Annotated in this window: 107 protein-coding genes and 1 pseudogene (2 of these 108 only partly in view); 52 read left to right on the forward strand and 56 right to left on the reverse strand. The window is 72.6% G+C overall.

The window, feature by feature from the left end:
- Window positions 1-113, reverse strand: partial view of a BTAD domain-containing putative transcriptional regulator gene (locus ACFY8W_RS09085; RefSeq protein WP_391102265.1) — the beginning only. 1231 nt of this gene lie to the left of the window's left edge; only the first 113 of its 1344 coding nucleotides appear in the window; its start codon is at window positions 111-113; its stop codon lies beyond the left edge, outside the window.
- Between the two features lie 161 nt (window positions 114-274).
- Here ACFY8W_RS09085 and ACFY8W_RS09090 point away from each other — a divergent pair, with 161 nt between their 5' ends.
- Window positions 275-1237 carry an RNA polymerase sigma-70 factor gene (locus ACFY8W_RS09090; RefSeq protein WP_391102267.1) on the forward strand — a complete coding sequence of 321 codons (963 nt, stop codon included), beginning with the start codon at window positions 275-277 and terminating at the stop codon, window positions 1235-1237.
- A gap of 209 nt (window positions 1238-1446) precedes the next feature.
- Complete coding sequence (locus ACFY8W_RS09095) at window positions 1447-1986, forward strand: hypothetical protein (protein ID WP_391102269.1); 540 nt, start codon at window positions 1447-1449, stop codon at window positions 1984-1986.
- Here ACFY8W_RS09095 and ACFY8W_RS09100 read toward each other — a convergent pair.
- Together ACFY8W_RS09100 and ACFY8W_RS09105 are read right to left on the reverse strand one after the other, a co-directional pair.
- Window positions 1979-2323 carry a DUF1330 domain-containing protein gene (locus tag ACFY8W_RS09100; protein WP_391102271.1) on the reverse strand — a complete coding sequence of 115 codons (345 nt, stop codon included), beginning with the start codon at window positions 2321-2323 and terminating at the stop codon, window positions 1979-1981. The two genes, ACFY8W_RS09095 and ACFY8W_RS09100, sit on opposite strands and share 8 nt — an antisense overlap.
- A 178-nt stretch (window positions 2324-2501) precedes the next feature.
- Window positions 2502-3545 (reverse strand): alcohol dehydrogenase catalytic domain-containing protein, encoded by a 1044-nt coding sequence (locus ACFY8W_RS09105; protein WP_391102274.1) that lies wholly within the window; start codon window positions 3543-3545, stop codon window positions 2502-2504.
- A gap of 129 nt (window positions 3546-3674) precedes the next feature.
- On the opposite strand from ACFY8W_RS09105, the gene ACFY8W_RS09110 reads away from it, so the two are divergent.
- Complete coding sequence (locus ACFY8W_RS09110; RefSeq protein WP_391102276.1) at window positions 3675-4541, forward strand: helix-turn-helix domain-containing protein; 867 nt, start codon at window positions 3675-3677, stop codon at window positions 4539-4541.
- A gap of 170 nt (window positions 4542-4711) precedes the next feature.
- Here the strand turns inward: ACFY8W_RS09110 and ACFY8W_RS09115 are convergent, their stop codons facing one another.
- Together ACFY8W_RS09115 and ACFY8W_RS09120 are read right to left on the reverse strand one after the other, a co-directional pair.
- Complete coding sequence (locus tag ACFY8W_RS09115; protein WP_391102279.1) at window positions 4712-5983, reverse strand: Ig-like domain-containing protein; 1272 nt, start codon at window positions 5981-5983, stop codon at window positions 4712-4714.
- Between the two features lie 262 nt (window positions 5984-6245).
- Window positions 6246-6590: a hypothetical protein gene (locus ACFY8W_RS09120; protein ID WP_391102281.1), complete on the reverse strand. Its 345-nt coding sequence runs from the start codon at window positions 6588-6590 to the stop codon at window positions 6246-6248.
- 109 nt (window positions 6591-6699) lie between these two features.
- Between ACFY8W_RS09120 and ACFY8W_RS09125 the strand changes: the two genes are divergently transcribed.
- Window positions 6700-6969, forward strand: a complete 270-nt coding sequence (locus ACFY8W_RS09125; RefSeq protein ID WP_391102284.1) for an LAETG motif-containing sortase-dependent surface protein — start codon at window positions 6700-6702, stop codon at window positions 6967-6969.
- A 183-nt stretch (window positions 6970-7152) separates the two neighbouring features.
- Here the strand turns inward: ACFY8W_RS09125 and hutH are convergent, their stop codons facing one another.
- Complete coding sequence (gene hutH, locus ACFY8W_RS09130; RefSeq protein ID WP_391103830.1) at window positions 7153-8694, reverse strand: histidine ammonia-lyase; 1542 nt, start codon at window positions 8692-8694, stop codon at window positions 7153-7155.
- A gap of 41 nt (window positions 8695-8735) precedes the next feature.
- The gene (locus ACFY8W_RS09135; protein ID WP_391102287.1) at window positions 8736-9632 is read right to left on the reverse strand and encodes an NmrA family NAD(P)-binding protein; all 897 of its coding nucleotides are present in this window, start codon (window positions 9630-9632) and stop codon (window positions 8736-8738) included.
- 186 nt (window positions 9633-9818) lie between these two features.
- Here ACFY8W_RS09135 and ACFY8W_RS09140 point away from each other — a divergent pair, with 186 nt between their 5' ends.
- Complete coding sequence (locus tag ACFY8W_RS09140; protein WP_391102290.1) at window positions 9819-10370, forward strand: YciI family protein; 552 nt, start codon at window positions 9819-9821, stop codon at window positions 10368-10370.
- A gap of 107 nt (window positions 10371-10477) precedes the next feature.
- Here ACFY8W_RS09140 and ACFY8W_RS09145 read toward each other — a convergent pair whose 3' ends face one another.
- From ACFY8W_RS09145 to ACFY8W_RS09165, 5 genes are all read right to left on the reverse strand, one after another.
- Entirely contained in the window at window positions 10478-11641 is a 1164-nt protein-coding gene (locus tag ACFY8W_RS09145) for a hypothetical protein (RefSeq protein ID WP_391102293.1), read from the reverse strand.
- A 701-nt stretch (window positions 11642-12342) separates the two neighbouring features.
- The gene (locus ACFY8W_RS09150; RefSeq protein WP_391102296.1) at window positions 12343-13458 is read right to left on the reverse strand and encodes a diguanylate cyclase domain-containing protein; all 1116 of its coding nucleotides are present in this window, start codon (window positions 13456-13458) and stop codon (window positions 12343-12345) included.
- A 116-nt stretch (window positions 13459-13574) separates the two neighbouring features.
- Window positions 13575-14381: an enoyl-CoA hydratase-related protein gene (locus ACFY8W_RS09155; protein ID WP_391102299.1), complete on the reverse strand. Its 807-nt coding sequence runs from the start codon at window positions 14379-14381 to the stop codon at window positions 13575-13577.
- Window positions 14382-14441: 60 nt separating this feature from the next.
- Window positions 14442-15590, reverse strand: a complete 1149-nt coding sequence (locus ACFY8W_RS09160; RefSeq protein WP_391102302.1) for an adenylate/guanylate cyclase domain-containing protein — start codon at window positions 15588-15590, stop codon at window positions 14442-14444.
- 537 nt (window positions 15591-16127) lie between these two features.
- A complete protein-coding gene (locus tag ACFY8W_RS09165; protein WP_391102304.1) occupies window positions 16128-16979 on the reverse strand; it encodes a biotin--[acetyl-CoA-carboxylase] ligase in 852 nt (283 codons plus the stop codon).
- Window positions 16980-17113: 134 nt separating this feature from the next.
- Here ACFY8W_RS09165 and ACFY8W_RS09170 point away from each other — a divergent pair, with 134 nt between their 5' ends.
- The 6 genes from ACFY8W_RS09170 to ACFY8W_RS09195 all read left to right on the forward strand — a co-directional run bounded on the left by ACFY8W_RS09170 (window position 17114) and on the right by ACFY8W_RS09195 (window position 25404).
- Window positions 17114-18718, forward strand: a complete 1605-nt coding sequence (locus tag ACFY8W_RS09170) for a carboxyl transferase domain-containing protein (RefSeq protein ID WP_391102306.1) — start codon at window positions 17114-17116, stop codon at window positions 18716-18718.
- Window positions 18719-18735: 17 nt separating this feature from the next.
- Window positions 18736-18948: an acyl-CoA carboxylase epsilon subunit gene (locus ACFY8W_RS09175; protein ID WP_391102308.1), complete on the forward strand. Its 213-nt coding sequence runs from the start codon at window positions 18736-18738 to the stop codon at window positions 18946-18948.
- A 178-nt stretch (window positions 18949-19126) separates the two neighbouring features.
- Window positions 19127-19588, forward strand: coding sequence for a hypothetical protein (locus tag ACFY8W_RS09180; protein WP_391102310.1), 462 nt, complete (start codon window positions 19127-19129; stop codon window positions 19586-19588).
- Window positions 19589-19591: 3 nt separating this feature from the next.
- Window positions 19592-24400 carry a caspase family protein gene (locus ACFY8W_RS09185; RefSeq protein ID WP_391102313.1) on the forward strand — a complete coding sequence of 1603 codons (4809 nt, stop codon included), beginning with the start codon at window positions 19592-19594 and terminating at the stop codon, window positions 24398-24400.
- A gap of 170 nt (window positions 24401-24570) precedes the next feature.
- The gene (mmpB, locus tag ACFY8W_RS09190) at window positions 24571-24699 is read left to right on the forward strand and encodes a morphogenic membrane protein MmpB (RefSeq protein WP_391102315.1); all 129 of its coding nucleotides are present in this window, start codon (window positions 24571-24573) and stop codon (window positions 24697-24699) included.
- A 99-nt stretch (window positions 24700-24798) separates the two neighbouring features.
- Window positions 24799-25404 carry a Maf family nucleotide pyrophosphatase gene (locus tag ACFY8W_RS09195; protein ID WP_391102317.1) on the forward strand — a complete coding sequence of 202 codons (606 nt, stop codon included), beginning with the start codon at window positions 24799-24801 and terminating at the stop codon, window positions 25402-25404.
- A gap of 10 nt (window positions 25405-25414) precedes the next feature.
- Here ACFY8W_RS09195 and ACFY8W_RS09200 read toward each other — a convergent pair whose 3' ends face one another.
- Window positions 25415-25861, reverse strand: a complete 447-nt coding sequence (locus ACFY8W_RS09200) for a hypothetical protein (RefSeq protein ID WP_391102319.1) — start codon at window positions 25859-25861, stop codon at window positions 25415-25417.
- 395 nt (window positions 25862-26256) lie between these two features.
- Between ACFY8W_RS09200 and ACFY8W_RS09205 the strand changes: the two genes are divergently transcribed.
- Window positions 26257-28011 carry a biotin carboxylase N-terminal domain-containing protein gene (locus ACFY8W_RS09205; protein WP_391102321.1) on the forward strand — a complete coding sequence of 585 codons (1755 nt, stop codon included), beginning with the start codon at window positions 26257-26259 and terminating at the stop codon, window positions 28009-28011.
- Window positions 28012-28109: 98 nt separating this feature from the next.
- On the forward strand, window positions 28110-28655 hold the full coding sequence (locus ACFY8W_RS09210) for a TetR family transcriptional regulator (RefSeq protein WP_391102323.1): 546 nt from the start codon (window positions 28110-28112) through the stop codon (window positions 28653-28655).
- 27 nt (window positions 28656-28682) lie between these two features.
- Here ACFY8W_RS09210 and ACFY8W_RS09215 read toward each other — a convergent pair whose 3' ends face one another.
- Window positions 28683-29651: a DeoR family transcriptional regulator gene (locus tag ACFY8W_RS09215; protein WP_391102325.1), complete on the reverse strand. Its 969-nt coding sequence runs from the start codon at window positions 29649-29651 to the stop codon at window positions 28683-28685.
- Window positions 29652-29863: 212 nt separating this feature from the next.
- A complete protein-coding gene (locus tag ACFY8W_RS09220) occupies window positions 29864-31303 on the reverse strand; it encodes an NAD(P)H-quinone dehydrogenase (protein WP_391102328.1) in 1440 nt (479 codons plus the stop codon).
- 479 nt (window positions 31304-31782) lie between these two features.
- Between ACFY8W_RS09220 and ACFY8W_RS09225 the strand changes: the two genes are divergently transcribed.
- The 4 genes from ACFY8W_RS09225 to ACFY8W_RS09240 all read left to right on the forward strand — a co-directional run bounded on the left by ACFY8W_RS09225 (window position 31783) and on the right by ACFY8W_RS09240 (window position 36463).
- Window positions 31783-32220, forward strand: coding sequence for a gamma-glutamylcyclotransferase (locus tag ACFY8W_RS09225; protein WP_391102330.1), 438 nt, complete (start codon window positions 31783-31785; stop codon window positions 32218-32220).
- A gap of 169 nt (window positions 32221-32389) precedes the next feature.
- The gene (locus ACFY8W_RS09230) at window positions 32390-33193 is read left to right on the forward strand and encodes a purine-nucleoside phosphorylase (RefSeq protein ID WP_391102332.1); all 804 of its coding nucleotides are present in this window, start codon (window positions 32390-32392) and stop codon (window positions 33191-33193) included.
- 184 nt (window positions 33194-33377) lie between these two features.
- Window positions 33378-35039 carry a phospho-sugar mutase gene (locus ACFY8W_RS09235; RefSeq protein WP_391102335.1) on the forward strand — a complete coding sequence of 554 codons (1662 nt, stop codon included), beginning with the start codon at window positions 33378-33380 and terminating at the stop codon, window positions 35037-35039.
- A gap of 149 nt (window positions 35040-35188) precedes the next feature.
- Entirely contained in the window at window positions 35189-36463 is a 1275-nt protein-coding gene (locus ACFY8W_RS09240; protein ID WP_391102338.1) for a hypothetical protein, read from the forward strand.
- Window positions 36464-36488: 25 nt separating this feature from the next.
- Here ACFY8W_RS09240 and ACFY8W_RS09245 read toward each other — a convergent pair whose 3' ends face one another.
- From ACFY8W_RS09245 to ACFY8W_RS09255, 3 genes are all read right to left on the reverse strand, one after another.
- Window positions 36489-37133, reverse strand: a complete 645-nt coding sequence (locus ACFY8W_RS09245) for a PH domain-containing protein (RefSeq protein ID WP_391102341.1) — start codon at window positions 37131-37133, stop codon at window positions 36489-36491.
- A gap of 21 nt (window positions 37134-37154) precedes the next feature.
- Window positions 37155-37796, reverse strand: coding sequence for a class F sortase (locus ACFY8W_RS09250; RefSeq protein ID WP_391102343.1), 642 nt, complete (start codon window positions 37794-37796; stop codon window positions 37155-37157).
- A 188-nt stretch (window positions 37797-37984) separates the two neighbouring features.
- Window positions 37985-39136, reverse strand: coding sequence for a hypothetical protein (locus ACFY8W_RS09255; protein WP_391102345.1), 1152 nt, complete (start codon window positions 39134-39136; stop codon window positions 37985-37987).
- 265 nt (window positions 39137-39401) lie between these two features.
- Here ACFY8W_RS09255 and deoC point away from each other — a divergent pair, with 265 nt between their 5' ends.
- The 3 genes from deoC to ACFY8W_RS09270 are packed head-to-tail and all read left to right on the forward strand — an operon-like array spanning window position 39402 to window position 42689.
- Window positions 39402-40361, forward strand: coding sequence for a deoxyribose-phosphate aldolase (gene deoC / locus ACFY8W_RS09260; protein ID WP_391103832.1), 960 nt, complete (start codon window positions 39402-39404; stop codon window positions 40359-40361).
- Between the two features lie 5 nt (window positions 40362-40366).
- Window positions 40367-41803 carry an aldehyde dehydrogenase family protein gene (locus tag ACFY8W_RS09265; protein ID WP_391102346.1) on the forward strand — a complete coding sequence of 479 codons (1437 nt, stop codon included), beginning with the start codon at window positions 40367-40369 and terminating at the stop codon, window positions 41801-41803.
- Window positions 41796-42689 carry an aldehyde dehydrogenase family protein gene (locus tag ACFY8W_RS09270; RefSeq protein ID WP_384411917.1) on the forward strand — a complete coding sequence of 298 codons (894 nt, stop codon included), beginning with the start codon at window positions 41796-41798 and terminating at the stop codon, window positions 42687-42689. The genes ACFY8W_RS09265 and ACFY8W_RS09270 overlap by 8 nt, the downstream gene beginning before the upstream one ends.
- 67 nt (window positions 42690-42756) lie before the next feature.
- Here the strand turns inward: ACFY8W_RS09270 and ACFY8W_RS09275 are convergent, their stop codons facing one another.
- A complete protein-coding gene (locus ACFY8W_RS09275) occupies window positions 42757-43149 on the reverse strand; it encodes a hypothetical protein (RefSeq protein WP_391102348.1) in 393 nt (130 codons plus the stop codon).
- 52 nt (window positions 43150-43201) lie between these two features.
- On the opposite strand from ACFY8W_RS09275, the gene ACFY8W_RS09280 reads away from it, so the two are divergent.
- Window positions 43202-43900, forward strand: a complete 699-nt coding sequence (locus tag ACFY8W_RS09280) for a uridine kinase (RefSeq protein ID WP_391102349.1) — start codon at window positions 43202-43204, stop codon at window positions 43898-43900.
- Window positions 43901-44032: 132 nt separating this feature from the next.
- On the opposite strand, the gene ACFY8W_RS09285 is transcribed toward ACFY8W_RS09280, so the two are convergent.
- Window positions 44033-44752: a SigE family RNA polymerase sigma factor gene (locus ACFY8W_RS09285; protein ID WP_365337878.1), complete on the reverse strand. Its 720-nt coding sequence runs from the start codon at window positions 44750-44752 to the stop codon at window positions 44033-44035.
- Window positions 44753-44921: 169 nt separating this feature from the next.
- Between ACFY8W_RS09285 and afsQ1 the strand changes: the two genes are divergently transcribed.
- From afsQ1 to ACFY8W_RS09310, 5 genes are all read left to right on the forward strand, one after another.
- Entirely contained in the window at window positions 44922-45599 is a 678-nt protein-coding gene (gene afsQ1 / locus ACFY8W_RS09290) for a two-component system response regulator AfsQ1 (RefSeq protein WP_265869013.1), read from the forward strand.
- On the forward strand, window positions 45596-47137 hold the full coding sequence (locus ACFY8W_RS09295) for an ATP-binding protein (protein ID WP_391102351.1): 1542 nt from the start codon (window positions 45596-45598) through the stop codon (window positions 47135-47137). Before afsQ1 ends, ACFY8W_RS09295 begins: the two co-directional genes overlap by 4 nt.
- Window positions 47134-47763 carry a hypothetical protein gene (locus tag ACFY8W_RS09300; RefSeq protein ID WP_391102353.1) on the forward strand — a complete coding sequence of 210 codons (630 nt, stop codon included), beginning with the start codon at window positions 47134-47136 and terminating at the stop codon, window positions 47761-47763. Before ACFY8W_RS09295 ends, ACFY8W_RS09300 begins: the two co-directional genes overlap by 4 nt.
- Before the next feature lie 157 nt (window positions 47764-47920).
- Window positions 47921-48460 carry a VanZ family protein gene (locus ACFY8W_RS09305; protein ID WP_391102356.1) on the forward strand — a complete coding sequence of 180 codons (540 nt, stop codon included), beginning with the start codon at window positions 47921-47923 and terminating at the stop codon, window positions 48458-48460.
- 78 nt (window positions 48461-48538) lie between these two features.
- Entirely contained in the window at window positions 48539-48739 is a 201-nt protein-coding gene (locus ACFY8W_RS09310; RefSeq protein ID WP_391102358.1) for a PspC domain-containing protein, read from the forward strand.
- Window positions 48740-48817: 78 nt separating this feature from the next.
- Here ACFY8W_RS09310 and ACFY8W_RS09315 read toward each other — a convergent pair whose 3' ends face one another.
- Both ACFY8W_RS09315 and ACFY8W_RS09320 read right to left on the reverse strand, forming a co-directional pair.
- Window positions 48818-49237: a hypothetical protein gene (locus ACFY8W_RS09315; RefSeq protein WP_391102360.1), complete on the reverse strand. Its 420-nt coding sequence runs from the start codon at window positions 49235-49237 to the stop codon at window positions 48818-48820.
- Window positions 49238-49423: 186 nt separating this feature from the next.
- Window positions 49424-50578, reverse strand: a complete 1155-nt coding sequence (locus ACFY8W_RS09320) for an adenosine deaminase (RefSeq protein ID WP_391102363.1) — start codon at window positions 50576-50578, stop codon at window positions 49424-49426.
- A gap of 185 nt (window positions 50579-50763) precedes the next feature.
- On the opposite strand from ACFY8W_RS09320, the gene ACFY8W_RS09325 reads away from it, so the two are divergent.
- Window positions 50764-51537, forward strand: coding sequence for a GNAT family N-acetyltransferase (locus ACFY8W_RS09325; protein WP_391102365.1), 774 nt, complete (start codon window positions 50764-50766; stop codon window positions 51535-51537).
- Window positions 51538-51625: 88 nt separating this feature from the next.
- Complete coding sequence (locus tag ACFY8W_RS09330; protein WP_391102367.1) at window positions 51626-52399, forward strand: alpha/beta hydrolase; 774 nt, start codon at window positions 51626-51628, stop codon at window positions 52397-52399.
- Between the two features lie 19 nt (window positions 52400-52418).
- On the opposite strand, the gene ACFY8W_RS09335 is transcribed toward ACFY8W_RS09330, so the two are convergent.
- The gene (locus ACFY8W_RS09335) at window positions 52419-53372 is read right to left on the reverse strand and encodes a LysR substrate-binding domain-containing protein (protein ID WP_391102369.1); all 954 of its coding nucleotides are present in this window, start codon (window positions 53370-53372) and stop codon (window positions 52419-52421) included.
- A 62-nt stretch (window positions 53373-53434) separates the two neighbouring features.
- Here ACFY8W_RS09335 and ACFY8W_RS09340 point away from each other — a divergent pair, with 62 nt between their 5' ends.
- The 3 genes from ACFY8W_RS09340 to ACFY8W_RS09350 all read left to right on the forward strand — a co-directional run bounded on the left by ACFY8W_RS09340 (window position 53435) and on the right by ACFY8W_RS09350 (window position 56548).
- Entirely contained in the window at window positions 53435-54733 is a 1299-nt protein-coding gene (locus tag ACFY8W_RS09340; protein WP_391102371.1) for an MFS transporter, read from the forward strand.
- A gap of 66 nt (window positions 54734-54799) precedes the next feature.
- Window positions 54800-55495, forward strand: a complete 696-nt coding sequence (locus ACFY8W_RS09345) for a L,D-transpeptidase family protein (RefSeq protein WP_391102372.1) — start codon at window positions 54800-54802, stop codon at window positions 55493-55495.
- Window positions 55496-55585: 90 nt separating this feature from the next.
- Window positions 55586-56548, forward strand: coding sequence for an RNA polymerase subunit sigma-70 (locus ACFY8W_RS09350; RefSeq protein WP_391102375.1), 963 nt, complete (start codon window positions 55586-55588; stop codon window positions 56546-56548).
- 15 nt (window positions 56549-56563) lie between these two features.
- Here the strand turns inward: ACFY8W_RS09350 and ACFY8W_RS09355 are convergent, their stop codons facing one another.
- The 13 genes from ACFY8W_RS09355 to ACFY8W_RS09415 form a co-directional block, all read right to left on the reverse strand.
- Window positions 56564-56833: an STAS domain-containing protein gene (locus ACFY8W_RS09355; RefSeq protein ID WP_391102378.1), complete on the reverse strand. Its 270-nt coding sequence runs from the start codon at window positions 56831-56833 to the stop codon at window positions 56564-56566.
- A gap of 51 nt (window positions 56834-56884) precedes the next feature.
- On the reverse strand, window positions 56885-57469 hold the full coding sequence (locus ACFY8W_RS09360; RefSeq protein ID WP_391102381.1) for a Uma2 family endonuclease: 585 nt from the start codon (window positions 57467-57469) through the stop codon (window positions 56885-56887).
- A gap of 116 nt (window positions 57470-57585) precedes the next feature.
- Window positions 57586-58863, reverse strand: a complete 1278-nt coding sequence (locus ACFY8W_RS09365) for a thymidine phosphorylase (RefSeq protein ID WP_391102383.1) — start codon at window positions 58861-58863, stop codon at window positions 57586-57588.
- A gap of 83 nt (window positions 58864-58946) precedes the next feature.
- Entirely contained in the window at window positions 58947-59351 is a 405-nt protein-coding gene (locus ACFY8W_RS09370) for a cytidine deaminase (protein WP_391102385.1), read from the reverse strand.
- Window positions 59348-60613 carry an ABC transporter permease gene (locus ACFY8W_RS09375; RefSeq protein ID WP_391102387.1) on the reverse strand — a complete coding sequence of 422 codons (1266 nt, stop codon included), beginning with the start codon at window positions 60611-60613 and terminating at the stop codon, window positions 59348-59350. The genes ACFY8W_RS09370 and ACFY8W_RS09375 overlap by 4 nt, the downstream gene beginning before the upstream one ends.
- Window positions 60610-61728, reverse strand: coding sequence for an ABC transporter permease (locus ACFY8W_RS09380; RefSeq protein ID WP_391102389.1), 1119 nt, complete (start codon window positions 61726-61728; stop codon window positions 60610-60612). Before ACFY8W_RS09380 ends, ACFY8W_RS09375 begins: the two co-directional genes overlap by 4 nt.
- Window positions 61725-63449, reverse strand: coding sequence for an ATP-binding cassette domain-containing protein (locus ACFY8W_RS09385; RefSeq protein ID WP_391102391.1), 1725 nt, complete (start codon window positions 63447-63449; stop codon window positions 61725-61727). The genes ACFY8W_RS09380 and ACFY8W_RS09385 overlap by 4 nt, the downstream gene beginning before the upstream one ends.
- Before the next feature lie 138 nt (window positions 63450-63587).
- Window positions 63588-64646 carry a BMP family ABC transporter substrate-binding protein gene (locus ACFY8W_RS09390; protein WP_391102394.1) on the reverse strand — a complete coding sequence of 353 codons (1059 nt, stop codon included), beginning with the start codon at window positions 64644-64646 and terminating at the stop codon, window positions 63588-63590.
- A gap of 374 nt (window positions 64647-65020) precedes the next feature.
- Window positions 65021-66262: an amidohydrolase gene (locus ACFY8W_RS09395; RefSeq protein WP_391102396.1), complete on the reverse strand. Its 1242-nt coding sequence runs from the start codon at window positions 66260-66262 to the stop codon at window positions 65021-65023.
- Between the two features lie 116 nt (window positions 66263-66378).
- Window positions 66379-67638, reverse strand: a complete 1260-nt coding sequence (locus ACFY8W_RS09400; protein ID WP_391102398.1) for a hypothetical protein — start codon at window positions 67636-67638, stop codon at window positions 66379-66381.
- Window positions 67635-68531 carry an N-acetylneuraminate synthase family protein gene (locus ACFY8W_RS09405; RefSeq protein ID WP_391102400.1) on the reverse strand — a complete coding sequence of 299 codons (897 nt, stop codon included), beginning with the start codon at window positions 68529-68531 and terminating at the stop codon, window positions 67635-67637. Before ACFY8W_RS09405 ends, ACFY8W_RS09400 begins: the two co-directional genes overlap by 4 nt.
- Window positions 68532-68543: 12 nt before the next feature.
- On the reverse strand, window positions 68544-69749 hold the full coding sequence (locus ACFY8W_RS09410; RefSeq protein WP_391102403.1) for a cytidylyltransferase domain-containing protein: 1206 nt from the start codon (window positions 69747-69749) through the stop codon (window positions 68544-68546).
- A complete protein-coding gene (locus ACFY8W_RS09415; RefSeq protein ID WP_391102405.1) occupies window positions 69749-71089 on the reverse strand; it encodes a DUF6716 putative glycosyltransferase in 1341 nt (446 codons plus the stop codon). The genes ACFY8W_RS09410 and ACFY8W_RS09415 overlap by 1 nt, the downstream gene beginning before the upstream one ends.
- A gap of 199 nt (window positions 71090-71288) precedes the next feature.
- Between ACFY8W_RS09415 and ACFY8W_RS09420 the strand changes: the two genes are divergently transcribed.
- Window positions 71289-72299 (forward strand): glycosyltransferase, encoded by a 1011-nt coding sequence (locus tag ACFY8W_RS09420; protein WP_391102407.1) that lies wholly within the window; start codon window positions 71289-71291, stop codon window positions 72297-72299.
- Window positions 72296-73630, forward strand: a complete 1335-nt coding sequence (locus ACFY8W_RS09425) for a polysialyltransferase family glycosyltransferase (protein WP_391102409.1) — start codon at window positions 72296-72298, stop codon at window positions 73628-73630. Before ACFY8W_RS09420 ends, ACFY8W_RS09425 begins: the two co-directional genes overlap by 4 nt.
- Window positions 73631-73678: 48 nt before the next feature.
- Here the strand turns inward: ACFY8W_RS09425 and ACFY8W_RS09430 are convergent, their stop codons facing one another.
- The 3 genes from ACFY8W_RS09430 to ACFY8W_RS09440 all read right to left on the reverse strand — a co-directional run bounded on the left by ACFY8W_RS09430 (window position 73679) and on the right by ACFY8W_RS09440 (window position 76868).
- The gene (locus ACFY8W_RS09430; RefSeq protein WP_391102411.1) at window positions 73679-74500 is read right to left on the reverse strand and encodes a MerR family transcriptional regulator; all 822 of its coding nucleotides are present in this window, start codon (window positions 74498-74500) and stop codon (window positions 73679-73681) included.
- A 45-nt stretch (window positions 74501-74545) separates the two neighbouring features.
- Complete coding sequence (gene leuE, locus ACFY8W_RS09435) at window positions 74546-75205, reverse strand: leucine efflux protein LeuE (protein ID WP_391102413.1); 660 nt, start codon at window positions 75203-75205, stop codon at window positions 74546-74548.
- Window positions 75206-75287: 82 nt separating this feature from the next.
- Window positions 75288-76868 (reverse strand): methylmalonyl-CoA mutase family protein, encoded by a 1581-nt coding sequence (locus tag ACFY8W_RS09440; RefSeq protein ID WP_391102416.1) that lies wholly within the window; start codon window positions 76866-76868, stop codon window positions 75288-75290.
- Window positions 76869-76995: 127 nt separating this feature from the next.
- On the opposite strand from ACFY8W_RS09440, the gene ACFY8W_RS09445 reads away from it, so the two are divergent.
- A complete protein-coding gene (locus ACFY8W_RS09445; protein ID WP_391102418.1) occupies window positions 76996-77835 on the forward strand; it encodes a peptidoglycan-binding protein in 840 nt (279 codons plus the stop codon).
- 195 nt (window positions 77836-78030) lie between these two features.
- Here ACFY8W_RS09445 and ACFY8W_RS09450 read toward each other — a convergent pair whose 3' ends face one another.
- Complete coding sequence (locus tag ACFY8W_RS09450) at window positions 78031-79065, reverse strand: hypothetical protein (RefSeq protein WP_391102420.1); 1035 nt, start codon at window positions 79063-79065, stop codon at window positions 78031-78033.
- Window positions 79065-79730: a sigma-70 family RNA polymerase sigma factor gene (locus tag ACFY8W_RS09455; RefSeq protein WP_391103834.1), complete on the reverse strand. Its 666-nt coding sequence runs from the start codon at window positions 79728-79730 to the stop codon at window positions 79065-79067. Before ACFY8W_RS09455 ends, ACFY8W_RS09450 begins: the two co-directional genes overlap by 1 nt.
- Before the next feature lie 355 nt (window positions 79731-80085).
- On the opposite strand from ACFY8W_RS09455, the gene ACFY8W_RS09460 reads away from it, so the two are divergent.
- On the forward strand, window positions 80086-80838 hold the full coding sequence (locus tag ACFY8W_RS09460) for a Clp protease N-terminal domain-containing protein (RefSeq protein WP_391102422.1): 753 nt from the start codon (window positions 80086-80088) through the stop codon (window positions 80836-80838).
- A 153-nt stretch (window positions 80839-80991) separates the two neighbouring features.
- Here ACFY8W_RS09460 and ACFY8W_RS09465 read toward each other — a convergent pair whose 3' ends face one another.
- From ACFY8W_RS09465 to ACFY8W_RS09475, 3 genes are all read right to left on the reverse strand, one after another.
- The gene (locus ACFY8W_RS09465; RefSeq protein WP_391102425.1) at window positions 80992-81516 is read right to left on the reverse strand and encodes a hypothetical protein; all 525 of its coding nucleotides are present in this window, start codon (window positions 81514-81516) and stop codon (window positions 80992-80994) included.
- A 65-nt stretch (window positions 81517-81581) separates the two neighbouring features.
- Window positions 81582-82055, reverse strand: coding sequence for a hypothetical protein (locus ACFY8W_RS09470; RefSeq protein WP_391102428.1), 474 nt, complete (start codon window positions 82053-82055; stop codon window positions 81582-81584).
- A 193-nt stretch (window positions 82056-82248) separates the two neighbouring features.
- The gene (locus tag ACFY8W_RS09475; RefSeq protein ID WP_391102430.1) at window positions 82249-83880 is read right to left on the reverse strand and encodes a family 20 glycosylhydrolase; all 1632 of its coding nucleotides are present in this window, start codon (window positions 83878-83880) and stop codon (window positions 82249-82251) included.
- A gap of 210 nt (window positions 83881-84090) precedes the next feature.
- Between ACFY8W_RS09475 and ACFY8W_RS09480 the strand changes: the two genes are divergently transcribed.
- From ACFY8W_RS09480 to ACFY8W_RS09510, 7 genes are all read left to right on the forward strand, one after another.
- Window positions 84091-84636, forward strand: coding sequence for a 2-oxo-4-hydroxy-4-carboxy-5-ureidoimidazoline decarboxylase (locus ACFY8W_RS09480; RefSeq protein ID WP_391103836.1), 546 nt, complete (start codon window positions 84091-84093; stop codon window positions 84634-84636).
- A 192-nt stretch (window positions 84637-84828) separates the two neighbouring features.
- Entirely contained in the window at window positions 84829-85209 is a 381-nt protein-coding gene (sdhC, locus tag ACFY8W_RS09485) for a succinate dehydrogenase, cytochrome b556 subunit (RefSeq protein ID WP_128982417.1), read from the forward strand.
- Between the two features lie 5 nt (window positions 85210-85214).
- Window positions 85215-85688 (forward strand): succinate dehydrogenase hydrophobic membrane anchor subunit, encoded by a 474-nt coding sequence (locus ACFY8W_RS09490; RefSeq protein WP_384417739.1) that lies wholly within the window; start codon window positions 85215-85217, stop codon window positions 85686-85688.
- Window positions 85689-85712: 24 nt separating this feature from the next.
- Entirely contained in the window at window positions 85713-87467 is a 1755-nt protein-coding gene (sdhA, locus tag ACFY8W_RS09495) for a succinate dehydrogenase flavoprotein subunit (RefSeq protein ID WP_391102433.1), read from the forward strand.
- Window positions 87467-88225: a succinate dehydrogenase iron-sulfur subunit gene (locus tag ACFY8W_RS09500; RefSeq protein WP_391102435.1), complete on the forward strand. Its 759-nt coding sequence runs from the start codon at window positions 87467-87469 to the stop codon at window positions 88223-88225. The genes sdhA and ACFY8W_RS09500 overlap by 1 nt, the downstream gene beginning before the upstream one ends.
- 242 nt (window positions 88226-88467) lie before the next feature.
- Window positions 88468-88995 (forward strand): hypothetical protein, encoded by a 528-nt coding sequence (locus tag ACFY8W_RS09505; RefSeq protein ID WP_391102438.1) that lies wholly within the window; start codon window positions 88468-88470, stop codon window positions 88993-88995.
- A 140-nt stretch (window positions 88996-89135) separates the two neighbouring features.
- On the forward strand, window positions 89136-90191 hold the full coding sequence (locus ACFY8W_RS09510; protein WP_391102441.1) for a serine hydrolase: 1056 nt from the start codon (window positions 89136-89138) through the stop codon (window positions 90189-90191).
- Window positions 90192-90369: 178 nt separating this feature from the next.
- Here ACFY8W_RS09510 and ACFY8W_RS09515 read toward each other — a convergent pair whose 3' ends face one another.
- Window positions 90370-91014, reverse strand: coding sequence for a MarR family transcriptional regulator (locus tag ACFY8W_RS09515; protein WP_391102443.1), 645 nt, complete (start codon window positions 91012-91014; stop codon window positions 90370-90372).
- 87 nt (window positions 91015-91101) lie between these two features.
- Between ACFY8W_RS09515 and ACFY8W_RS09520 the strand changes: the two genes are divergently transcribed.
- The gene (locus ACFY8W_RS09520; RefSeq protein ID WP_391102446.1) at window positions 91102-92325 is read left to right on the forward strand and encodes an MFS transporter; all 1224 of its coding nucleotides are present in this window, start codon (window positions 91102-91104) and stop codon (window positions 92323-92325) included.
- Window positions 92326-92532: 207 nt separating this feature from the next.
- Here the strand turns inward: ACFY8W_RS09520 and ACFY8W_RS09525 are convergent, their stop codons facing one another.
- Window positions 92533-93300, reverse strand: coding sequence for an alpha/beta fold hydrolase (locus ACFY8W_RS09525; protein ID WP_391102449.1), 768 nt, complete (start codon window positions 93298-93300; stop codon window positions 92533-92535).
- A gap of 137 nt (window positions 93301-93437) precedes the next feature.
- Between ACFY8W_RS09525 and ACFY8W_RS09530 the strand changes: the two genes are divergently transcribed.
- From ACFY8W_RS09530 to ACFY8W_RS09540, 3 genes are read left to right on the forward strand one after another with little or no spacing between them, the layout of a single operon-like run.
- A complete protein-coding gene (locus ACFY8W_RS09530; protein ID WP_391102450.1) occupies window positions 93438-93896 on the forward strand; it encodes a hypothetical protein in 459 nt (152 codons plus the stop codon).
- A 25-nt stretch (window positions 93897-93921) separates the two neighbouring features.
- Window positions 93922-94374 (forward strand): DCC1-like thiol-disulfide oxidoreductase family protein, encoded by a 453-nt coding sequence (locus ACFY8W_RS09535; RefSeq protein ID WP_391102452.1) that lies wholly within the window; start codon window positions 93922-93924, stop codon window positions 94372-94374.
- 32 nt (window positions 94375-94406) lie between these two features.
- Window positions 94407-95147 (forward strand): TetR family transcriptional regulator, encoded by a 741-nt coding sequence (locus ACFY8W_RS09540; protein WP_391102454.1) that lies wholly within the window; start codon window positions 94407-94409, stop codon window positions 95145-95147.
- 66 nt (window positions 95148-95213) lie between these two features.
- Here ACFY8W_RS09540 and ACFY8W_RS09545 read toward each other — a convergent pair whose 3' ends face one another.
- From ACFY8W_RS09545 to ACFY8W_RS09555, 3 genes and pseudogenes are all read right to left on the reverse strand, one after another.
- Window positions 95214-96773 carry an ABC transporter substrate-binding protein gene (locus ACFY8W_RS09545; RefSeq protein WP_391102457.1) on the reverse strand — a complete coding sequence of 520 codons (1560 nt, stop codon included), beginning with the start codon at window positions 96771-96773 and terminating at the stop codon, window positions 95214-95216.
- Window positions 96774-97025: 252 nt separating this feature from the next.
- Window positions 97026-98318, reverse strand: a complete 1293-nt coding sequence (locus ACFY8W_RS09550; protein ID WP_391102458.1) for a metallophosphoesterase — start codon at window positions 98316-98318, stop codon at window positions 97026-97028.
- Between the two features lie 33 nt (window positions 98319-98351).
- Window positions 98352-98513, reverse strand: a pseudogene (locus tag ACFY8W_RS09555) (SCO4848 family membrane protein); the annotation flags it as partial.
- A 99-nt stretch (window positions 98514-98612) separates the two neighbouring features.
- Between ACFY8W_RS09555 and ACFY8W_RS09560 the strand changes: the two are divergent.
- Window positions 98613-98849: an SCO4848 family membrane protein gene (locus ACFY8W_RS09560; RefSeq protein ID WP_391102460.1), complete on the forward strand. Its 237-nt coding sequence runs from the start codon at window positions 98613-98615 to the stop codon at window positions 98847-98849.
- Between the two features lie 765 nt (window positions 98850-99614).
- The gene (locus ACFY8W_RS09565) at window positions 99615-100913 is read left to right on the forward strand and encodes a D-alanyl-D-alanine carboxypeptidase family protein (RefSeq protein WP_391102462.1); all 1299 of its coding nucleotides are present in this window, start codon (window positions 99615-99617) and stop codon (window positions 100911-100913) included.
- Here ACFY8W_RS09565 and ACFY8W_RS09570 read toward each other — a convergent pair.
- The 4 genes from ACFY8W_RS09570 to ACFY8W_RS09585 all read right to left on the reverse strand — a co-directional run bounded on the left by ACFY8W_RS09570 (window position 100822) and on the right by ACFY8W_RS09585 (window position 104135).
- Window positions 100822-101793: a YhjD/YihY/BrkB family envelope integrity protein gene (locus tag ACFY8W_RS09570; RefSeq protein ID WP_391102464.1), complete on the reverse strand. Its 972-nt coding sequence runs from the start codon at window positions 101791-101793 to the stop codon at window positions 100822-100824. The genes ACFY8W_RS09565 and ACFY8W_RS09570 overlap by 92 nt on opposite strands.
- Entirely contained in the window at window positions 101781-102215 is a 435-nt protein-coding gene (locus ACFY8W_RS09575) for a GtrA family protein (RefSeq protein ID WP_391103839.1), read from the reverse strand. Before ACFY8W_RS09575 ends, ACFY8W_RS09570 begins: the two co-directional genes overlap by 13 nt.
- 248 nt (window positions 102216-102463) lie before the next feature.
- Complete coding sequence (locus tag ACFY8W_RS09580; RefSeq protein ID WP_391103841.1) at window positions 102464-103399, reverse strand: decaprenyl-phosphate phosphoribosyltransferase; 936 nt, start codon at window positions 103397-103399, stop codon at window positions 102464-102466.
- Between the two features lie 160 nt (window positions 103400-103559).
- Window positions 103560-104135: a phosphatase PAP2 family protein gene (locus ACFY8W_RS09585; protein WP_391103844.1), complete on the reverse strand. Its 576-nt coding sequence runs from the start codon at window positions 104133-104135 to the stop codon at window positions 103560-103562.
- Between the two features lie 629 nt (window positions 104136-104764).
- On the opposite strand from ACFY8W_RS09585, the gene ACFY8W_RS09590 reads away from it, so the two are divergent.
- Together ACFY8W_RS09590 and ACFY8W_RS09595 are read left to right on the forward strand one after the other, a co-directional pair.
- Complete coding sequence (locus tag ACFY8W_RS09590; protein WP_391102466.1) at window positions 104765-106195, forward strand: FAD-binding protein; 1431 nt, start codon at window positions 104765-104767, stop codon at window positions 106193-106195.
- A gap of 233 nt (window positions 106196-106428) precedes the next feature.
- Window positions 106429-107184 carry a decaprenylphospho-beta-D-erythro-pentofuranosid-2-ulose 2-reductase gene (locus ACFY8W_RS09595; RefSeq protein WP_391102467.1) on the forward strand — a complete coding sequence of 252 codons (756 nt, stop codon included), beginning with the start codon at window positions 106429-106431 and terminating at the stop codon, window positions 107182-107184.
- A gap of 45 nt (window positions 107185-107229) precedes the next feature.
- Here ACFY8W_RS09595 and ACFY8W_RS09600 read toward each other — a convergent pair whose 3' ends face one another.
- Both ACFY8W_RS09600 and trpS read right to left on the reverse strand, forming a co-directional pair.
- A complete protein-coding gene (locus ACFY8W_RS09600; protein ID WP_391102470.1) occupies window positions 107230-107826 on the reverse strand; it encodes a 2'-5' RNA ligase family protein in 597 nt (198 codons plus the stop codon).
- A gap of 116 nt (window positions 107827-107942) precedes the next feature.
- Window positions 107943-108956: a tryptophan--tRNA ligase gene (gene trpS / locus ACFY8W_RS09605; protein ID WP_391102472.1), complete on the reverse strand. Its 1014-nt coding sequence runs from the start codon at window positions 108954-108956 to the stop codon at window positions 107943-107945.
- A gap of 56 nt (window positions 108957-109012) precedes the next feature.
- On the opposite strand from trpS, the gene ACFY8W_RS09610 reads away from it, so the two are divergent.
- A complete protein-coding gene (locus ACFY8W_RS09610) occupies window positions 109013-109612 on the forward strand; it encodes a sigma-70 family RNA polymerase sigma factor (RefSeq protein ID WP_391102474.1) in 600 nt (199 codons plus the stop codon).
- Complete coding sequence (locus tag ACFY8W_RS09615) at window positions 109605-110441, forward strand: hypothetical protein (protein ID WP_391102476.1); 837 nt, start codon at window positions 109605-109607, stop codon at window positions 110439-110441. Before ACFY8W_RS09610 ends, ACFY8W_RS09615 begins: the two co-directional genes overlap by 8 nt.
- A gap of 168 nt (window positions 110442-110609) precedes the next feature.
- On the opposite strand, the gene glyA is transcribed toward ACFY8W_RS09615, so the two are convergent.
- Window positions 110610-110939, reverse strand: partial view of a serine hydroxymethyltransferase gene (gene glyA, locus ACFY8W_RS09620; RefSeq protein ID WP_391102478.1) — the 3' end only. It continues 960 nt past the right edge of the window; the window shows 330 of its 1290 coding nt (coding positions 961-1290); its start codon lies off the right edge, out of view; the stop codon is at window positions 110610-110612.

The following is a 110939-nucleotide window of genomic DNA, read 5'->3' on the forward strand; positions in this document are numbered from 1 at the left end:
CCCGCGTCGAGCAGCAGGATCGCGAGCAGGCACCGCTCCTGGCGGCGGATGCCGAGCTCGACACGCGCACCCTCGTGACGGGCCTCGAAGGGGCCGAGGAGGCTGAAGTCCATGGTGGGGACACCCTAAGGAGGCGGGACGGCAGCCGGGACAGCGGGCGGCGCCGTCACGGCCCGGGCGATGTCACAGACCGGGCCGCTGTCTCGTCCCAGGGGTGGAGAGGCGTCTCCGGTGCGGAGGTGCGCGGACGCGGGGTGACGAGGAGGAGAGCGGCATGAGCGGGTCGGGCACGGCGGACGGACCGGGCGGGACCGAGGAGTTCGAGGGGCTGCGGCCGCTGCTGTTCTCCATCGCCTACCGGATCCTCGGCAGCGTCGGCGAGGCCGAGGACGCGGTGCAGGAGACCTGGCTGCGCTACGCCTCCGCGCCGAACCCGCCGGTCTCGCCCAAGGCCTTCCTGTCCGCGACCGTCACCCGCATCTCGATCGACGTGCTGCGCTCGGCGCGGGTCCGGCGGGAGCAGTACGTCGGCGACTGGCTTCCGGAGCCGCTGCTCGCCGACCCGTACGAGGACCCGGAGCGCTCGGCGGAGCTGGCGGACTCGGTGTCGATGGCGGCGCTGCTGCTCCTGGAGCGGCTGAGTCCGCTGGAGCGGGCGGTGTTCGTACTGCGCGAGGTCTTCGGCTTCGGCTTCCCGGAGGTCGCGTCGGCGGTGGGACGTTCGGAGGCGGCCTGCCGGCAGCTCGCGGTACGGGCGCGACGGCACATGGCGGAGGGCCGTCCGCGCTTCGAGGCGGACCGGGTGGAGCGGGAGGAGCTGGCGGCGCGCTTCTTCGACGCGCTCCGGGAGGGCGAGGTCGACGGGCTGCGGGCGCTGCTCTCGGCCGACGCGCAGCTGGTCGGGGACGGCGGCGGCAAGGCCCCGCAGCTGGGCAGGACCGTGGTCGGCGCCGATCACGTGGCCCGGCTGCTCGCCGCGTACTACGGCATGTTGCTCGACGTCGACGTGACGTGCGAGGCGCACGAGGTGAACGGCAGTCCGGGCGCGGTCTTCCGCGACCGGGACGGCAAGGTGCTGTTCACCTGGACGCTCGATGTGCTCGACGGGCACATCCAGACGGTCCACTCGGTGTCCAACCCCGACAAGCTCGGGCACCTGGGTCCGGTCGGGGACGGCTGGGGCGTCGCCGAGGAGATCAAGGACCGCCGCCGCGAGGAACGCCGCTCCTCGTCCTGAACGCGCCGCTCCTCGTCCTGAGCGCCTTTCCTCTTCCGAGCACCGCGGCCTGGCTCGTGGTCGGGTCCGTGGTCGCGTTCCGTGGTCGGGTTCCGTCGTCAGATTCCGTGGTCAGGTCGTGGTCGGGTTCCGTGGTCAGGTTCTGGTGAGGGCGCGGCGGGAGGGTGGCACGGCAACGGACCAACCGCCCTTCCCCGCAAGGAGTTCCCATGCGACGTCGTGTCCTCGCCCCTCTCACCGCCGCCTGCGCCGCCCTGCTCGCCGTGGCGGCTCCGGCCGGCGCCACCGGCCCCGGTGCCGCCACCGAGGGCGGCGAGAGCGGCACCGGCTGGGAGCCGGCGCCCTCTCCCTCCTGGTCGTATCCGGCCGGCGCGCGCTGCGACTTCGCGGTGCAGGGCGCGCCGGTGGTCGACGAGGTGGTGCGGCGGACGGTCAGGGCCTACCCGGACGGCACGAAGCTCGTCGAGTACAAGGGCGCCCTGATGGTCAGGGTGGTGAACACGGCGACGGGCGCCTCGTACGACGCCGACGCGAGCGGCCACGCACTGGTCGAGGTCCGGCCCGACCACTCGCAGCGCTGGTACGTCCTCGGCCCGGTCCTGGCGGGCTTCGGCGCGGACGGCGGCAACGTGCCGCGCGGCCTGTACACGGTGGACGGCGCCTACACCCTGGACGTCTCCCCCACCGGCTACAAGACGCTGACCATGCTGAACGGCACGACCGACCCGCTTTGCGACAGGGTCAGCTGAGCGAGCGGAGCCGCGCCGCCGTGGCGGCCGGGTCGTAGCCCTCGGGAACGCCGTCGACCAGCAGGATGTCGCCGCTCATGTGGCGGGTCCGCAGCGGGATCAGGGCCTGGTAGGCCTCGGACTCGTACCAGTCGCGGGCGTCGTCGTACGTCGGGAAGCCGATGACGACGACGGCCCCGGGCCACGACCCCTCGCGGACCTCGCGCTCGGGCGCGCCGTGGACCAGGAAGCGCCCGCCGAACGGGTCGAGGGTGGCCTGGATGCGCTCCATGTAGGCGAAGACCTCCTCGTCGAGGCGGGGCTCCGGGTGCAGGTTTCCGATGGCGTATGCGGTCATGTGAACAGCCTGCCGGGGCACGCCGTACGGGTCGATTACCCCGCACGTCATGCCCCGGCACGATCCTGACGTCACCGGATCGGCGGCTGACCCCGTCGGACCGGAGGCCGACCTCGTCGGACCGGCGGCCGACCTCGCCGGACCACGACTGACGTCGCCCGGCCCGCGGCCGACCTCGTCAGATCGTCGACGCGTCGATCACGAAGCGGTAGCGCACGTCGGACGCGACGACCCGCTCGTACGCCTCGTTGACCTGGTCGGCGGTGATCAGCTCGATCTCGGCGCCCAGGCCGTGCGCGGCGCAGAAGTCCAGCATCTCCTGGGTCTCCTTGATGCCGCCGATCATCGAGCCGGCCAGCGTCTTGCGGCCGCCGATCAGGGAGAACAGACCGACCTTGACCGGCTCCTCCGGGGCGCCGACGTTCACCAGGGCGCCGTCGGTCTTGACCAGGCTCAGGTAGGCGTCGAAGTCCAGCGGCGCGGAGACCGTGGAGATCACCAGGTCGAAGCTGCCGCGGAGGGCCGCGAAGGTCTCCGGGTCGCTGGTGGCGTAGTAGTGGTCGGCGCCCAGCTCGAGGGCGTCCTCCTGCTTCTTCAGGGACTGGCTGAGCACGGTCACCTCGGCGCCGAGGGCGTGGGCGATCTTGACGCCCATGTGGCCGAGGCCGCCGAGGCCGACGATCGCGACCTTCTTGCCGGGGCCGGCCTGCCAGTGGGCGAGCGGCGAGTAGAGGGTGACGCCGGCGCACAGGAGCGGGGCGGCGACGTCGAGCGCGATGCCCTCGGGGATGCGCAGGGTGTAGTTCTCGTCGACGACGATGTGGGTGGAGTAGCCGCCGTAGGTCGGCTCGCCGTTCTTGTCGAGGGCGTTGTACGTGCCGGTCATGCCGTTGACGCAGTACTGCTCCAGGCCCTGCTCGCAGTACTCGCACTCACGGCAGGAGTCGACGAAGCACCCGACGCCGACGCGGTCGCCGACCTTGTGCCTGGTGACGCCGGGGCCGACCTCGGTGACGATTCCGGCGATCTCGTGTCCGGGCACCATCGGGAAGATGCCCTCTCCCCAGCCGTTGCGGGCCTGGTGGATGTCGGAGTGGCAGATGCCGGCGTACTTGATCTCGATGAGGACGTCGTGCTCGCCGACCGCGCGGCGCGGGACGGTGGTGCGCTCCAGCGGGGCGTTGGCGGCGGGCGCTGCGATGGCGGAAACGTTCGTGGTCATGGTGCCGAGCCTGCCGGAGGTTTCCGGCCGTACCCAGACCACTGCTCTGCCTACGACCCGTGTGCCTACCACTGGCAGGGACAGGAACGTACGTCCGTTCCCGGCCACGACCGGGAATACTGGGGACGCATGGACCTCAGTGCCGAACTCAGCGAATTCCTCCGCTCCCGCCGGGCACGCCTGAAGCCGCAGGACGTGGGGCTGCCCGAGTTCGGGCGGCACCGCCGGGTGCCGGGCCTGCGCCGGGAGGAGCTGGCGCAGCTGGCCGGGGTGTCCGTGGCGTACTACACCCGCCTCGAGCAGGGCAACGGCAAGAACGTGTCCATGGAGGTCCTGGACTCGATCGCGCGGGCGCTGCGGCTCAGTGACGCCGAACGGGCGCATCTCACCCACCTCGCCAAGCCGACCGTGAAGAAGCGGCAGCGGGCGGCGAGCGCCCGCCCTCAGCAGATCCGGCCGGGCCTGGCGCACCTCCTCGACGCCATGGAGGGCGTGCCGGCCTTCGTCCTGGGGCGGCGCGGCGACATCCTGGCCTGGAACCGGATGGCGCGGGCGCTGATGGGCGACTTCGCCACCTGGGAGCCGGGCGAGCGGAACATGGCCCGGATGGTCTTCCTCGACCCGAACGCGCGTGATCTGTACGTCGACTGGGAGTGCAAGGCCACCGAGGTCGTCAGCGTGCTGCGGCTCTACGCGGGCGTGTACCCGGACGATCAGGAGCTGCTGTCCCTGGTGGGCGAACTGTCGGTGAAGAGCGAGGAGTTCCGCTCCCTGTGGGCGGCGCACACGGTGACCGACAAGGGTCACGGCCAGAAGCGGCTGCGGCATCCGCTGGTGGGCGAGATGACGCTGCAGTACGAGTCGCTGAAGGTGTCGGGCGACGACCCGGACCTGATGCTCGTGACGTACCACGCGGAGCCCGGCTCGCCGTCGGCGGACGCGCTGCGGCTGCTCGCGCAGTGGGGCGTGGACGAGCCGGCGGACGTACGGAAGTAGCCCGCGGGCGTACGGCAGCGGCCCGGGGACGTACGGGAGCAGCCCGCGGACTTACGGAACCCGGCGGACGTACGGGAGCAGCCCGCGGACGTACGGAAGACCCGGCGGGCGTACGGGAACAAGGAAGCGGCCCCCTCTCAGGAGGGGGCCGCCGCACGTGTTCCCGCCGGTCAGACGGCGGAGCCGGCCTTCCACGCCGACCAGCTCATGTTCCAGCCGTTGAGGCCGTTGTCGGGAGCGATCGTCTTGTCCGCGGAGTTCTTGACGATGACGACGTCGCCGATCATCGAGTTGTTGTAGAACCAGGCGGCCTGCTGGTTCGGGTCACCGGCGCCCTTGACGTCGGCGAGGCCCACGCAGCCGTGGCTGGTGTTCACGCTGCCGAAGATGGAGCGGGCACCCCAGTAGTTGCCGTGGATGAAGGTGCCGGACGTGGACAGGCGCATGGCGTGCGGCACGTCCTTGATGTCGTACTCGCCCTTGCCGTCGTCGTCGGTGAAGCCGACGGTGGCGCCGTTCATCCGGGTCTCCTTGAACTTCTCGGAGATCACCATCTGACCGTTGTAGGTGGTGTTGTCCGGGGAGCCGGCGGAGATCGGGATGGTCTTCACGGTGCGGCCGTCCTGCTTGACGGTCATCGTCTTCGTCTTGACGTCGACGGTGGAGACCTGGTTGCGGCCGATCTTGAAGGTGACCGTCTTCTGCTGGACGCCGTAGACGCCATCGGCGCCCTCGACACCGTCGAGGTCCAGCTTCATCGTGACGGTCGAGCCCTCGGTCCAGTAGTTCTCCGGGCGGAAGTCGAGCCGCGTGGAGTTGAACCAGTGGCCGACGACCTCCTGGCCGGTGCTGGAGGTGACGGAGATGCCGCCCTGGACGGCCTTCTTGTCGGTGATCGCCTTGTTGAAGTTGATCGAGACCGGCATGCCGACGCCGACCGTGGAGCCGTTCTCCGGCGTGAAGTTGCCGATGAAGCTGTTGGCCTGCGAGACCGTGGTGAACGAGGAGTTCTCGTGGGCCTCGAGACCGGAGGCGTCCTTGGCGGTCGCGGCGATCTTGTAGACGGTGCCGCGCTTGAGCTGGCCGGTCGGCTTCCAGCTGAGTCCGTCGGCCGCTATCTCGCCCTCGACGGCGGTGCCCTCGGCGGAGGTCATGGTGACGTCCGTGAGCTTGCCCTCGGTGACGGTGACCTTGGCGTCGTCGTTGATCGACGCGTTCTGGGCGCCGTTCTTCGGCGAGATGGTGATCTGCGCCTTGGAGGTCTTCTGCGCGGCGGCCTCGTCGACCTGGGCCTGTGACTGCGCACTCTGCGAGGCGTCGGCGGCGCTGCCGCCCTTGTCGCTGTCGCTGCAAGCCGAGAGCACCAGCACGCCACCGAGCACCGCGGCCGCGGCGGCCAGGCTCTTGCGGCGCTTGCCGTCCGTCATCACACGCTTCTCCATCGTCGCCGACTACCTGCCACTTCCCACTGAAACACCCGTCAGAACCCGCCCGGTTCCGTAACCGGAGGGTATGTGGGGAACACCACTGATCCACACGCACCAGCGGACCGTTCGGTTCCCGGGCGCGGGGAGGCCCCGGGACACCGACGCCCCGGGGCCTCCGTCAGCACGTGACCGGCGAGTGAGCGGCACGCGGTCGGAGCCCGGTCGGAGCCCCGACCGGAACCCGCTCGGCACGCGATCGCCGCCCGGTCGGAAGGAGTCAGGTGCGGTCTTCTTCGTCGTCTTCCCACCCACCATCTTCGTCCTCGCCGTCCCACTCCATCGCATCGGGGTCGTAGTCGATCTCCTCGGTGCTCCAGGAGGCCTGGACCAGCTCGATTCCGGGGACGGTGCCGACCACGTCGAAGGGCTCGACCAGGTAGGCCAGGGCCTCCGCGCTGTCCTCGACGACGGCGGTGCGGGCCTGCGTCCGCTCCTCCTCCGGCAGCGAGGTGTCGGACTCGATGCGGCCGACGGCCGCCTCGGAGAGCTCGGCGGGCCCGTCGATCTCCAGGACCAGATCGACCCGAAGGCGTACATAGCGTGATGTCTCGGAAGTGCTCATGGGCGGAGCGTAGAGCGCGGGGTGACCTCGGGTTTCCCGCGACCCGCTGTGTTCAATACCATCGGCGCACCTACCAGTTCGCGGTTTCCGCAAGGGGGATCGAAAACACGTGTCCGTCGCCCGACGCCCGCTGCTCACCGCCACTGCCGCGGGGACACTGCTCTGCGCACTGTGGTTCGTGCCGTCCGCGAACGCGACGGGCGATCAGAGCAGAGCCGACGGCAGTCGGCCGGCCGTGACGGAGGGGCAGGACGACGGGCGGCTGGCCGAGACCGGCGGCCTGGACACCACGCCGTACGTCCTGGGCGGGGCGCTGTTCCTGGGCGTGGGCGCGGGTTTCGTGACCCTGGCGATGCGCCGAGGCGGCCGGGCCTCGTAGGGCCGCCTGCGGCGGCGGCCGGGCCTCGTAAGTCTCCGTGAGTCGTCGCCTCACAGCCCTCTGTACGGCGAAGGGCCTCACGGCGAAGGGTCCCTGTACGGCGAAGGGCCTCGCGGCGAAGGGTCCCTGTACGGCGAAGGGCCGCCCCGGTGACGGGGCGGCCCTTGCGCGTGCGCTCGCGGGTTACGCCAGCGGGCCGGTGACCGGCTCGACGGCGGCGACCAGCCGGCCCTCGCGCACGAAGGTGTCGGTGGCGGCCAGGTCGGGCGCGAGGAAACGATCCGGCCCGGGGCCCTCGACGCCGGCGGCGCGCAGCGCCTCGATGGCGGCGGCGGAGGCGGGCGCCGGGCTCAGGCCGTGGCGGAGCTCGATGGCGCGGGTGGCGGCGTAGAGCTCGACGGCGATGATCCGGTTGAGGTTGTCGATCGCGGTGCGCAGCTTGCGGGCCGCGGACCAGCCCATGGAGACGTGGTCCTCCTGCATCGCCGAGGACGGGATGGAGTCGGCGGAGGCCGGGACGGCGAGCCGCTTCATCTCGCTGACCAGGGCGGCCTGCGTGTACTGGGCGATCATCAGGCCGGAGTCGACGCCGGCGTCGTCGGCGAGGAACGGCGGCAGACCGTGCGAGCGGTTCTTGTCGAGGAGCCGGTCGGTGCGGCGCTCGGCGATGGAGCCGAGGTCGGCGGCGGCGATCGCGAGGAAGTCGAGGACGTACGCGACGGGGGCGCCGTGGAAGTTGCCGTTGGAGCGGACCTCCCCGTTGCCCAGGACCACCGGGTTGTCGACGGCGGCGGCGAGCTCGCGCTCGGCGACGAGCCGGGCGTGGGCCATGGTGTCGCGGCCGGCGCCGGCGACCTGCGGGGCGCAGCGCACCGAGTAGGCGTCCTGGACGCGCGGGGCCTCGCCGCTCTGGTAGTGGCCGGTGAGCTCGGAGCCCTTGAGCACGGCCAGCATGTTGGCGGCGGAGGCGGCCTGGCCCGGGTGCGGGCGGATGGCGTGCAGCTCGGGCTCGAGGACCTTCTCGGTGCCGAGGAGGGCTTCGAGGGAGAGCGCGGCGGTGACGTCGGCCGACTTGTAGAGGTTGTCGAGGTCGGCGAGGGCCATGACCAGCATGCCGAGCATGCCGTCGGTGCCGTTGAGGAGGGCGAGGCCCTCCTTCTCGCGCAGCTCGACGGGCTCGATGCCGGCGGCGGCGAGCAGCTCGCCTGCGGGCTTGACGACACCGTCGGGCCCCTCGGCGTCACCCTCGCCCATGAGGGCGAGGGCGCAGTGGGAGAGCGGCGCGAGGTCGCCGGAACAGCCGAGCGAGCCGTACTCGTGGACGACGGGCGTGATGCCCGCGTTGAGCAGGTCGGCCATGGTCTGGGCGACCTCGGGCCGGACACCGGTGTGGCCGGAGGCCACGGTCTTGAGCCGCAGGAACATCAGCGCGCGGACGACCTCGCGCTCGACCCGCGGGCCCATGCCGGCGGCGTGCGAGCGCACGATGTTCCGCTGCAGCTGGGTGCGCAGCTCGTGGCCGATGTGCCGGGTGGCGAGCGCACCGAACCCGGTGGAGACGCCGTACACCGGCTCGGGCTTGGCCGCGAGCGCGTCCACGGTGGCACGGGCGGCGGCGAGCGCCTGGACGGCTTCGGACGACAGCTCGACGCGGGCGCCGTGGCGGGCTACGTCGATGACGTCCTGCGGGGTGGTGCCGGACGTCCCAAGGACGACAGTCTGCATATCCATATTCAGCACCCTACGGACTGAAGAGCGACCTGTCACTAGACGGCAGGCGTGAGGCTTTCGTTCTCAGTCTGCGCGAGCAGGGTGGCCCAGTCCTGGGCGGCGGCCCAGTCGGCGAACGAGTGCCAGCCGACCTCGGGGTACGCGCGGCGCAGGGCGGCGGTGTCGACGTCGAGGCCGTGGCCGGCGAAGTACGCGAACATGGCGGCCAGGTCGGCGGAGTGGCGGCGCACGTAGTCGAGCGGCACCTCGTGGTGGGTGACCGGCCGGCCGGCGGCGGACGCGAGGATCGCCGCCATCTCGTCGGGGGTGCGCTCGTCGGAGGCTATGTCGATGCGGCGGCCGGTGAACTCGGCGCGGCGCTGCAGGGCGAGCGCCGCGAAGGCGCCGATGTCGGTGGCGGGGATGAGGGTGAGCGGCGTGGCGGCGGGCATGGGCCACGCGAAGGAGCCCTCGCGCAGGCTCTCCAGGGTCCAGCCGTCGGCGTAGTTGTCCATGAAGGCGGCCGGCCCGATCACGGTCCAGGGCAGGCCGGAGGCGTACAGGTGCTGCTCGACCGCCCACTTGCTGTCGTAGTGCGGGACACCGGTCCCGCGGTCCGCGTGGGCGGCGGACGTGAACACGACGTGCCCGACACGGGCGGCCGCGGCGGCGTCGACGAGGCCCCTGCCCTGGCGTATCTCGGTCGTGACGCCGGAGCCGAAGGGCGTGGTGACGGCGAAGAGCGCGTCCGCGCCGGCGAGGGCCGCGTCGAGCGAGGCGCGGTCGTCGAAGTCGGCGCGGCGGACGTCGGCGCCGAGGGCGGCCAGGGCCTGGGCGGCGGGCGAGCCGGGGTCGCGGGTGAGGGCGCGGACGTGGTGTCCGGCGGAGAGCAGGGAGCGGGCGGTGGCTCCGCCCTGGGCTCCGGTGGCACCGGTGACGGCGATGGAGAGCATGGGCTCCTCCGAAGAATTTCTCTGCGTGACACAACCTTTGCGTCACGCAGAGAATATCCCACTCCTCTGTGTGGCGCAGATTTATTTCCCGGCGCACGGAGCAGCGAGGTCCGCGGCCGCGCAGGCCGACACCGGGTGGCTTGAAACCGATCGACTCGCGCGGGCCCGCTCGCGCATCCTCTCGGCATGGAATTCCTCGTCTATCACCGCGACCGGCCCGGCTCCCTGCCGCTGCGCCGGGAACTGCTGGAAGCGCACTGGTCGTACATGGACCGGTTCGAGAAGGAGATGATCGCCCGCGGGCCGGCGTTCGACGTCGGCGACGGCGAGAAGCTCGTCGGCAGCGTGCACATCGTCGACCTGCCCGGTCCCGAGGCCGCGCGGGCCTTCGCCTTCGGCGAGCCGGCCTACCAGGCCGGTGCCATCCGGGACGTGCTGATACGCCGGTGGCGCAACGCGCTGGAACGCACGATGTGGGACTTCCCCGGCGGCCGCACCGGAGGCGACCGCTTCCTGGTGCTCGGCCTCGGCCAGGGCGAGCCGGTCGACCTGGAGGTGCCGGAGAACCGGGACGACCTGGTCGCGTACGGCCCCCTGCTCTCCGACGACGGCTCCGCCTGGCTGGGCACGGCGGCGCTGGTCCGTGCGGCGGACGCGGAGTCGGCGCGTGCGCTGCTGACCGTGGACCGGTACGCCGATGTCGAGGTGTACTCCTGGGAGTTCGGCGGACGCCGGTAGCGGACGCGGGTGGCGGTCCCGGGCAGGGGGCGCACGTGAGAACCCGGACGGCACACGTCCCGCGGCCGGACGTCCGGCCGCGGGACGTGGCGTCCGTCAGCCGTCCGTCAGGACGGGTTCAGCTTGATCGCGAAGCCGTTGAAGATGGACCAGACGTCGACCCAGGCGAGGCCGGTGCTGCACTCCTTCGCGGCGTTGCAGCCGTAGCCGTAGCTCACGATGCCGTTGAGCTGCCGCGAGTTCGGGTCGTTGATGTAGATCACCGGGCCGCCGCTGTCGCCGCCGCGGCCGACGATGCCGCCGTAGTGCGGGACGCCGTAACTCCCCCAGACGGTGGTCCCGTTGACGTTCCAGCTGGAGTTGCCCGCGTACACCGTGCGGATGTTGCAGACCACCTTGGAGTTGTAGCCGAGCTGGCAGGTGAAGTCGCCGACGGCGACGTTGCGGACGCCGTTCAAGTAGCGCGTGTAGCCCGCCGCGTCGACGCCGTCCCAGGTGTAGCGGTGGGTCGGGGTCTCGATGAAGGCCGAGTCGAGCTCCGGCCGCTTGTACTTGACCTGGCCGATGTAGTTGCCGCCGGCCGCCCAGACGTTGTCGTTGACGTTGTAGCAGTGGCCCGCGGTGACCAGCCACTGACGGCCGTCCCAGGTGCTGACGCCGGGGATCCCGCTGGTGCACCACGAGCGGCTGCCGTTGGCCGGACCGAGCGCGGCACCGGCGTAGAAGGGCGAGGAGTCGTTCCACCGGCTCAGCGGGGCCGACGGCGCCGCCTGCCTCACCCGCACGGGAGTGGCCCCCGCCGCCGTACGCTGCCGGGCCACGGCCGGGGAAGCGAACCAGTTCCGGGCGGCGCCCGGTTCGTCGACCGCGAGCTCGATGGTGCCGCCGTCCACCGAGGTTCCCGCCAGGGAGACGGTGAAGGGCAGGTCCTTGCGGGAGGTGAGGGCGGAGATCTCCGCCTTGAGGTCCTTGCGGGACTTCTTCGCCGGGAGGACGCGGATCAGCCCGGTGTCCGCCTTGGGGGCGGCGCGGTGGGCGGCTGCCAGGAAGCGCGCGCCCTGGCCCGGGTCGGTCAGATAGACGTTGACGGAGCGGTAGTCGGAGGCCATCTCGACCTGGGTGTAGATGTCGGCCATGGGGCCCTGCCCGGCCTGGGCGGCGGCGTCGGCCGCCAGCCTCAGCGGTTCGAGGACCTCGGCCTGCCGTTCGGGGGACAGGGCGGCGATCCGGTCGGCGGACAGTGGTTCGGACGGCTCCGCGTGGGCGGACACCGCCGCTAAGGGCAGCAGAGCGAGCGCTCCCAGGAATGCCAGGGAACGCCTGAACCGGCTCTTCATGAAACTCCCCTGATCAACCGTCACCGACCCCGCGGACGCGGGGTCTCGGTGTCCGGGGATGCTAGGGAGCGGCTATCAGGGCCGCCAAGGGCGCACGCGGCGGCCTCCGGGGGCCGCCCCCCGTCGCCGGACCAGGCCCCGGCAGCAGCCGGAACGTCCCGCCTCGGGGTCCCCGGACCTGCCCGCGCACGGTCCGGCGCACGGGCCCGGCCCTGGTCCGGCCGAAGGCGACGGGCCTCACCCCGCGCGCCGCCACCCGCCCCGCGCACGAGGGCGCACGCCTGGCCGCCGCGCGCTCTGCGCGTACGGGTTCCCGGCCGGGGCCGCCCCGCGACCGGCCCCCCACGCCCGTCGGACGGGCGGGCGCGGAAGGACGGCTCACCTGACACGCGGTGGGCGTGCCGGTCCGATCCGGCGAGGGCCCACTCCCGGCCGGCACCGCATGCCCGTCAGGCGGGCGTACACAGATGGACGGCTCACCTCACACGCGGAGGGCGTGACGTCGGCCCGGCGAGGGCGCACCCCGGCCGGCACGGCACGGCGCGCCCGTCAGGCGGGCGCGCAGGCGGCGGGAGGACGGTTCACCTGACGCACGGGCCGCGCGGCGGGACGATTCCGGATCCGCCCGACAGGCCCTACTGCGGTGGCGCGTCGCGGAAGCGGCGGCGGTCGCGGGCGCCGGGCGGGGCGTCGGCCAGGCGGATGACGGCGCCGTCGCGGCCCGCGACCACCGGCTTCGTCGAGCGGGCCGCCTTGGCCTGGTACTGGGCCGCGTCGGCGAGGCGGAAGAGGCGGCGGGCCGACTTCAGCGGGCCGATCGGGTCACCGGTCGAGGCGACCCCGCACGCGACGCCCTCGCCCAGCTCCAGTTCCGCCGCCCGTACGCACAGTTCCTCGGCGACCGCCACGACCTCGTCCGCCGTGGGCCCGACCGACAGCAGGCAGAACTCGTCGCCGCCGAGCCGGGCCGCCAGCGCGCCCGGAAGCATCGCCCCGCACCGTGACAGAACGGAGCCGAACCGTTCCAGCAGTCGGTCGCCGACCGCGTGGCCGTGCGTGTCGTTGACCCGCTTGAGCCCGTTGAGGTCGCACACCAGCAGGCTCACCACCGACCCGTCCACCCGATAGCGCTCGATCGCCTGGTCGAGCCGGGTGTCGACGGCCCGGCGGTTGGCGAGGCCCGTCAGCGGATCCGTGAAGGCCAGCTTGCGGACCTCCTCCAGGCGCTCCGCCTGGGCGATCCCGGCCGCCACGACGGCCGCGAGCACCGTCGCGAAGTCGGAGTCGTCGCGGTCGAACGTCGTCGCCCCGGCCGGCCGCGCCACGTACAGCTCGCCCCAGGCCCGCCCGTGCAGCACGATCGGCGCGACCACGCAGCAGCCGCGCCCGCGGCGCCGCAGACCGGTGACGCGGCCGGTCGGTACGCGGTCGTCGGCGGTCTCGACCCACGCGTCGGGCTCGCCTCCGCCCGCCCACTGCTCGTGCAGGAACTCGGTGATCTCCGGGAACTGGTGCACGGGATAGGTCTCGGCGTCCGGGAACTCCTCCTCCCCCACCGCTCGCTCCCCCGCGTTGACCAGGACCTTCAGCCGGCCGTGGTCCCGCTGCCAGACGGAGAGCGCGGCGAAGCTGCCGCCGAGCGCGTCACGGGCGCCCAGCGCGGCGGCCCGCCAGAACTCGCGCGGAGTGTGCGCCGCCGCCATCGCCTGAGCCAGCGCCACCACGGCCCGCAGCCGCACGTCCTCTCCCATTCCTCCAGCTTAGGGAGGTTTGATCCATTTTCCCTTCTGAGACGTCACGGAAAGTGACATTTAGTGCAATTCGGGACCAAGGGCCTGGCGCGAGGACGAGGAGGAGGGCGGCCGGCTCACTCGCCCGGCCACTCCGGGCGCCGCTTCTCGTTGAACGCCGCCACGCCCTCCGCCCGGTCCCCGGAGAAGGCCACCGAGCGCCAGGCCGCGTCCTCGACCTCCAGACCCGCCCGCAGGTCGAGGCCCTGGCCGAGGCGCATGGCCTTCTTGGCCGCGCGCAGGCCGACCGGCGAGTTCGCCGCGATGCGCCCGGCGAGCTCCAGGGCCGCGGTACGGGCGTCCTCCTCCAGGAGGTCGACCAGGCCCAGCTCGCGCGCCTCGGCCGCCTCGACCCGGCGCGCCGTGAAGACCAGCTCGGCGGCGCGGGCGGCACCCACCCGGCGCGGCAGGAGCTGCGTACCGCCGCCGCCGGGGATCACGCCCACCGACACCTCGGGCAGCCCCACCACGGTGGTCGCGTCGGCCACGATCACGTCGCAGGAGAGCGCGAGCTCGTAACCGCCGCCGAGGGCGAAGCCGTGCACGGCGGCCACGGTCGGCATCGGCAGCTCCAGGACGCCGGTGTACGCGGCGCGGGCGACGGGCCGCTGGCGGACCAGTTCGGCGTCGCTGAAGGAGTTGCGCTCCTTGAGGTCGGCTCCGACGCAGAAGGCGCGGTCGTTGGAGGAGGTCAGGACGGTGACGCGGACGGAGGGGTCGGCGGCGAGCGCGGCACAGGCGGCGCCGATGGAGCGGGCCATCTCGGAGGAGACGGCGTTCATCGCCTTGGGCCGGTCGAGAACGAGCTCGGCGACGTGCCCGTCCTTCCGCACGGCGACGAACTCACCAAAACGCTGCTCGGACTGCACGGACTGCTCGGACATTCCTGAGGCCCTCCCGGTCGCGCCTGTTAACGGGTGTTAACGGCTGTTCACCGGGAGATCCTAGGTCGGACGGCGGCTCAGCAGCCAGGGCTCCACGACACCCAGTCCTCGCACCGGGCGCTGCCACATCGGCTGGAGCGCGAAGCGGTACGCGGGCGGGCGCTCGCCCTCCTTCTCGGCGCGGGCCGCCTCCTCCGCCGCCTGGGTCTCGGAGACGGGCGCCTCACCGGTCCTGGTGAGCTCCTCCGCGAGGGCGCTGTCGACCAGGACGGCGTCCTTCGGCGCTATCGACGTGAGCCGGCTGGCCAGGTTCACGGTGGTGCCGAACACGTCGCCCATCCGGGTCGTCACCGTGCCGAAGGCGAGACCGACCCGCAGCGCGGGCATGGTCTCGTCGTGGCCGAGGGTCTCGATCAGCCGCAGGCCGATCTCGGCGGCCGTGCCGGCGTCGTCGGCCGCGTACAGGACCTCGTCGCCGAGCGTCTTGATGAGCCGGCCGCCGTGCGCGGCGACCAGGTCGGCGCAGGTGGTCTCGAAGGCCTCGACCAGCTCGCCGAGCTCCTCCTCCTCCAGGCGCCGGGTGAGCCGGGTGAAGCCGACGAGGTCGGCGAAGCCGACGGCGAGCCGACGGTCGACCATCTCCTCGTCGTCCGCGGCCTGCACGACCCGGCCGGTGGCGGCGGCGAGCTGGCGCCGCCACACGTAGATCAGGAACTCCTCCAGCTCCGGCAGGAGCAGCTCGACCAGCGGGTACGTGACCTCGGTGCGGGTCATGCCGGGCTCTGGCGGCTCGGTGAGGCCCTCCAGGAAGGAGTCGATCTGCCACTCGGCCAACCGGGCCGTGGTCTGGCCGGTGGAACGGGCGACCTGCACGGCCATCGGCTCGCTGAGCAGTCCGGCCTCGACGAGACCGGCCAGGCGGCGCAGCGCGAGCACGTCGGCCTCGGTGAGCGCCTTGGCCTGGCCGATGTCGGCGAAGCCCATGGCGCGCCAGAAACGGGAGGCGAGCTCCATGGAGACGCCGGCGGTGCGGGCGGCCTGGAAGGGCGTGTAGCGGCGGTCGGCGCCGAGGATGAGCTGTTCGAGGCGGATCGCCAGAGGGTCGTCGGTCGGCTCCGCCGTGTGGTCGACGACATGGTGCGGCGTGGGATAGGTCGGAGGTCCAGCTGGTTCGGCCGCGCCGCCGTTGTTCGCGTCGTCGACGGTCACCGGCCGCCTCCTGCCCGTTCCCTGCCCACTGTCCTGCCGTTCTGTCGCGTGGATGACGCGTCACGCGTCGCGCTCCACGAATCGCGCTCCACGATACGACAGGTGTGTGCTGGCTCACGCCCGAACCGGCCGCGCACCGCCCTCCACGGGCGGGAACGGCCGGTCCGTAAGGGTGACAGACGGGCCGACGCACACCGTGACGGGCGGGCGACGGGTGCCGTGACGGGCGGGGTCGACGCGTGCCCCGGACGACCGGCCACGCGCGCCGTGACCGGCCGCCGGACCCGGTGGACCGGCCCGCCGACGCGCGCCGTTCCCCGCCGTGCGCGGCGCGCCGTGACAGGCCTGCCGCCGGCCCCCGTGACCGGCCGGCCGACACGCGCCCTGACCCGCCGCGCGCCGCGCACCCCACCGGCCGAACCGACTCGCACCGGGCCCGCCGACGCGCCGTGACGGACCGGCCGCCGGACCCGTGCCCGGCGGCCGCCACGCGGCCGTGACCTGCCGTGCGCCGCGCGGCCGTGACCGGCCCTCTCGTCAGTCCGCCGACCGCAGGTGGACGATGTCGCCCGCGGCCACCGCCTCCGTCCCGCCGCCCTCCGTGGCGACGACGAGGCGGCCGTCGCCGTCGACGGAGACCGCGTCGCCCTCGAGCATGCGCTCGCCGGGCAGGTCGGCCCGGACACGGCGGCCGAGGGTGGCGCAGGCGGTCGCGTAGGCCTCCTGGAGGCCGGAGGCGGCCGGGTCGCCGTCGGCCCGCACCCAGTCGCCGTACCACTGCTCCAGGGAGCGCAGCACGGTGCGCAGCAGCGTGTCGCGGTCGGTGGAGACGGCGCCGGCGAGGAGCAGGGAGCCGGCGGCCGGTACGGGGAGCTCGTCCTCGCGGAGGCTGACGTTGACGCCGAGGCCGACGACGACGCCGTCGGCGCCGGCCCGCTCGGCGAGGATGCCGCCCGTCTTGCGTTCCTCCCCTCCCACACCGACCAGGAGGTCGTTGGGCCACTTGAGGGAAAGCTCGACGCCGGCGGCCTTGGCGAGACCGGTCGCGGCGGCCACGCCGGTGAGCAGCGGCAGCCAGCCCCAGTGGTGCACGGGCACGGCGGGCTTGAGCAGGACGGAGACGAAGAGGCCGGAGCGCGCCGGTGCGGTCCAGCTGCGGTCGAGCCGGCCGCGCCCGGAGGTCTGCTCCTCGGCGACGAGCACCGCGCCTTCGGGGAGTTCGTCCGCGCGGGCGGCGAGGTCGGAGTTGGTGGAGCCGGTGGACTCGACGACGTCGAGGGAGGTCCACAGGCTGTCGGGGAGCACGAGCGCGCGGCGCAGGGCGGGGGCGTTGAGAGGGGGCCGGTCGAGGTCGGACCAGCGTCCCGCTGAGCCTTGGGAGGACGTCATGCAAGCCAGCGTAGGTGTGGCAAACGCCGCACTGCCGAACCGTATCGACGCCGATACGCTACGGGTCAGTAGCAGGGCAGTAGCCCATTCGTAGTCAACGAACCCCCCGTGACCAGGCAGGGAGCCGCATCCCGATGTCCGAGCCGGCAGAGCACAACGAGATCGACATTCACACGACCGCGGGCAAGATCGCGGATCTGCAGCGCCGGATCGGCGAGGCCACGCACGCCGGTTCCGAGCGCGCCGTCGAGAAGCAGCACGCGAAGGGGAAGCTGACCGCACGCGAGCGCATCGCACTCCTGCTCGACGAAGGTTCGTTCGTGGAGCTGGACGAGCTGGCCCGGCACCGCTCGACCAACTTCGGCCTGGAGAAGAACCGCCCGTACGGCGACGGCGTGGTCACCGGCTACGGCACCGTCGACGGCCGCCCGGTCGCCGTGTTCTCGCAGGACTTCACCGTCTTCGGCGGCGCGCTGGGCGAGACGTACGGCCAGAAGATCATCAAGGTGATGGACTTCGCCCTGAAGACCGGCTGCCCGGTCGTCGGCATCAACGACTCCGGCGGCGCCCGCATCCAGGAGGGCGTGAGCGCGCTCGGCATGTACGGCGAGATCTTCCGCCGCAACACCCACGCGTCCGGCGTCATCCCGCAGATCTCCCTGGTCGTCGGCCCCTGCGCGGGCGGCGCGGTCTACTCGCCCGCGATCACCGACTTCACGGTGATGGTCGACCAGACCTCGCACATGTTCATCACGGGCCCGGACGTCATCAAGACGGTCACCGGCGAGGACGTCGGCTTCGAGGAGCTGGGCGGCGCCCGCACGCACAACACCACCTCGGGTGTGGCCCACCACATGTCGGGCGACGAGAAGGACGCGATCGAGTACGTCAAGTCCCTTCTGTCCTACCTGCCTTCGAACAACCTCTCCGAGCCGCCCGCCTTCCCCGAGGCCGCCGAGACCGAGGCGACGGACGAGGACCGCGAGCTCGACACGCTGATCCCGGACTCCGCGAACCAGCCGTACGACATGCACTCCGTCATCGAACACGTCGTCGACGACGGCGAGTTCCTGGAGACCCAGGCCCTGTTCGCGCCGAACATCGTGACCGGCTTCGGCCGCGTCGAGGGCTTCCCGGTCGGCATCGTCGCCAACCAGCCCATGCAGTTCGCCGGCTGCCTCGACATCAACGCCTCCGAGAAGGCCGCCCGGTTCGTGCGCACCTGCGACGCGTTCAACATCCCGGTGCTCACCTTCGTCGACGTGCCGGGCTTCCTGCCGGGCGTGGACCAGGAGTACGGCGGCATCATCCGGCGCGGCGCGAAACTGATCTACGCGTACGCCGAGGCGACCGTCCCGCTGATCACCGTCATCACCCGCAAGGCCTTCGGCGGCGCGTACGACGTCATGGGCTCCAAGCACCTGGGCGCCGACATCAACCTGGCCTGGCCGACGGCGCAGATCGCGGTCATGGGCGCGCAGGGCGCGGTCAACATCCTGCACCGCCGCACGCTCGCCGAGGCCGAGGCGAACGGCGAGGACGTCGAGGCGGTGCGCACCCGGCTCATCCAGGAGTACGAGGACACCCTGCTCAACCCGTACATCGCGGCCGAGCGCGGCTACATCGACGGGGTGATCATGCCGTCGGACACCCGGTCGCAGGTCGTGAAGGGTCTGCGTCAGCTGCGGACGAAGCGGGAATCCCTGCCTCCGAAGAAGCACGGCAACATCCCCCTCTAGGACCTCAAGGAGCCGTTGTGATCAAGGTCGTACGAGGAAACCCGACCCCGGAGGAGCTGGCCGCCGCACTGGCGGTGGTCCAGGCCCGGGCCGCGGCGACGGCGGCGGCAGCCGCCGAGGGCGGCGGCCCGAAGGTGCCGGAGGGCTGGTCCGACCCGGCGCGGATCGCCCGCAACGTCCGCCCCCGGCCGGGCCCGCGCTCCTGGGCGCGGTCCTACTGGCCGGTCTAGGCCCGTCCGGCCCTGACGGGCCGGACACGCGACACGTTCGTGCGGAGGCCGGGCCCCTTGTGCGGGGGGTCCGGCCTCCGGCGTGCCCGCCTCCTGTCCGCCCGGGCGGCCGAAATCCGCCTGGAAGAGCCGGAGTTGCCGTCGTACCCTCATACGGCTCGGAGGCAACGGAGGTCACGTGAGGATCACCCTGGAGGTCACCGGCGCCGGTGAAGCCCTCGACCTGCGGGAGTGGCTGCGCGGCGATCCGGAGCTGCGCGACCGCGTCGGCCGCGTCCCGGCGCAGGCACCGGAGCCCGGCGCGATGGGCGGGCTCGGCGAGCTCGTCGCCCTGCTCCTGGAGCCGGGCGGTCTCACCGTCACCCTGGCCGCCTCGGTGGTGGCCTGGCTGCAGACGCGCAAGGGCAGCCAGACCGTGACCATCACCAAGCCGGACGGCACGCAGGTCGTCGTCACCTCGGAGGGCGTGCGGGGGCTCACGCCGGAGAGCAGCGGCGAGCTGGCGGAGCGGGTGGCACAGGCGCTGCGGGCGCCGGCTCCTCCCCCGCCCCCGGCCCCGCCCACGACAGACGGGGCCACCGGCGACCGGGGCGGTGACGCCGACACTCCCGGCGGCGCCGGCACCGGCGAGCGCGTCTGAGTCATGCCGGACCGAGCGGGGGATCTGGCGGGACCGGACTGCCACGCCGTCGTGGTCGGCACGGGCCGCCAGGCGGCCGGCGGAGAATCCGCCTCATCCGCCGGCGGCGCGCGGCTCACCGACCTGCCGAGCGCGGCGGACACCGCACGCGCGCTCGCCCGCGTGCTGCGCGAGCACTGCGGCATGGCGGACCGGGTCACCGAGGTCATCGACCCGGAGAGCCCGACGGACGTCCTCCACGCGCTCCGTAGCGCCGTCGACCGCGCGGAGGGCGGCACCGTCCTCTTCTGCTTCACGGGACACGGCCTGCTCGGCCCGCGCCGGCAGCTCTACCTGGCCACCGCCGCCACCGCCACGGCCGACGACACCGTCAACGCGGTGCCGTACGCGGAGGTCCGCAACCTGCTCGCCGACGCGTCCGCACGCACGGTCGTCTTCCTGGACTGCTGCTTCTCCGGCCGGGCGGAGGCCGCGCCGAGCGACGCCCATCGCGACCCGTACGCCTCCGCCCGCCCCGACGGCAGCTTCCTGCTCGCCTCGGCGACGCACTACGCGGCCTCGTTCGTGCCCGTCGGCGCCGAACACACCCTGTTCGGCGGCGAGTTGATCCGGCTGCTCACGGCGGGCGACCCGGGCGGGCCGCGCTGGCTCACCCTGATCGACCTGTACCGGATCCTCGACCGGCGCTTCCAGGGCGGCCCGGCGCGGCCGTACGCGGACGGCGTCGGCCGGGCGGGCGACCTGGTCGTCGCCCCGAACGCCGCCCATCCGGCGGCTGCGGACGCAGGTGGTGCGCCCGAGGCGGAGCAGGAGCCAGGGGCGGACTCCGCGGGCCCGTGCCCGTATCCCGGGATGCGCCCGTTCCTGCCCGAGCAGCGTCATCTGTTCTTCGGTCGCGAGGAGTCGGCCCGCGCCCTCCTCGACCGCGTGCGGCACGGCACGGACCCGGGCCCCGTCGTCCTCGTCGGCGCGTCCGGAGCGGGCAAGTCCTCGCTGCTGCGCGCCGGTCTGGTGGCGGGCCTCGAAGACCTGGGCGGGTCCCGCGTCCTGCTCGTCCCGGGCCCGGGCGCCCACCCCTTCCGCACCCTCGTCGAGCACTGGTCGCGGGCGGTGCGCCGCCCCTTCGCGGAGGTCGAACGGGAGCTGGGCTCGGGCCGCTTCGGCGGCGGCGCCGGCCCGGAGCGCGGCCCGGACGTCCTGATCGTCGACCAGCTGGAGGAGATCTTCACCGAGTGCGAGGACCCGGAGGAGCGCGAGCTCTTCCTCCGCGCGGTGACGGGCGACGCCGACGGGTCCGGCGGCTCCGACGGGTCCGGCGCCACCGGCGACGACGGCGGCACCGGGCGCCCCGAAGGCTCAGGCCCCTCCGACGGCTCCAGGCCTTCCGGCCGCCCCCGGCACTCGGGCGTCGCAGCGGCCGCCCGTCCCCGCATCGTGCTCGGGCTGCGGGCGGACTTCTACGGGGCCTGTCTGCGCGACGCACGGCTCGCGCGGGTCGCGCAGGCGGGCCAGTTCACCCTGGGCGCGATGTCCGACGAGGAGCTGCGGGCGGCGATCGAGCGGCCGGCCGGGCACGCCGGACTGCGCCTGGAGGACGGTCTCGCCGAGCACCTGCTGCACGAGCTGCGCCGGGAGTCGGCCGGCGCGGGCGAGGCGGTCGCGCTGCCGTTCCTCGCCCACGCCCTCCAGCAGACCTGGGCCCGGCGCCGCGGCACCCTGCTGACGTTCGCCGGTTACGAGGCCTCTGGCGGCATCCGGCGCTCGGTGGCCCGGGTCGCCGACGAGGTCCACGACTCCCTCGACGCCGAGGGCCGCGCGCGACTGCGGGCACTGCTGCTGCGCATGGTGACCCTGGTCGACGCGGACGGGCGGGCGGTGCGCCGCCGGCTCCCGGTCCCCGAGCCCGGCGGCGGCGCGGACGGCGACGCGGACCGGGAGCTGCTCGGGCTGCTCGCCGACGCCCGGCTGGTGGTGCTCGACCGTGGTGTGGCGCAGTTGTGCCACGACTCGCTGCTGCACGGGTGGCCCCGGCTGCGCGACTGGATCCGGGACGACCGGGTCGGCCTGCTGGTCCGGCGCCGGTTCGGTGACGCGGCCGACACCTGGGAGGAGGCGGGCCGCCCGGACAGCGCCCTGTACCGGGGCGACCAGCTCGCCTCGGCGCGCTCGCTGCTGGAGGAGCCGGGCGATCACGTCCCTTCGGCCCGCCCTCGGTCGCAGGCCCGTGCCGCGGGAGCGGCGGCCGGGCCGCTCCGCCCGGTGGAGCGGGACTTCCTGCGGGCGAGCGAGCGTGCCGAGCACCGGGCCCGGCGGGCGCGCCGGGCGGTCGTCGCCGTCGTGTCGGTCCTCGCGGTGCTGGCCGGTCTGCTCGCCTTCGTGGCCCGGGACGCGCTGCGGGAGGCCGAGAGCCGCGAGACCCTCCTCATCGCCAGGCGTCTGGCCGCCCAGGCGGACGCGATGCGCGAGCGCGACCCACAGACGGCGGCGCTGCGACTGAGCCTCGCGGCGTACCGCACGGCGGAGACGAGCGAGACGCGCTCCAGTCTGTACGCGGCCTACACCTCCCGGCCGCAGGTGGACCTGCCGGCCGGCGGCGGGCACGACCCGGTCGTCAACCTCGCGTACAGCGCGGACGGCAAGGTGCTGGCCGTCTCCCAGAGCAACGGCGTCGTCCGGCCCTGGGACGTCACCCGGCCGGCCGTACCGGTGCCGGGCAAGGTCCTGCCGAAGCAGAGCGGGGCCGTCGCGATCGCCTTCCATCCGCGGTCCCGGCTGCTCGCCGCGCTGGGCCCGGACGCGCTGACCCTGTGGGACACCGCCGACCCCGCGAACCCGCGGCCGGTCGGCCGGCTGCCTCTTCCTCGTACCCGCGCCTACAGCCTCGCCTTCAGTCCCGACGGACGCACCCTCGCCGGAGGCGGCGCGAAGGGCCTGCTGCGGCTCTGGGACGTGTCCGACCCGGCGAGCCCCCGCCAGGTCTTCGGGCGGACCGTCGCCACGGCCCACCTCATGGCGGTCGCCTTCCACCACGACGGCCGTTTCCTGGCCACGGGCAACGGCATCGGCAAGGACGGCAAGGGACGAGGGACACCCGCGCAGGTGCGGCTCTGGGACGTCCGCGCGCCGGCGACGCCCGCCCTGCACGACACGGTCACCGCCGCGTCGGTGATGGCCGTGGCCTTCCATCCGAAGCGGGACCTGCTGGTGGCGACCGGCGGGAAGAACGCGATGGCCTGGTGGCGGGTGGACACGGGCGGGCCGGGGCACGAGCGCGGGCGGCTCGTCCGGATCGTCGCCGAGGACCCGTACGAGAACACGTGGGGGTCCGGCGACGCCATGCCGTCGCTCAGCTTCCGCCGGGACGGCGAGATGCTCGCCGCGGCGGATACGGGCGGGGCCGGCGGCGGGCGGACCCGGGCGGTGGACGACGGCGACGGCCCGGAACTCCTGGAGACCTCCGCCGACCGCGAGATCCTGCCCGGCGGCGAGCCCGTCCAGTCCGTGGCGTACAGCCCGGACGGTGCCCATCTGGCCGTGGGAGACGTGGGCGGGAACGTGCGGCTGTGGCCGGAGCGGACGGCCGGGCTCGCGCTGCGCGGGACCCTGGAGTACGCGGCGCCGGGTGCGACGGCGGTGAGCGGGGACGGCCGGCTCGCCCTGACCAGCGAGGCCCGGGTCGGGGACGGCGCCATCGGCCGGCTGACCCGGGTGTGGGACCTCCGTGCGGCCGACACCCGGAAGGGCACGGCGCCACGGCCGGTGTTCACCCTGCCGCCGGAGTGGGAGGCGAACGACTTCCTGCCCGGCCGGGACCGGCCGCTGGTACTGGCCCACCGATGGGGCGGCGTCGGCTCCGGGGACCACGCCTTCCGGATCTGGGACCTCGGCGGCGACGGGCCGCCGGTCGCGGGCCCCGAGATCGCGGTGCGGGCCCCCGACGTGAGCACCGCGGTGTCGTCGGACGGCAGGCTCCTGGTGGTCTCCGGCTCCCTGGCGCCGCGGGGCGAGGTCTGGGACGTCGGCGACCCGCGCCGGCCGGTGAAGCGCGGCACGGTCACGGTGGCCCCCGCCGGCCTGGCCGACACCATGAACTTCTTCGGCCCCCGCACGCTCGCGACCGTGGAAGACGCCTCCGGCGACGGCGTGGCCGACGACCTTCGCCTGTGGGACCTCACCGACCCGGCCCGCCCGGTCCGGGCCGGCGCGCCGCTCGAGGGCGTGGCCGCAGGGCGGGCGGCCTACCTGCCCCACACCAAGACCCTGATCACCGACCACATCGGTCAGCGGGCGAAGCTGTGGGACCTGACGGACGTCCGGCACCCGAGGCTCGTGACCACGCTCGCCGCCACCTCCGGCGGCTACACGCCGGTCGGCGGCGGACGTCACGGCACGCTGCTCGCGACAACGCTCGCCGACGGGACCGTACGGCTCCTGGACGTACGGAACGGGTCCGTGGTGCACACCATGCGGTTCGACCGCGAGATCACCGACGTCGTGGCCGCCGGTGACGGCAACCGGGTGCTCACGGGAGCTCCGTACCGCGTCTGGGACATCGCCCCGGACGGCCGCTGGGTCACTCCGGCGTTCGCCACCCTGGAGGACGCCGACGGAGTGATCCTGCCGCCGGGGGAGAGCCCCTTCCTGCTGGTACGGCCCGACCGGAGCAACCTCCGGGGCACCGAGTACACCTTCCTCCTCGACCGGGACAGCGATGCCGTCTACGAACGACTGTGCACGACCAGCCCGCTGGACGTCGGACGGGAACAGTGGAAGGCGCTCTTCCCCGACCTCGCCTACCGCGACTCCTGCTGACGCGGCCGGCGCAGGAACAGGACCGAAGCCCCGGCGCCCGCGGCGACCACCACGAGTACGACGGACGGCGCGGCGGACCGGCCCTCCGCCACTGATTAGTCCCTTGCCACCGGCGCGGTTGAGTACCCGTACTCAGGCGCCCCGGCGGCGTACGCCGCACGATCGTGAGCATGCTCTGGTCCGACCCCGAGAACGAGCCGCCGAAGGAACTGCGCGACGTGCAGGCGATGCTGCGTCGTGCCGGCGTCGTCCTCGGGGTCGCCATGGTGCTCTTAATGCTCGTCGTCGGCGCCCACTGACGGACCGGACGCGCGCCGACGCGCCGACGCCGACGCCGGCCGCGGCGTCGGCGCGGCCGACGGGCTGAGGACCCGGCCCGGGCTCGCTACGCTGCCCCCATGACTGCTGATCGCCGCCGCCTCGTGCTCGCCTCCGCCTCTCCCGCCCGACTCGGCCTGCTCCGCCAGGCCGGGCTCGCGCCGGAGGTCATCGTGAGCGGTGTCGACGAGGACAAGGTGCACGCCCCGACCCCGGCCGAGCTGGCGCTCGCCCTCGCCGAGGCCAAGGCCGCGCACGTCGCCGCCCGCCCGGAGGTGTCCGGCGCCCTGGTCATCGGCTGCGACTCGGTCCTGGAACTGGACAAGCAGGCCCTCGGCAAGCCCGCCGACGCCGAGGAGGCCACCGCCCGCTGGAAGTCGATGCGCGGACGGGTCGGCATCCTCCAGACGGGCCACTGCGTGTACGACACGACGGCCAAGCGGTACGAGTCGGCCACCGCCTCCACCGTCGTCCGCTTCGGCGAGCCCACGGACGCCGAGATCGCCGCCTACGTCGCCAGCGGCGAACCCCTCCACGTGGCGGGCGCGTTCACCCTCGACGGCCGCTCGGCCCCCTTCATCGAGGGCATCGACGGCGACCACGGCAACGTGATCGGCCTGTCCCTGCCGCTGCTGCGCAAGCTGCTCGGCAAGCTGGGCGTCTCGATCACCGACCTCTGGGTCTGACGGACCGGGCTCACGCCGTGGCCGGCGCCTCCTGGCCGTCGGGCTCGTCGGCCCGGGCGTCGCCGCGGGTCTCCCCGTACGCCACGAGCGTGAGCACTATCAGCCCCACCACCACCATCAGGAACACGAACGCCGCCCAGCCGAGCAGCCCGACCGCGACCGCGCCGAGGACGCCGTGGACGACGGCGCAGCCGATGAGCAGGGCGCGGCCGGGACGGCCGGGGCGGCGGTCGCGCACCGCCGCGACCAGCGGGACGAGCGCGCACAGCACGAGCAGCGCGCCGGAGCCGATGCCCAGGGCCCAGGTGCCGGTGTACATGGCGTCGGGGTCGAGTCCGTCGAGGGACATCGACTGGGCCTTCACGAACCGGGCCATGACGGCGTTGATGGCCACGATGCCGGGTGCTTCGAGCAGGAGCACCGCCGCCGTCACGAGTGCTATCGGTCTGCGGGCCACCTCGGCCACCCCCTGGAAACGGCTGTTACCTCCGGTACGTACGACACGGCGAAGGCTACTGGCCGGTAAAACCTCGGACAAGGGTTCGTGCCGGGAAGCGAAACGAGCGCAGGTGGGCGGCGTGCGGGCGGCGTACGGGCAAAGAATCATTGAGCCATTCGTAGGGACTCCACAAAGAAACCCATTTGGCGACTGGCCCAGGGAACAGAGACCTGCGCCACACCTCGGAGCTACTGTGCCGTAAAGAATCCCTGCGTACCGTGGTGCGACAAGGGATTTCACGACCCGAGCGAGCCTCGATTCACGCTCCGTGTGGGCAAGCTCACCATTGGGGACGGGTCGAAGTGCCGTGTCGGCAGTCCCTAAACTCAGCTTGTTTCAAGGAGGGAGCCATCGTGCGCAAGGTGCTCATCGCCAACCGTGGCGAAATCGCTGTCCGCGTCGCCCGGGCCTGCCGGGACGCCGGGATCGCCAGCGTAGCCGTCTACGCCGATCCGGACCGGGACGCTCTGCACGTCCGCGCGGCCGACGAGGCGTTCGCCCTGGGCGGTGACACCCCGGCCACCAGTTACCTGGACATGGCCAAGGTGCTCCAGGCCGCCGCCGACTCCGGCGCGGACGCGGTCCACCCGGGCTACGGCTTCCTCTCCGAGAACGCCGAGTTCGCCCAGGCCGTGCTCGACGCCGGTCTCATCTGGATCGGCCCGCCGCCGCAGGCCATCCGTGACCTCGGCGACAAGGTCGCCGCCCGTCACATCGCGCAGCGCGCCGGCGCCCCGCTGGTCGCCGGCACCCCGGACCCGGTCTCCGGCGCCGACGAGGTCGTCGCGTTCGCCCAGGAGCACGGCCTGCCGATCGCCATCAAGGCCGCCTTCGGCGGCGGTGGCCGCGGCCTGAAGGTCGCCCGCACCCTCGAAGAGGTGCCGGAGCTCTACGACTCCGCCGTCCGCGAGGCCGTCGCCGCCTTCGGCCGCGGCGAGTGCTTCGTCGAGCGCTACCTCGACAAGCCGCGCCACGTCGAGACCCAGTGCCTCGCCGACACCCACGGCAACGTGGTCGTCGTCTCCACCCGTGACTGCTCGCTCCAGCGCCGCCACCAGAAGCTGGTCGAGGAGGCCCCGGCGCCGTTCCTGTCGGAGGCTCAGAACGCCGAGCTGTACGCGGCGTCCAAGGCCATCCTCAAGGAGGCCGGCTACGTCGGCGCCGGCACCGTCGAGTTCCTCGTCGGCCTCGACGGGACGATCTCCTTCCTGGAGGTCAACACCCGCCTCCAGGTCGAGCACCCGGTCACCGAAGAGGTCACCGGCATCGACCTGGTCCGCGAGATGTTCCGCATCGCCGACGGCGAGGAGCTCGGCTACGGCGACCCGGAGATCCGCGGCCACTCCTTCGAGTTCCGCATCAACGGCGAGGACCCGGGCCGCAACTTCCTCCCGGCGCCCGGCACCGTCACCACCTTCGCCCCGCCGACCGGCCCGGGCGTCCGCCTGGACGCGGGCGTCGAGTCCGGCTCGGTCATCGGCCCGGCCTGGGACTCGCTGCTCGCCAAGCTGGTCATCACGGGCGCCACCCGTGAGCAGGCGCTGCAGCGCGCCGCCCGCGCGCTGGCGGAGTTCAAGGTCGAGGGCATGGCCACCGCCATCCCGTTCCACCAGGCCGTCGTGGTCGACCCGGCGTTCACCGCGGACCCGTTCCGGGTCCACACCCGGTGGATCGAGACCGAGTTCGTCAACGAGATCAAGCCGTTCGCCCCGGCGGGCGCCGAGGCCGAGGAGGACGAGGCCGGTCGCGAGACCATCGTCGTCGAGGTCGGCGGCAAGCGCCTGGAGGTCTCGCTCCCGTCCTCGCTGGGCATGACCCTCGCCCGCACGGGCCTGGCCGCCGGCGCCAAGCCGAAGCGCCGCGCCGCCAAGAAGTCCGGCCCGACCGCCTCCGGCGACACCCTCGCGTCCCCGATGCAGGGCACCATCGTCAAGGTGGCCGTCGAGGAGGGCGCGGAGGTCAAGGAGGGCGACCTGATCGTCGTCCTGGAGGCCATGAAGATGGAGCAGCCGCTCAACGCGCACAAGGCCGGCACCATCAAGGGCCTGTCCGCCGAGGTCGGCGCCTCCGTCACCTCCGGCGCCGCGATCTGCGAGATCAAGGACTGAACCGGCCCCCGGCCGCCCGGGGTACGGTACGAAGGGCCCGCAGGCACCCGCCCGCGGGCCCTTCGCCTCGTCCAGGACCCGTCCAGGAAGGACCGCGCATGCGCGCCGACGCGCGCCGCAACCACGAGCGCCTGCTCGCCGAGGCCCGCGCCGCGTTCGCCGCGCAGGGCACCGACGCGTCCCTGGAGGACATCGCCCGGCGCGCCGGCGTCGGCATCGGCACCCTCTACCGCCACTTCCCGACGCGGGAGGAACTGCTCGGCGCCGTCTTCCGTGACGGGCTCGAGGAACTGCTCGACCGCTCGGCGGAACTCGCCGGGTCGAGCGACCCGTGCGCCGCGCTGGTCGGCTGGCTGCGCACCCTGATCGCCCACGCGGGCGAGTACCGCGGGCTTTCGGTGGCGCTCATGTCCGTTTCGTACGGCCGGAGTTCGGCGCTCGCCGAGTGCAGCGAGCCGCTGCGGGCGGCGGGCGAGCGCCTGCTCGCCCGCGCCCGTGAGGCGGGCACGGTGCGGGCCGACGTGTCGATCGGCGACCTGATGAAGCTCACCAACGCCATCGCCCTCGCCGCCGAACGCTCCCCGGAGGACCCGGACTTGGCGGACCGACTGCTCGACCTGACGGTACGGGGCCTGCGGGCGTGAGGAGTCGTCCCTGAGGCTCGGTCCGGTTCAGCGGCGGCGCATGTCCGCGACGCGGGCCGCCTGACGCTCGGGCGCCAGCACGTCGTTCCCGAGCGGACCGCCGGGGCCACCGCGGAACTGCCCGCCCGGGAGCCGGCCGCGCTGGCCCGGCAGCGGCAGCTCACGGCGCGGGCGGCCGCCCGGGGGGTGCTGCTCGCTCCCGTGGGCCGGGCCGCCGGTGCCGGCCACCGCGATCTGCACGCCCTGGTCGGCCAGGGCCTGCAGCTCGGTGGCGGCCCGCTCGTCGTGGACCGGCGGCTCGTCCGTGACCAGGCGGGTGATGACGTCGGTCGGCACCGTCTGGAACATGGTGTCGGTGCCGAGCTTGGTGTGGTCGGCGAGGACCACGACCTCCGCCGCCGCCTGCACGAGGGCCCGGTCCACGCTCGCGGAGAGCATGTTGGAGGTGGACAGACCGCGCTCGGCGGTCAGTCCGCTGCCGGAGAGGAAGGCCCGGGAGACCCGCAGGCCCTGGAGGGACTGCTCGGCCCCGCTGCCCACCAGCGCGTAGTTGGAGCCGCGCAGGGTGCCGCCGGTCATGACGACCTCGACCCGGTTGGCGTGGGCGAGGGCCTGGGCGACGAGCAGCGAGTTGGTCACCACCGTGAGCCCGGGCACCCGGGCGAGCCGGCGGGCCAGCTCCTGCGTGGTGGTACCCGCGCCGACGACGATGGCCTCGCCTTCTTCGACGAGGCTCGCGGCGACGTCGGCGATGGCCGTCTTCTCGGCGGTCGCGAGATGGGATTTCTGCGGGAAGCCGGACTCTCTCGTGAATCCGCCCGGCAGTACCGCACCGCCGTGCCGGCGGTCGAGGAGTCCTTCTGCCTCCAGGGCCCGCACGTCTCGCCGTACGGTCACTTCTGAGGTCTGGACGACGCGGGCGAGCTCGCGGAGCGACACGGCTCCATTGGCGCGCACCATTTCGAGGATCAACTGGCGACGTTCTGCAGCGAACACGAAACTGACAGTAACGTGACCGGACGATGCTTTTCAGCAGTATGGGCCGAATTGCAGAAGATGCACACAGGCGGGGTCCCCAAGTGGTATGGGAGACCCCGCCGTTGATCCGCTCATTGCCAGGGCTATGCCCCGCCTTGCCGGGGGTTGTCCGAGTCGGTGAACCGTTCCCGCAGGCCGGGACGGCCGTCGACCGGTGACCGGCCGGCCGACTAGGCCTCGCCCGCGGTCTTTCGGGTGTGCAACTGCCGTGCCACTTCCGCGATCGAGCCCGACAGGGAGGGGTACACGGTGAAAGCATTTGCGATCTGTTCGACCGTCAGATTGTTGTCGACCGCGATCGAGATGGGGTGGATCAGCTCGCTCGCGCGGGGCGCGACGACCACGCCGCCGACCACGATGCCGGTGCCGGGCCGGCAGAAGATCTTGACGAAGCCGTCCCGGATGCCCTGCATCTTCGCCCGGGGGTTGCGGAGCAGCGGCAGCTTGACGACCCGGGCCTCGATCTTGCCGGCGTCCACGTCGGCCTGGGTGTAGCCGACGGTGGCGATCTCGGGGTCGGTGAAGACGTTGGAGGAGACGGTCTTCAGGTTGAGCGGGGTCACCGCGTCGCCGAGGAAGTGGTACATGGCGATCCGGCCCTGCATGGCCGCCACCGAGGCGAGCGCGAAGACGCCGGTGACGTCACCGGCCGCGTACACGCCGGGGGCGGAGGTGCGGGAGACCTTGTCGGTCCAGATGTGCCCGGAGTCCTTGAGGCGGACCCCGGCCTCCTCCAGGCCCATGCCCGCGGTGTTCGGGATGGCGCCGACGGCCATCAGGCAGTGGGTGCCGGAGATGACCCGGCCGTCGGAGAGGGTGACCTCGACCCGGTCGCCGACCCGCTTGGCGGACTCGGCGCGGGAGCGGGCCATGACGTTCATGCCGCGGCGCCGGAAGACGTCCTCGAGGACGGCGGCGGCGTCCGGGTCCTCGCCGGGCAGCACGCGGTCGCGGGAGGAGACGAGGGTGACCCGGGAGCCGAGCGCCTGGTAGGCACCGGCGAACTCGGCACCGGTGACACCGGAACCGACCACGATGAGCTCCTCGGGGAGCTCCTTGAGGTCGTAGACCTGGGTCCAGTTCAGGATCCGCTCGCCGTCCGGCTTGGCGTCCGGGAGCTCGCGCGGGTGACCGCCGGTGGCGATCAGGACGGCGTCGGCGGTGAGCGTCTCCTCGCTGCCGTCGGCGGCGGTGACGACCACCTGGCGCGAGCCGTCGAGGGCCTGCCGCCCGGAAAGCCGGCCGCGGCCGCGCAGCACGCGGGCGCCGGCCCGGGTGACGGAGGCGGTGATGTCGTGCGACTGGGCGAGCGCGAGCCGCTTCACACGGCGGTTGACCTTGCCCAGGTCGACGCCGACGACGCGGGCGGCCTGCTCGATGTGCGGGGTGTCGTCCGCGACGATGATGCCCAGCTCCTCGTAGGAGGAGTCGAAGGTGGTCATCACCTCCGCGGTGGCGATGAGGGTCTTGGAGGGAACACAGTCGGTCAGGACCGACGCGCCGCCGAGACCGTCGCAGTCGACGACGGTCACCTCCGCGCCGAGTTGGGCGCCCACCAGGGCCGCCTCGTATCCGCCGGGTCCGCCGCCGATGATCACGATCCGGGTCACTGGGATCTACGCCTCGCGCTCTCGTTCTGCCGGGGGGTGCGGCCCCCGTTGGGCTGCAGTGCGTACGCCATTGTCCCGCACGCTTCAAAGTGCGTACCCCATTGTCCCGCACGGACGAACGACCCACGCGCCGGGGCCGCCCGGCGGGTCGCGATGGGCGGCAGGGGGGCGCGTAGGGGCAGGTCGGGCATGGTGGCCGGGGCGCGTACGGGCAGGCCGGGCGTGGCGGCCGGGCACGCGTGCCGGCGGCCCGGGGGCCGCGGACGAGGACGCGTGCGGGCGGGCCGGGGGCCGCGGAGGAGGGCGCGTGTGGGCGGGCCGGGGCCGCGGGCGAGGACGCGTGCCGGCGGCCCGGGGGCCGCGGGCGGAGGCCGGCCCGACGGCCGCGCGGCGGCTACCGGTGGGTCACCTTCCGCCGACGTACGCCCCCCGCCCCGGACTTCGTCATCCACCCCGCGCCCTCCCGTACCCTCGACCCCATGTCGCTCTACGCCGCGTACGCCGGCAACCTCGACGCGCGGCTCATGACCCGCCGCGCACCGCACTCGCCGCTGCGCGGCACCGGCTGGCTGAACGGCTGGCGGCTGACCTTCGGCGGGGAGCAGATGGGCTGGGAGGGGGCGCTGGCCACGATCGTGGAGGCCCCGCGGTCCCAGGTGTTCGTCGCCCTGTACGACATCGCGCCGATGGACGAGGACTCCATGGACCGCTGGGAGGGCGTCGGCCTCGACATCTACCGGCGGATGCGGGTCCGGGTGCACACCCTGGACGGCGACGAGCCGGCGTGGGTGTACGTGCTCAACGCGTACGAGGGCGGGCTGCCCTCCGCCCGCTACCTGGGCGAGGTCGCGGACGCGGCCGAGTCCGCGGGCGCGCCGCACGACTACGTGATGGAGCTCCGCAAGCGCCCCTGCTGAACCCGGTCCGGAGGCGGAGCCACCGCTTTCGTCGGAAACGACAAGACAACGATCGCAGGTCCGTGCGCGACGTCATCTACGCGCGTAGGGATTCTCGGGCTAGGCTGCTGGACGTATCAAATCCGTCCGGGGCTTCCCTCGGACCCCCCTCCCCGAGGCGAGAGAGTCAGTGAACGCTACTGCCACCCCGTACGAGGCCGCCGAGGCCGCCGCCGCGCGCCTTCGCGAGCTGACCGGCGTCGAGAACCACGACGTCGCCCTGGTCATGGGCTCCGGCTGGGCCCCTGCCGTCGACGCCCTTGGCGCTCCCGAGGCCGAGTTCCCGGTCACCGAGCTGCCCGGCTTCCCGCCGCCGGTCGTGGAGGGCCACGGCGGCAAGATCCGCTCGTACAAGATCGGCGACAAGCGCGCCCTGGTCTTCCTCGGCCGCACCCACTACTACGAGGGCCGCGGCGTCGCCGCCGTCGCCCACGGCGTGCGCACCGCCGTCGCCGCCGGCTGCAAGACCATCGTCCTGACGAACGGCTGCGGCGGTCTGCGCGAGGGCATGCGCCCCGGCCAGCCGGTCCTGATCAGCGACCACCTCAACCTGACGGGCGCCTCCCCGATCGTCGGCGCGAACTTCGTGGACCTCACCGACCTGTACTCGCCGCGGCTGCGCGCGCTGTGCAAGGAGGTCGACGAGACCCTGGAAGAGGGCGTGTACGTCCAGTTCCCCGGCCCGCACTACGAGACCCCGGCCGAGATCAACATGGTCCGCGTCATGGGCGGCGACCTGGTCGGCATGTCCACGGTCCTCGAGGCCATCGCGGCCCGCGAGGCCGGTGCCGAGGTCCTGGGCATCTCGCTGGTCACCAACCTCGCCGCCGGACTCTCGGGCGAGCCGCTGAACCACGAGGAGGTCCTCCAGGCGGGCCGCGACTCGGCCGCCCGGATGGGCGAGCTGCTGACGCGGGTCCTGGACCGGATCTGAGCCCTTCCCCCAGCACGCCCCCTCCCGTCACCGGCGGCCGCGCCCCCGGACCTCCGCGCCCCGATCGGGCACGGCCGCAGGCCGTATGGGGGCCTGGGGGCGCGCCCTCCGTTCGGGAAGGGGCGGGCTGGGGAAGAAGAACCGCCCGCCCCCTCCCGCCGCACCCTCCGAAAGGCACACCACCGTGACGACGCAGGACGACCTCCTCGCCAGGGCCCAGGCGTGGCTCGCCGAGGACCCCGATCCGGAGACCCGCGAGGAGCTCGGCGCGCTCCTCGACCGCGGCGAGGCCGCGCGTGACGAGCTCGCCGCCCGCTTCGCCGGCACGCTCCAGTTCGGCACCGCGGGACTCCGCGGCGAGCTGGGCGCGGGCCCCATGCGGATGAACCGCGCCGTGGTCATCCGCGCCGCCGCCGGCCTCGCCGCGTATCTGAAGGCCAAGGGCCAGGCCGGTGGCCTCGTCGTCATCGGCTACGACGCCCGCTACAAGTCCGCCGACTTCGCCCGCGACACCGCCGCCGTGATGACCGGCGCCGGGCTGCGCGCCGCGCTGCTGCCGCGCCCGCTGCCGACGCCCGTCCTGGCGTACGCCATAAGGCACCTGGGCGCCGTCGCCGGCGTCGAGGTGACCGCGAGCCACAACCCGCCGCGCGACAACGGCTACAAGGTGTACCTGGGCGACGGCTCGCAGATCGTGCCGCCCGCGGACGCGGAGATCGCCTCCGAGATCGACGCCATCGCCGCCCTCGCGGACGTGCCGCGCCCGGACAGCGGCTGGGAGACCCTCGGCGACGAGGTCCTGGAGGCCTACCTGGCCCGCACGGACGCCGTCCTGACCCCCGGCTCCCCCCGCACCGTGCGGACCGTCTACACGGCCATGCACGGCGTCGGCAAGGAGGTCCTCACGGCCACCTTCGCCCGGCACGGCTTCCCGGCCCCGGCGCTCGTCGCCGAGCAGGCCGACCCGGACCCGGCGTTCCCGACCGTCGCGTTCCCCAACCCGGAGGAGCCCGGCGCCATGGACCTCGCCTTCGAGGCGGCCCGCGCCGTGGACCCCGACATCGTGATCGCCAACGACCCGGACGCCGACCGCTGCGCCGTGGCCGTGCCGGACGCCTCCGTCGACGGCGGCTGGCGGATGCTGCGCGGCGACGAGGTGGGCGCGCTGCTGGCCGCGCACCTGGTGCACAAGGGCGCGCGGGGCGTGTTCGCGGAGTCGATCGTGTCGTCGTCCCTCCTCGGCCGGATCGCCGAGGCGGCGGGCGTGGGCTACGAGGAGACGCTGACCGGCTTCAAGTGGATCGCCCGCGTCGAGGGCCTGCGCTACGGCTACGAGGAGGCGCTCGGCTACTGCGTCGACCCGGAGGGCGTCCGCGACAAGGACGGCATCACGGCGGCGCTGCTCGTCGCCGAGCTGGCCTCGGAGCTCAAGGAGCGCGACCGCACCCTGACCGACCTGCTGGACGACCTGGCGGTGGAGCACGGACTGCACGCCACGGACCAGCTGTCGGTGCGCGTGGAGGACCTGGGCATCATCGCGAACGCGATGGCGGCGCTGCGCGAGAAGCCTCCGGTGCACCTCGCGGGCCTCACGGTCGTCTCGGCCGAGGACCTGACGAAGGGCACGGAGTCGCTGCCGCCGACCGACGGTCTGCGCTACCACCTCGAGGGCGACTACAAGGCCCGGGTGATCGTCCGCCCGAGCGGCACCGAGCCCAAGCTGAAGTGCTACCTGGAGGTCGTGGTCCCGGTCGCCGACGCGAGCGAGCTCGGGACGGCCCGCGCGAAGGCCGGCGAGGTCCTGAACGCGATCAAGAAGGACCTGGCGGAGGCCGCCGGTCTCTGAGCGCCGGCGGGCCGCCGCCGGCACCGTCGTCAGGGCGAGGGCCCGTACGGAATCGTTTCCGTACGGGCCCTCGCCCTTTCGGGTGAATCGGGTACGACAGGGCCCGCGACGCGCGGCCCGCATCCGGGTGGCCGGGGCAGGGTGGCCCGGTGTCTCCCGTGCCGTCGCAGCTGACCCGCCGCCGCCCCGCCCCCGGGGCCCCCGAGGCCGCCCCCGGGACTCCGGGAGCCTCCGGGGCCTCCGCGTCCTCAGGAGCCGCCGGAGGCCTCGGCGCGGCCCGCGCCCGGGGCCGCGGAGCCGCCGCGTGGCAGGCGGCGTCGGCACGGGCACTGCGCCACGCCGCCCCCGCCCTGCTCGGCTATCTGGCCGTGCGGCTGCTCGGCCTCGCCGTCCTGGCCCACTGGACGCACCTCCAGGGGCACGGCGTGTGGCCGGTGCTCGCGCGGTCCTGGGACTCCAACTGGTACCTGGGGATCGCCGACCACGGCTACACCCACGAGCACCGCGACCGCCTCACCGACCCGCCGCGCAGCCTGGCCTTCTTCCCGCTCTATCCCGCGCTCGTGAAGGCCCTCGCGGCCGTCACGCCCGGCTCACGGGCCTCCGTGGGTCTGGTACTCGCCGTGCTGTGCTCGTTCGCCGCCGCCTGGGGCGTCTTCGCGGTCGGCGACCGGCTGCGCGGACGCCGCACGGGCACGCTGCTCGCCGTGCTGTGGGGCGCCACCCCGGTCGCGCTCGTGCAGTGGATGGGATACACCGAGTCGCTGTTCACGGCGCTCGCCGCCTGGTCCCTGTACGCGGTCCTGACCGGGCGCTGGGCGTGGGCGGCGGGCCTCGCGGCGGCCGCCGGACTGACCCGGCCGACCGGGGTCGCGGTCGCCGCCGCCGTCTGCGCGGCCGGGCTGCTCGCCGCCCGCCGGCAGGGCCGGGCGCCGCTGCTCGCCGCCCTCGCCGCGCCGCTGGGCTGGCTGGCGTACGTGGGCTGGGTGGGCGTGCGAGTGGGCCGCTGGGACGGCTACTTCGCCGTGCAGCGCGTGTGGGGCAACACGTGGGACGGCGGCGCGGTGACCCGCGCCCGGCTGCGCGACCACCTGGTGTACGACGACGACCCGCAGCTCTTCCTGGCCGTGGTCTCCGTGGTCCTGGTCGTCTCGGCGGCCCTGTACCTGCTGTGCCTGACGGACCGCCAGCCGCTGCCGCTGCTCGTCTTCGGCGGGGTGCTGCTCCTGGTCGTGCTCGGCAGCGGCGGCGTCTACTTCCCCCGGGCCCGCTTCCTGGTCCCCGGCTTCCCGCTGCTGCTGCCGGTGGCGACGGCGCTCGCCCGGGCCCGCTTCCCCGCGACGGCCCTGGTGGCGGGCGGTGCGGCACTCTCGTCGGCGTGGCTGGGCGCGTACATGATGCTGGTGTGGCAGGGCCCGCCGTGACCGGGTCCCGGGCTCGGACCGCGCGTCAGCCGGTCGCCGAGAGGATCACCAGGAGCACCAGGCCCGCGACCGCCGGGGCGATGACCTCGTAGGCCCAGCGGATCTGCGGCTCGCCCTGGGTCTCCGGCAGGCCGCTGCGGCGCTCGGCGAGCTCGCGCAGATCGGCCACCGACTGGTCCGCGGGCGCGACGCGGGCCTTGGAGTCGCGGACGTCGGCGCTCACCGACGTACGGCCGTGCGGGTCGTCCTGGGAGGCCCGGGCGGCCTGGCGGGCGGCGCGCTTGCGCTGGCGCAGCGAGACCGGGATCGCCCACAGCTGGTACGTGCGGCCCTCGTTCGTGAGGGCCTCGCTGGAGTAGCCGGCCCGGATGTCGGCGATGGTGCCCCAGGGCAGCGTGATGGTGCGGAACGGGTTGCGGATGCGCAGCCGCTCTGCGCCCGCGAAGACGGCCGGCCGGATGGTGAACGCGACGATGAGCGGGACCACCATGATCAGCGCGGCGAGCGCGAGCCAGGGCGTGCGGCCGTGGCCGCGCAGGATCGAGTCGCCGCCGAGGACCACGGCGAGGGCGAGCAGGAAGACGCCGCCCGCGATGCCCATGGGCGAGCGGAAGACGCGGTCCCTGACGGGCTCGGAGGGCTGCGGGGCGGGCGGCTCGGGGGTCGTCATGGCCCGATTCTGCCTCAGCGCTCACGCACCCGCGGTGACGAGGTCGGCGTAGACGACGATGTTGTCGGGCCGGTGGCCGTCGACGAGCTCGCCGCCGCAGGTGATCAGCCGGAGTTCGGGCCGGGTGGTGTCGCCGTACACCTTCCGCGTCGGGAAGGCCTTCTTGCCGACCTGTTCCAGCTCCCGCACCCGGAACACGGCGTCGGTGCCGTCGGCGCGCGTCACGGTGACACGGTCGCCGACCCGGATCCTGCCGACGTTCCTGAGAACGGCGGGGCCGTCGGCGGTGTCGTAGTGGCCGATGAGGACCGCGGGCCCGGTCTCGCCGGGCGTGACGCCCTTGTCGTACCAGCCGATCCGGTCGGCCTGCGCGACCGACGGGACCTGGACGGTGCCGTCGGCGTTGAGGCCGAGCGTGAGGACCGGCCCGGTGTCGACCCCGGCGGCCGGCACCCGCACGCGTACGGGCACCGAGCGCGGCAGCGGCGCGGTGGCGAGCTGCTCTGGCGGCGCGGGGGCGGCGGTGGCGGTGACGCGCGGGGCGGGGACGGGCGGCGCGGTGGTGGTCGGGGCGGGCGTGGGCGCGGGCCCGGCGCAGCCCGCGAGGACGGCGACGGCGGCCGTGGCGGCGGCCAGGGCGAGGAGCAGGGGGCGGCGGGTCACGGTTCGGCTCCGGGAAGGGTCTGGCCATGGGAACGGCTGAGGTCTGACTCCGGGAACGACGGAGGTCTGACTCCGCGGAACGGGGTGCGGCGGGCCGCCGAGGAGGAGGCGGCCCGCCGGGGGGGTGGGACTGCGGCGCGATGAGGGGTGTTCGCCGCGGGGTGCCGGTCGCGGGGACCGGAAGACCGTCAGCCGCGGTCGGCGGCGGTGCGCCGGCGCAGAGCGGTGAAGCCGAGGCCGGCGGCGACGACCGCGGCGGCGCCCCCGGCGGACGCGAGCAGCGCGGTGTCGTTGGCGTGCTCGACGCTGCCGAACTCGGCACCGGCGGCGACGCCGCCCTTGGGGACGACGGTGGTCTGGCCGCCGTTGCCGCCGGATCCCGAGGTGGGCGCGGGCGTGGGCGTGGCGGTGGGCGTCGTGCTGCTGCAGTCCTGGGGAAGCTTCGGGAAGTCGACCCACCGGTACGGCATGTCGCCGCCCTGGGTGCGCTGGCCGAGCTTCGGGGCGGCGGTGTCCGCGCCCTCGATCTTCAGGCCGTAGCGGCCGTCGACGGGGTGCTGACGGTCGGCGGTGCCGACGACCTTGCCCGCGTCGTCCCTGAGGACGGCCTCGGGCCCCTTCTTCAGGTCGTTGGTGAGCGTGACCGTCCAGTACGGGAAGACGGAGGCGATCTTCTCGGTGACGGTGCACCCGTTCGCCGTCGGCCCGGAGAGCACGGTGCCGGGCTTCGGGGCGGGCTTCGGGTTGACGCCGGCGCCGAGGTGGACGGGGGCGGCCTGCTCGGCCTGGCCGGGGACGTAGGCGGCGAGCCCGCCGTCGTTCTCCAGGACGACCACGGCCTTCCCGTACGTCCACACCGAGCGGACCGGGTGGTACGCGTAGACGAATCCGCCGCCCTGGCCGGTCTTGTCGACCGGCTGGAGGCCGAACCGGCCGTCCTTCGGGTTCTTGCCGAGCTCCACGACGGTACCGTCGGCCAGTCGGTACAGGCCGAGCTCGGCGGGCGAGACGACGTTGCCGCGCCACGCGAGGGTGCGGCCGTCCTCGAAGAGGACGAGGTAGTTGCCGTTGTCGTTGCCGGCCGCCGCGCGGGCGTTCGCCTCGACGGAGCCGATCGACTGGCCGTTCTTGAAGCTCTCGGCGCGGTACCACGTCGGTCCGAGCTTGTAGATCTTCACGACGGTGCCGTTGTAGAGCGTCTCGGTCCGGACGAGCGTGCCGTTCTCCGCCGTGGCCGCCGGGCCGTCCGCCGCGAAGGCGGTGCCGGTGGCGAGCACCGGAGTGACCGCGAGGCCGGCGAGGAGGGCGGTGGCGACGGCGGCGCGAAGGGCGGTGCGCATAACGACTCCTGTGGAATCAGACAGGTCGGGTGAGGAAGAGCCGCATGCCGCTGACATCTCGTTCGGTGAGGGCCGGTGAGTTCTGGCTGGCTGCAGGAGAAACGTTAGGGATCTTGGGTTCGGGAGTTGTCCGCTCCATGTCACGGGCATGTGACAGGCCTCACGCGCACCCCACTTTCCCCGCACCCACCTGCGCTTTCACGCGCTCGTACGAGCAGCCCCCTGTACACGCCGCTACGCGCGTAGATATGCTCGACTGGTGACCATGCCCACCACTGCACCTGCAGCACATGCTTTCGCCGACGTGACCACGTCCGAGAGCACGCTGCGCCGCTTCCTCCACGGGCTGCCCGGCGTCGACGCCGTCGGCCTGGAGGCGCGCGCCGCGTCCCTCGGCACCCGCTCGATCAAGACCACGGCCAAGGCCTACGCCATCGACCTGGCCATCTCCATGATCGACCTGACGACGCTCGAAGGCGCGGACACCCCGGGCAAGGTCCGGGCGCTCGCCGCCAAGGCCGTCAACCCCGACCCGACCGACCGCACCACCCCGACGACCGCCGCCGTCTGCGTCTACCCCGACATGGTGGCCACCGCCAAGGCCGCCGTCGCGGGCTCCGGCGTCAAGGTCGCCTCGGTCGCGACCGCCTTCCCGGCCGGCCGCGCCGCCCTCCCCGTCAAGCTCGCCGACACGGCCGACGCCATCGCCGCGGGCGCCGACGAGATCGACATGGTCATCGACCGTGGCGCCTTCCTCGCCGGCCGCTACCTGGAGGTCTACGAGCAGATCGCCGCCATCAAGGCCGAGTGCGGCGACCGGGCCCGCCTCAAGGTGATCTTCGAGACCGGTGAGCTGTCCACGTACGACAACATCCGCCGCGCCTCCTGGCTCGGCATGATCGCCGGCGCGGACTTCATCAAGACCTCGACCGGCAAGGTCGCGGTCAACGCCACCCCCGCCAACACCCTGCTGATGCTGGAGGCCGTGCGCGACTTCCACGCGCAGACCGGCGTCCGGATCGGCGTGAAGCCCGCGGGCGGCATCCGCAACACCAAGGAAGCCATCAAGTTCCTGGTCCTGGTCAACGAGACCGTCGGTGCGGACTGGCTGGACAACCACTGGTTCCGCTTCGGTGCCTCCAGCCTGCTCAACGACCTGCTCATGCAGCGTCAGAAGCTGGCGACCGGCCACTACTCCGGCCCCGACTACGTGACGGTGGACTGATCGACATGACCTCCCCCTTCGAGTACGCCCCCGCGCCCGAGTCGCGCTCGGTCGTCGACATCGCGCCGAGCTACGGCCTGTTCATCGACGGCGAGTTCGTCGAAGCGGCCGACGGCAAGGTCTTCAAGACCGTCTCGCCCTCCACCGAGGAGGTGCTCTCCGAGGTCGCCCAGGCGGGCGCCGCGGACGTGGACCGCGCGGTGAAGGCCGCCCGCAAGGCCTTCGAGAAGTGGTCGGCGCTGCCCGGCTCCGAGCGCGCCAAGTACCTCTTCCGCATCGCCCGGATCATCCAGGAGCGCAGCCGTGAGCTGGCCGTCCTGGAGACCCTGGACAACGGCAAGCCGATCAAGGAGACCCGCGACGCGGACCTCCCGCTGGTCGCCGCGCACTTCTTCTACTACGCGGGCTGGGCCGACAAGCTCGACCACGCCGGCTTCGGGCCGTCCCCGAAGCCGCTGGGCGTGGCCGGCCAGGTCATCCCGTGGAACTTCCCGCTGCTGATGCTGGCGTGGAAGATCGCCCCGGCGCTCGCGACCGGCAACACGGTCGTCCTGAAGCCGGCCGAGACGACCCCGCTCTCCGCCCTGTTCTTCGCGGACATCTGCCGCCAGGCCGGGCTGCCCAAGGGCGTCGTCAACATCCTCCCGGGCTACGGGGACACCGGCGCCGCGCTCGTCGAGCACCCGGACGTGAACAAGGTCGCGTTCACCGGCTCGACCGCCGTCGGCCGTGCCATCGCCAAGTCGGTGGCCGGCACGGACAAGAAGCTCACCCTGGAGCTGGGCGGCAAGGGCGCCAACATCGTCTTCGACGACGCGCCGATCGACCAGGCCGTCGAGGGCATCGTCAACGGCATCTTCTTCAACCAGGGCCAGGTCTGCTGCGCGGGCTCCCGCCTCCTGGTCCAGGAGTCGATCCACGACGAGCTGCTCGACTCGCTCAAGCGCCGCCTCTCGACGCTCCGCCTGGGCGACCCGCTCGACAAGAACACCGACATCGGCGCCATCAACTCCGAGGAGCAGCTGGCCCGGATCACCACGCTCGTCGAGCAGGGCGAGGCCGAGGGCGCCGAGCGCTGGTCCGCCGCCTGCGAGATCCCGTCCGCCGGCTACTGGTTCGCCCCGACGCTCTTCACGAACGTCACCCAGGCGCACACCGTCGCCCGCGACGAGATCTTCGGCCCGGTCCTGTCGGTGCTGACCTTCCGCACGCCGGACGAGGCCGTCGCCAAGGCCAACAACAGCCAGTACGGCCTGTCGGCGGGCATCTGGACGGAGAAGGGCTCCCGCATCCTCGCGGTCGCCAACAAGCTCCGCGCGGGTGTCGTCTGGGCCAACACCTTCAACAAGTTCGACCCGACCTCGCCGTTCGGCGGCTACAAGGAGTCGGGCTTCGGCCGCGAGGGCGGCCGCCACGGTCTGGAGGCCTACCTCGATGTCTGATCAGCAGACCCGTCTGAGCGTCTTCAAGACCTACAAGCTGTACGTGGGCGGGAAGTTCCCGCGTTCCGAGAGCGGCCGGGTGTACGAGGTGACCGACTCCAAGGGCAAGTGGCTGGCCAACGCCCCGCTGTCGTCCCGCAAGGACGCGCGTGACGCCGTCGTGGCGGCCCGCAAGGCCTTCGGCGGCTGGTCGGGCGCGACCGCGTACAACCGCGGTCAGATCCTCTACCGCGTGGCCGAGATGCTGGAGGGCCGCAAGGGCCAGTTCGTGCACGAGGTCGCGGACGCCGAGGGCCTGTCCAAGAACAAGGCGGCCGTGGTCGTCGAGGCCGCGATCGACCGCTGGGTCTGGTACGCGGGCTGGACCGACAAGATCGCCCAGGTCGTCGGCGGCGCCAACCCGGTGGCGGGCCCGTACTTCAACCTGTCCACCCCGGAGCCGACCGGCGTCGTGACCGTCGTCGCGCCGCAGGAGTCGTCCTTCCTCGGCCTGGTCTCGGTGATCGCCCCGGTCATCGCGACCGGCAACACGGCGGTCGTCATCGCCTCCGAGAAGGCCCCGCTGCCGGCCCTGTCCCTGGGCGAGGTGCTCGCCACCTCGGACCTGCCCGGCGGCGTGGTCAACATCCTGTCGGGCAAGGCGTCCGAGATGGGCCCGCACCTGGCGGCCCACCTCGACGTCAACGCGATCGACCTCACGGGCGCGGACGCCGACCTGGCCCGCGAGCTCGAGATCGCCGCGGCGGACAACCTGAAGCGCGTGCTGCGCCCGCGCACCGAGGACTTCGCGGAGTCCCCGGGCACGGACCGCATGACCGCCTTCCTGGAGACCAAGACGGTCTGGCACCCGACGGGTTCGCTGGGCGCGTCCGGCTCCTCGTACTAGGCCGTACGGCGAAGGGCCCCCGACCACTCCTCCGGTCGGGGGCCGTTCGCCGTGTCCGCGCAAGCGCCTACGGCAGCAGCGACTGCGACAGCGGGCCCGCGACCGGCAGGTCGGCCAGGGCGCCGCCCTTGGTGACGTGGTCGGTCACCAGGTTCGTGCCGACCGGCTTGAAGTCGGCGACCTGGGTGCCGAGGCCGTTGTCGAGCGGGTCGACGCCCGTGTTGGCCAGCGGGTCGAGCTGGAGCTGCGTCAGCGGTGCCACGCCGTGGCCGAGGCCCTCCAGGGCCGCCGCGCCGTCCATCCGGGTCAGCGAGTCGGTCGGCAGCGGCACGCCGACGCCCTCGGCGGCCTGGGCGCCGGCGCCCGCGCCGAACACGGCGGCCCCTGCCGCGGTGACGGTGAGTCCGGCCTTCAGCAGGGCACTGCGGCGGGACGTGCGGGACTGTGCGTGACGCGCCATGGGAATCCTTCCGGAGGGTGGTCGAGCGGGCACCGACAGTAGTGGAGGTGTGATGCTCGATACCAACGGGCCGCCTCGGTGGTCCCCTGCACGGGGGAATGCCTCACACTGGTGTCCCGTGAGTTCCCAACCGATCCCGACCCGGGTCGTCCTGATCGCGGGCCCTTCCGGCTCCGGCAAGTCGTCCCTCGCCGCCCGCACCGGTCTGCCGGTCCTGCGTCTCGACGACTTCTACAAGGAGGGTGACGACCCTTCCCTGCCACTCGTCGAGGACAGCACGGACATCGACTGGGACTCCCCGCTCTCGTGGGACGCGGACGCGGCCGTCGCCGCGATCGCCGAGCTGTGCCGCACGGGCCGCACCGACGTGCCCGTGTACGACATCGCCACCAGCGCCCGCGTGGGCCACGAGGCCCTCGACATCGAGCGGACGCCGCTGTTCGTGGCGGAGGGCATCTTCGCCGCCGATATCGTGGCGCGCTGCCGTGACCTCGGGGTGCTCGCCGACGCGCTGTGCCTGCGCGGCCGTCCCGCCACGACCTTCCGCCGCCGGCTGCTGCGGGACCTCAGGGAGGGCCGCAAGTCGGTGCCGTTCCTGCTGCGCCGCGGCTGGCGCCTGATGCGGGCCGAGCGTTCGATCGTGGCCCGCCAGACCGCGCTCGGCGCCCACCCGTGCGCCAAGGACGAGGCCCTGGGCCGCCTGGCCGCCGCCGCGGCGGGCCGCTGCCGCGTCCCGGCGGCCCGCGCCTGACCCCTTCACCCCGCCCGCGAACGTGCCGAGGGCCGGACAGGATCCCCCGATCCTGTCCGGCCCTCGCCCTTTACCCCGTACCCCCGTACGGTCCCCCGTGTTTCCCCGTGCCCCCGTGTCCCCCCGTATCCCTCAGGCGACGAGCTCGCCGAAGGACTCCTCCTCGTCACGGCCGAAGCTCAGCACCTCGTCCTCGCGCAGTCGCCGCAGCGAGCGCCAGATGCTCGACTTCACCGTGCCGACACTGATGTCCAGGATCTCCGCGATCTCCGGGTCGGTCCGGCCCTCGTAGTAACGCAGCACCAGCATCGTGCGCTGGAGCTCGGGCAGACGGGCCAGCGCCTGCCAGAGGACCGCGCGCAGTTCGGTTCCGCGCATCGCGTCCGTCTCGCCCACCGTCTCCGGGAGCTCCTCGGTCGGGTACTCGTTGAGCTTGCGCCGGCGCCAGGCGCTGATGTGCAGGTTGGTCATCGTGCGGCGCAGATAGCCGCCGACCGCGGCCTTGTCGCTGATCCGGTCCCAGGCGCGGTACGTGGAGAACAGCGCGCTCTGGAGCAGGTCCTCGGCCTCGAAGCGGTCACCGGTCAGGTGGTAGGCGGTGGCGTACAGGGAGGCCCGGCGCTCCTGGACGTAGGCCGTGAACTCGGCCTCCGAGCAGGAACGCTCCCCCGTGACCTCCCCGTACGCCGCTCCCCCGTCAGCCACGGCGACCATGTACGGCGCCTTGTGCTGACGCCCGACGCTGCGAACGCACCCCCGCCCGTTCACCGCGCCGGACTTCTCGGTGCTCCGTGTGACGTCGTGGAGACGCGTGACAACTGCGCTGGAGGTGGTGCTGTGCAGTGCGTTCATCTCGCGCCCCCCGTCGGTTGGAGTCCGTAGGTCCTTGATGTCGAAAAGCCTGCCCGGCCGACTTCATGGCGGTGTCCGCCGACTGTCACAGGCGTGTCACAGGCGGGGGCGGGACGGAGGCGTGACCTGACGGTCGAACTCGGACGGCCGCATGCGACAGAATGAGGCCGTGCCTTTCCTGTTGCTGATCGAGGACGACGACGCCATCCGCACGGCCCTCGAACTCTCCCTGTCACGCCAGGGCCACCGTGTGGCCACCGCGGCGACGGGCGAGGACGGCCTGAAGCTGCTCAAGGAACAGCGGCCCGACCTGGTCGTCCTCGACGTGATGCTGCCCGGCATCGACGGCTTCGAGGTGTGCCGCCGGATCCGGCGTACGGACCAGCTGCCGATCATCCTGCTCACCGCGCGCAGCGACGACATCGACGTGGTCGTGGGCCTGGAGTCCGGGGCCGACGACTACGTGGTGAAGCCCGTGCAGGGCCGGGTGCTCGACGCCCGGATCCGCGCGGTGCTGCGCCGCGGCGAGCGGGAGGCCACCGACTCGGCCACCTTCGGCTCCCTCGTCATCGACCGCTCCGCGATGACGGTGACGAAGAACGGCGAGGACCTGCAGCTCACGCCGACCGAGCTGCGGCTGCTCCTGGAGCTGAGCCGGCGGCCCGGTCAGGCGCTGTCGCGCCAGCAGCTGCTGCGGCTCGTGTGGGAGCACGACTACCTCGGCGACTCGCGCCTGGTCGACGCCTGTGTGCAGCGGCTGCGCGCGAAGGTCGAGGACGTGCCCTCCTCGCCGACCCTGATCCGCACCGTCCGGGGTGTGGGCTACCGGCTGGACGTTCCTGCGTGAGCAAAGGGATCGTCTCGGTGCTGAGGTTCACCAGCCTGCGGCTCCGCCTCGTCGTCGTCTTCGCCCTGGTCGCGCTCACCGCTGCCGTGTCGGCCTCCGGCATCGCGTACTGGCTCAACCGCGAGGCCGTGCTCAAGCGCACCCAGGACAGCGCGCTGAACGACTTCCGGCAGGAGATGCAGAACCGGGCGGCGACGCTGCCGCCGCGGCCCACCGAGGAGGAGCTGCGGCGCACCGCCGAGCAGATGGCGAGCGGCAGCGCCGGCTACAGCGTGGTGCTCATGGGCGAGCGGGCGGCGGGCAAGCCGATCGTGGGCGCCTCCGACCCGGACGTGTTCACGCTCGCGGACGTGCCGCGCCCGCTGCAGACCGCCGTGACCACCGAGCGCCCGGTCTCGGACGCCAACCCGTACCCGTACCACCTGTTCTGGCAGCGCACCCAGCGCGGCTCGACGCCGTACCTGGTGGGCGGCACGAAGATCGACGGCGGCGGGCCGACCGGCTACATGTTCAAGTCGCTCGCCGCGGAGAAGGCCGACCTCAACTCGCTGTCCTGGTCGCTCGGCATCGCCACCGGTCTCGCCGTGATCGGTTCGGTGCTGCTCGCGCAGGTCGCGGCGACGACCGTGCTGCGCCCGGTGCACCGGCTCGGGGAGGCGGCCCGGCGGCTCGGCGAGGGCAAGCTGGACACCCGGCTGCGGGTCTCCGGCAACGACGAACTGGCGGACCTCTCCCGGACGTTCAACAGCGCCGCCGAGTCGCTGCAGAAGAAGGTCGCGGACATGAGCGCGCGGGAGGAGGCGAGCGCCCGCTTCGTCGCCGACATGTCGCACGAGCTGCGCACGCCGCTGACCGCGCTGACCGCTGTGACGGAGGTCCTGGAGGACGAGCAGGACGCGCTCGACCCGATGATCGCGCCGGCGGTGGCCCTCGTCGTCAGCGAGACCCGCCGGCTCAACGACCTGGTGGAGAACCTGATGGAGGTGACCCGCTTCGACGCGGGCACCGCGCGCCTCGTCCTGGACGACGTCGACATCGCCGACCAGATCACCGCCTGCATCGACGCGCGGGCCTGGCTGGACGCCGTGGACCTGGACGCCGAGCGCGGGATCGTCGCGCGGCTCGACCCGCGCCGGCTCGACGTGGTCCTGGCCAACCTGATCGGCAACGCGCTCAAGCACGGCGGCTCGCCGGTGCGGGTGTCGGTGCGGACCGAGGAGGCCGAGGAAGGCGAGGAGCTGGTGATCGCGGTGCGCGACCACGGGCCCGGCATCCCGGTGGAGGTCCTGCCGCACGTCTTCGACCGCTTCTACAAGGCGAGCGCGTCGCGCCCGCGTTCGGACGGCAGCGGTCTCGGTCTGTCGATCGCGATGGAGAACGCGCTGATCCACGGCGGCTCGATCACCGCCGCCAACTCCACGGACGCCGACGGCCGGGTGGACGGCGCGGTGTTCGTGCTGCGGCTGCCCCGGGACGCCTCGGGGATCGCGCGCGAGCTGCGGACCCGCAGCAGCCAGGGCGAGGTGGAGGAGAGTTGAGACGTCGCCGTACGTGGGGACTTGGCCGTACGGGGCTGCTGGCCCTGGGCGCCGCCGTCCTCCTCTCGGGCTGCGGCATCCGTACGACGTCGGTGCCGGTCGACGCGGGCGCGGCGCCCTCGCGAGTGCCGTGCAGCGTGCCGGGCGAGGCGTCCGGTACGGGCGGGCAGAGCGGGGTGCCGCTGCGCGTGTACCTGGTGTGCGGTGCGCAGCTGGACGCCGTGGAACGCAGGTCGCCGTTGTCCGAGGAGAAGGCGGCGGGCGACCCGGTGCGCACGGCCTCGGCGCTGCTCGCGCAGCTGCAGAGCGAGCCGTCGGACGAGGAGCGCCGGGCGGGCTTCGCCACGGCGGTGAAGGGTCCGCTGGTGGTGGGCGCGGCCCGCAAGGGCGATCCGAAGGGCACCCTGCGGCTCAGCCGCCAGCCCGAGGACCTGCCGCCGACGGCCCTGGCCCAGATCGTCTGCACCTTCGCGGAGAGCACGGCCGGCGAGCCGGGCGGCTCCGGCTCCACGGCCGACTCCGTCGTCCTGGGCGGCCCCGGCCCGTACGGGCCGCGCCGCTACAGCTGCACGACCGAGCTGAAGGAGCGCCCGGAGTCGGTCCGCTCGTCACCGGCGGGTCACTGACGGGACGACGGGACCCGGGGGCGGCCCGCTTCCGGGGTCCGTGACGGTTTCCGGTCCGTGACGGCCGGACGGAACCGATTCCGCCGGAGGGCGCGTCTTGGGGGGCGTGCAACGTCAAGGTTCGGGTGGGTCGGGCAGTTCCGGCGAGTCTGTCGCCGTGGTCGTACGCGTGGCGGGGTTCGCCTTTCTCCTCGCCCATCTGCTGCTCGTCGCCTGGGTGACGCTCCGCCCGCGTGACGTGGCCTGGGTGACCGCGCCGAACCTGACGCCACTGGCCGGGATCCGGGGCGATCTGGCGCTCGGCCCGGCCGAGGCCGCGCGGCGGATCGCCGGCGGGCTGCTGCTCCTGGCCCCGCTCGGGGTGCTGCTGCCGATGGCCGACGGACGGCTCGCGGTGTCGCCCTGGGCGTCGCTCGCCCGGACGACGGCGGCCGGGGCGCTGGTCTCGCTCGCGGTGGAGCTGCTGCAGACGGCGGTGCCCGGGCAGGTCGTGGACGTCGACTCGGTGCTCCTGAACACGGCCGGGGTGGCGCTCGCGCACCTGCTGCTGGTGCCGGCGGGGCGGGCGCGGCTGCGCCGCGGCCCGCGCGGGCGCCGGCCGTCCACCCGGCCCGGGAAGTCCTCCTCGAGGACGAGCGAGCGGCGGGCTTCTCAGGGGGCGACCCCGACGATTCCCAGGGTCGGTATCGCCCCGTAGAGGGAGGCTTTGTCCACCGGTCCGGCGGCACCATGGAGACATCGGAAATTCCGAGCACCCGGACTGAAGGAGCCCACCATGGCCGCACTTTCCCGCCCTCGTGACGGACGCGTGATCGGCGGAGTGTGCGCGGCGCTGGCACGGCGCTTCGGCATCTCCGCCTGGACGATGCGCGCGATATTCCTGGCCTCGTGCCTGCTCCCGGGCCCGCAGTTCGTGCTGTACCTGGCGCTGTGGGTGCTGCTGCCCGCGGAGAAGACGGCGAGCACGGCCTGGTAGCCGTCGCACCCGTCGTACGTACGCCGAAGGGGCGCTCACCCGGACCGGGTGGGCGCCCCTTCGGCGTGCGGGGGGGGCTCAGACGCCCAGGCCGCCCAGCGGCAGGCCGTTCAGCGGCAGCCCGCCGAGGAGGCCGGTGGCCGCGCCGAGCGGGGTGGAGCCGAGGCCGGCCTTGGCGCCGTCCAGCGGCAGGTCCTGCGCCTGCTTCTGCACCTCGCCCGGGAGGTTCTGGGCCTGCTCGACCGCGCCCGGGAGGGTCTTGGCGCCCTGCTCGACACCGGTCCCGACGGCACCCTGGCCGCCGGACAGGGCCTCGGACGCGCCCGCCGGGAGCTCGGTGAGGTCGTCACCGAGCGGGACGATGCTGGTGACGGTGCCGAGCGCGTCGGAGCCGACGACCGGCAGCGCCGGGGCGGCGGAGGCCGTTCCGGCGGCGGCGGCGGCGAAGGCGGCACCGAGGGCGGCGACACCGAGCGTCTTGGCGGCAGACTGCTTCATCAGAAAATCTTCCTCAGGAATCTCGGGTGCGTCTCGGGGCGACGGGGAAGGCCCTGAGAGCGGGGGAATTTCGGGGAATGCAGAGTGGCTACGCAAACTAACCAGCCAAAGTCCCGGCCGCAAACACCGGACGGCGGCCGGGCGTGGTGCGCCCGGCCGCCGTCCATTCCTTCCCGAGGGTGGTGATCAGCCCGTCTGCTGGGAAGACTCGCTGGTCGTGGCGGTCTGCTGGAACAGCCATTCGGACTTCAGCTCGGCATAACCAGGCTTGATCACGTCATTGATCATCGCCAGTCGTTCATCGAAAGGAATGAACGCTGATTTCATCGCATTGACCGTGAACCACTGCATGTCGTCGAGCGTGTAACCGAATGCCTCGACCAGGAATTCGAATTCCCGGCTCATGCTGGTGCCGCTCATCAGCCGGTTGTCGGTGTTGACCGTCGCGCGGAAGTGCAGCTTGCGCAGCAGCCCGATGGGGTGCTCCTTGTAGGACTCCGCGGCGCCCGTCTGCAGGTTGGAGGTGGGGCACATCTCCAGCGGGATGCGCTTGTCGCGCACGTACGCGGCGAGCCGGCCGAGGCTGACCGAGCCGTCGTCGGCCACCTCGATGTCGTCGATGATCCGCACGCCGTGGCCGAGCCGGTCGGCGCCGCACCACTGGAGGGCCTGCCAGATCGACGGCAGGCCGAAGGCCTCGCCCGCGTGGATCGTGAAGTGGTTGTTCTCCCGCTTCAGGTACTCGAAGGCGTCGAGGTGACGGGTGGGCGGGAAGCCGGCCTCGGCACCCGCGATGTCGAAGCCGACGACGCCGGAGTCCCGGTAGCGGTTGGCGAGTTCGGCGATCTCCAGGGCGCGGGCCGCGTGCCGCATCGCGGTGAGCAGCGCACCCACCCGGATCCGGTGGCCGTTGGCCCTGGCCTGCCGCTCGCCCTCGCGGAAGCCCTCGTTGACCGCCTCGACGACCTCTTCGAGGGTGAGACCGCCCTCCAGGTGCTGTTCGGGCGCGTAGCGGACCTCCGCGTAGACGACGCCGTCCTCGGCGAGGTCGACGGCGCACTCGGCGGCGACCCGGACCAGGGCCTCGCGGGTCTGCATGACGGCGCAGGTGTGCGCGAACGTCTCCAGGTAGCGCTCCAGGGAGCCGGAGTCCGCGGCCTCCCGGAACCAGATGCCGAGCTTGTCCGGCTCGGTCTCGGGAAGGCTGTCGTAGCCCTGGGCCCGGGCGAGTTCGATGATCGTGCCGGGGCGCAGACCGCCGTCGAGGTGGTCGTGCAGCAGGACCTTCGGGGCGCGGCGGATCTGATCCGCCGAGGGGGTGCTGGGGATCTGGCTCGTCATTGCCGCACTCTAGCGCCTACGCGCGTAGAGCGCGCCTCTTCGGCACCGCATCCTTCGTCGGATTTCGGGTCCGCTGCCGGGACGTGACCGCCCGGTGCCGCGGTCGGCGCGACGGCCGTGCCGCGCCGGGCGCCGTGGCCCGAAACTCCCGCGCGGGCCCCTCCGCGGACACCTAGCCTGCCGGTATGACCACCGCCACCAGCGACTCCGAACTGCGCCGGATCATCCGCTTCATGTCCGCCTTCACCCGCCGGCAGGCCGAGCGGACGATCGACTTCCCCGGCGGGTTCGCCGCGCTCGACGACACGTACGCGCTCTCGCACGGCAACAACCACGTCCTGGTGGACGGCCGGACCGACCCCGAGGCGCTGCCCGGCCGGGTCGACGAACTGATGGCCCACCTCTCGCACCGCACCGTGTACATCCCCGACCCGGAGGCCGCGCAGGCCTGCATCACACCGCTGGTCCGGGCCGGGTACGAGTGCTCCGAGGTCCTGCTGATGGTCCACACCGGGCCGGTACCGGAGCTCGGCGGGGCGCGCGAGGTCGACCTGCCCGCCCTGCGCGGGCCGCTCACCGAGAGCCAGCGGCGCTTCCTTCCGGACGTCGGGGACGACGTCGTCCACGACCTGGTGGAACGTCGCGCGGCCCGGCGCCGGGGCGCCGACGACGTCCGCTTCCTCGCCTCGCACGACGAGTTCGGCGAGGTCGCGTCCTGGGCGGACCTGTACATCGACGCGGCCTCGGGGACGGCCCAGATCGAGGACCTGGTCACGGCCGGGTCCCACCTGCGCCAGGGCCACGCCGGCGTCGTCCTGGACACCGCCCTGCGCATGGCCGACGCCGCCGGCTGCACGACCGTCTTCCTGACGGCCCTCGCCACCGACTGGCCGCGCGACTGGTACGCACGCCGCGGCTTCGTCCCGGTGGGCAGCGTGCACTGCTTCGAACGGCCGTGAGACGTACGGACGTTCGGTCAGCGGACGATACGTAACAGAGACCGCGCGTACCACTCGCGTACACCTCGGCTTCTGAGACTGTTTTGTCATGGCGCACAACGCACTCGTGGGAACGGCCGCCTCCCGGACACCCCGCCTCGGCCGGCCCGTCGCGGCGACGACGGCGGTCACCGAAGCGGGCGGGGTGGTGTTGCTGCTGCCGGACGGCGAGGTCACGTCCGGACGGCGGCACTCCGTACGGGCCCATGCCGCGGTCCTGCCGCTGGGGCGGCAGCTGGTGCGGGCGGGGCGGGCCGACGGGCTCGTGTCGCACGTGGTCCGGTACCGGGGGCGGGGCTGGAACGGGACGGACGCGCAGCTGGCGGCGGACGCCCGGTGGGCGGTGTCGGAGGCGGTACGGCGCTACGGGGACGTTCCGGTCTGCCTGGTGGGACGGGGCATGGGCGGCCGGGCCGCGCTGGCCGCCGGCGGGCACACGGCGGTGGCGGCGGTGCTGGCACTCGCCCCGTGGCTGCCGGAGGACGACCGGGCGGCCGAGCCGGAGCCGGTGCGGCAGCTCGTGGGGCGGCGGGTGCTGATCGTGCACGGCACGAACGACGCCCGTACCGACCCCGAGCTGAGCTACCGGTTCGCCGAGCGGGCCAAGAAGTCCAACCGGGACACCTGCCGCTTCGAGGTCCACGCGGACGGGCACGCGCTGCGCCAGTACCGCGACGAAGTCCACGCCCTGGCCGCCGACTTCGTGCTCTCCGCGCTCTTCGCGCGCCCGCAGAGCCGTCCGCTCGCGGACGCGATGGCCGCGCCGCCGCCGCTGGGGCTCCGGATGCCGCTGGCGGCCGGGTTCGGGCGGTCGGTCGGCTGACGGCCGCGCGGCCGGACCCTCACTCGGGCAGCAGGCTGCCCCGCTTGCCCAGCAGGAACTTCTTGAACGCGGCCACCGGTGGTGTGTCCGGGTGGCCGTCGAGCCAGGTCACGCCGATCTCGCGGACCGCGCGCGGCGAGGTCACGCCGAGTTCGACGACACCGGGGCGGGCGACGGCCGGCGGCGGCAGCAGGGCGACGCCGAGGCCCGCGGCGACCAGGCCGCGCAGCGTCTCGGCCTCCTCACCCTCGAAGGCGATGCGGGGCTTGAAGCCGGCCTGCGCGCACAGGTCGTCGGTGATGCGGCGCAGCCCGTAACCCGGTTCGAGGGTCACGAAGGTCTCGTCGGCGGCCTCCGCGAGGCGGATCCGCTTGCGGCCGGCGAGCCGGTGGTCGTCGGGCACGACGAGCCGCAGCCGCTGTTCGTCGAGGCGGCGGCCGACCAGGTCGGGCGCGTCCGGGACGGGCGAGGTGAGGCACAGGTCGAGCTCGCCGGCCCGGAGCCGCTCGATCATCGCCTCGCCGTAGTTCTGGACCAGGGTGAAGCGGACGTTCGGGTGGTCGACGCGGAAGGCGCGGATCAGCCCGGGCACGGTCTCGGAGCCCATGGTGTGCAGGAAGCCGAAGGCGACCCGGCCCGCGGTGGGATCGGCGTCGGCCCGTACGGTGTCGGCGGCCCGCTCCACCTCGGCGAGGGCCCGCTCCGCGGCGGAGAGGAAGCCGCGGCCGGCCGGGGTGAGCGAGACCGTGCGCCCGCGGCGGGCGAACAGGGCGACACCGAGGTCCTCCTCGAGCCGGACCATGGCCCGCGACAGGGTCGACTGCGGGACGCCCATCTCGGCCGCGGCGCGGGTCACGTGCTCGTGCCGGGCGACCGCGGCGAAGTAGGCGAGCCGCGGCGCGAGCAGCAGTCCCATGTCTTCTTCGTTACTGTTCGGTGACAGGCGAGGCTGTGACCTGTACTCATGCACCATGGGAACGATTACAGCAGTTCCGTGCATTGGACGCATGAAGCGGACCGTCCTACGTTCGAGGCATGCCTTCCGCCAGTACCAAGGCGGCCGCCACCAGCGCGGTCGCCGAATCCGGTCGTGAGTCCGCCGACACCCGCCTCTCCCCCGGCCGCCCCGGCTACCGCCGGATGAGCCTCGCGCTCTTCGCCGCCGGAGTGGCCACCTTCGCCCTCCTCTACTCCACCCAGGCCCTTCTGCCCGCCGTCTCCGCCGAGTTCGGCGCGAGCGCGTCGGCCGCCTCCTGGACGGTCTCCGCCGCGACCGGCGCGCTGGCCCTGTGCGTCCTCCCGCTGAGCGCGCTCTCCGAGCGCTTCGGGCGCCGCTCGATGATGACGGTCTCGCTCGCGGTCGCGGTGGCCGTGGGCCTGCTCGTGCCGCTCGCCCCGAACCTGGAGACCCTGGTCGCGCTGCGCGCGGTGCAGGGCGCGGCGCTGGCCGGTGTGCCGGCCTCGGCGATGGCCTTCCTGGCCGAGGAGGTGCGGCCGAAGGCGCTGGTCGCGGCGATCGGCCTGTTCGTCGCGGGCAACTCCATCGGCGGCATGAGCGGCCGGATCGTCACCGGCTGGGTGGCCCAGCTGTGGGGCTGGCGGGCGGGCCTCGCGGCGGTCGGCCTGACGGCCGCGGTCTGCGCGCTCGCCTTCCGGGCGCTGCTGCCGAAGGCGCGGCACTTCACCCCGGGCACGCTCGCCCCGAAGGCGCTGGCGCGGACCGTGCGCGGGCATCTCGCCGATCCGCTGCTGCTTCGCCTGTACGCGATCGGCGCGCTGTTCATGACGGTGTTCGGCGCCGTGTACACGGTGATCGGCTACCGCTTGGTCGAGGCCCCGTTCTCGCTGCCGCAGGGCGTGGTCGGCTCGGTCTTCCTGGTCTACCTGGTCGGTACGGTCTCCTCGGCGGCGGCCGGCAAGCTGGTCGGCCGGCTCGGCCGGCGCGGTGCGCTCTACCTCGCGGTCTCCACGACGGCGGCCGGTCTGCTGCTGTCCCTCGCGGACGCGCTGCCCGCCGTCCTGGCGGGTCTGGTGCTGATCACCGCGGGCTTCTTCGCGGGGCACGCGGTGGCGTCCTCCTCGGTGAGCCGTACGGCGCGGACGGGCCGCGCGCAGGCCTCGGCGCTCTACCAGTCGGCGTACTACCTGGGCAGCAGCGCGGGCGGCACGCTCGGCGCGGTCGCCTTCCACGCCGGCGGCTGGGCCGGGACGGTCCTGATCGGCCTGGTGGCGGTGCTCGGCGTCGTGTCGATCACCCTGTACGGGACGCACAGCGCCCGGGTCGAGGCCCGGCGGGTGAAGGCCCTTCGTCACGAACTGGCCACGGCTGTCTGAGTAACTGCAACTGTCGGACTCCCCCGGGCGTCAAACGGGTCAGGACTCTAGGGGGAGTTGACGATCATGAACGGGATACGCAGGCGCGCGGGCATCGGGCTCGCCGTCACGTCTCTGGTGGTACCCATGACGGTGGCGCTCACCGCCGCCCCGGCCCAGGCCGCGTCGTGCAACGTCACGACCGGCCCGTACCAGAAGCAGGTGGAGAAGTTCCTCGGCCGGCCGGTCGACGGGAAGCAGTCGCTCGCCGACTGCAAGGCCATCCAGGCGTTCCAGGCGAAGCACGGGATCACCCCGACGCAGGGCTACGCCGGGACGATCACCTGGCGCACGATGTCCACGATGCTGGCGCAGAAGGCGGCGGGGTCCAATCCCAACAAGGCCGGGAAGTGCCCGACCAACAAGGGCCGGATCGCCTGTGTCGACCTGACCCGCCAGCTCAGCTGGATCCAGGACGGCTCCAGGCTGAAGTACGGCCCGGTGCCGGTGCGTACGGGCAGGGACGGCTCGGAGACGCGTACGGGCGCCAAGAAGATCTACTGGCGCAACATCAACCACTGGTCGACGCTCTACCACGTGTCGATGCCGTACGCGCAGTTCTTCGACGGCGGGCAGGCCTTCCACTCGGTCACCAAGTCGATGTGGAACCCGCCGGGTTCGGCCGGCTGCGTCAACATGACGCAGAAGGACGCCAAGGCGTACTGGAACCTGCTCCGCAACGGTGACGACGTGTTCGTGTACGGACGCAAGCCGGGCACCTGACCGGAACCGGCCCCGGTTGTCAGTGGGCTGCGATAGCTTCCCCCCATCGGCGTCGAACGGGCGCCGATGAGGGGCGACCGGGGTGGACCGATGGCTGCGCAGATGACCGAGGACCTGGAGAAGTACCGCACGGAGCTGACCGGTTACTGCTACCGGATGCTGGGCTCCGCCTTCGAGGCGGAGGACGCCGTGCAGGACACCATGGTGCGCGCCTGGCGGTCGCTCGACTCCTTCGAGGGCCGCTCGTCCCTCCGCTCGTGGCTGTACCGGATCGCCACGAACGTGTGCCTGGACTCGCTCAACGCGGGCAACCGGCGGGCCCGTCCGATGGACCTGACGGATCCGACGCCGGTCGCCCAGGCCCGGCTCAACGAGCGCCCCGAGATCACCTGGCTGGAGCCGGTGCCGGACGGGCGGGTGCTGCCGTCGGTGGCGGACCCGGCGGAGACGGCCGTGTCACGGGAGACGGTGCGGCTGGCCTTCGTGGCGGCGCTCCAGCACCTGCCGCCGAAGCAGCGGGCGGTGCTGATCCTGCGCGAGGTGCTCGCGTGGAAGGCGAGCGAGGTGGCCGAGCTGCTCGGCCTCACCGTCGCCTCGGTCAACAGCGCGCTGCAGCGTGCCCGGGCCACCATTTCCGAGCAGGCCCCGGCCACGTCCGACGCGGCGGACCCCCTCGACGAGGAGCAGAAGGCCCTGCTCGACCGCTACGTGGCGGCCTTCGAGGGCTATGACATGCAGGCCCTCACCGCGCTCCTCCACGAGGACGCGACGATGTCCATGCCGCCGTACGACCTGTGGCTGCGCGGCCACGAGGACATCGTGGGCTGGATGCTCGGCGTCGGCGAGGTGTGCCGCGGATCGAAGCTGGTGCCGACCGTGGCGAACGGGCAGCCGGCCTTCGCGCACTACCACCCGGACCCGGAGGGCGGGTACGCGCCGTGGGCGCTGATCGTGCTCCAGCTGAACGACGGGAAGATCGGCGGGATGGACTTCTTCCTGGACACGAAGCGCTGGTTCCCGCTGTTCGACCTGCCGGAGCGGCTGGAGGCCTGACCGCCTCCGGGGTGCTCACAACAGCTCGCCGAGCCCGAAGAGGTCGAGCATCTCGCGCAGCTCGGGCCCGGCACCCGTGAACACCAGACGGTGCCCACGCCGCCGTGCCGTCAGCCGCAGCCGCGCGAGGGCGTCGACGCCGGCGAGCCCGGCGGGCTCCAGGCCGCCGATCTCGCAGACGACGACGGTCGGCTCGGCGGCGTCGAGCAGCGCGCAGAGCCGCCCGACGTCGATGGGCGCGGGCGGCCCGGAGAGCCGCAGTTCAAGAGGGCGTGAGGTGTCCACACGTGGTGGACCGCCGCCGCGCCCGGAATTCATCGCGGGCGCGGCTGGCGTTCAGCCGAGCGGGAAGACGCTGGTGTCGATCGTGAGGCCGAAGGGGTCGGGGAGGTGGAGCTCGCCACCGAACTCGACGACGTCCAGGACGCGGTACAGGCCGTTCTTCGGCTCGCCGTAGAGGGTGGCGGTGGGCCGGCCGGAGTGCCAGCGGTCGATGAGCAGGTAGAGCGGAACGCCCGCAGTGGCGTAGCTCTGCAGCTTCACCACCCTGTCGTGGTTCGCGTTGCTCCGCGAGGTGATCTCGACGACAAGCTCGGCTTCGGCGGCGAGGAGGCCGTGTTCGGCCTCACGGACAGACTTTTTGGGGGCGACGAGAACGGCCGGGACGAACATACCCACGCGCGTGGGAACAACGACGGGTTGCGTCTGATAGACGCCCCAGTCCCGGCGAATCACCGGGTACAGCACCCGCTGCAGGTCGTCGGCGATGTCGTTGTGGTTACCGGACGGCGGTGGTGTCACAACAATGATCCCATCGATGATCTCCACCTTGCTGCCCTCGGGCCAGTCCGACTCCTCCCAGAAGCGGACGAGCTCGTCCCAGTGCGGGCCCGGAGTGGGATCGACGGGGAGTGCCCTCATGGCGGTCTCCTTTTCGGTGTGACACCGATCCCAGCATGCCGAACGGGGCCGGTGGAGGTCCACCGGCCCCGTTCACCCGAAGGCGTCACTGGCATATGCCAGTACCGGTCACCGCCTTACGCGATGCGGTCCAGGACGATCGGGTTCGGGGAGAACTTCGTGCCCTCCGCCTCGATGTCCCAGGCGCCCTCCAGGGACTTCAGGGCGTAGTCGAACTTCTCCGGCGTGTCCGTGTGCAGGGTGAGCAGGGGCTGGCCCGCGGTCACCGTGTCGCCGGGCTTGGCGTGGAGCTCGACGCCCGCGCCGGCCTGCACCGGGTCCTCCTTGCGGGCGCGGCCGGCGCCGAGGCGCCAGGCGGCGATGCCGATGTCGTAGGCGTCGAGGCGCGTCAGGACGCCGGAGGACGGGGCCGTCACGACGTGCTGCTCGCGGGCGACCGGGAGGGTCGCGTCCGGGTCGCCGCCCTGCGCGGCGATCATGCGGCGCCAGACGTCCATCGCGGAGCCGTCGGCGAGGGCCTTCGCCGGGTCGGCGTCCTTGATGCCGGCCGCGGTCAGCATCTCCTTCGCCAGGGCCACCGTCAGCTCGACGACGTCCGCCGGGCCGCCGCCCGCCAGGACCTCGACCGACTCGCGGACCTCGAGGGCGTTGCCCGCGGTGAGGCCGAGCGGGGTCGACATGTCGGTGAGCAGGGCGACCGTCTTCACGCCGCTGTCCGTGCCGAGGGCGACCATCGTGGAGGCCAGCTCGCGGGCGTCCTCGATGTTCTTCATGAAGGCGCCGGTGCCGACCTTGACGTCGAGGACGAGGGAGCCGGTGCCCTCGGCGATCTTCTTCGACATGATGGAGGAGGCGATCAGCGGGATCGCCTCGACCGTGCCCGTCACGTCGCGGAGCGCGTACAGCTTCTTGTCCGCCGGGGCCAGGCCGTCGCCCGCCGCGCAGATGACCGCGCCGGTCGTGTCGAGGACGTGCAGCATCTCCTCGTTGGAGAGCAGCGCCCGCCAGCCCGGGATGGACTCCAGCTTGTCGAGGGTGCCGCCGGTGTGGCCGAGGCCGCGGCCCGAGAGCTGCGGGACGGCCGCGCCGCACGCGGCGACCAGCGGGGCGAGCGGCAGGGTGATCTTGTCGCCGACGCCGCCGGTGGAGTGCTTGTCGGCGGTGGGGCGGGAGAGCGAGTCGAAGTTCATGCGCTCGCCGCTCGCGATCATCGCCGCGGTCCAGCGCGCGATCTCCTCGCGGTTCATGCCGTTCAGCAGGATCGCCATGGCCAGCGCGGACATCTGCTCGTCGGCGACCTCGCCGCGGGTGTAGGCGTCGATGACCCAGTCGATCTGCTCGGGGCTCAGCTCGCCCTTGTCCCGCTTGGTGCGGATGACGGAGATGACGTCCATGTGATGGTGCCTCTTTCTACGCGCATAGAGGGGGAAAGGAGGAGCGGCCCTTCCCATCGTGCCGGAAGGGCCGCTCCGAGGTACTACTGGGCGAGGTGGTCCGGGCCGAAGGCCTGCGGGAGCATCTCCGCCAGGGTGCTGAATCCCGCGGGCGTCTCCAGGACGAGTTCGGGGCCGCCGAACTCGTACAGGAGCTGCCGGCAGCGGCCGCACGGCACCAGCGGGCCGCCACTGCCGTCCACGCACACGAAGTGCGTCAGCCGCCCGCCGCCGGTCGCCTGGAGCTGCGAGACCAGGCCGCACTCGGCGCACAGGCCGAGGCCGAACGAGGCGTTCTCCACGTTGCAGCCGGAGACCACCCGCCCGTCGTCGACGAGGGCCGCCGCGCCGACCGGGAACTTCGAGTACGGGGCGTAGGCGTGGGACATCGCCTCGCGCGCCCTCGTCCGCAGCAGCTCCCAGTCCGGCTCGGAGCCGGCCCGGGTCACTTGCCCTGGCCCTTCCGGTACGGCAGTCCGTCCGCCTTGGGCATGCGCAGGCGCTGCGCCGACAGGGCGAGCACGAGCAGCGTGGTGACGTACGGAGCGGCGTCCACGAACTGGCTCGGGACCTCGTCGGTCAGCGCGTACCAGAGGAAGAAGCCGGCCGAGAAGAAGGCGGCGAGCGCAGCGGCCACGTACTTCTTCTTGTACAGCTGCCACAGGGTGGCGATCACGAGGAGGACCGCGACGAGCAGCAGCAGGGCGTGGACGTTCTCGGCGCCGCCGCGCAGCTTGAGGCTGTCGGTGAAGCCGAACAGGCCGGCGCCCATCGCCATGCCGCCCGGCATCCAGTTGCCGAAGATCATCGCGGCGAGACCGATGTAACCGCGGCCGCCGGTCTGGCCTTCCTGGTAGATGCCGGTGGAGACGATCGCGAGGAACGCGCCGCCGAGGCCCGCGAGGGCACCGGAGACCGCGACGGCGACGTACTTGTACTTGTAGACGTTGACACCGAGCGACTCGGCGGCGACCGGGTTCTCACCGCAGGAACGCAGCCGCAGGCCGAAGGCCGTGCGCCACAGCACCCACCAGGTGGCCGGGACCAGCAGGATGGCGACCACGGTCAGCAGCGACAGGTTGGTGACCAGACCGCCGAGGATGCCCGCCAGGTCGGAGATCAGGAACCAGTGCTTGGCCTGGAGGTCGGCCAGCCAGTCCGAGAGCCCCGGGATGGTGATCTGGGTGATCTGGTCGATGCGCGGGGACTGCTTGGAGGAGCCGCCCTCGGCCTCGGCGAACGTGAAGTTCGACAGGTACTGGGTGAAGCCCACCGCGAGGATGTTGATCGCGACACCGGACACGATGTGGTTCACGTTGAACGTGACGGTGATGATCGCGTGCAGCAGACCGCCCAGCGCGCCGCCGAGCAGGCCGACGACGACACCCGTCCACGGGCCCCACTGGTAGCCGGCCCAGGCGCCGAACCAGGTGCCGAGGACCATCATGCCCTCGAGACCGATGTTGACGACGCCCGCGCGCTCGGACCACAGACCGCCGAGACCGGCGAGACCGATCGGCACCGCGAGCTGCAGCGCGCCGGAGACCTGGCCGACGGAGGTGAGGTCGTTGGCCCCCGAGACGGCCCGGACCATCGAGAACAGGACGAGACCGGCCGCGACGATCAGCAGGATCCAGGGCCAGGTGAGCTTGCGGCGGCCGCCCGCCTTCTTGGGCGCGGCGCTCGGCTTGGTGACGGTGCCCGTGCTCATGCCGCAACCTCCTTGTCGGTCTTGATGGCGCCGCCGGCGGCGAGTTCCTCGCCGACCTTCTGCTGCTGGCGGCGGAGGCCGTAACGGCGGACGAGTTCGTAGGAGACGACCACGGCGATCACGATGATGCCCTGCATGATCTTGGTGATCTCCTTCGGGTAGCCCTCCACGTCGAGCGACGACGAGGCCTTCTCCAGGAAGGCGAAGAGCAGGGCGGCGAAGAAGATGCCGACCGGGTGGTTACGGCCGAGCAGCGCGATGGTGATGGCGGTGAAGCCGACACCGACGGGGAAGTCGAGGCTGTACGTGTGGGTCTCGCCGAGCAGGGTCGGCATGCCGGACAGACCGGCGAGGGCGCCGGAGAGCAGCATCGAGGTGAGGATCATCTTCTTGGCGTCGACACCGCTGGCCTGGGCCGCGGACTCGCTGGCGCCGGTGGCGCGCAGGTCGAAGCCGAAGCGGGTGCGGTTGAGGACGAACCAGTAGACGACACCGAGCGCCAGCGCCACGAAGGTGAAGCCGTAGATGACGCCGTTGCCCTCGCCCATGTCGATGCCCGGGAACCAGCCGGACTCGGAGATCTCACCGGTGGTGAGGTTGTTGGAGCCCTCGGGCTGGACGCCGAAGTTCTTCGGCAGGATCAGCCAGGCCACCAGCGAGGTCGCGATGGCGTTGAGCATGATCGTCGAGACGACCTCGGAGACGCCGCGGGTGGTCTTCAGGATGCCGGCGATGCCGGCCCAGAAGGCACCGGTGAACATCGCGACCAGCACGATCACCAGGATGTGCAGCGGGCCCGGCAGCTCGATGGACGCGCCGACCAGGGCGGAGACCATCGCGGCGAGCCGGTACTGGCCGTCCACACCGATGTTGAAGAGGTTCATCCGGAAGCCGATGGCCACGGCCAGGGCCGCCAGGTAGTAGATCCCGGTCTGGTTGACGATCAGGACCTGGATGTCCGAGTACCCGGCCTGGTCGATCATCAGCCGGATCGGCTCGATCGGGTCGAGGCCCGTGGCGAGCAGCACCAGCACGGTGAGCACGAACGAGGAGACCAGCGCGAGCACCGGGCCCGCGGCCCCGATGATCAGCTTGTCCTTGTCGAATTTCATCATCGGGCGTCACCGTCTTCGGGGTGCTCTGCGGAGGGCGCGTCGGTGCCTTCGAGGTGGCCGGTGGCCGCGCCGGTCATGGCGGAGCCCAGCTGCTCGGGCGTGATGGTGGCGGGGTCGGCGTCCGCGACGAGCTTGCCGCGGTACATGACCTTGAGGGTGTCGGACAGGCCGATCAGCTCGTCGAGGTCGGCGGAGATCAGCAGCACCGCGAGGCCCTCGCGGCGGGCGTCCCGGATCGCGTCCCAGATCTGCGCCTGCGCGCCGACGTCCACACCGCGGGTGGGGTGGGCGGCGATCAGGAACTTGGGGGCGTGGCTCATCTCGCGGCCGACGATCAGCTTCTGCTGGTTGCCGCCGGAGAGGGAGGCCGCGGTGACGTCGATGCCGGGCGTGCGGACGTCGTACTCGCGCACGATCCGCTCGGTGTCCTTGCGGGCGGCCTTCGGGTCGAGGACACCGCGCTTGGAGTTGGGCGCCTCGGTGACGTGGCCGAGGATGCGGTTCTCCCAGAGCGGGGCCTCGAGGAGCAGGCCGTGGCGGTGGCGGTCCTCGGGGATGTAGCCGATGCCGCCCTCGCGGCGCTTGCGCACCGAGGTGGCGGAGATGTCCCGGCCGTCGAGGGTGATGACGCCCTCGTCGGGGGCGTTCATGCCCATGAGGGCCTCGATGAGCTCGGTCTGGCCGTTGCCCTCGACGCCGGCGATGCCCAGGATCTCGCCCTTGTGGATGGTCAGCGAGACGTCGTCGAGCAGCTTGCGGCCCGCGCCGACCTCCTGGAGGGCGACGGCGCCGGACGGGTCCGGCGGGGCGGCGGTGGTCAGCGGGGCGGCGGCAGCGGCGCCGGCCTCGGTCAGGGTGAGGCCCTTGACCTGGAGCATCGGGACGTCCGTGACCGTCGACTCGCGGGTCTCCGGGGACGGCAGCTCGGTGCCGACCATCAGCTCGGCGAGCTGCTTGGTGGTGGCGGTCCTCGGGTCGGCGGTGCCGACGGTGGTGCCCCGGCGGATGACGGTGATGTCGTCGGCGACCTTCAGTACCTCGCCCAGCTTGTGCGAGATGAAGATGACCGTGAGGCCCTCGGACTTGAGCTCGCGCAGGTTGTCGAAGAGCGCGTCGACCTCCTGCGGGACGAGCACGGCGGTCGGCTCGTCGAGGATGAGGATCCTGGCGCCGCGGTAGAGGACCTTGAGGATCTCCACGCGCTGCCGGTCGGCGACGCCGAGGTCCTCGACCAGCGCGTCGGGGCGGACGCCGAGGCCGTACGCGTCGGAGATCTCCTGGATCTTCCTGCGGGCCTTGGCACCGATGCCGTAGAGCTTCTCGCCGCCGAGGACGACGTTCTCCAGGACGGTGAGGTTGTCGGCGAGCATGAAGTGCTGGTGCACCATGCCGATGCCGCGCGCGATGGCGTCACCGGGGCTGGAGAAGGAGACCTGCTCGCCGTCGATGGCGATGGTGCCCTCGTCCGGCTTCTGCATGCCGTAGAGGATCTTCATCAGGGTCGACTTGCCGGCACCGTTCTCACCGATGAGGGCGTGCACGGTGCCCTTGCGAACGGTGATCGCGATGTCCTTGTTGGCGACGACGCCGGGGAAGCGCTTGGTGATGCCGTGGAGTTCTACGGCAGGGGGGCTGGACGCGTTGATGGCGCACTCTCCTTGGCCGGAAGGAGTGGGAGCGGAGGGGCAGGGCGGGGCGAAGTTATCGTGCCGCTGGGACATCTACACGCGTAGCACTGCCGAAAATTGAAAACCCGTACGGGAATCGGGCCCGTTCCGGGGGAATGGGGCCGGGGCCCGGCTCCGGTGGAGGTGCCACTGGAGCCGGGCCCGCAGGCTCAGGTCAGGACCTGGATGCCGTTACGGCGTGGTCTTGACGGTGATCTTGCCGTCGACGATTTCCTTCTTCGCCTTGTCCACGGCGGCGACCATCTCGGTCATGCTGGAGTACGCCGGGTTGGACGTGGCCAGGCCGACGCCGTCCGTCGCGAGGCCGTAGCGGACCTCGCCCGACTGCGGCTTGCCGTCCTTGACCGACTTGATCAGGTTGTAGACGGAGTCGGACACGTCCTTGGTGACCGAGGTCAGGATGTGGTCCTTGTAGGCCGCGAGGCCCTTCTGGTTGTACTGGTCCGAGTCCACGCCGATGGCCCACTTGCCGGCCTTGGCGGTGGCCTCGATCGCGCCGGAGCCGGCGAGACCGGCGGCGGCGTAGATCACGTCGGCGCCCTTGTCGAGCTGGCCCTGCGCGGCGGCCTTGCCGAGGTCGGGCTTCGAGAAGCCGTCGAAGTTCGGGGGCTGGGTCAGGTACTGGGTGAGCACCTTGGCCTTGGGGTTGGTGTCCTTGACGCCCTGGACGAAGCCCGCCTCGAACTTCTTGATCAGCGGAACCTCGACACCGCCGATGAAGCCGACCGTGCCGGTCTTGGACGCCTTGGCGGCGGCGACGCCGGCCAGGTAGGAGCCCTGCTCCTCGTTGAAGACCATGTTGGCGATGTTCGGGCCGGTCTTCGACGTGTCGTCGATGAGGCCGAAGGTGGTCTTCGGGTAGGCCTTGGCGACCTTCTCGATGGCCGGCGCGTAGGCGAAGCCGACACCGATGACCGGGTTGTTGCCGGCGCGGGCGAGCGCGGTGAGGCGCTGCACCTTGTCGGCGTCGCCCTCACCCTCCGAGGGCTCGGCCTCGGCGCCCTTGACGCCCAGCTCGTCCTCGGCCTTCTTCAGACCCGCGTAGGCGGCGTCGTTGAAGGACTGGTCGCCACGGCCGCCGATGTCGTAGGCGATGGCGGCCTTGACGGCACCGGCGCTCGCGGTGGAGCTGGAGCCCGAGTCCGTCGACGACTTGCCACACGCGGTGGCGGACAGCGCGAGCGCCGCGGAGGCGATGCCCACGGTCGTGATCCTGGTGATCCGGCGCAAGAGGAGGGTCCCTTCAAGACTGACCGAAAGCGCCTCTTCCGGCGCTGGTTTCGCGGCGATCGTAACGCGCGTAGATGTCAGTTAAAGACCCGTTCATGAGTCGTTATCGGATCGACGCGAACCGGCCAGGGCGGACACCGGCGGCGTCCGGCCCGATACCGCCCGTCATACACGCTGGTGCGGGCGTACGGGCCGGGCCCCGAAGCGACACGCCGGACACTGGGCCGGGCGGATGAAGGCCCTCCGGTCCCGCATTAAGTCGTACTTAAACGTCCGGATTTCATCGTCGCGCGAGGCCCCGTCCCAGCCCCGCAACGGTCCCCCGCGCCGGCCCGAGGACCGGCCCGCGCCCGCCCCCACGACCGGCGCCGGGATCAGCGTTTGACGGGCTTCGGTGCGGCGTCGAGCAGCGCGGCGGCGGTGAACAGCTCCACGCCCACCCCGATGGCCCGCTCGTCGACGTCGAAGTCGCCGGCGTGCAGGTCACGGACCCGGGTGTCACCGGGCGTGCGGACGCCGAGCCGGGCCATGGCGCCGGGGACGTGCTCCAGGTACCAGGAGAAGTCCTCGCCGCCGAGGGACTGCTCGGTGTCCTCGACCGAGAGCGGGCCGCGGCGGGCGGTCATGGCGTCGCGGAGCAGCTCGGTGACGACCGGGTCGTTGACGACCGGCGGGACGCCGCGGACGTAGTCGACGGTCGACTTGGCGCGGTGCAGCGTGGCGATCTCGTCGATCGCGGCGTGCACCAGGTCCGGGGCCTCGCGCCAGGTCGGCAGGTCGAGACAGCGGACGGTGCCGGAGAGCTCGGCGTGCTGCGGGATGACGTTGGGCGCGTGGCCGGACTCGATGCGGCCCCAGGTCACCGAAAGGCCGGAGCGGGCGTCCACCCGGCGGGCCAGCACGGCGGGCACGTCGACCGCGATGCGGGCGGCGGCGGTGACCAGGTCGGTGGTGAGGTGCGGGCGGGCGGTGTGGCCGCCGGGGCCGTCGAGGGTGACCTCCAGGCGGTCGCAGGCGGAGGTGATGGGGCCGGGGCGCAGCCCGATCTTCCCGGCGTCGACCCTGGGGTCGCAGTGGACCGCGAGGATCCGGCCCACGCCGTCCAGGACGCCCGCCGCGACGGCGTCGGCGGCGCCGCCGGGCAGCACCTCCTCGGCGGGCTGGAACAGCAGCCGTACGGCCGCGGGGAGGCGGCCCTGGCGGTCGAGGTCGGCGAGGACGAGTCCGGCGCCCAGCACGGCGGTGGTGTGGACGTCGTGGCCGCAGGCGTGGGCCCGGTTCTGCTCCCGGGAGCGGTACGCGACGGTCTTGACGTCCGGGATGGGCAGCGCGTCCAGGTCGGCGCGGATCGCCAGCATGGGCCGTCCGCGGTCCCAGGTCCCGATGTCACAGATCAGCCCCGTACCGCCGGGGAGCACCTGCGGTCGCAGGCCCGCGGCCTCCAGACGGGCTCTGACCGCGGCGGTGGTACGGAACTCCTGGTTGCCGAGCTCGGGGTGCATGTGCAAGTCCCTGCGGAACGCGATCAGTTCGGCACGCAGGGGTTCGGACAGCGTTCCGGGCAGTGCTGCGGGCTCCGCGCCGGGACCGGGCTCTCGGGACTTCAACTGGTTCACCTTTTGAAGGGTAGGCCCCCAGTGAGATCAACTGCCCGTTGATCACGAAAAGTTCAGCCCGTTAGGGGAAAGAAATCTTGTTCCTTGGGCATGACGGTCACCCTCTGTGGGTACGCTTACCCGAATTCGAGTCTTTCGGTCCGGGTCGCGGTGCCGGCGACGCCGGCCAGGAAGCCCTGGGCGCGGGGCGAGGCGTTGTCGCGCAGCCACTCGGGGGCGATCTCGCAGACGGCGACCTTCACGCCGGTGCCCGCGAGGGCCAGCGGCAGGGTGTGCACGACCGTGGACGGAAAGCTGACGATCGTGCGGCCGACGGGGCCGCGGCGGGCGATCAGCTCCAGCGGCAGGTCGGGCCGGACCACTTCCAGACCGGTCTCGACCGCGATCCGGTGCAGCTTCTCGGCGCTCTCGCGGCGGTGCGCGAAGTAGCGGGTGGCGCCGTGGGTGCGGGCCAGGACGGTGACGGCCCGCAGGTACTCGTCCGGGTCGACGACGCCGGTCTCGACCAGGGAGGTGCCGACCAGGTCGGCGCCGCGGGTGAGCCGGGGCGGGCCGAAGCGGGACCGGGTCCAGGCGAAGTCGTTGGCGGTGACGGTGGTGCCGGGCGGCGGTTCGACCGGAAGCGAGGTGAAGATCTCCACGGTGCGGCGGCGGCCCGGCGCCAGCTTGCGGCGGGCGAGCGTCGTGACCGGTGCGAGCACCAGCTCGCGCGGCCCCCGGCCGCTGCCCCGCCGGTGCCAGCGCACCAGACGCTCGCCGCGCGCGAGTTGGGCGGCGAACTCCATGGTGGCGGTCCCGTCGTCGACGACGGTGACGCGGCGGGGCCCGAAGAGGGTGAGCAGCAGCTGGACGTAGCGCGAGAACGGATCGCCGACGATCACCCGGTCCGCGGCCCGCAGCGGCCCCGCGAGCTCGCGCAGCGTACTGACCAGCGCCCCCCGGCCCTGCCGCGCGTCCTGCCACTTCACGGTGACGCCCTCGTCCCGGGCCAGCTGGGCCATCCGGCGCAGCTGGCCGCGGGACATGGGGTCGGTGGGCGACAGCACGACCACGGTGAGCCCGAGCGGGGCGAGCGGCCCGGGCGGGCCCGAGGGACCCGGGGGCCAGGTGGGGCCGGCGTCGGGGCCGGCGTTCGCCGACGGATGCCCGTCGGGGCCCCGGTCCGCTTCCCCGGTGCCCGGCGCGCCGGGTTCGGCGGCGCGGCCGTGGCCGGCCGCCGGCGCCGCCGGCCTCGCGGCCCCGGCCCGCCGTCCGCCGGTCGGCTGGGCCGGGACGCCCGGGAGGGCGGCGGCGGGGCGGCGGGCCGTGGCGTGGGCCCATTCCAAAACGTTCAGCAGCTGGACCGGGCTCTCGACGAACGCCAGCTGGCCGGTCATGCGGAGACGAGTCCCTGGACCCGGCGGAGCTTCTTCATCGGGCCGAGCTCCGACTCGTACACCTTCTTCACGCCGTCGCCCAGCGCGGTCTCGATCGTGCGGATGTCGCGGACCAGGCGCTGCAGGCCCTGGGGCTCGACGGAGGCGGCCTGGTCGGAGCCCCACATGGCGCGGTCGAGGGTGATGTGGCGCTCCACGAACGTGGCGCCGAGCGCGACGGCGGCGAGGGTGGTCTGCAGGCCGGTCTCGTGGCCGGAGTAGCCGATCGGCACGTTCGGGTACTCCTCCCCCAGCGTCTGGATCACGCGCAGGTTGAGCTCCTCGGCCTTCGCCGGGTAGGTGGAGGTGGCGTGGCAGAGGAGGATGTTGTCCGAACCGAGGACCTCGACCGCGTGGCGGATCTGCTTCGGGGTCGACATGCCGGTGGAGAGGATCACCGTGCGACCGGTGGCGCGCAGCTCGCGCAGCAGCTCGTCGTCGGTGAGGGAGGCGGAGGCCACCTTGTGGGCGGGGACGTCGAACTTCTCCAGGAAGGCGACGGCCTCGGTGTCCCACGGGGAGGCGAACCAGTCGATGCCGCGCTTCCTGCAGTGCTCGTCGATGGCGCGGTACTCGTCCTCGCCGAACTCGACGCGGTGGCGGTAGTCGATGTACGTCATCCGGCCCCAGGGCGTGTCCCGCTCGATGTCCCACTGGTCGCGCGGGGTGCAGATCTCCGGGGTGCGCTTCTGGAACTTGACGGCGTCACAGCCCGCCTCGGCGGCCACGTCGATGAGCGCGAAGGCGTTGTCCAGGTCGCCGTTGTGGTTGATGCCGATCTCACCCGTGACGTAGACGGGCCGGCCCGGGCCTGCGGTCTTGCTGCCGAGGGTGCGGAGACGGTTGCTGCTCATGGTGGTGGTTCCTTACGAGTTGGGGGTGCGGGGCTCGGGGATGGTGAGCTCGGGTCCGAGGAGCCAGGCGGCGATCTCGCGGATCGCTCCGGAGCCGCCGGGGGTGTCGGTGACCGCACGGGCGGCGGCCCGTACGGCGTCGTGGGCGCTGCCCACCGCGACGGGCCAGCCGACGAGGTGGAAGCAGGGCAGGTCGTTGACGTCGTTGCCGGCGTAGAGCACGCGCTGCGGGTCGACGCCCTGCTCGTCGCACCACTGCTTGAGGGCGAGGTCCTTGCGGTCCACGCCGTGCAGCACGGGGACGCGGAGCTTGCGCGCGCGGGCGGCGACGACGGGGTTCTGCTCGGTGGAGAGGATCAGCAGCGGTACGCCGGCCTTGCGGAGGGCGGCGATGCCGAGGCCGTCACCGCGGTGCACGGAGACGAACTCGCGTCCGTCGGCGTCGATGTGGACCCGGTCGTCGGTCTGGGTGCCGTCGAAGTCGAGGACGACGGCGTCGACGTCGGCGAGGGCGGGTGTGGCGGCCTCGTCGACGAGCGGCGCGATCGCACGGGCGCGGGCCAGGTCGTGCGGGTCGTCGATCTCCAGGACGCGGGCCGGGTCGGTGACGACGAGCGCGGTGCGGCCGAAGAAGCGGTGCCCGTGGGTACGGAAGCCCTCGGCGGCCATCGCATAGACGGCGCCGGTCTCCAGGTACTCGGGTTCGCGGTCCTGGCGGCGCGGCCGGTGGGCCTTGTCGTGGTTGACGCCGGTGGCGTCACCGTCGGTCTCCCGCCACAGGAAGCCGTGGCTGGGGGCCGCGGTGAAGGCGGTGTCGGCCGCGCCGGAGGTGATCCGCCCGGCGGTCTCGGCCACTTCCTGCGGTGTGAGGAAGGGGCTGGTGCACTGCACGAGCAGCACCACGTCGGCGGTGCGCCCCTGGGTGGCCTCGAAGGCGTCCATGGCGTGCAGCACGGCCGACTCGCTGGTCGCGGTGTCACCGGAGAGCTCGGCGGGGCGGTGCACCGCCTCGGCGCCGAAGGCGCGGGCGGCCTCGGCGATGGCCGGGTCGTCGGTGGAGACGACGACGTCGGTGACGCCGGGGGCGCCGAGGCAGGCCCGGACGGCCCGGCCGACCAGCGGGATCCCGGCGACCGGGGCGAGGTTCTTGGCGGGAACGCCCTTGGAGCCGCCCCGTGCGGGGATGACGGCGAGCACGGTCGGCGTGTCGGTGGGCATCAGAGTTCTCCCAAGCGGCGGATGACGGGGGCCACGCGCTGGACGCCGTGGCGGTAGGCGCCGCGCGCCGCCTCGCGGACGATGCGGCGCACCCCGCTCTCGCGGGGCTCGGGCGCGGTCACGTCGAGACGGTGGCGGGCGAGGATGCCCGGCAGGTAGCCGCCGGCGGTCTCGGCCGTGTAGTACGGGGCGACCGGCGGCAGCGCGGGTCCGGCGAGGAGTTCGGCGACCCGCTCGCGGGCCGCGTCGAAGGCCCTCTCGTACGGGATCCCCCCGGGCAGTCCCGCGGCGCCGACGCCCTGGCGGGCCAGCCACTGCTCGTCCGGCTCCGGTGCGGCGCCCTTGTCGAGCGCGTCGAAGGACGTGAGCAGTCCCGAGCCGATGAAGTGGTGGTTGCCGAGCGCCTCGCGCACGCCGAGGTCGGTGAGGACCGCGGTGGGGACGCGTCGGTGCAGGGCTTCCAGGGCGGCCGTGGAGGACACGGTGACCAGCAGGTCGGTGCGGTCCAGGACCTCGCCCATGTGCCCGTACACGAGGCGGAAGTTGGGCGGTGCGGGAAGGTCGCGCACCAGCTTCTGGTACGGGAACTCCTCCAGGTGCGTGGTGTGTTCGCCCGGCCGGGAGCGCAGCTTGAGCAGCACCTCGCGGTCCGGGTGCAGCCGGGCGTGCTCGACCAGCCGGCGCAGCACGTAGGCGCGTTCCGCCTTGGTGACCGGCACGGAGGGCTGCGCGGCGAAGACCAGGGTGTCGCGGCCGGGTTCGGGGCGGTGCGGGGCGCCGCCCAGGAAGGGCAGGGCGGCCTCGACGACCGCGCCGGGGTCGGCGCCGACGCCCTCGTACACGGCTCGGAAACGCTCCGCGTCGTGGCGGGAGTTGGCGAGGACCACGTCGGCGCCGTGCCGCAGCAGCAGCCCGTCGGCGAGCTTCTCGTAGACGACGCCGACATAGCCGGTGACGAGCACCGGGCGGCGGTCGAGGGCGAGGTCGGCGAGGCCCTGGAGCATGGCGCGGACGGTGCCGCCGACGAGGGCGAGCACGACGACGTCGTAGCCCTCGCCGCGGTCGGCGGCGTCGCGTACCTCACGCAGGAACTCCGTGCCCGTCACCTCGCGCGGGGCGGTGTCGGACACCGCGGTCTCGGCGAGCTGGCGGGAGGTGGGGGTGGCGCGGCCGCGCAGGACGAATCCGGTGGGACCCGCCGGCTCCGCGGGCTCGGCGCCCGCGGCGCCCTCAGCGGATTCCGGGGTGATTCTGCGTGCGGTGAGCACGCCCCATTTCCACCGGGTGTCGGAGTCGGCGAGAACGGCGACGCGCACCGCTCGATCGGTACGTGATGGCACGTCCAGGACGCTAGGAGGGCCGGGGGATTCACAGCCCAACTGGGCCGCAACAAATGGTTAACAGCACCATGACGCATTGCGGGAAACGGACAGAAAGAGGTGCGGATCCGGGGCGGTTAAGGGGCTCGCCGCTTTGTGTTCACCGGGCATCCCCTTGCCGGTCAGGACGAATGCCGGGGCGCCGCCTAGCGTCGATTCCGTGGTCAAGCTCTCCGTCGTCGTGCCGTTCTACAACGTGCAGACATATGCCCCCGACACCCTCAGAAGCCTGCGTGCGAACGCCCGTGAGGACTTCGAGTTCCTGCTGGTCGACGACTGTTCGACGGACGGGACCCCGGAGCTCCTGGAACGGGCGGAGCGCGAGATCCCGGGGGCCCGGCTGCTCCGGCACGCGCGCAACGAGGGACTCGCGACCGCCCGCAACACCGGGCTCGACGAGGCCCGCGGCCGGTACGTGGCCTTCCTGGACGGGGACGACTGGCTCTCGCCCGGCTTCTACGCGGGCCTGGTCGCCACCATGGACGAACTGGACTGCGACTTCCTGCGCACCGACCACGTCCGGGTGACCGGCCGGAACCGCTCCGTGCGGCGGGCGCCCGTGGGCCGGCGCGGAGAGCTGCTGCGGCCCCGGGACGCGATCCTGCCGGCCGACCGGACGACCTCGGTGGACTACCCGTACGCCTGGGCCGGGATGTACCACCGGCGGCTGCTCGACCGGGGGCTCCTGCACTTCCCGCACGGGCTGCGGACGGCCGAGGACCGGCCGTGGATCTGGCGGCTGCACCGGGAGGCGGAATCCTTCGCCGTGACCGGTGATCTGGGAATCTTCTACCGGCGCGGAGTCGCCACCTCGCTCACGCAGATCGGTGACGTCCGGCAGCTCGATTTCATCCGCGCTTTCGATCAGGTGATCGACGGGGCAAAGAACGATCCCGACGCGGAGCTGCTGCTTCCGAAAGCCGTCCGCACCTATTGCGCGGTGATTTCCCACCACATCGGGAACATGGCTAAATTCGAACCCCAGGTCGGCCGCGAATTGCGGGCGATGAGCTCGGGCGCGCTGCGGCGGCTGCCGCAGGACGTGCTCGCCGAGGCGCTGGCGGCGATGGGCGAGGACCGCGCCGGCCCGCTGCGCCGGCTCAAGCGCCGCCGCCCCGCGCCCGCCCCCGCCGCTCCCGCCGCCCCGGCCCAGGAAGTGAACGCCGCATGAGCAGCGAGACCCGCACCGGCACCACCCAGATCTTCTACGCCTCCACCCTGTACGGGGCGGCCACCCTCGCCGCGGCCCTCGACAGCGGCTGCTTCCGCCCGGCCGGACGGCGGCTGCTGCTCGTCTCCACCAACGCGGCCGTGCCGGAGACCACCACCCCGCTGGACCGGATGCCCGGATTCGAGCGGCTGCGCGGCCGGTTCGACGGGATCCTGGACTGGAACGAGACCATCGAGCCGCTGCACCCGGGCGGCTGGACCCCGCGCCCGGACGACCTGCCGCTGCTCCAGCGGCACCTGCGACGACTGTGGGGGCTCGGCACCGACCGGGTCGAACTCGTCGTGGAGTCCCTCCAGGTGGCGCCCGCCCTGACGATCGCCCAGCTCTTCCCCGACGCGTCGATCGACGTCTACGCCGACGGCCTGATGAGCTACGGCCCCACCCGCAACAAGATCGACCCGCTGGTCGGCGAACGGGTGCGCCGGCTGCTCCACCTGGATCTGGTGCCCGGCCTGGAGCCGCTGCTGCTGGCCGAGTTCGGCGCCGCTCCGGAGACCGTGCCGACGGAGGCCTTCACCAAGGTCGTCGAGGAGCTGTCCGGCCCCGAGGCCGCGGAGCCGGGCCCGGGACAGGGTCCCGCCCTGCTGCTCGGCCAGTACCTGGCGGCGCTCGCTCTCCTCACCCCCGCCGAGGAGAGCGAGCTGCACCTGCGGATGGTGCGCGGAGCGGTCGCCCGCGGCCACCGCCGGCTGGTGTTCAAGCCGCACCCGACGGCGCCCGACGCATGGTCGGAGGCCCTGGTCCGGGAAGCGCGGGCGCTGGGCGCCGAGCTGACCGTCGAGGACCGGCCGGTGCTCGCCGAGGTGCTCTACCGGGAGCTGCGGCCCGCCCTCGTCGTGGGCTGCTTCTCGACGGCGCTGTTCACGGCGAGCGCCTTCTACGGGATCGCGACCGCCAGGGTCGGCACCCGGCCGCTGCTGGCCCGGCTCTCGCCGTACCAGAACAGCAACCGGGTGCCGGTGGCCCTGGTGGACTCGCTGGTGCCGGACCTGGAGGAGCCCGGGCAGCCGGCGCTCGACCTGCCGGAACTGACCGGCCTGGTCGCGGCGGTGGGCTTCGCGATGCAGCCGAAGGTCAGGCCGGACCTGCGCGAGGCGGCCGTACGGCATCTGTCCGGCCCGCTCGCGGTCCGCACCCGGCACCACTTCACCCGCCGCCGGCTGACCTCGCTCGGCCTCCCCGGCGGCCTCCCGGTCCCCCGCCACCCGGGTCTGCGCCGCCTGGCCCGCCGCGCCCTGAAACTGAAGCGACGGGCCCTGGGCGGCCGGTGACCCGGCAGCCCGGCCTGCGCGCCGGGCGGGCCTGCGCGCCGGGCGGGGTCAGACTCGGGTGATCGGCTCCTGGATCTCGGCGACCCAGCCGGCGGGGTCCTCCGGGCACTCCAGGTACAGCTCGCGGGCGTAGCCGGCGGAGCGGTAGCCGTTGGTGTCGATCCAGGAGGCCAGGGTCTGCACGGTCGGGAGGATCCCGTCCATGGAGCCGCGGTGGACGATGGTGGCGGCCTCCTCGATGCCCGGCAGGACGTGCACCAGCACGCCCTCCGCGGCCGTCCCCTCGGGGACGGTCATGCCGGCGTGCACGACGACCGAACCGTCGCCCCTGCCCGCGTCCTCGTAGTAGGCGATGCCCGGTCCGAACCCGGTGACGCCCGCCGCCTCCAGGCGGCCGCACAGCTCCTCGTACAGCGGGCCGATGACCGGGCTGATGTCCTTCGGCCCGAAGCTGCCGGCGGTGCCGCTGAGCTCGGCGATCCGGACGGCGGGGATCTTCTTGACGACGACGTCCTGCGTGGACATGCGTCCCTCGCTCTCGATGGCTCGGAGCCGCGCACCGACCTGGGCGAGCCGGGCCCGCGCCTCCTCCAGGGCCGTCTCCAGCTCGGCCTGGCGCAGGCGCAGCATTCCGCGCAGCTCGTCCGCGCCGATCTCGTCGTCGAGGATGGCCGCCACCTGTTCGAGGGTGAAGCCGAGGTCCTTGAGCGCGATGACGCGGTTGAGCCGGGCGAGCTGGTCCGCGGAGTAGAAGCGGTAGCCGCTGTGCGGGTCGACGTGGGCCGGGCGCAGCAGTCCGATCGCGTCGTAGTGACGCAGCATGCGGACCGACACCCGCCCGTGCCGGGCGAAGTCTCCGATGGTGAACATGACGTCTCCTACGGAACGGCCTCACACCGTGTCAGGGTCAACCGGTCAGGCGGCGCTGCTCAGCGAGAGCTTCACCGCGAAGCCGAGGAAGAGCGCGCCGGCGGCGGACGTCGCTCCCGCCGAGAGGCGCTTGCGGCGCCGGAAGGTGGAGGCGAGGCGGGTGCCGCCGAATATCAGGGTCGTCAGGTAGAGGAAGCTGCCGAGCTGCAGCAGGGTCCCGAGGACCAGGAAGGACAGCGCCGGGTAGGCGTAGGACGGGTCCACGAACTGCACGAAGAAGGAGATCAGGAAGAGGATCGCCTTGGGGTTGAAGAGGCTGATGACCAGCGCCCGGCGGTAGGGGCGCTCCACCGGCCCGGCGGCGCCGTCGGCGGCCGGCTCGTCCGCGTCGGCCTGGCCGCGGGTGCGCCACATGTCGCGGGCGGCGCGCAGCATCCCGTACGCCATCCAGGCCAGATAGCCCGCGCCCGCGTACTTGACGATCATGAAGAGCAGCGGGGTGGTCTGGAGCAGCGAGGCGGCGCCTAGGGCGGCCAGGGTCATCAGGACCGCGTCGCCGGTGAACACCCCGGCCGCGGCCTTGTATCCGGTCCTGGTGCCCTTGCGGGCGGCGACGGACAGCACGTACAGCGAGTTCGGCCCCGGCAGGAGGATGATGAGGACGAGCCCGGCGAGATAGGTCGGCAGATCGGTGACACCCAGCATGGAGCGGAGTGTCGCACGTGGGTACGACACTCCGCTCGGGTGTTTCGTATCGCGGAAGACCGGGAGGAGGCGGCGGGGAACGTCAGAAGGCGTCGGTGGGGACGTAGGTGCCCCAGACCTCGCGCAACGCGTCGCAGACTTCGCCGACCGTGGCCCGCGCCCTGAGCGCCGTCTTCATCGGGTAGAGGACGTTGGCCGTGCCCCCGGCCGCCTTCCTGAGCTCGGCGAGCGCCGCGTCGACCGCCGCCTGGTCGCGCTCGGCCCGCAGCCTCGCGAGCCGTGCGGCCTGCTGGGCCTCGATCGCCGGGTCGACCCGCAGCGGCTCGTAGGGCTCCTCGACGTCGAGGGCGAAGCGGTTGACGCCGACGACGACCCGCTCGCCGGAGTCGGTCTCCTGCGCGATGCGGTAGGCGGAGCGCTCGATCTCGCCCTTCTGGAAGCCGCGCTCGATCGCGTCGACCGCGCCGCCGAGGTCCTCGACCTTCCGCATGAGCTCCAGGGCCGCGGCCTCGACGTCGTCCGTCATCCTCTCGACCACGTACGAGCCGGCGAACGGGTCGACGGTCGCGGTGACGTCGGTCTCGTACGCCAGGACCTGCTGGGTGCGCAGCGCGAGCCGGGCGGACTTGTCCGTCGGCAGTGCGATGGCCTCGTCGAAGGAGTTGGTGTGCAGGGACTGCGTGCCGCCGAGGACGGCCGCGAGGCCCTGGACCGCGACCCGGACGAGGTTGACCTCGGGCTGCTGGGCGGTCAGCTGCACGCCGGCGGTCTGGGTGTGGAAGCGGAGCATCAGCGACTTGGGGTTCCTGGCTCCGAACTCCTCCTTCATCACCCGTGCCCAGATCCGGCGGGCCGCCCGGAACTTGGCGACCTCCTCCAGGATCGTCGTGCGCGCCACGAAGAAGAAGGAGAGCCGCGGCGCGAAGTCGTCCACGTCCATGCCGGCGGCGATCGCGGTGCGGACGTACTCGATGCCGTCGGCGAGGGTGAAGGCGATCTCCTGCGCGGGCGAGGCGCCCGCCTCCGCCATGTGGTAGCCGGAGATCGAGATGGTGTTCCACTTCGGGATCTCGGTCCTGCAGTACGCGAAGATGTCCGCGGTCAGCCGCAGGGAGGGCTTGGGCGGGAAGATGTACGTGCCGCGGGCGATGTACTCCTTCAGCACGTCGTTCTGGATGGTGCCGGTCAGCCTGTCCGCGGGGACGCCCTGCTCCTCGCCGACGAGCTGGTAGAGCAGGAGCAGCAGCGCGGCCGGGGCGTTGATGGTCATCGAGGTGGACACCTTGTCCAGCGGGATCCCGTCGAACAGCACCCGCATGTCGTCGAGCGAGTCGACGGCCACGCCCACCTTGCCGACCTCGCCGTGCGAGATCGGCTCGTCGGAGTCGTGGCCCATCTGGGTCGGCAGGTCGAAGGCGACCGACAGGCCCATGGTGCCGTTCGCGATGAGCTGCTTGTAGCGGGCGTTGGACTCGACGGCCGTGCCGAAGCCGGCGTACTGGCGCATCGTCCACGGCCGGCCGGTGTACATCGACGGGTACACACCGCGGGTGAACGGGTAGGCGCCGGGCTTGCCCAGCTTCTCGGCCGGGTCCCAGCCGTTCAGCGCCTCGGGCCCGTAGACCGGCTCCACGGGCAGCCCCGACTCGGACTCGCGCGCCATCTGCTGTGCCTCCCGATCGACGTCGTGCTTCCTCCCAGCATGCCCGTCTCGTTTCGGTCACGTGCGCAACCACTCGGGCGTGGGAAGCATCACTTCGTACACACGTCATTCTTCCCGGGGGGCTCCGATGAAGCGTTCGTCATCCGTCATACGCAGAGCAGTGCTGGCCACCGCCGCCGTCGCGCTCGCCGCCGGCTGTACGGCCCAGGCGGCGGGCCCCGGCTCCGGCGGGACCACGGGTGCCGCGACGCCGCCCGCCGGCACCACCGCTCCCCCGGCGACGCCCACCTCCGACGACAAGCCGTCGGCCACGCCCACGACGGAGAAGCCGAAGGCCAAGGTCCTGATGAAGGACGGCGACGAGAACGAGCAGGTGCGCGAGCTCCAGGCGCGGCTGCGCCAGGTCGGCTACTTCGACCGGGCGCCGACCGGCTTCTTCGGCACGATGACGGCGGGCGCGGTGAAGGCCTTCCAGAAGAAGCGGGAGCTGCCGCAGACCGGTTCGGCCGACGAGGTCACCTGGCAGCGGCTGGTCGCCATGACGCACAGGCCGACGGCCGACGAGCTGAAGCCGTCCACCACCAACAAGCTGGACACGCCCGACCCGCGCTGCATGACCGGGCGGGTGATGTGCATCAGCAAGGAGAGCCGGACGCTGGCCTGGATGATCGACGGCAAGGTCGTGTCGTCGTTCGACGTGCGCTTCGGCTCGGAGAACACCCCGACCCGCGAGGGCGAGTTCAAGGTGGAGTGGAAGGCCCGCGACTGGACGTCGACGATCTACCACACCCCCATGCCGTACGCGATGTTCTTCAGCCGCGGCCAGGCGGTGCACTACTCGTCGGACTTCGCGGCCCGCGGCTACAACGGTGCCTCGCACGGCTGCGTGAACGTCCGTGACAAGGGCAAGCTCGCGGTGCTGTTCGACCAGGTGAAGGCGGGCGACAAGGTCGTCGTGCACTGGTGATCGTGCGCCGCAGGACCGTCGGATGACCCCGTAGGAGAGAGGGCGCGGGTGGGACCGGGGGAACGTGCCCCACCCGCGCCGGTGCGCCGAGCCGAAGGTACGGGGGGAACCCCGGCTCCTTGCGCTCGCCGATGACCAGTCGGCTCACTCAGTACTGCGTCGCGGGGTCGAAAAGTGTCACACCCCCTGTCGGCGCTATGAACGTGAGCGGTCCTTGCCGTGCGTTCCGCCGTTCGTGGCGCCGCCCGTTCCGCCGTTGCCGCCGCCGTCCCGGTCACGGTTCTTCCCGTGGTCCCGGTCGTGGTCGCCTCGGTCGCTCTTGTCGTCGCCGTCGGCGCTGCCCGAGTCGGAATCGCCGGAGCCGCCACTGCCCGGGCCGCCGGACGACGTCCGCCCGGCGGTGGGCTTGGGCGTGGCGGTGGCGGTGGCGGGCGCGCCGGAGAGGATCCGGTCGCAGTAGCGCTTCACGGTCTCGCCGCTGCGGAGCGCGTTCACGAGCCGGTCGCGGCCGCTGTCGGCCAGCCGGCCGGCTCGGTAGTCCTGGCAGGCCTGGATCACCTTGGTGCGCTCGTCGCCCTCCGGCGTCCGGCCGTCGGCGGTCTCGCCGGGCCTGGCGGTGCCGCCGGCTCCCGCCGAGGTGCCGGGGCCGTCCGTGGCGCCGGGAGTGGCGTTCTGTCCGTCGCGGTCCGTCGGGACGCCGGGTACCTGCGTTCCGGCGCCGCCGCTCGGCGAGCCGGAGGTGCCGGGGCTGCCGGACTCGCCGGGCGGTGTGGTGCCGACGGACACGACCGACTTGCCGGGCTCCGGGTCGGTGGTCAGCGGCAGCATGCCGGTGCCCGCGGCGACGGCGACACCGCCGACGGTGACGGCGGCGACCGCGGCGGCCAGGCCGTAGCGCAGGGAGCGGCCCCAGCGGCGGCCGGTGAGCACGGGCGCGATCCGGACGCGGCCGAGGTCCGTGGCGGCCTGACCGGCGTATCCGGGTACGGCGGCACCGGCCGCGCGCTCGGCGACGGCCTTGCGGAAGGCGGCGAGCGCGGCGGCCTCGCCGGGGAGTTCGCCGTCGGGCCCCGCGACCGGTCCGGCGGCGGGGGTGCGGGCCGTTTCGAGGACGCGCGCGAGGAGTTCGGCCTGCGCGCGGGAGGCGTCGTCGACGGGGTCGACCGGCTCGCCGCGCAGCAGCCGCTCCGCGGCCTCCTGGTCGAGCCACTGGTACCGCTCGTCGGCCATCACATGTCCTTCTGCGTCCGCGCGTGCGATTGCGTCACACCGCCGGGGGAGCCGGCCCCCGGCCGGGGGCCGCGTTGCGGAGGGACGCCGTCCAGCGAGGCGGTGTCGTCGGCACCGGCCGCGCCGAGGAGTTCGGCGAGTTTCTTGAGGCCGCGGTGGGCGGCGGTACGGACGGCGCCGGGGCGCTTGCCGAGGGTGTCGGCCGCGCTCTTGGCGTCCAGTCCGACGACGACCCGCAGGACGACGGCCTCGGCCTGGTCCTGCGGCAGCTGGGCGATGAGGTGCATGGTGCGGCCGGTGGCCAGGGCTTCCAGGGCCTCGTCCGCGGTGTCGGAGTCGGCGGGCTTGTCGGTGAGCTCGGTCTCGTCGCCGCCGACGGAGGGCCGACGGCCGCGCATCCGGATGTGGTCCAGGGCGCGGTTGCGGGCGATACGGGCGGCCCAGCCGCGGAACCGGTCCGCGTCGCCGTCGAAGCGGTCGATGTCGCGGGCGATCTGCAGCCAGCTCTCGGATGCCACGTCCTCGGCGTCGGCCTCGCCGACCAGAGTGCGTATGTAGCCCAGGAGCCGCGGATGCACCGCACGGTAGACGGTACGGAAGGCGTGCTCGTCGCCGTTCTGCGCGGCGAGCACTGCGGCTGTCAGCTCCGCCTCGTCCCCCAGCACTCCCCACACCTGTTCGTCGTCGCGCTCATCGCGGCTGGTCGTCACCGCCACGCCGCCCAGGGCGCAGCAGAACGCTACGTCCTTTTCGGGCGCCGCGTCCACGCGGGTCCGGTTCTTTGTGCAACTCGCAACTTCGGGGTGTGACAGAAAACGCACGCCCGGCGCTGTTAGGAGTACGGGGCCGTGCTGCGGCTCCGCGGACGACGACCGGGGCCTCTCCTGTGGGGGGTGGCGGCCCCGGTCGTCTTCCTTTCACCTGCGGTTTCGGGCGCCCCAAGACGGGCGCCCTTTTCTTTTGCCTTCGACTGTCAACCATCCGTTGACAGCCCGGGACTGTCAACCTAGGGTTGCACTCATGACGAATCCACTCGGCATGAGCAACCCCGTGCGACTCGACGACCTGATCGAAGCGATCAAGCAGTCCCACTCGGACGCCCTCGACCAGCTGACCGGCGCGGTCATCGCGGCGGACCACCTCGGCGAGGTCGCCGACCACCTCATCGGCCACTTCGTGGACCAGGCGCGGCGGGCCGGCGCCTCCTGGACCGACATCGGCAAGAGCATGGGCGTCACCCGGCAGGCCGCCCAGAAGCGCTTCGTCCCCAAGGACGACAAGGAGGCGGACGCGGCGAAGATGGACCCGAACGCCGGCTTCAGCCGGTTCACGCCCCGGGCCCGCAACGTCGTGATGGCCGCGCAGAACGAGGCCTCCGCCGCCCGCAACGACAAGACGGTCCCGGCCCACCTGGTCCTCGGCCTGCTGGCCGAGCCGGAGGGCCTCGCGGGCCACTGGATCGCCGGCCAGGGCGTCACCGCGGAGCAGCTCCGCGAGGCCGTCACCCCGACGCTGCCGCCGGCCGCCGAGGAGGTGCCCGCGCTCATCCCGTACGACGCGGAGGCCAAGAAGGTCCTGGAACTCACCTTCCGGGAGGCCCTGCGGCTCGGCCACAACTACGTGGGCACCGAGCACATCCTGCTCGCGCTCCTGGAGTTCGAGGACGGCAAGGGCGTGCTCGCGGGCCTCGGCCTCGACAAGGCCCGCGCCGAGCAGGAGATCTCCGCGGCGATCAGCTCGCTGTCGATCGCGAACACCGAGCCGGAGGCCTGACCGGCGCACGGCTCGGGCGGTACGGGCTGCCCGGCCCGTACGGCTCAGGCGGTGGCCCGGCCCGTGCGGCTCAGGCGGCGGCCCGGCCCGTACGGCTCAGGGGGTGGCCCGGCCCGTTGGCCCGGGCGGTACGGGCTGCCCGGCCCGTGCGGCTCAGGCGGTGCGCGCCCTGCGCGAGACGACCGCGCGCAGGACGCGCCCGCCCTCGGTCGAGAGGTCCCGGGCGCGGCGCAGTCCGGTCGGGCCGTGCGCCACGGCCTCCAGGACGGCCTGCTGGCGGCGGAGTTCGCCCGCGTGCAGCGGGCCCGCGTCGGTGGCGTCATAGTGGGCGTGCGCGGTGAGCGCCGCCCCGGAACAGCGCCGGGCCCACTCCCGCAGCGGTTCCACGGCCCAGTCGGCGGGCGCGTCGTCGAGCATCCCGCGCACGAGGGCGGCGACCTCGCCACCCGGCCCGGAGCCCGCGCCGTCGAGTTCGACCCGCGCCTTGGCGACGGCCTCGCCCCAGGCGCCGCCGTCGCCGCGGGCCACGGTGGCCCAGGCCGGCCGGAGGACGTCCGCGGCGTCGGGCGCGAGCAGCGGCAGACACCGGTCGAGACAGGCGAGTCCGGCGGCCGCGAGGCCCCGCTCCTCGGCGCGGTCGATCAGTTCCTGCAGGCTCGTGCTCGTCACGGACGTCATGGACGCCTCCTCGCCAGCTATGCGGACGCAGTACTTCCACTACTGCGCCGCCCGGCGCGTTTTCGTCACTGCGCGGCCGGAATCATGCCAGTGGTCTTCGGGCCCTGCATAGAGGTCGGACGCAGGACGAACACGGCCGCGAGGACGGCCACGAGGGCGTTCAGCAGGTCGGCCGCGGCCAGCGCGCCGGCGCCGGTGACGAATCCCGCGACGGTGTCGGCGGAGACGTACGCCCAGGTCCCGCCCGCCGTGACCAGCGCCACGACGCCGAGTCCGGACCACCAGCCGGCGCCCGCCCGGCGGCGGCGCAGCAGGACGGCCAGGAACACCGCCGTGACCGGCACCAGCAGGCACTGGAGCGCGCCCGCCGTCGCCAGGCCCAGGTCACCGAAGCCCGCGGGGTCGGGGTGGTCGGCGAGAGGGCCGAGGAACAGGCCGCGCACGCTCCACGCTGCCGCCGCGGCGAGGGCGTCGACGACGGCGGTGACGGCGAGCAGGGCGGCGACGGCGTACGTCAGGCCGTCACGGTCAGGGTTCATGGTGCGTGCCCCCAGGGCGCGGGCGCCCCACTCGGGCGCCGGACACCGGGAACGTACGGGCGGCGGGCGGGCCGCGGCCACGGCGCGGCTACTCAGACGCGCCTGAGTACCCACACGGCCGGGCCCGCACGGCGGGACGCCTCGGACACCGCCGGGGCATCCCGCCCGCCGCAGGGACGGCGGCGCGCCCGCCTCAGCGCACCCGCGCCGCCAGCGCCTGGAAGGCCGCCCAGCTGATGGCGGGTTTCCGGGCGTCCCAGAGCTTCTGGGCGGTCGCCGTCAGCGGCATCCGGATGCCGGCCGCCACCTGGGCCTGCGTCTGGGCGTTCGGGAGGTCTCCCCAGATCGCGAAGCTGCCGCCGAGGATCTGGGGGTCGTAGCGGGCGGGCACCGGGGTGCTGCCGCGCAGGACGAGCGGGGTCCACTGCTCGTAGATGAGGCGGCCGGTCGGGTACACGAACTGGTTCGGCTGGCCGAGCACGTAGTAGAGGTACTTGTCGTTGTAGTTGATCATCTTCCGGCCGGCGCTCAGATACGAGACGGGCGTCCTGGCCCCGATCTCCTTGCCCGTCCAGTAGGCGACCTGGAGGTCCTTGTCGGCGCTCGTGACGCCGCCGGTGAAGAAGCCGTCGTTCCAGGCGCGCATGGCCTTGCCGGTCGGGCGGACCACGGCCGCGCGGTCGTTCAGCCAGCCGGTCGCCAGGTCCTGGACCCGGCCCGACGGCCCGTACCTCGCGGTCGCGGCGCGCGCCAGCTGCGGATAGGTCGCCTCGGGGTTCTTCGACATCAGGGCCACGTATTCGTCGCCGCCCAGGTTCCAGTACGCGCCGGGGAACAGCCCGGCGTACTCGCGGAGCAGCTCGTCGACGATCCTCGCCGAGGCGGGCTTCGAGATGTCGACGGCGCCACGCGGGGCGCGGCCGGTCGCGCTGACGAGCTGCAGGTCGGGGTGCGCGGCGATGACCGCACCCAGGTGTCCCGGCGAGTCGATCTCGGGGACGACCGTGATGTGCAGGCTCGCGGCGAGCTGCACGATCCGCCGCACCTCGGCCTTGCTGAGGTGCCGCTGGGAGACCACCTCGGGGTGGGTGTCGGAGGCGATGCGGAAACCCTGGTCGTCGGAGAAGTGCAGCCCGAGCTGGTTGAGCTTGAGGTCGGCCATCTCGCGCAGCCGGCCCTCGATCCAGTCGGCGGTGTAGTACTTGCGGGCGATGTCGACCATCAGCCCGCGCTGGGGCTTCGCCGGGGCGTCGGTGACCACGCCCTCCGGCATCGCGCCGGTGGACCTGACGGACTGCTTGAGGGTGCGCGTGCCGTAGAAGACCCCGGCCTGGTCGGGCCCGGTGATGCGTATGCCGCCGTCCCGGACGGTGAGGGTGTACGACTCGGCGGCACCGGACCCGCCGAGGGCGAGGCTGACGTCGCCCGGCCGGGCGGCGGCGGTGCCCCGGTACGGCACGCGGAGCTCGGCGGCGATCAGCCGGGCCTCGTCGGCCAGCGCGAACGCGTCCTTCTCGGCGACCACGACACCGGTGCCCGGGCCCGGCTTCCAGCCGGGGCCGCGGGCCGCCCGGTGGGCGAGCACGGCGGGGACGACCTGCGGCGCCTTCGACAGCGGATAGGTCTTCGTCGGCGTCGGGCTGGGCGGCGGACTCGGCGGCGGGCTGCTCACGACCGGGCTGGACGCGCCGGTCGAGGCGGTGCCGACGGTCCCGGCCGGCGGCCCGGCGGAGGATCCGTTCGAACAGGCCGCCACGGTGGCCAGTGCCACCGCGGCCGCCAGGAGTGCGGGGCCCCGGCGGGGCCCCCGTATGGAGTACCGCATCACCCGGAATCCTCCCTCACCACGCGAATCGCGGCATCCCGGGGCCTTCCTGCCCTTCCGGCCGCACCGTCGACCCTGCCGACGAAACCCACTCGTCCAGGTGAAATTCGCGCATCCGTCGGACACTTCCCCCTTCCCGCCGATAGCGTGGCGTCACATCCTCCCCACCGTTCTCCCCGACACCTCCACGTCTCGCTCCCGGAGTCCCCGCTGACCAGCGACACCCACGCCGCCCCGTGCAGGACCGGGGTCACTCCCGCTGCCATACCTGCCCAGCAGGGCACCGGTCGGCACCTCACCGGGCTCGTGCGCTTCAACGCGGACCCGCCCACCGCGGCCGAGGCACTGCTGCTCGACTGCTGCGGCAGCCGCCGCTGGGCCGAACGGGTGGCCGCCCACCGGCCGTACCCGACCCTCGACGCGCTGCTCGCCGCCGCCGACGAGGCCGGATACGACCTGTCGGGCCGGGACCTCGACGAGGCGCTGTCGCGCGAGACCTCCGCACTGCCGCACCCTGACGCGCCGCCGGCCGCCCGCACCGCGCTTGGCGCCGCCCTCGCCGCGTACGAGAGCAGCTTCGGCCACGCCTTCGTGATCAGCCTGGACGGAGTGCCGGCGGGCGAGCGGCTCGACCAGGTCCTCGCGGGCATCCGGTCACGCCTCGGCAACGAAAGGGAGGAGGAGCGGGTGATCGCGGCGGAGGAACTGCGCCGGCTCGCCCGCACCCGGCTCACGCGTTCGATCGCCGCGCGGTGAGTTCGCCCGCAATACGGCGATTCGGGGTCGGACGATAGCCCGTCCGTGCCTGTTTGATCACACCTATGGACCCCGCGCGAGCGAACCGACAAGTCGTCGCTACGATGACCGGGGCCGGTGGACCGTACCCGGCCGGGCCAGACCGACAGAGAAGCCGGCCGGCCCTGATCCCCGCTCCCGGAGGGTTTTTCCGTGCCGGCTGGAACGCTGTACCGCGGCCGGGAAGGAATGTGGTCCTGGGTGGCTCACCGAGTCACCGGCGTCCTCATCTTCTTCTTCCTGTTCGTACACGTGCTGGACACCGCTCTCGTCCGCGTCTCCCCCGAGGCGTACGACGAGGTCGTCGCGACCTACAAGACGCCGATCGTCGCTCTTCTGGAGTACGGCCTGGTCGCCGCCATCCTTTTCCACGCGCTGAACGGTCTCCGTGTCATCGCCGTGGACTTCTGGGCCAAGGGCCCCCGCTACCAGAAGCAGATGCTCTGGACCGTCGTGGGCATCTGGGTCGTGCTGATGGCGGGTTCGCTCTACCCCGTCCTCGGCCACGCCGCACGTGAACTGTTCGGGAGCTGACGCACATGTCCGCTGACACCTCTACCGCGATCGGCCCCGTCGAAGGCGCCGGCTACGACGTGGACAACCCGGCCCCGTACATCGAGGCCCCCCGCAAGCGCACGGGCAAGACCCCGCGGGCGACGCGAGGCAACTTCGAGATGGCCGCGTGGCTCTTCATGCGCCTCTCGGGCGTCGTCCTCGTCGTCCTGGTCCTCGGCCACCTGCTGATCCAGCTCTTCCTGGACGGCGGCGTCTCCAAGATCGGCTTCGCCTTCGTGGCCGGCCGCTGGGCGTCCCCGTTCTGGCAGGTCTGGGACCTGCTGATGCTGTGGCTCGCGATGCTGCACGGCGCCAACGGCCTCCGCACGGTCATCAACGACTACGCGGAGCGCGCCAACACGCGCCTGTGGCTCAAGGGCCTGCTGTACACCGCCACGGTGTTCACCATCCTTCTGGGCACGCTGGTGATCTTCACCTTCGACCCGAACATCCGCTAGGCACGGGGCTGAGGTAACCACGTCATGAAGATCCACAAGTACGACACCGTCATCGTCGGCGCCGGCGGCGCCGGCATGCGCGCCGCCATCGAGGCGACGAAGCGCAGCCGCACCGCCGTGCTGACGAAGCTGTACCCGACCCGCTCCCACACGGGCGCCGCGCAGGGCGGCATGGCCGCCGCGCTGGCCAACGTGGAGGAGGACAACTGGGAGTGGCACACCTTCGACACGGTCAAGGGCGGTGACTACCTGGTCGACCAGGACGCCGCCGAGATCCTGGCGAAGGAGGCCATCGACGCCGTCCTCGACCTGGAGAAGATGGGCCTGCCGTTCAACCGGACCCCGAACGGCACCATCGACCAGCGCCGCTTCGGCGGTCACTCCCGCAACCACGGCGAGGCCCCGGTCCGCCGGTCCTGCTACGCCGCGGACCGCACCGGCCACATGATCCTCCAGACGCTGTACCAGAACTGCGTCAAGGAGGGCGTGGAGTTCTTCAACGAGTTCTACGTCCTGGACCAGCTGATCACCGAGGTCGACGGCATCAAGAAGTCCGCCGGTGTGGTCGCGTACGAGCTGGCCACCGGCGAGATCCACGTCTTCCAGGCGAAGGCGGTCATCTACGCGTCCGGCGGCACCGGCAAGTTCTTCAAGGTGACCTCCAACGCCCACACCCTGACCGGTGACGGCCAGGCCGCGTGCTACCGCCGCGGTCTGCCCCTGGAGGACATGGAGTTCTTCCAGTTCCACCCGACGGGCATCTGGCGCATGGGCATCCTGCTGACGGAGGGCGCCCGTGGTGAGGGCGGCATCCTCCGCAACAAGGACGGCGAGCGCTTCATGGAGAAGTACGCGCCGGTCATGAAGGACCTCGCGTCCCGTGATGTCGTCTCCCGCTCCATCTACACGGAGATCCGCGAGGGCCGCGGCTGCGGTCCCGAGGGCGACCACGTCTACCTGGACCTGACGCACCTCCCGCCGGAGCAGCTGGACGCCAAGCTCCCGGACATCACCGAGTTCGCCCGTACGTACCTCGGCATCGAGCCGTACACGGACCCGATCCCGATCCAGCCCACCGCGCACTACGCCATGGGCGGCATCCCGACCAACGTCGAGGGTGAGGTCCTCTCGGACAACACCACCGTCGTCCCGGGCCTGTACGCGGCCGGCGAGGTCGCCTGTGTCTCCGTGCACGGAGCCAACCGCCTCGGCACCAACTCCCTGCTCGACATCAACGTGTTCGGCAAGCGCTCGGGCATCGCCGCCGCCGAGTACTCCGCCAAGAACGACTACGTCGAGCTGCCGGAGAACCCGGAGGCCTTCGTCGTCGAGCAGATCGAGAACCTTCGCAACTCCACGGGCAACGAGCGGGTCGCCGACCTGCGCCGTGAGCTCCAGGAGACGATGGACGCCAACGTGATGGTGTTCCGCACGGAGCAGACCATCAAGACGGCCGTCGAGAAGATCGCCGAGCTGCGCGAGCGCTACAAGAACGTGTCCATCCAGGACAAGGGCAAGCGCTTCAACACGGACCTCCTGGAGGCCATCGAGCTGGGCAACCTGCTCGAGCTGGCCGAGGTCATGGCCGTCTCGGCCCTGGCGCGCAAGGAGTCCCGCGGCGGTCACTACCGCGAGGACTACCCGAACCGCGACGACGTCAACTTCATGCGCCACACCATGGCGTACCGCGAGGTCGGCGAGGACGGCTCCGAGACCGTCCGTCTCGACTACAAGCCGGTCGTCCAGACCCGCTACCAGCCGATGGAGCGTAAGTACTGATGGCTACCCCCGTTCTGGACAAGGTGGAGAAGGACTCCGCCGCGTCCCCGTACATCACGGTCACCTTCCGGATCCGCCGCTACAACCCCGAGATCTCGGACGCGGCGGTCTGGGAGGACTTCCAGATCGAGATCGACCCGAAGGAGCGCGTGCTCGACGGTCTCCACAAGATCAAGTGGGACCTCGACGGCACGCTGACCTTCCGCCGCTCCTGCGCGCACGGCATCTGCGGCTCGGACGCGATGCGGATCAACGGCAAGAACCGCCTCGCCTGCAAGACGCTGATCAAGGACATCAACCCCGAGAAGCCGATCACGGTCGAGGCCATCAAGGGCCTCACGGTGATGAAGGACCTCGTGGTCGACATGGAGCCGTTCTTCCAGGCGTACCGGGACGTCATGCCGTTCCTGGTCACCAAGGGGAACGAGCCGACCCGCGAGCGGCTGCAGACGGCCGAGGACCGCGAGCGCTTCGACGACACGACGAAGTGCATCCTCTGCGCGGCCTGCACCTCCTCCTGCCCGGTCTTCTGGAACGACGGCCAGTACTTCGGTCCGGCCGCGATCGTCAACGCGCACCGCTTCATCTTCGACTCGCGTGACGAGGCCGGCGAGCAGCGCCTGGAGATCCTGAACGACAAGGACGGCGTGTGGCGTTGCCGCACGACGTTCAACTGCACGGACGCCTGCCCGCGTGGCATCGAGATCACGAAGGCGATCCAGGAAGTGAAGCGCGCGCTGATCACGCGTCGCTTCTAGTCTTCCCGACGCGCCCCTCGCGCCGCTCGGCGCCTGGGGAGCCTCACAGGCTTCGGGCCGCTGCGCCGCCGTGACGTCGGTCGCTCCCGCGACCGGCGTCCGGCGGCCGGCGGCAGGGCCCCGTCTCCCTCGGTCGAGGGGGGCGGGGCCCTTCGCATGTACGGGGAGCACGGACGCTCCGGGACACGGCCGCATGTGCCAGGATCTGGGGCAGTGTTGACGGGCAAGGAAGGACGGGGACCATGAGCGAGCCGAACCCCTACAAGTCGGACGACTCGGGCAACTACGAGTGGGGGCCGGGCCATCAGGCGGGGGCGCCGGGTTACGGCTACCCGCAGACGCCGCCCGCCTACCAGCCGACCCTGCCGGGCGGCGTCCCGGTGCCGCCGCAGCACGCCCCGGTACCGGCCATGCCGATGGCGGGCGGGGCTCCGCTGCTGAGCCTCGGCGACATCACCGTGGTCGGCGACCAGATCATCACGCCGGCCGGAGCGATGCCGCTCAAGGGCGCGGTGTGGAACGCGATGGACATGTCGCGGACCGAGGAGAAGATCCCGACGGTCGCGATCGTGCTCGCGATCATCTTCTTCGTGCTCTGCCTGCTGGGTCTGCTGTTCCTGCTGATGAAGGAGAAGCAGACCACCGGCTTCATCCAGGTCACGGTGACGAGCGGCGGCAAGCACCACTCGACGATGATCCCGGCGACCGGTCCTGACACCATCCACTGGGTGATGGGTCAGCTCAACTTCGCCCGCTCGCTCAGCGTCTGAGCGGCTCTCAGGGTTAACCCCTCAGGGTCGTCCCCCAAGGCCCCTTCTCCTTCAGGGATCTTCCTCAGGGCTCCGCCTCAGGGGTGGACCAGGGTGGTCCCCGATGGTCCGGAGGGGCGGTCGGGCGGGAACCTTGATCCATGACGAACTCGTGGATGAACAAGACCCGTTGGACGACGGCCGCGGCGGTGGCCGCCCTGGTGGTGGCGGGTGCGGCCGTGCCCGCGGGCGCCGTGACGGCTCCTTCCCCGGCGGCTCCGGCGGTGGCGGCTCCGGCGGTGGCGGCCACGGCCGACGGCCGGGTCGATCCCGCGGCGATGCGGGAGGCGCTCGCCGGACTGCCCGACACGTACGTGCGGGGCGCCATGGTGAAGGTGACGGGGCGGGACGGGCGGTGGAGCGGCACGGCCGGCGAGTGGACCGCGCCGGTCGAGGCCGAGTTCGCGATAGGCAGCGTCACCAAGGTGTTCACCTCCGCCGTCGTGCTCCAACTCGTCGGCGAGGGCCGGGTGTCGCTCGACGACACGGTCCAGGAGCTGCTGCCCGGCCTGCTGCCGGACTCCTACGCGCCGATCACGGTGGGGCAGCTCCTCAGCCACACCAGCGGGCTGCAGAAGCCCCGGTGCGTCCGCCCGGGGACGCCGGTGGAGATCGTCAGATCCGCGGTCTCCTGCGGGACTCCGGCCGCCCCGGGGACCGTCGCCCAGTACAACGGCATCAACTACTTCATCCTCGGCCTCGTGGTCGAGGAGACGACCGGCCGGACCTACGCGGAGGAGCTGGACGACCGGGTGCTGCGGCCGCTCGGCCTGCGGCACACCAGGCTGCCGGCCGACGAGTGGGCCTGGGCGGAGGGCGGACTCGTGTCCAACGCCTCCGACCTGCGGCGCTTCACGACCGCGCTGATGCGCGGCGGGCTGCTGCGCCCGGCCGAGCGGCGGCTGCTGTTCGCGATGCCGGAGGTGCCGGGGGCCGAGTTCAGCTACGGCGGGCTGAACCGGATCGCGCTGAAGGACGGGACGGTGATCTGGGGCAAGACGGGGACCAACCACGGTCACGCGAGCGGGGTGTTCGCCACGGCGGGCCTGGAGCGGGTCCTCGTGTACTCCCTGCTGGCGACCGGCAAGGACGCCGACAAGGAGGTCGAGCGGATCGAGAAGATAGCCGGCGCCGCGTTCGGCGGCGTGACGCGCTAGGAAGCGCCTCGCCGATCGGGCCGGATCAGGGCGGCACCGCCGCTCGGGGGTGAAGGTGCTGCGCAGGGCCGGATCAGAGAGGGGTCGGGGGCGGATCAGGGCCGGATCAGAGACGGGTCGGGGGCGGATCAGGGCCGGATCAGAGACGGATCAGGGCCAGATCTGAGGCGAGAGGACGCTAGCCGTGCCAGTGCGGGACCGTGGGGTCCTCCTCGGCGGCGATCATGATGCGGCGGAGCAGGTCGTTGAGGGTGGCGCGCTCCTCGGGGTCGAGGACGCCGAGGAGGCGGTACTCCTCGTGGCCGAGGACGTCCATGGCGCCGAGCCAGGTCTCGTGGCCCGAGTCGGTGAGTTCGACGATCACCCGGCGGCGGTCGGTCGTGGACTGGGTACGGCGGACGAAGCCCCGCTTCTCCAGGGCGTCGAGGCGGCCGGTGACGGAGGCCGGGGCGAGGTCGAGGTCCTGGGCGAGTTCGGAGGGCGCGGCGCTTCCGCCGCGGCCGGCGAGCTTGTGGAGCGTGTCGAACTCGTGGCGTTCCAGGTCGAAGTCGACGAGCGACTGCTCGCGGACGCGACGGAAGTAGACGGAGAGCTTCTTCATCCGGGTGACCGCGCCCTCGACGACCGGGTCGAGGCCGGGCAGGACGGGCTGCCAGCGGGCCACGTGCTCGTCCGTCCAGTCGCGCAGGGACGCGGGTGAGCCCTGGGACGCGGGTGAGCCCTGGGGAGCGGGTGAGCCCGGCGAAGCGGGCCCGCCCGGCTGCTCGGAGCCCTGCTGCTCCGCGCCCGGTCCCTCTGCGCTCGGGGTCTCGGTCGGTGCCATGGGGTGATCGTACGTCGGCGGCGCGGGCGAACCACGGCAGAAGTATTTCGTTGACGAATTATTCGGTACCGAAATACTCTGCGCCTCATGCCTGCCACCGCTCTCGACCGGCCTCCCCTCCCCCATCCCCTGCGCACCCGCTCCTTCCGGCTGCTCTTCGCCGGGCGCACACTCTCCCTCCTCGGCGACGCCGTCATCCCGGCCGCGCTCGCCCTCGCCGTACTGAAGGCGACCGGCTCCACCTCGGCACTCGCGCTCGTGCTCGCCTGCTCGATGGTGCCGAAGCTGCTCCTGCTGCCGCTCGGCGGCGTGGTCGGCGACCGGTTCGACGCCAGGACGGTCGCCCTGGCCATGGACCTCGTCCGGTGCACGACCCAACTGGTCGTCGGCATCCAGCTGTTGGGCGGTACGCCGTCGCTCGGCGTCATCGCGGTCGTCGAGGTGCTCGGCGGCGCGGCGGGCGCCTTCGCGATGCCCACGACCGCGCCGCTGATCAAGGGCACGGTCGCGGCGGAGGCACTGCAGCGGGCGAACGCGGCGATGGCCGTGGCGCACAGCGCGAGCCGGGTCGGCGGTCCGGCGCTCGCCGGGACGCTGATCGTGACCGTGGGTCCCGGCTGGGCCTTCGTCCTGGACGCCGCGAGCTTCGCGGTCAGCGCCGCGCTGCTGTGCGCCGTACGGGTCGAGCGGGTGGCCGCGCCGCCGCGCCGGTCGGTGCTCGCCGACCTCAAGGAGGGCTGGCGTGAGGTCCGCAGCCGCGACTGGTACTGGACGAGCCTCGTCGGGCACAGCGCATGGAACGGCGCCGCCGCCGTCCTGATGACGCTCGGCCCCGCGCTCGCCCTCGACCGGTTCGGCGGCGACCTCGCCTGGGCGGGCCTCCTCCAGGTGGGGGCGATCGGGCTGCTCGCCGGCTCGCTGGCCGCCGACCGGATCCGCCCCCGGCGCCCGGTCCTCGCGGCCAACCTGGGCCTCGCCCTGTACGCGCTGCCGCTGCTGCTCCTGGCGGCCCACGCGCCGGGCCCGGCGGTCTTCGCCGCGTACGGCCTCGCGCAGGCGGGGCTCGGGTTCCTCACACCGGTCTGGGAGACCGCGGTGCAGCGGGCCGTACCGGAACACGTGCTCGCGCGCGTGACCTCGTACGACTGGCTGCTCTCCTTCGCGGCGATGCCGCTCGGCTACGCCCTGGCACCGCTCGCCGCCTCGGCCTGGGGGCCGGAGCTCCCGCTGGTGGCCGCGGCGGTGACGGTGGCCGCCTGCTGTCTCGGGACGGCGCTGGTGCCGGGCGTGCGGCGGTTCAGGAGCGGCTGACGGAGCCCGCGCCGGTGCTCCGGCGCCCTCCGCGGCCCCCTACGCCCTTGCGCCCCGGCGCCCCCTGCGCCCAACGTCCGCCGTCTGCCGTCCGCCGCGTCCCCCCTCTGCGGCCTTCTGCGGCCCCCCGCGGCGCCCCTGAGGGCCCTCCACTGCGGTCTTCAACGGCCCCCGTGACCCTCCGGGAGGGGACGGCCCTCCGCCGCCTCAGGCGGTGGGAGAGCCGAGGAAGTCGAGGAGCAGCTTCGCGGTCTCCTCGGGGCGCTCCACGGCGGGCAGATGGCCGGCCCAGTCGAGCTCGGTGCGGCGCACGTCGGGGAAGAGCCGGCCGAGCCGGTCGCCGATCGCGCGGAAGTCCGGTACGTCGTGGGCGCCGGTGGCGACCAGCACGGGGACGCCGATCGCGGCGAGGTCGGCGTCGGTCACCTCGACCTCGCCGGGCGCGAACTCGTCGGGCGCGGGCAGCTGGAGCTCGAAGGCGCGGGTCTGCATGCGGCGGACGAGCTCGCGGGCGTCGGCGTCCGCGTCCGGACCGAGCCAGAAGTCGACGTTGAGGTCGGCCGCTGCGGCGATGTCGCCGTCCACGAGCAGCGCGCGCTCGCGCGTGAAGAACCCGCGCAGCTCCGGGCCGGCCTCGTGGCCCGGGGCGGCGGCGCAGAGCAGGGCGAGGGCGGTGGTGCGGCCGGGGTGGCGGACGGTGAACTCCAGGGCCACCTCGCCGCCGAAGGAGGAGCCGACGAGCGCGGCGCGTTCGACGCCGAGGTGGTCGAGCAGCGCGCGTACGTCGTCGGCGTGGACGTGCGGGCGGTCGATCGGCGTGTCGCCGAAGCCCCGGAGGTCGCACCGCACCACCCGGTGTCCGGCCTCGGCGAGGGCGTGGAACTGTCCGTCCCACATGCGCCGGTCGCAGACGCCGGAGTGGAGCAGCAGAACGGTGGAGGGGCCGTCGCCGGCCACGTCGTGAGCAAGTGTCATGGCCCGCACCCTAGATCGCCGGACACCCGCCCCACCAGGGGTTTCCCCGGCCCCGCCCACCCCGGCTTGAACACGTTCAAAGAGAGGTCTACAGTCATCCACGTCAGCTTTGAACGCGTTCAAGGGAGCGTGAGGGCATGGACCTCACTGTCGTCGCGTACGTCGTCTACCTGCTCGTCAGTGTCGGGCTCACCATCTGGGTCGCCCGCACCCTCAGCCGCAACGGAAAGGTCTTCCTCGCCGACGTGCTGCAAGGGAACGAGAAGCTCGCCGACGCCGTGAACCATCTGCTCGTCGTCGGCTTCTACCTCGTCAACTTCGGCTTCGTCGCCCTCTACCTGAGCCAGGACGAGGCCGTCCCCGACGCCCGCGGGCTCTTCGAGGCCCTCTCCGTCAAGCTCGGCGTCGTCCTGCTCGTCCTCGGCGTGCTGCACCTCGCCAACGTCTACGTCCTCAACAAGATCCGCCGCCGTGGCGTCATGGAGCGCCGCCAGGTCCCGCCGGTGCCGCCGCAGGGCTGGATGGGCCCCGGCAAGGGCGGCCCCACCGGCCCGCAGGGCCCCGGCCCCTGGGCGACCCCGGCCACCGGCGCCTGACGCCCCGCCCGGGCCGGGAGCACGCGTGAACCCGAACGCGCCCGTGCGGCGCCTGACCGTCCTGTACGACGCGGACTGTCCGCTCTGCGTCCACCTGAGGCACTGGCTGCTCCGTCAGCCGCAGCTGGTGCCCCTGGACCTGGTCCCGGCCGGCTCCCGGGAGGCGCGCGAGCGGTTCCCGGGCCTCGACCACGAGGACACCCTGCGCGAGATCACCGTCGTCGGCGACGGCGGCCAGATCTACCGCTCCACCGCCGCCTGGATCGTCTGCCTCTGGGCCCTGGCCGAACACCGGCCCCGGGCCCACTGGCTGGCCACGCCCGCCGGGCAGCCCTTCGCCCGGGCCACCGTCCTCGCCGCCGCCAAGTGGCGCGAGGCACTCAAGTCCGGGCGCGGCGAGGGACCCGGCGAGGGCGGCGACGCAGCCGGCACCGCCTGCTCCGACGGACGGTGCGGGACACCCGGCTCGTCCGGCTAGGCTCAGGTCCCGTGGAGGACGCGAGGGAAGAGATGGAAGAGAAGCAGGACAACGCCGCCAAGGCGCCCAAGAGCGAGCAGACCCGCGCGCTCATCCTGGAGACCGCGCTCCGGCTGTTCAAGGAGCGCGGCTACGACAAGACGACGATGCGGGCCATCGCCCAGGAGGCCGGGGTCTCCGTCGGCAACGCGTACTACTACTTCTCCTCCAAGGAGCACCTCGTCCAGGGCTTCTACGACCGGATCGCCGAGGAGCACCAGGCGGCCGTCGAGCCGATCCTGGAGAGCGGCGAGAAGGACCTGACGGCCCGGATCCGCGGGGTGCTCCTCGCCTGGCTCGACATCGCCGAGCCGTACCACGAGTTCGCGTCCCAGTTCTTCAAGAACGCCGCCGACCCGGACAGTCCGCTCAGCCCCTTCTCCCCCGAGTCCGAGGGCCCGCGGGAGGCGGCGATCGAGGTCCACCGGCGGGTCATCCGCGGGGCCGCGGTCAAGGTGGACCGGGAACTGGCGGAGCCGCTGCCGCGGCTGCTCTGGCTCCAGCAGATGGGCCTGGTGCTGTTCTGGGTGTACGACCGCTCCGAGGGCGCGGCCAACAGCCGCCGCCTGGTGGAGCGGCTCGCCCCGGTCACGGCCCGGGCCATCTCGCTGTCCCGCTTCCGGATCCTGCGCCCGCTGGTCACGGACGTCCACGACGTCCTGTCCGACTTCATGCCGACCGCGGCGGGGATGGCGGCCTCCGGCAAGCCCAAGCGGGCCGGCCGGAAGCCCTAGCGCACGGGCCCCGGGGCGTGTCTTCCGGATCCTGCCGGCCTCCCGGCCCGACCCGAGAGACCCGCCCTAGATCCAGCCGAGTTCCCACAGGCGCCACATGCCCGTGCCGTCCGACAGATACTGTGAGCCGGCCACCTGGTCCGTGGCCAGCACGTAGTCCTTCTTCTGCCACAGCGGCACCAGCGGCACGTCCTTGGCGACCTCGCTCTGGATCGCCTTGAAGTCGTCGGTGGCCCGCGCCCGGTCGCTGTACTGCTGCGACGCGGCGATCAGCGAGTCGATCGTCTTGCTGGAGTACCCGTTGTGCAGCGCGTTGCCGGTGCCGACGAGGGGCGCGGCGAAGTTGTCGGAGTCCGGGAAGTCCGGGAACCAGCCGATCGGGTACGCGTCGAACTTCCCCTGGGCGTACGCCTTCTGGAAGGCCTTCCAGTCCACCGAGACGACCTTGACCTCGAACAGGCCGCTCTGCTCCAACTGCTTCTTGATCTCGGCGGCCTCCGCGGCGTACGTGGCGTCCGCACGGTGTCCGAGGGTGAACTTCACCGGTGTGTCGACGTCCGCGTCCTTCAGCAGCCGCTTCGCGATGGCCGCACTGGGCTCCGGGTAGGCGTCGTAGAAGGCGGTGCTGTGGCCGACGAAGCCCTGCGGGATGAGGGAGTACAGCGGCTCGACGGTGCCCTGGTAGGGGCCGGTGGTGATGGCCGGGCGGTCGAGGACGGCGGCGACGGCCCGCCGTACCGCCTTGTCCGCCATCGCCGAGCCGGGCCGGAGGTTGAAGTTGAGATTGCGGACCTCGGCGGTCGCCACCTCCGTGATGCGGGTGCCGTCGCTGGACGCGTCCTTCAACGCGTTGATGAAGCCGGGCGGCATCTGACGATTCGTCACATCCACCTGCTTCGCCTTCCAGGCGGCGGCGAGCTGCTCGGACTCCTGGAAGTACTTCACGACGACCGTGTGGCCCGTCTTGGAGACCGCGCCCTTGTAGCGCGGGTTGGGCTCGAAGCGGGCGACCTCGCCCGGCTTGTACTCCTTGAGGACGTACGGCCCCGAGCCGTCCACCGCCGTGCCCTCGCGCAGCCTCTTCGCCGGGTACAGCGTGCGGTCGACGATCGAACCGGCGCCCGTCGCGAGCTTCAGCGGGAAGGTGGCGTCACGGCCGCTGAGGTGGAAGGTGACCTTCTGGCCGTCCGCTTCGACGTTCTTCAGGGTCGGGAAAAGGGGCGCCGGACCGACGTCCGTCTTGATGGCCAGAATGCGCTCGACGGAGTATTTGACGTCCTCTCCGGTGATCTTGCGGCCATTGACGAAGGTGAGGTCGTCGCGCAGCGTGCACTCGTACGTCGTCAGCTTGTTGCCGACGAAACGGCAGCTCTCGGCGGCGTCCGGGACCGGAGTGGTGAAGCCGGGCTTGAAGGTGAGCAACGACTGGAACACGTTGCTGTACATCGCCCAGGAACCCGCGTCGTAGGCGCCGGCCGGGTCGAGCGAGGTCACCTCGTCCGTGGTGCCCACGGTGATCGGATCGGTCCGCACGTCATCAGAGGGCAGTAGCTGCCAGCCTCCGATTCCGGCGACCACCAGAACCCCACAAGTGATCAAAATGCGCAGACGGACCGTCGACCGCATGAGTCGTGTTTCCTTCATCGCGTGCCCCACCCCTGGTCGCGGCGGAAATCGGCCGGCCGCGATGGGCGTCATCCCATCACACGAATTTCACTGGTGGAAGAGTAAACCTTCACACGGCACGCATATGTCCAGGGATAAGGGATTTCGGGCGGCCGAACAGTACGTACCGGTCACCAAGCACTCCGTGAACGCACCTGGTCGGCGCCGAGGCCGACCGGGTCGCCGCCGGCCGGCGGACCCGTCGCCGCCCCCTCACGCCTGCTTCGACGCCAGCTCCACGACCGTGATGTCCGAGGGCGCGCCGACCCGGACCGGAGGCCCCCAGGCGCCCGCGCCGCGCGACACGTACAGCTGCGTGTCGCCGTAGCGCTCGAGCCCCGCCACGGTGGGATTGGCCAGCTCGGCGATGAAGTTGCCGGGCCACAGCTGACCGCCGTGGGTGTGGCCGGAGAGCTGGAGGTCGACACCGTGCCGCACGGCGTCGTCGATGACGACCGGCTGGTGCGCGAGGAGCACGGCGGTACGGGACCGGTCGCGGTCCCCGAGCGCCCTGCCGAAGTCGGGCCCCTGGCCCTCGCGCTCGCCCGCCACGTCGTCCACCCCGGCGAGGTCGAACCCGGCGCCGATCTCGACGCGGGCGTTGCGCAGCGGACGCAGGCCGAGCTCGCGGACGTGGTCGACCCAAGCGTCGGCGCCGGAGAAGTACTCGTGGTTGCCGGTCACGAAGAACGCGCCGTCGCGGGCCCTGAGGTGCGCGAGCGGCTCGGCGGCCGGACCCAGGTCGGCCACGGAGCCGTCGACCAGGTCACCGACGACGGCGACGAGATCGGGCTGGGTGGCGTTGATCGTGTCGACGATCCGCTGGGTGTGGGCGCGCCCCAGGACGGGCCCGAGGTGGATGTCCGACACCACCGCGATCCGGTACCCGTGCGCCCCGCGCGGCAGCTTCGCCAACGGCACGGTGACCCGCTTCACGCGCGGCCCGCGCAGCACGCCGTACGTCCCGTACCCGACCGTCCCGACGGCGACCGCGGCAGCGGTCCCGGAGACGATCCGGTTGACGAACAGACGCCGGGAGAGGCCGGGGGCCGGTGCGGCGGCCGGGGTGGGGGCGGGAGCTTCGGGGGCGGCCTCGCCGAGCCCCTCGGAAGCTCCCTCGGGCTCCGCGGCAGCGGGAGCGGGCACGGGCACGGGAGCCGCCGGGACCCGGGCGGCCGCCACGGCGGCCCGGCGGGCGAGCAGCCGCCGCAGCAACGGCCGCAGCGGTTCCGTCACGACCAGCGCCAGCGTCACGTACAGGAGCAGCGCGAGCCACAGGTAGCCCGGCCAGGCGACGACCTGCTCCACGACGAAGGGCGCACCGGCACGCCCGGAGACGAGCGCCGCGACCGACAGCAGCGGCAGTACGACGGCGGCGGCCGTACCGGCCCGACGGGCCGCGCCGCCGGGCGCCGTGAGATCGCGCACCAGGCGGCGCCACACGTACCAGTGCACCGCGCCCAGGAGCGCGAGGATCACGACCAGTACCACCAGGAACACGACCACGCCCCGCCCCACTCTCTCCGTACCCGTACTCCGTCAGCCGCGCTCGCGCCGAAGCGCGCGCACGCCACGCAACCCGATCACCCCGACCACCGTCCCCAAGACGAAGGACGCCACGGCCAGCAGCAGGTGAACCCAGAAGTAGCCCGTCGGATCGCCGGCGTCGTCGAAGGCGAGTCCGCTCGCGTCGTTCCACATACGAAGCTAACCGTTAGCGTACGGAGACCCTGCCGCAAGATCACCGCAGGCCCGTTCGATACTGGCAGGGCACGGCCACCCCACCCCGAAGGACACCCCATGAACCTCAGCCGCCGCGTCTCCTGGTTCCTGCTCGCGTTCGGCGTCTGGTCTTGGGTGATCTGGGTGACCTTCGCGAAGAACCTCTGGAAGGACGGGAGCGGCCTCGCGTTCGACGACGCGGGAAACCCCACAGCGTACTTCTGGGTCCACCTCGCCCTCGCTGTCACGTCGTTCATCCTAGGGACGGCTGTCGGCGTGATCGGCTTCCGGGGTGTCCGCGCGGCCAAGAAGTAAGGTCATCATCCGTCTCAAGGTGCCGCCCGCGAGCGTCGCGCGTTCTTCGTGCCGCCTCCGCCGGCCATTCCCTGTGCTCGTGGTCGTCGACGTCCGCGGCGGCAAGACGTGCCCAGACACGCCGGGCCCCGTAGCCATCGGCGTCCTTGCGCTTGATGCTCAAAGCGCGTGGCCCTTGGGGTCGGCGCACATGTAGTAGTCCAGCCCGCCGTTGTTCCGACTCCAGCGTCGTCGCGATCTTGTCGTCGGACGTTCCGGCGAACGACATCTCCACCATGCGCTCGACGAGCGCGACGTGGTCCGGGGCGGGCGGATGCCGTTTGGATCCCAACCCGGCCGACCGACGTCTTTGAACGTGTGAATCACCTCCCACCCCCCGGCTCGCCGCCGGCGTCCCGCCGGCTGCCACCTGGGTTTCCGCCGACGCCTCGGAGGGGTCGGGGCGCGCCTTGGACTGCCGGGCGCAGACAGCCACCCGCACCGCGTCCCGATGCTCGGCTCCCACGGGCGAAGCGAAGGGGGGGCGAGGTCTCTCACCTGTTCTTTTCTGCCGTCGAAGCTCTACCGGTCAGCTATATGGAGAAAGTGATCCAGATGAACCAGCTCCACGCCCCGAACGCGAGCAGGAACCAGGAGACGGGGCGGCTGAGCTTCATGGTCCCGGTATCACCGGGAGGTCCGGCGGCCCTGCGGACGGGTGGACGAGCGGGGGCGAACAGCCCCGCGGGGTTCGGAAGGCGGTTCCGGGGATGTACGTTCTCGATCGTGTCCGCTTCGAAGATGACCGCGAAGGCCGCCCTGTCGGCGACCGCCGCCGCCGCGCTGCTCCCGCTTCTCGCCGCCGCCCCCGCGCACGCGGACGGCAAGCCCCCGCAGCCGCAGCCGCCCGCCCGGATGTCGAGCGTCGGCGGGGCGCTGCTGGCTCAGCCCGGCACCCAGGTGCGGCTCGGTCCGGGCGCCCCGGTGCTGCCGAAGGAGCTCAGCGCGCGCTCGTGGATCGTGGCGGACGCGGAGAGCGGGCAGGTCCTCGCCGCGCACAACGCGCACTGGCCGCTGGCCCCCGCCTCCACCCTCAAGATGCTGTTCGCGGACACCCTGCTGCCCAAGTTCCCCAAGACGCAGAACCACACGGTCCTGGCCCAGGACCTGACCGGCCTGGGCTCGGGATCCAGTCTGGTCGGCATCAAGGAGAAGCAGACCTACAGCGTCCACGACCTGTGGATGGGCGTCTTCCTGCGCTCCGGCAACGACGCCGTCCACGTCCTCACCGCCATGAACAACGGCAAGGACCGGACCGTCCAGGAGATGCAGCAGCGGGCGGTGGAGCTCCAGGCCCTGGACACCACGGTGAAGACCCCCGACGGCTACGACGAGCCGGGCCAGGTCTCCTCCGCGTACGACCTCACCCTCATCGCCCGCAGCGGCATGCAGAAGCCGGACTTCCGGGAGTACGCCGCGACCGCGCGCGCCAAGTTCCCCGGCGAGCAGAAGCCCGGGAAGAAGCGCGATACCTTCGAGATCCAGAACACCAACCGGCTGCTCACCGGCGACCTCGGCGTGCCCGCGTACCAGGGCATCGCGGGCGTCAAGAACGGCAACACCACGCACGCCGGCGCGACCTTCACCGGCGTAGCCGAGCGCAACGGCCGGGTGCTGCTCGTCACCGTCATGAACCCGTCGTCGAAGGAGCAGCACGCCGTCTACAAGGAGACCGCGCGGCTCCTCGACTGGGGCTTCGCGGCGTCCGGGAAGGTGACGCCCGTCGGCGAGCTGGTGCCGCCGAAGTCGGCCCGCACCAGTCCCGGGACGAGCGCGGGGACCAGCTCGAACGGCACGGAGCCCGCTCCCGGCAAGAACGCCCCCTCGGGTACCCAGCACGCGGCGGCCGTCGAGGAGAAGTCGGGCGGCGTGGGCATCGCGCTCGCCGTGGCGGGCGGTGTGCTGGTGCTGCTCGCGGGCGCGGTGTTCCTGGTCAACCGGCGCTGGCCACTGGCGGGTTCGGCCCGCCGTTCCCGTCCGGACACGGAGCCCGCTGGTCCGGTCGACGAGAGCGTGAATCCGTAGCCTGCCCGTCGTCCGCCGTGGCTTCCGCCGCCGTCTTGCCCGTGGCCGTCCAGGCGGCGCAGAACAGCAGCAGCTTCGCCGTGAAGTTGATCCACAGCAGCAGGGCCACCGGCACGCCGAACGCCCCGTACATCGACTTGGCGGCGACGCCCCTCATGTAGCCGCCGAGCAGCAGCTTCAGGAGCTCGAAGCCGATCGCGCCGAGCAGCGCCGCGATCACCAGGTCGCGGCGCCTCGGCTCGACGCCGGGCAGCAGCGTCAGGACGTACGACAGGATCAGGAAGTCGGCGACGACCGCCACCAGGATCGCGGCTGCCTCGATCAGCGCCCGGCCGGGGCCGGTGTGCTCGATGCCGAGCTGCTCGGCGCTCCAGCCGACGGCGGTGGAGCCGAGCCAGGACGCGGCGAGCGAGCACAGCATCACGCCGCCGAGGCCGAGCAGCACGATCGCGTCCTTGCCCTTGCGCAGGACCGGATTCTCGTCGTCGGGGCCGTCGAGGCCCCAGACCGCACGCAGGCACTCGCGCATCGAGCCGACCCAGCCAATGCCCATGAAGAGCAGCACGGCACCGGCGACCAGACCGATGGTGCCGGCGTTGGCGACGAGGCCGGCGATGTCGAGCTGGTCGGAGATGCCCGGGACCTGGTCGGCGATCTTGTCCTCGATCTTTCCGAGCTGTTCGTCGGAGAGCAGCGCGGCGCCCACCGCGGCGGCGACGGTGATCAGCGGGAAGAGCGCGAGGAAGCTGAGGAAGGTGATGGCGGCGGCGAGCCGGGCCCAGCGGACCTCGTCGAGCCGTTCGTAGGAGTGCCAGGCGTGCGTCTTCATCAGCCGCGTGACCCACGGCCCGACGACGGGGAGTTTGGTCAGCCAGTCCATGACGTACGCGCCTCTTCCTCGGCTACCTCGCGGGACGGGATCCGGAACACAAGGGTCCGGGTACCCCAGAATCGCAGACAGGTAGCAAGGACCATGCCCAGACCCAGTCCTGACACCGTGTCGGCACGGGCCGAGGTGAATCCGAGGCCGTGGTGCGAGACGAGGAGGCAGAGCAGCTGGACGACGGCTCCGGCGGCGTTCACGGCGAAGAAGACGGCGTACTCGCGCAGGGCGACGGCCCGGCGGCGGTAGGTGCCGAGGGCGTTGCCGACGTACGCCACCGTGCAGCCGGCCAGGAAGGAGACGGCCTTGGCCGTGATCGGGTCCTGGCCGAGGGGTCCGCGCAGCCAGAGGAAGAGGGCGAGGTCGGCGGCGTACGCGGCGAGCCCGGCGACGGCGAAGCCGAGCACCTCGCCGCCCAGTCGGCCGGTCGACTCGCTGCCCCGACGGCCGGTCGACTCCCTGCCCCGACGGCCGGTCGACTCCCTGCCGAGGCGGCCCGTCGACTCGGTGCCCGGACGGCCTCCGTCGTATCCGCGGCCTCCGTCGTACCCGCGGCTTCCGTCGTACCCGCGGCCTCCGTCGCACCCGCGGCCTCCGTCGTACCCGCGGCCTCCGTCGTACCCGCGGCCCCGGACGCGTCCGCAGGCTGCGACCGGTTCGCTGCCGCTCACAGGTCGGCGACCGCCATGCCGTACATCGCCGCCCACACCAGGCCGATGACGGCGAGCGGCCGGTCCCGCAGGATGACGTCCTCGGGTTCGCCGGCCGTGCCCCGGTCGGCGAAGACCGCGTACCGCAGCACCGCCAGGACGAAGGCGACCACGGAGAGCTGACGCCACGGCAGCAGCGAGCCGTTGGCGACGCCGCCGCTCTCCAGGGCCCACAGGCAGTAGCCGAGGACGGCGACCCCGGCCGCCAGCTGCCAGACGAAGCGGAGGTATCCGGCCGTGTACTGGGTGAGCAGTGCCCGGGTCGCGCCCCGGGCCTCCTCCATCTGTACGGCCTCCGAGTAGCGCTTGGCCGCCACCATGAACAGCGCGCCGAAGCCGGTGGTGATGAGGAACCAGCGCGACAGCGGGATGCCGAGCGCGATCCCGCCGACCATCGCCCGCATGAGGAAGCCGGTGGTGACGACGGTGAGGTCGACGACGAGGACGTGCTTGAGGCGGACGCAGTAGGCGAGTTGCATCGCCAGGTACGCGGCGAGGAGCAGGGCCGTCATCGCGTTGCACAGCGCGGCGGCGGCGACCGCCGCGCCGAGCCCGAGGACCGTGCCCGTCGCGTACGCGAGGGGGACGGGGACGAGGCCGGCGGCCACCGGGCGGTTCCGTTTGACGGGGTGGGCGCGGTCGGCGGTGGCGTCGCGGGCGTCGTTGACCAGGTAGACGGCGGAGGCGGCGGCCGTGAACAGGGCGAAGACCAGGCCGAGTCGGGCGGCGCTGTGCCAGGAGGCGAGCTGCCCGGCGGCGACGGGCGCGGCGACGACGAGGGTGTTCTTGACCCACTGGCGGGGCCGGGCGGTGCGTACGAGGCCTGCCGCGAGGGCGAGCGCCCCGGGCCGTGCGGCGGGCCGGGCGGGTGCGGCGTCGGGTGGGTCGAGCAGGGCGGTGCCGATGGCGGGGGCGGGCGAGGGGGCGGGTGCGACGGCGGAGACGGACGTGGAGACAGCCGTGTGTACGGCCGCGTTGACGGCCGCGTTGACGGCCGTGCCGCCCGCCGTGGGGACAGTCGACGAGACGGCTGTGGAGGTGGACGCGACCGGTTCAGCCACGGGTGCCTCCCGGTGGGGTCGCGCGCAGCCAGTCGCGGCCGGCCGCGGCCGTGGCCGCACCGAGGAGCGCGCCCGCGGCGACGTCGCTCGGGTAGTGGACACCGACGACCAGCCGCGAGAGGCACATCGCCACGGCGGCCGGGACGGCGACGTGCCTGAGCGGCGGGTGCAGGGCGGTGAAGGCGACGGCCGCTGCGGCGGCCGAGCTCGCGTGCGAGCTGGGGAAGGAGTGCCGCCCGGCGGTGCGGACCAGCGGCGCGTACCGCTCGGGGCGCGGCCTGGGGCGCCGTACCACCCGCTTGACGCCCATGCTGGCCAGGTGTGCTGCCCCGACCAGGGCGGAGCCGCGCAGCCAGGCCGCCCGGCGCGCCGGGTCGAGCGCGGCGGCGGTGGCTCCGGCGGCGAGCCAGAGTGCGGCGTGCTCGCCGCTGTACGAGAGGCCGCGGGCGAGCCCGGCCACGGCGGGCCACCGCCCGGCGCCGCGCACCACGGCCAGCACGCGCCGGTCGGCAGCGCCCCCGCGCGGGAGCCAGGATGCGGACTGTGCCGGGTCGGCGACCTCGGGCACGCCCCGGGGCGCGGATCGCACCGAGTCGGTGGCCTCGGGCACTCCCCGGGGAGCGGACCGCGCCGGATCGGCGGCCTTGGGCACACCCCGGGGAGCGGACCGCACCGAGTCGGTGGCCTCGGGCACTCCCCGGGGAGCGGACCGCGCCGGATCGGCGGCCTCGGGCACACCCCGGGGAGCGGACCGCACCGAGTCGGTGGCCTCGGGCACTCCCCGGGGAGCGGTCCGCGCCGGATCGGCGGCCTTGGGCACACCCGAAGACTCGGACCGCACCAGGTCAGTGACCTTAGGCACGGTCCAGGACGCGGATCGCGTCAGGTCAGTGGCCTGGCGTACGCCCCAAGACGCGGTCCGCGCCAGGTCGGTGGCCTCGGGAACGCCCCGGGGCACGGTCCGCGCCAGGTCCCCGCAGGGGTCCGTCCCGGCGCCGGTGGCCCCGGGTGCGGCCCACTCCCCGTTTCGCATGTCTCTCGCCCGCCTCCCCGGTGCGCCGTCAACCACGGGCGACTCTGACGCCCGGAAGCGGCCTTCGGCACGGCACGCTTTCCTGACACTCGTTTAATCACCCATTTCGACGAACCGCCCACCAATCCCGGCATAAGCGACACTCCCGGCTATACGGTCGCTCCATGGCAGCCGAGACCGACTTCGAGACGGGCGTCGACACCCACGTCGACTCCGCCCTCGACACCGACGTCGACATCGACATCGACATCGACACCCTCACCGGCTGGGGCCGCACCGCCCCCACCCACGCGCGCGTGATCCGCCCGCGTACGTACGACGAGGCCGCGGCCGCCGTCCGTGCGTGCGGCGCCCGCGGGTCTATCGCGCGCGGCCTCGGCCGGGCCTACGGGGACGCCGCCCAGAACGCCGGCGGGTCCGTGCTCGACATGACCGCGCTCGCCCGGATCCGCGCCGTCGACGCCGAGGCCGGGCTCGTGGTCTGCGACGCCGGGGTGAGCCTGCACCACCTGATGGAGGTGCTGCTGCCGCTCGGCTGGTTCGTGCCGGTCACCCCCGGCACCCGCTACGTCACCGTCGGCGGCGCCGTCGGCGCCGACATCCACGGCAAGAACCACCACGTCTCCGGCTCCTTCTCCCGTCACGTCGTCTCCCTCGACCTGCTCACGGCCGACGGCAGGGTCCACACCGTCGCCCCCGGCACCCCGCTCTTCGACGCCACCGCCGGCGGCATGGGTCTGACCGGTGTGATCCTCTCCGTCACGCTCCGGCTGCTGCCCGTCGAGACGTCGCTGATGTCCGTCGACACCGAACGGGCCACCGACCTCGACGACCTGATGGCCCGGCTGACCGCCACGGACCACCGCTACCGCTACTCCGTCGCATGGATCGACCTGCTCGCGCGCGGCGCCTCGACCGGCCGCGCCGTCCTCACCCGCGGCGACCACGCCCCGTACGACGCGCTGCCGGTACGCGCCCGGCGCGCCCGCCGCGCGCCCCTGGACTTCCGGCCCGGGCAGCTGCCCCCCGCGCCCGCGTACGTCCCCGAGGGGCTGCTCGGCCGGACCACGGTCGGCCTGTTCAACGAGCTCTGGTACCGCAAGGCGCCGCGCCGCTCCACGGGCCGGCTCCAGCGGCTCTCCTCCTTCTTCCATCCGCTCGACGGGGTGCCGCACTGGAACCGGGTCTACGGGCGCGGCGGCTTCGTGCAGTACCAGTTCGTCGTCGGGGACGGGCAGGAGGAGACGCTGCGCCGGGTCGTGCGGCGGATCGCGACCCGAGGGTGTCCGTCCTTCCTCGCCGTCCTCAAGCGCTTCGGCGAGGCCGATCCCGGCTGGCTCTCCTTCCCGCTGCCCGGCTGGACCCTGGCGCTCGACATCCCGGCCTCACTCAGCGGTCTCGGCGCCTTCCTCGACGAGCTGGACGAGGAGGTCGTCGCGGCCGGCGGGCGGGTCTACCTCGCCAAGGACTCGCGGCTGCGGCCCGAGCTGCTCGCGGCGATGTACCCGAGGCTCGCCGACTTCCGCGAGCTGCGCGCCGCCCTCGACCCGCACTCGGTGTTCATGTCGGACCTCGCCCGCCGACTCGACCTCTGATCCCGGTCGTCCCCGCCGACTCGCCCTCTGCCCCCGGTCGCCCCCCGCCGTCCCTCCCCGCCTCTCCTGTCCCTCCCCACCTCTCCCTCTCCTGTCCCTCCCTCGCTCTCTTCCGCCCCGCCCGTTCTGTGCCTCCACCCCCGTCCGGCTCCCCCCTCCCCAGTCCCGCTCCTCCCTCCCCCGTCCCGCTCCCTCCCTCCCCCGTCCCGCTCCCTCCCTGGAGGCTGAACGCCATGAAGGACGCCTTCGGCGCACCCCAGTCCCTGCTCGTTCTCGGCGGCACCTCCGAGATCGGCCTCGCCACCGCTCGTCGGCTGATCACCCGCCGTACCCGTACGGTGTGGCTGGCCGGCCGGCCCTCGCCCGCCCTCACCGCCGCGGCGGACTCGCTGCGCGCGCTCGGCGCGGACGTGCGCACCGTCCCGTTCGACGCGCTGGACACCGAGTCGCACGAGGAACGGCTCGGCAAGATCTTCACCGAGGGCGACGTCGACATGGTGCTGCTCGCCTTCGGCGTCCTCGGTGACCAGGTGCGCGACGAGTCCGACCCGCTCGCTGCCGTACGGGTCGCCCAGACGAACTACACCGGCGCCGTCTCGGCCGGTCTGGTCTGTGCCCAGGCCCTGCAGGCCCAGGGCCACGGCTCGCTGGTGGTGCTGTCGTCGGTGGCCGGCGAGCGGGCCCGGCGGGCGAACTTCATCTACGGCTCGTCGAAGGCCGGTCTCGACGCCTTCGCGCAGGGGCTCGGGGACGCGATGCACGGCACGGGCGTGCACGTGATGGTGGTCAGGCCCGGGTTCGTCCGCACCCGGATGACCGCGGGCCGCGAGGAGGCGCCGCTCGCGACCACGCCGGAGGCCGTCGCGACGGCGATCGAGCTGGGGCTGCGGCGCCGCTCGGAGACGGTGTGGGTGCCGGGCGCGCTGCGCGTGGTGATGTCGGCGCTGCGGCACGTGCCGCGACCGCTGTTCCGGCGCCTGCCGGTATGACCCCGCCGGCGGGGTCTGCGTGCGGGCGCGGGTCGGGGTCCCGGCTCAGACCGCCGGCGAGGTGGCCGGCGCGTCGACCGGGCTGCTGCCCTGCGCCGGTACCGCCATGATGGTCCGGCCGCTGCCGAACTCGTAGTCGCACAGCTTGCGCCACACCTCGTCCGCACCCTGCTCGTACAGCGCGAAGGACCGGCAGGTCCACCGCGCCTCGTAGCCGGAGAGCTCCTCGAAGGCGCGGTCCATCGCCTCCTCGGCGATGCCGTGGGCGACGGTGACGTGCGGGTGGTACGGGAACTGCAGCTCGCGCGGGACGGGGCCGGCCGCGTCGCGGATCCGCTGCTGGAGCCGGTCGCAGCCGGCGGCGCCCTCGACGAGCTTCACGAAGACGACCGGGGAGAGCGGCCGGAAGGTGCCGGTGCCGTCGAGTCGCATGGTGAAGGGGTCGCTGAGCGCGGCGATGCCGGCGAGGTGCGCCTCGATCTCCGGCAGTCGCTCCTCGTCCACCTCGGTCGGCGGGAGCAGGGTGACGTGGGTCGGGATGCCGTGCGCGGCGGGATCCCCGAAGCCCGCGCGCCGCTCCTGGAGCAGGCTGCCGTGAGGCTCCGGGACCGCGATCGAAACGCCGAGCGTTACGGTCCCCACGTCGTTCTCCTCCGTCGTCCGTCGTCCGTCGTGCGTGGAAATGTGTGTGGTGGTGCAGCGCCAGTGTGCGGCCTGCACCACCGTTTCGGCCAGAGTCCTCGGACTCGGTGCCCGGCTCAGTGCTTGGCGGGCAGGAAACCGATCCGCTCGTAGGTCTGCGCCAGCGTCTCGGCGGCGACCGCACGGGCCTTCTCCGCGCCCTTGGCCAGCACGGAGTCCAACGTCTCCGGGTCGTCCAGGTACTCCTGGGTGCGGGTCCGGAACGGCGTGACGAAGTCCACCATGACCTCGGCCAGGTCGGTCTTCAGGGCGCCGTACATCTTGCCCTCGTAGCTCTTCTCCAGGTCGGCGACCGACGTGTCGGTGAGCACGGACAGGATGGTGAGCAGGTTGGAGACGCCGGCCTTGTTCTCCGGGTCGAAGCGGATGACCGTGTCGGTGTCGGTGACCGCGCTCTTGACCTTCTTCGCGGTGGTCTTCGGCTCGTCGAGGAGGTTGATCAGACCCTTGGGGGTGGACGCCGACTTGCTCATCTTGACCGACGGGTCCTGCAGGTCGTAGATCTTGGCCGTCTCCTTGAGGATGTACGGCGCCGGGATCGTGAAGGTCTCTCCGAAGCGGCCGTTGAAGCGCTCCGCGAGGTCGCGGGTCAGCTCGATGTGCTGGCGCTGGTCCTCGCCGACCGGGACCTGGTGGGCCTGGTACAGCAGGATGTCGGCGACCTGGAGGATCGGGTACGTGAAGAGGCCGACGGTGGCGCGGTCGGCGCCCTGCTTCGCGGACTTGTCCTTGAACTGGGTCATGCGGGAGGCCTCGCCGAAGCCGGTGAGGCAGTTCATGACCCAGCCGAGCTGGGCGTGCTCGGGCACGTGGCTCTGGACGAAGAGGGTGCAGCGCTCCGGGTCGAGGCCGGCGGCGAGCAGCTGGGCGGCGGCGAGCCGGGTGTTGGCGCGCAGCTCGGCCGGGTCCTGCGGGACCGTGATCGCGTGCAGGTCCACGACCATGTAGAAGGCGTCGTGGGACTCCTGCAGCGCGACCCACTGACGGACGGCGCCGAGGTAGTTGCCGAGGTGGAACGAGCCTGCGGTGGGCTGGATTCCGGAGAGCACACGAGGTCGATCAGAGGCCATGCTCATCATTCTCTCAGGTGTGGGAACCGATCCCGGACTGCCGGTGTATCAGAGATGTGAGGACGAGGGAGGGGACCCGGGAGGGGGGCCGAGTCGTCGTCGACGAGGGGGCCGTGATCGCACGGGTGCGCGCCGGAGAGCCGGAGGCGTACGCGGAGCTGGTCCGCGCCCACACCGGGGTCGCGCTGCGGGCCGCGGTGGCCTGCGGGGCGGGCGCGGACGCCGAGGACGTGGTGCAGCAGGCGTTCTTCAAGGCGTATCGCTCGCTGGGCGCCTTCAGGGACGGGGCGGCGTTCCGGCCGTGGCTGCTCACCATCGTGGCCAATGAGACGAGGAACACACTGCGCTCGGCGGGTCGGCAGCGGGCGGTGGCCGGGCGGGAGGCGGAGCTGCTCGCGGGCGAGCCGCTGATACCGGAGGGCGCGGACCCGGCGGTGGCGCTGGAGGAGGACGAGCGGCGCAGACGGCTGCTCGCGGCGCTCGACGCGCTGGGCGAGGAGCAGCGCGCGGTGGTGGTGCACCGCTATCTGCTGGAGCTGGACGAGGCGGAGACGGCCGAGGCGCTCGGCTGGCCGCGCGGGACGGTGAAGTCCCGGCTGAGCCGGGCGCTGAAGAGGCTGGGGACGGCGCTGAAGGGAGGTGAGGAGCATGGCTGACCCGGAGAAGGGCCTGGAGGACCTGGGGAAGGGCTTGGCGGAGGACCTGGAGACGGACCTGGAGGAGGAGCTGCGGGAGCTCGGACGGGCGCTGAGGGTGCCCGACGTGGACGGGCCGACGATGGCCGAACGGGTGCTGGCCCAGCTCCTGGCCGAGCGGGTGCCGACACCGGTGCCGCCGCCCGCGCCGCCGCCAGGCCGGTGGGGATGGCTGCGCCGTTGGTGGAGGGCGCTGGTGGCCTCGTTCTCGGGGCTGCTCATGGTCGTGGTGCTCACCCCTCCGGTGCGGGCCACGGTCGTGGAGTGGCTCGGCTTCGGCGGGGTCGCGGTGCGGTACGAGCCGGGGGCGCCGCCGGCGCCCGGCTCGGCGGCCGGGGTGCCGGGCTGCCCGGATCCGGTGCCGCTCGCGGAGGCGGGGCGCAGGGCGGGCTTCACGCCGCTGATACCCGGGGCGCTCGGGGAGCCGGACGCGGTGACGGTGACGGGCGTCCCGCCGCGGGGCGTGGTCGGCCTGTGCTGGCGGACGGCGGAGGGCGGCGCGGTCCGGCTGGACGAGTTCCCGGCGCGGCTCGACGTCGGCTTCGGCAAGCAGGTGCGGGTGCCGCCGGAGTGGGTGGCACTGCCGGACGGCGCGGAGGCGTACTGGTTCGCCCGGCCGCACCTGCTGACCTTCCCCATGACGGACTCCTCCGGCTCCGGCTGGGCCCCCTCGGTCCGCCCGGCGGGCCCCACGCTGCTGTGGACGAGGAGCGGGGGCACGCTCACCCTCCGCCTGGAGGGAGTGGCCGACCGGGCGGAGGCGATACGGATCGCAGCGTCCGCCCGGTAGGGGCCGGTGGCCGAGGCCGGCCGCCGGGAGGCCAGGGTCAGGTCGGGAGGCCCGGGTCGGGCCGGGAGGGCCCGGTCCGATGGAAAGCCCCGGTCAGGTCGGGAGGGCCGGGTCCAGACCGGGAGGCCCAGTCCGGTCGGGAGGCCCGGTCCGGTCGGGAGGCCGGGTTCAGACGGGGAGGCCGGGGGCCGGGAAGGCGGCCATCAGCTCGGCGACCTCCGCGCGGACCACGGCGAGGGCCTCCTCGTCGCCCTTGCCGGCGGCGGTGACACCGCGGTCGATCCAGTCGGCGACCTGGGGCATGTGGGAGACGTCCAGGCCGCGGGAGGTGAGGGAGGGGGTGCCGATGCGGACGCCGGAGGGGTCGAAGGGCTTTCGGGGGTCGTAGGGAACGGTGTTGTAGTTGACGACGATCCCCGCCCGGTCGAGGGCCTTCGCGGCGACCTTGCCGGGGACCTCCTTGGGGGTGAGGTCCATGAGGATCAGGTGGTTGTCGGT

The organism is Streptomyces sp. NPDC012637 (assembly GCF_042954805.1).
GTDB lineage: Bacteria > Actinomycetota > Actinomycetes > Streptomycetales > Streptomycetaceae > Streptomyces.

Coding starts and splice junctions, on each gene's coding strand:
- ACFY8W_RS09120 (WP_391102281.1), bottom strand. CDS start 6,590: ATGAGCACTTCCGAGACATCACGCTATGTACGCCTTCGGGTCGATCTG.
- trpS (WP_391102472.1), bottom strand. CDS start 108,956: ATGGCCTCTGATCGACCTCGTGTGCTCTCCGGAATCCAGCCCACCGCA.
- ACFY8W_RS09185 (WP_391102313.1), top strand. CDS start 19,592: ATGCCGGACCGAGCGGGGGATCTGGCGGGACCGGACTGCCACGCCGTC.
- ACFY8W_RS09425 (WP_391102409.1), top strand. CDS start 72,296: ATGAGCAGCGAGACCCGCACCGGCACCACCCAGATCTTCTACGCCTCC.
- ACFY8W_RS09310 (WP_391102358.1), top strand. CDS start 48,539: ATGGCCGCACTTTCCCGCCCTCGTGACGGACGCGTGATCGGCGGAGTG.
- ACFY8W_RS09155 (WP_391102299.1), bottom strand. CDS start 14,381: ATGTCCGAGCAGTCCGTGCAGTCCGAGCAGCGTTTTGGTGAGTTCGTC.
- ACFY8W_RS09410 (WP_391102403.1), bottom strand. CDS start 69,749: ATGCCCACCGACACGCCGACCGTGCTCGCCGTCATCCCCGCACGGGGC.
- ACFY8W_RS09430 (WP_391102411.1), bottom strand. CDS start 74,500: ATGTTCACCATCGGAGACTTCGCCCGGCACGGGCGGGTGTCGGTCCGC.
- ACFY8W_RS09090 (WP_391102267.1), top strand. CDS start 275: ATGAGCGGGTCGGGCACGGCGGACGGACCGGGCGGGACCGAGGAGTTC.
- leuE (WP_391102413.1), bottom strand. CDS start 75,205: ATGCTGGGTGTCACCGATCTGCCGACCTATCTCGCCGGGCTCGTCCTC.
- ACFY8W_RS09095 (WP_391102269.1), top strand. CDS start 1,447: ATGCGACGTCGTGTCCTCGCCCCTCTCACCGCCGCCTGCGCCGCCCTG.
- ACFY8W_RS09560 (WP_391102460.1), top strand. CDS start 98,613: ATGAACCTCAGCCGCCGCGTCTCCTGGTTCCTGCTCGCGTTCGGCGTC.
- hutH (WP_391103830.1), bottom strand. CDS start 8,694: ATGCAGACTGTCGTCCTTGGGACGTCCGGCACCACCCCGCAGGACGTC.
- ACFY8W_RS09255 (WP_391102345.1), bottom strand. CDS start 39,136: ATGCGCACCGCCCTTCGCGCCGCCGTCGCCACCGCCCTCCTCGCCGGC.
- ACFY8W_RS09500 (WP_391102435.1), top strand. CDS start 87,467: ATGGCTACCCCCGTTCTGGACAAGGTGGAGAAGGACTCCGCCGCGTCC.
- ACFY8W_RS09265 (WP_391102346.1), top strand. CDS start 40,367: ATGACCTCCCCCTTCGAGTACGCCCCCGCGCCCGAGTCGCGCTCGGTC.
- ACFY8W_RS09330 (WP_391102367.1), top strand. CDS start 51,626: ATGGCGCACAACGCACTCGTGGGAACGGCCGCCTCCCGGACACCCCGC.
- ACFY8W_RS09515 (WP_391102443.1), bottom strand. CDS start 91,014: ATGGCACCGACCGAGACCCCGAGCGCAGAGGGACCGGGCGCGGAGCAG.
- ACFY8W_RS09135 (WP_391102287.1), bottom strand. CDS start 9,632: ATGCTCTCCATCGCCGTCACCGGTGCCACCGGAGCCCAGGGCGGAGCC.
- ACFY8W_RS09450 (WP_391102420.1), bottom strand. CDS start 79,065: ATGGCCGACGAGCGGTACCAGTGGCTCGACCAGGAGGCCGCGGAGCGG.
- ACFY8W_RS09380 (WP_391102389.1), bottom strand. CDS start 61,728: ATGATGAAATTCGACAAGGACAAGCTGATCATCGGGGCCGCGGGCCCG.
- ACFY8W_RS09285 (WP_365337878.1), bottom strand. CDS start 44,752: ATGAACGCACTGCACAGCACCACCTCCAGCGCAGTTGTCACGCGTCTC.
- ACFY8W_RS09140 (WP_391102290.1), top strand. CDS start 9,819: ATGGAATTCCTCGTCTATCACCGCGACCGGCCCGGCTCCCTGCCGCTG.
- ACFY8W_RS09360 (WP_391102381.1), bottom strand. CDS start 57,469: ATGAGGGCACTCCCCGTCGATCCCACTCCGGGCCCGCACTGGGACGAG.
- ACFY8W_RS09400 (WP_391102398.1), bottom strand. CDS start 67,638: ATGACCGGCCAGCTGGCGTTCGTCGAGAGCCCGGTCCAGCTGCTGAAC.
- ACFY8W_RS09520 (WP_391102446.1), top strand. CDS start 91,102: ATGCCTGCCACCGCTCTCGACCGGCCTCCCCTCCCCCATCCCCTGCGC.
- ACFY8W_RS09110 (WP_391102276.1), top strand. CDS start 3,675: ATGGACCTCAGTGCCGAACTCAGCGAATTCCTCCGCTCCCGCCGGGCA.
- ACFY8W_RS09475 (WP_391102430.1), bottom strand. CDS start 83,880: ATGCGGTACTCCATACGGGGGCCCCGCCGGGGCCCCGCACTCCTGGCG.
- ACFY8W_RS09325 (WP_391102365.1), top strand. CDS start 50,764: ATGACCACCGCCACCAGCGACTCCGAACTGCGCCGGATCATCCGCTTC.
- ACFY8W_RS09460 (WP_391102422.1), top strand. CDS start 80,086: ATGACGAATCCACTCGGCATGAGCAACCCCGTGCGACTCGACGACCTG.
- ACFY8W_RS09170 (WP_391102306.1), top strand. CDS start 17,114: ATGTCCGAGCCGGCAGAGCACAACGAGATCGACATTCACACGACCGCG.
- ACFY8W_RS09540 (WP_391102454.1), top strand. CDS start 94,407: ATGGAAGAGAAGCAGGACAACGCCGCCAAGGCGCCCAAGAGCGAGCAG.
- ACFY8W_RS09615 (WP_391102476.1), top strand. CDS start 109,605: ATGGCTGACCCGGAGAAGGGCCTGGAGGACCTGGGGAAGGGCTTGGCG.
- ACFY8W_RS09405 (WP_391102400.1), bottom strand. CDS start 68,531: ATGAGCAGCAACCGTCTCCGCACCCTCGGCAGCAAGACCGCAGGCCCG.
- ACFY8W_RS09335 (WP_391102369.1), bottom strand. CDS start 53,372: ATGGTGCATGAGTACAGGTCACAGCCTCGCCTGTCACCGAACAGTAAC.
- ACFY8W_RS09105 (WP_391102274.1), bottom strand. CDS start 3,545: ATGACCACGAACGTTTCCGCCATCGCAGCGCCCGCCGCCAACGCCCCG.
- ACFY8W_RS09315 (WP_391102360.1), bottom strand. CDS start 49,237: ATGAAGCAGTCTGCCGCCAAGACGCTCGGTGTCGCCGCCCTCGGTGCC.
- ACFY8W_RS09440 (WP_391102416.1), bottom strand. CDS start 76,868: ATGGCGCGCGAGTCCGAGTCGGGGCTGCCCGTGGAGCCGGTCTACGGG.
- ACFY8W_RS09365 (WP_391102383.1), bottom strand. CDS start 58,863: ATGGACGTCATCTCCGTCATCCGCACCAAGCGGGACAAGGGCGAGCTG.
- ACFY8W_RS09445 (WP_391102418.1), top strand. CDS start 76,996: ATGAAGCGTTCGTCATCCGTCATACGCAGAGCAGTGCTGGCCACCGCC.
- ACFY8W_RS09385 (WP_391102391.1), bottom strand. CDS start 63,449: ATGTCCCAGCGGCACGATAACTTCGCCCCGCCCTGCCCCTCCGCTCCC.
- ACFY8W_RS09270 (WP_384411917.1), top strand. CDS start 41,796: ATGTCTGATCAGCAGACCCGTCTGAGCGTCTTCAAGACCTACAAGCTG.
- ACFY8W_RS09490 (WP_384417739.1), top strand. CDS start 85,215: ATGTCCGCTGACACCTCTACCGCGATCGGCCCCGTCGAAGGCGCCGGC.
- sdhA (WP_391102433.1), top strand. CDS start 85,713: ATGAAGATCCACAAGTACGACACCGTCATCGTCGGCGCCGGCGGCGCC.
- ACFY8W_RS09100 (WP_391102271.1), bottom strand. CDS start 2,323: ATGACCGCATACGCCATCGGAAACCTGCACCCGGAGCCCCGCCTCGAC.
- ACFY8W_RS09510 (WP_391102441.1), top strand. CDS start 89,136: ATGACGAACTCGTGGATGAACAAGACCCGTTGGACGACGGCCGCGGCG.
- ACFY8W_RS09505 (WP_391102438.1), top strand. CDS start 88,468: ATGAGCGAGCCGAACCCCTACAAGTCGGACGACTCGGGCAACTACGAG.
- ACFY8W_RS09165 (WP_391102304.1), bottom strand. CDS start 16,979: ATGACGTCCTCCCAAGGCTCAGCGGGACGCTGGTCCGACCTCGACCGG.
- ACFY8W_RS09530 (WP_391102450.1), top strand. CDS start 93,438: ATGGACCTCACTGTCGTCGCGTACGTCGTCTACCTGCTCGTCAGTGTC.
- ACFY8W_RS09275 (WP_391102348.1), bottom strand. CDS start 43,149: ATGGCGCGTCACGCACAGTCCCGCACGTCCCGCCGCAGTGCCCTGCTG.
- ACFY8W_RS09375 (WP_391102387.1), bottom strand. CDS start 60,613: ATGAGCACGGGCACCGTCACCAAGCCGAGCGCCGCGCCCAAGAAGGCG.
- deoC (WP_391103832.1), top strand. CDS start 39,402: ATGCCCACCACTGCACCTGCAGCACATGCTTTCGCCGACGTGACCACG.
- ACFY8W_RS09340 (WP_391102371.1), top strand. CDS start 53,435: ATGCCTTCCGCCAGTACCAAGGCGGCCGCCACCAGCGCGGTCGCCGAA.
- ACFY8W_RS09210 (WP_391102323.1), top strand. CDS start 28,110: ATGCGCGCCGACGCGCGCCGCAACCACGAGCGCCTGCTCGCCGAGGCC.
- ACFY8W_RS09280 (WP_391102349.1), top strand. CDS start 43,202: ATGCTCGATACCAACGGGCCGCCTCGGTGGTCCCCTGCACGGGGGAAT.
- ACFY8W_RS09545 (WP_391102457.1), bottom strand. CDS start 96,773: ATGCGGTCGACGGTCCGTCTGCGCATTTTGATCACTTGTGGGGTTCTG.
- ACFY8W_RS09150 (WP_391102296.1), bottom strand. CDS start 13,458: ATGGGAGAGGACGTGCGGCTGCGGGCCGTGGTGGCGCTGGCTCAGGCG.
- ACFY8W_RS09320 (WP_391102363.1), bottom strand. CDS start 50,578: ATGACGAGCCAGATCCCCAGCACCCCCTCGGCGGATCAGATCCGCCGC.
- ACFY8W_RS09470 (WP_391102428.1), bottom strand. CDS start 82,055: ATGAACCCTGACCGTGACGGCCTGACGTACGCCGTCGCCGCCCTGCTC.
- mmpB (WP_391102315.1), top strand. CDS start 24,571: ATGCTCTGGTCCGACCCCGAGAACGAGCCGCCGAAGGAACTGCGCGAC.
- ACFY8W_RS09225 (WP_391102330.1), top strand. CDS start 31,783: ATGTCGCTCTACGCCGCGTACGCCGGCAACCTCGACGCGCGGCTCATG.
- ACFY8W_RS09590 (WP_391102466.1), top strand. CDS start 104,765: ATGGCAGCCGAGACCGACTTCGAGACGGGCGTCGACACCCACGTCGAC.
- ACFY8W_RS09245 (WP_391102341.1), bottom strand. CDS start 37,133: ATGACGACCCCCGAGCCGCCCGCCCCGCAGCCCTCCGAGCCCGTCAGG.
- ACFY8W_RS09115 (WP_391102279.1), bottom strand. CDS start 5,983: ATGGAGAAGCGTGTGATGACGGACGGCAAGCGCCGCAAGAGCCTGGCC.
- ACFY8W_RS09195 (WP_391102317.1), top strand. CDS start 24,799: ATGACTGCTGATCGCCGCCGCCTCGTGCTCGCCTCCGCCTCTCCCGCC.
- ACFY8W_RS09345 (WP_391102372.1), top strand. CDS start 54,800: ATGAACGGGATACGCAGGCGCGCGGGCATCGGGCTCGCCGTCACGTCT.
- ACFY8W_RS09350 (WP_391102375.1), top strand. CDS start 55,586: ATGGCTGCGCAGATGACCGAGGACCTGGAGAAGTACCGCACGGAGCTG.
- ACFY8W_RS09525 (WP_391102449.1), bottom strand. CDS start 93,300: ATGACACTTGCTCACGACGTGGCCGGCGACGGCCCCTCCACCGTTCTG.
- ACFY8W_RS09465 (WP_391102425.1), bottom strand. CDS start 81,516: ATGACGTCCGTGACGAGCACGAGCCTGCAGGAACTGATCGACCGCGCC.
- ACFY8W_RS09570 (WP_391102464.1), bottom strand. CDS start 101,793: ATGGACTGGCTGACCAAACTCCCCGTCGTCGGGCCGTGGGTCACGCGG.
- ACFY8W_RS09595 (WP_391102467.1), top strand. CDS start 106,429: ATGAAGGACGCCTTCGGCGCACCCCAGTCCCTGCTCGTTCTCGGCGGC.